The organism is Janthinobacterium sp. GW822-FHT07H11, assembly GCF_058798615.1.
The window spans coordinates 402919-514650 of record NZ_CM179507.1; the positions used below are offsets into that span (position 1 = coordinate 402919).

110 protein-coding genes and 1 tRNA gene (1 of these 111 only partly in view) are annotated in these 111732 nt (G+C 63.0%); 61 read left to right on the forward strand and 50 right to left on the reverse strand.

What is annotated here, in order from left to right:
• Positions 1-338: 338 nt before the first annotated feature.
• The 7 genes from AC3RCJ_RS01730 (at position 339) to AC3RCJ_RS01760 (ending at position 9080) form a co-directional block, all read left to right on the forward strand.
• Positions 339-1964, forward strand: a complete 1626-nt coding sequence (locus AC3RCJ_RS01730) for a GMC family oxidoreductase (protein ID WP_492957567.1) — start codon at positions 339-341, stop codon at positions 1962-1964.
• A gap of 133 nt (positions 1965-2097) precedes the next feature.
• A complete protein-coding gene (locus AC3RCJ_RS01735) occupies positions 2098-2868 on the forward strand; it encodes an ABC transporter ATP-binding protein (protein WP_492957569.1) in 771 nt (256 codons plus the stop codon).
• Positions 2868-3596: an ABC transporter ATP-binding protein gene (locus AC3RCJ_RS01740; protein ID WP_492957571.1), complete on the forward strand. Its 729-nt coding sequence runs from the start codon at positions 2868-2870 to the stop codon at positions 3594-3596. The genes AC3RCJ_RS01735 and AC3RCJ_RS01740 overlap by 1 nt, the downstream gene beginning before the upstream one ends.
• A 70-nt stretch (positions 3597-3666) precedes the next feature.
• Positions 3667-4872 (forward strand): ABC transporter substrate-binding protein, encoded by a 1206-nt coding sequence (locus tag AC3RCJ_RS01745; protein WP_492957573.1) that lies wholly within the window; start codon positions 3667-3669, stop codon positions 4870-4872.
• Positions 4873-5036: 164 nt separating this feature from the next.
• Positions 5037-5921: a branched-chain amino acid ABC transporter permease gene (locus tag AC3RCJ_RS01750; RefSeq protein WP_492957575.1), complete on the forward strand. Its 885-nt coding sequence runs from the start codon at positions 5037-5039 to the stop codon at positions 5919-5921.
• 31 nt (positions 5922-5952) lie between these two features.
• A complete protein-coding gene (locus AC3RCJ_RS01755; RefSeq protein WP_492957577.1) occupies positions 5953-6933 on the forward strand; it encodes a branched-chain amino acid ABC transporter permease in 981 nt (326 codons plus the stop codon).
• A gap of 86 nt (positions 6934-7019) precedes the next feature.
• On the forward strand, positions 7020-9080 hold the full coding sequence (locus AC3RCJ_RS01760) for a 3-hydroxybutyrate oligomer hydrolase family protein (RefSeq protein WP_492957579.1): 2061 nt from the start codon (positions 7020-7022) through the stop codon (positions 9078-9080).
• Positions 9081-9083: 3 nt separating this feature from the next.
• Here AC3RCJ_RS01760 and AC3RCJ_RS01765 read toward each other — a convergent pair whose 3' ends face one another.
• The 3 genes from AC3RCJ_RS01765 to sugE all read right to left on the reverse strand — a co-directional run bounded on the left by AC3RCJ_RS01765 (position 9084) and on the right by sugE (position 11018).
• The gene (locus AC3RCJ_RS01765; RefSeq protein ID WP_492957581.1) at positions 9084-10241 is read right to left on the reverse strand and encodes an iron-containing alcohol dehydrogenase; all 1158 of its coding nucleotides are present in this window, start codon (positions 10239-10241) and stop codon (positions 9084-9086) included.
• An 85-nt stretch (positions 10242-10326) separates the two neighbouring features.
• Positions 10327-10686 (reverse strand): NADH-quinone oxidoreductase subunit A, encoded by a 360-nt coding sequence (locus AC3RCJ_RS01770; RefSeq protein ID WP_492957583.1) that lies wholly within the window; start codon positions 10684-10686, stop codon positions 10327-10329.
• 11 nt (positions 10687-10697) lie between these two features.
• Positions 10698-11018: a quaternary ammonium compound efflux SMR transporter SugE gene (gene sugE / locus AC3RCJ_RS01775; RefSeq protein WP_492957585.1), complete on the reverse strand. Its 321-nt coding sequence runs from the start codon at positions 11016-11018 to the stop codon at positions 10698-10700.
• Between the two features lie 316 nt (positions 11019-11334).
• On the opposite strand from sugE, the gene mnmG reads away from it, so the two are divergent.
• The 13 genes from mnmG (at position 11335) to AC3RCJ_RS01840 (ending at position 23169) form a co-directional block, all read left to right on the forward strand.
• On the forward strand, positions 11335-13272 hold the full coding sequence (mnmG, locus tag AC3RCJ_RS01780; RefSeq protein ID WP_492957587.1) for a tRNA uridine-5-carboxymethylaminomethyl(34) synthesis enzyme MnmG: 1938 nt from the start codon (positions 11335-11337) through the stop codon (positions 13270-13272).
• Positions 13269-13913: a 16S rRNA (guanine(527)-N(7))-methyltransferase RsmG gene (rsmG, locus tag AC3RCJ_RS01785; protein ID WP_492957589.1), complete on the forward strand. Its 645-nt coding sequence runs from the start codon at positions 13269-13271 to the stop codon at positions 13911-13913. The genes mnmG and rsmG overlap by 4 nt, the downstream gene beginning before the upstream one ends.
• Before the next feature lie 168 nt (positions 13914-14081).
• Entirely contained in the window at positions 14082-14852 is a 771-nt protein-coding gene (locus AC3RCJ_RS01790) for a ParA family protein (protein ID WP_034752687.1), read from the forward strand.
• Positions 14853-14916: 64 nt separating this feature from the next.
• A complete protein-coding gene (locus tag AC3RCJ_RS01795; RefSeq protein WP_492957591.1) occupies positions 14917-15804 on the forward strand; it encodes a ParB/RepB/Spo0J family partition protein in 888 nt (295 codons plus the stop codon).
• A gap of 262 nt (positions 15805-16066) precedes the next feature.
• Positions 16067-16435 carry an ATP synthase subunit I gene (locus tag AC3RCJ_RS01800; RefSeq protein WP_492957593.1) on the forward strand — a complete coding sequence of 123 codons (369 nt, stop codon included), beginning with the start codon at positions 16067-16069 and terminating at the stop codon, positions 16433-16435.
• 51 nt (positions 16436-16486) lie between these two features.
• Positions 16487-17296, forward strand: a complete 810-nt coding sequence (gene atpB, locus AC3RCJ_RS01805) for a F0F1 ATP synthase subunit A (protein WP_046681851.1) — start codon at positions 16487-16489, stop codon at positions 17294-17296.
• A 59-nt stretch (positions 17297-17355) separates the two neighbouring features.
• The gene (gene atpE / locus AC3RCJ_RS01810) at positions 17356-17634 is read left to right on the forward strand and encodes a F0F1 ATP synthase subunit C (RefSeq protein WP_034752695.1); all 279 of its coding nucleotides are present in this window, start codon (positions 17356-17358) and stop codon (positions 17632-17634) included.
• A gap of 43 nt (positions 17635-17677) precedes the next feature.
• A complete protein-coding gene (locus AC3RCJ_RS01815; RefSeq protein ID WP_071325906.1) occupies positions 17678-18148 on the forward strand; it encodes a F0F1 ATP synthase subunit B in 471 nt (156 codons plus the stop codon).
• Between the two features lie 2 nt (positions 18149-18150).
• Positions 18151-18696 (forward strand): F0F1 ATP synthase subunit delta, encoded by a 546-nt coding sequence (locus tag AC3RCJ_RS01820; RefSeq protein ID WP_492957596.1) that lies wholly within the window; start codon positions 18151-18153, stop codon positions 18694-18696.
• 78 nt (positions 18697-18774) lie between these two features.
• Positions 18775-20316, forward strand: a complete 1542-nt coding sequence (gene atpA / locus AC3RCJ_RS01825) for a F0F1 ATP synthase subunit alpha (protein WP_034752701.1) — start codon at positions 18775-18777, stop codon at positions 20314-20316.
• Positions 20317-20378: 62 nt separating this feature from the next.
• Entirely contained in the window at positions 20379-21254 is an 876-nt protein-coding gene (gene atpG, locus AC3RCJ_RS01830; RefSeq protein WP_230540116.1) for a F0F1 ATP synthase subunit gamma, read from the forward strand.
• 29 nt (positions 21255-21283) lie between these two features.
• Positions 21284-22684 carry a F0F1 ATP synthase subunit beta gene (atpD, locus tag AC3RCJ_RS01835; RefSeq protein ID WP_034752705.1) on the forward strand — a complete coding sequence of 467 codons (1401 nt, stop codon included), beginning with the start codon at positions 21284-21286 and terminating at the stop codon, positions 22682-22684.
• Between the two features lie 62 nt (positions 22685-22746).
• Positions 22747-23169, forward strand: a complete 423-nt coding sequence (locus AC3RCJ_RS01840; RefSeq protein ID WP_492957599.1) for a F0F1 ATP synthase subunit epsilon — start codon at positions 22747-22749, stop codon at positions 23167-23169.
• A 61-nt stretch (positions 23170-23230) separates the two neighbouring features.
• Here AC3RCJ_RS01840 and rsgA read toward each other — a convergent pair whose 3' ends face one another.
• The 7 genes from rsgA to AC3RCJ_RS01875 form a co-directional block, all read right to left on the reverse strand.
• Positions 23231-24295: a ribosome small subunit-dependent GTPase A gene (rsgA, locus tag AC3RCJ_RS01845; protein ID WP_492957601.1), complete on the reverse strand. Its 1065-nt coding sequence runs from the start codon at positions 24293-24295 to the stop codon at positions 23231-23233.
• A 264-nt stretch (positions 24296-24559) separates the two neighbouring features.
• A complete protein-coding gene (locus tag AC3RCJ_RS01850) occupies positions 24560-25114 on the reverse strand; it encodes a hypothetical protein (protein ID WP_492957603.1) in 555 nt (184 codons plus the stop codon).
• A gap of 69 nt (positions 25115-25183) precedes the next feature.
• Positions 25184-25549, reverse strand: coding sequence for an adenosylmethionine decarboxylase (gene speD / locus AC3RCJ_RS01855; protein WP_492957605.1), 366 nt, complete (start codon positions 25547-25549; stop codon positions 25184-25186).
• A 2-nt stretch (positions 25550-25551) separates the two neighbouring features.
• On the reverse strand, positions 25552-25764 hold the full coding sequence (locus tag AC3RCJ_RS01860; protein WP_492957607.1) for a hypothetical protein: 213 nt from the start codon (positions 25762-25764) through the stop codon (positions 25552-25554).
• Positions 25761-27224 carry a DUF4178 domain-containing protein gene (locus tag AC3RCJ_RS01865; RefSeq protein WP_492957609.1) on the reverse strand — a complete coding sequence of 488 codons (1464 nt, stop codon included), beginning with the start codon at positions 27222-27224 and terminating at the stop codon, positions 25761-25763. The genes AC3RCJ_RS01860 and AC3RCJ_RS01865 overlap by 4 nt, the downstream gene beginning before the upstream one ends.
• A 20-nt stretch (positions 27225-27244) precedes the next feature.
• The gene (locus tag AC3RCJ_RS01870) at positions 27245-28279 is read right to left on the reverse strand and encodes an SPFH domain-containing protein (protein ID WP_215407244.1); all 1035 of its coding nucleotides are present in this window, start codon (positions 28277-28279) and stop codon (positions 27245-27247) included.
• Between the two features lie 31 nt (positions 28280-28310).
• Positions 28311-28697, reverse strand: coding sequence for a DUF350 domain-containing protein (locus AC3RCJ_RS01875; protein WP_492957612.1), 387 nt, complete (start codon positions 28695-28697; stop codon positions 28311-28313).
• A 60-nt stretch (positions 28698-28757) separates the two neighbouring features.
• Between AC3RCJ_RS01875 and AC3RCJ_RS01880 the strand changes: the two genes are divergently transcribed.
• Entirely contained in the window at positions 28758-30269 is a 1512-nt protein-coding gene (locus tag AC3RCJ_RS01880) for a polyamine aminopropyltransferase (RefSeq protein ID WP_492957614.1), read from the forward strand.
• The gene (locus AC3RCJ_RS01885; RefSeq protein ID WP_492957616.1) at positions 30269-31900 is read left to right on the forward strand and encodes an NAD(P)-binding protein; all 1632 of its coding nucleotides are present in this window, start codon (positions 30269-30271) and stop codon (positions 31898-31900) included. The genes AC3RCJ_RS01880 and AC3RCJ_RS01885 overlap by 1 nt, the downstream gene beginning before the upstream one ends.
• Before the next feature lie 64 nt (positions 31901-31964).
• On the opposite strand, the gene mmsB is transcribed toward AC3RCJ_RS01885, so the two are convergent.
• From mmsB to AC3RCJ_RS01905, 4 genes are all read right to left on the reverse strand, one after another.
• Complete coding sequence (gene mmsB / locus AC3RCJ_RS01890; RefSeq protein ID WP_492957618.1) at positions 31965-33179, reverse strand: multiple monosaccharide ABC transporter permease; 1215 nt, start codon at positions 33177-33179, stop codon at positions 31965-31967.
• A complete protein-coding gene (gene mmsA / locus AC3RCJ_RS01895; protein ID WP_492957620.1) occupies positions 33169-34710 on the reverse strand; it encodes a multiple monosaccharide ABC transporter ATP-binding protein in 1542 nt (513 codons plus the stop codon). The genes mmsB and mmsA overlap by 11 nt, the downstream gene beginning before the upstream one ends.
• A 113-nt stretch (positions 34711-34823) precedes the next feature.
• Positions 34824-35846 carry a multiple monosaccharide ABC transporter substrate-binding protein gene (gene chvE / locus AC3RCJ_RS01900; RefSeq protein ID WP_492957927.1) on the reverse strand — a complete coding sequence of 341 codons (1023 nt, stop codon included), beginning with the start codon at positions 35844-35846 and terminating at the stop codon, positions 34824-34826.
• A gap of 50 nt (positions 35847-35896) precedes the next feature.
• The gene (locus AC3RCJ_RS01905; protein ID WP_492957622.1) at positions 35897-36175 is read right to left on the reverse strand and encodes a hypothetical protein; all 279 of its coding nucleotides are present in this window, start codon (positions 36173-36175) and stop codon (positions 35897-35899) included.
• 101 nt (positions 36176-36276) lie between these two features.
• On the opposite strand from AC3RCJ_RS01905, the gene AC3RCJ_RS01910 reads away from it, so the two are divergent.
• From AC3RCJ_RS01910 to gabD, 15 genes are all read left to right on the forward strand, one after another.
• A complete protein-coding gene (locus AC3RCJ_RS01910) occupies positions 36277-37437 on the forward strand; it encodes a fumarylacetoacetate hydrolase family protein (RefSeq protein WP_492957624.1) in 1161 nt (386 codons plus the stop codon).
• Positions 37438-37463: 26 nt separating this feature from the next.
• Positions 37464-38231, forward strand: a complete 768-nt coding sequence (xylB, locus tag AC3RCJ_RS01915; protein WP_492957626.1) for a D-xylose 1-dehydrogenase — start codon at positions 37464-37466, stop codon at positions 38229-38231.
• A complete protein-coding gene (locus AC3RCJ_RS01920) occupies positions 38228-40021 on the forward strand; it encodes an IlvD/Edd family dehydratase (RefSeq protein ID WP_492957628.1) in 1794 nt (597 codons plus the stop codon). The genes xylB and AC3RCJ_RS01920 overlap by 4 nt, the downstream gene beginning before the upstream one ends.
• A 152-nt stretch (positions 40022-40173) precedes the next feature.
• A complete protein-coding gene (xylF, locus tag AC3RCJ_RS01925) occupies positions 40174-41148 on the forward strand; it encodes a D-xylose ABC transporter substrate-binding protein (protein WP_099377905.1) in 975 nt (324 codons plus the stop codon).
• 227 nt (positions 41149-41375) lie between these two features.
• Complete coding sequence (gene xylG / locus AC3RCJ_RS01930) at positions 41376-42947, forward strand: D-xylose ABC transporter ATP-binding protein (RefSeq protein ID WP_492957630.1); 1572 nt, start codon at positions 41376-41378, stop codon at positions 42945-42947.
• The gene (locus tag AC3RCJ_RS01935) at positions 42944-44086 is read left to right on the forward strand and encodes a sugar ABC transporter permease (protein ID WP_230540131.1); all 1143 of its coding nucleotides are present in this window, start codon (positions 42944-42946) and stop codon (positions 44084-44086) included. The genes xylG and AC3RCJ_RS01935 overlap by 4 nt, the downstream gene beginning before the upstream one ends.
• A 32-nt stretch (positions 44087-44118) precedes the next feature.
• Entirely contained in the window at positions 44119-45318 is a 1200-nt protein-coding gene (locus tag AC3RCJ_RS01940) for a XylR family transcriptional regulator (protein ID WP_492957632.1), read from the forward strand.
• The gene (locus AC3RCJ_RS01945) at positions 45315-46082 is read left to right on the forward strand and encodes an aldose epimerase family protein (RefSeq protein WP_492957634.1); all 768 of its coding nucleotides are present in this window, start codon (positions 45315-45317) and stop codon (positions 46080-46082) included. Before AC3RCJ_RS01940 ends, AC3RCJ_RS01945 begins: the two co-directional genes overlap by 4 nt.
• Positions 46083-46167: 85 nt before the next feature.
• Positions 46168-47181 carry a 2-dehydro-3-deoxygalactonokinase gene (locus tag AC3RCJ_RS01950; protein WP_492957636.1) on the forward strand — a complete coding sequence of 338 codons (1014 nt, stop codon included), beginning with the start codon at positions 46168-46170 and terminating at the stop codon, positions 47179-47181.
• Positions 47178-48908: an L-arabinonate dehydratase gene (gene araD / locus AC3RCJ_RS01955; RefSeq protein ID WP_492957638.1), complete on the forward strand. Its 1731-nt coding sequence runs from the start codon at positions 47178-47180 to the stop codon at positions 48906-48908. Before AC3RCJ_RS01950 ends, araD begins: the two co-directional genes overlap by 4 nt.
• A 10-nt stretch (positions 48909-48918) precedes the next feature.
• The gene (locus tag AC3RCJ_RS01960; RefSeq protein ID WP_492957640.1) at positions 48919-49815 is read left to right on the forward strand and encodes an SMP-30/gluconolactonase/LRE family protein; all 897 of its coding nucleotides are present in this window, start codon (positions 48919-48921) and stop codon (positions 49813-49815) included.
• Positions 49816-49828: 13 nt separating this feature from the next.
• Complete coding sequence (locus AC3RCJ_RS01965; protein WP_492957642.1) at positions 49829-50482, forward strand: bifunctional 2-keto-4-hydroxyglutarate aldolase/2-keto-3-deoxy-6-phosphogluconate aldolase; 654 nt, start codon at positions 49829-49831, stop codon at positions 50480-50482.
• Between the two features lie 64 nt (positions 50483-50546).
• The gene (locus tag AC3RCJ_RS01970; RefSeq protein WP_492957644.1) at positions 50547-50969 is read left to right on the forward strand and encodes a CoA-binding protein; all 423 of its coding nucleotides are present in this window, start codon (positions 50547-50549) and stop codon (positions 50967-50969) included.
• Positions 50966-51808, forward strand: a complete 843-nt coding sequence (locus tag AC3RCJ_RS01975) for a PPK2 family polyphosphate kinase (RefSeq protein WP_492957646.1) — start codon at positions 50966-50968, stop codon at positions 51806-51808. The genes AC3RCJ_RS01970 and AC3RCJ_RS01975 overlap by 4 nt, the downstream gene beginning before the upstream one ends.
• Before the next feature lie 80 nt (positions 51809-51888).
• Entirely contained in the window at positions 51889-53352 is a 1464-nt protein-coding gene (gabD, locus tag AC3RCJ_RS01980; RefSeq protein ID WP_492957648.1) for an NADP-dependent succinate-semialdehyde dehydrogenase, read from the forward strand.
• 64 nt (positions 53353-53416) lie between these two features.
• Here the strand turns inward: gabD and AC3RCJ_RS01985 are convergent, their stop codons facing one another.
• Positions 53417-54535, reverse strand: a complete 1119-nt coding sequence (locus AC3RCJ_RS01985) for an extracellular catalytic domain type 2 short-chain-length polyhydroxyalkanoate depolymerase (RefSeq protein ID WP_492957650.1) — start codon at positions 54533-54535, stop codon at positions 53417-53419.
• Positions 54536-54712: 177 nt separating this feature from the next.
• On the opposite strand from AC3RCJ_RS01985, the gene AC3RCJ_RS01990 reads away from it, so the two are divergent.
• Together AC3RCJ_RS01990 and AC3RCJ_RS01995 are read left to right on the forward strand one after the other, a co-directional pair.
• Positions 54713-55306, forward strand: coding sequence for a glutathione peroxidase (locus tag AC3RCJ_RS01990; protein WP_492957652.1), 594 nt, complete (start codon positions 54713-54715; stop codon positions 55304-55306).
• Positions 55307-55427: 121 nt separating this feature from the next.
• The gene (locus AC3RCJ_RS01995) at positions 55428-55787 is read left to right on the forward strand and encodes a DUF1428 domain-containing protein (RefSeq protein WP_492957654.1); all 360 of its coding nucleotides are present in this window, start codon (positions 55428-55430) and stop codon (positions 55785-55787) included.
• On the opposite strand, the gene pabB is transcribed toward AC3RCJ_RS01995, so the two are convergent.
• From pabB to AC3RCJ_RS02010, 3 genes are all read right to left on the reverse strand, one after another.
• Positions 55754-57622 carry an aminodeoxychorismate synthase component I gene (gene pabB / locus AC3RCJ_RS02000; protein WP_492957656.1) on the reverse strand — a complete coding sequence of 623 codons (1869 nt, stop codon included), beginning with the start codon at positions 57620-57622 and terminating at the stop codon, positions 55754-55756. The two genes, AC3RCJ_RS01995 and pabB, sit on opposite strands and share 34 nt — an antisense overlap.
• Before the next feature lie 21 nt (positions 57623-57643).
• The gene (slmA, locus tag AC3RCJ_RS02005) at positions 57644-58219 is read right to left on the reverse strand and encodes a nucleoid occlusion factor SlmA (protein ID WP_070313104.1); all 576 of its coding nucleotides are present in this window, start codon (positions 58217-58219) and stop codon (positions 57644-57646) included.
• A 100-nt stretch (positions 58220-58319) separates the two neighbouring features.
• Positions 58320-59054, reverse strand: coding sequence for a pyrimidine 5'-nucleotidase (locus AC3RCJ_RS02010; RefSeq protein ID WP_492957658.1), 735 nt, complete (start codon positions 59052-59054; stop codon positions 58320-58322).
• Positions 59055-59150: 96 nt separating this feature from the next.
• On the opposite strand from AC3RCJ_RS02010, the gene AC3RCJ_RS02015 reads away from it, so the two are divergent.
• A complete protein-coding gene (locus AC3RCJ_RS02015) occupies positions 59151-60020 on the forward strand; it encodes a TraB/GumN family protein (protein ID WP_492957660.1) in 870 nt (289 codons plus the stop codon).
• Between the two features lie 99 nt (positions 60021-60119).
• Here AC3RCJ_RS02015 and AC3RCJ_RS02020 read toward each other — a convergent pair.
• Both AC3RCJ_RS02020 and argB read right to left on the reverse strand, forming a co-directional pair.
• A tRNA-Thr gene (locus AC3RCJ_RS02020) sits at positions 60120-60194 on the reverse strand.
• A 39-nt stretch (positions 60195-60233) separates the two neighbouring features.
• Positions 60234-61127: an acetylglutamate kinase gene (gene argB, locus AC3RCJ_RS02025; RefSeq protein ID WP_010393729.1), complete on the reverse strand. Its 894-nt coding sequence runs from the start codon at positions 61125-61127 to the stop codon at positions 60234-60236.
• 231 nt (positions 61128-61358) lie between these two features.
• Here argB and AC3RCJ_RS02030 point away from each other — a divergent pair, with 231 nt between their 5' ends.
• From AC3RCJ_RS02030 to AC3RCJ_RS02040, 3 genes are all read left to right on the forward strand, one after another.
• Positions 61359-61562: a cysteine-rich CWC family protein gene (locus tag AC3RCJ_RS02030; protein WP_492957662.1), complete on the forward strand. Its 204-nt coding sequence runs from the start codon at positions 61359-61361 to the stop codon at positions 61560-61562.
• A gap of 95 nt (positions 61563-61657) precedes the next feature.
• Positions 61658-64699: a response regulator gene (locus tag AC3RCJ_RS02035; protein WP_492957664.1), complete on the forward strand. Its 3042-nt coding sequence runs from the start codon at positions 61658-61660 to the stop codon at positions 64697-64699.
• Positions 64700-64730: 31 nt separating this feature from the next.
• Positions 64731-65882 carry a response regulator gene (locus tag AC3RCJ_RS02040; RefSeq protein WP_492957666.1) on the forward strand — a complete coding sequence of 384 codons (1152 nt, stop codon included), beginning with the start codon at positions 64731-64733 and terminating at the stop codon, positions 65880-65882.
• Here the strand turns inward: AC3RCJ_RS02040 and AC3RCJ_RS02045 are convergent.
• Both AC3RCJ_RS02045 and AC3RCJ_RS02050 read right to left on the reverse strand, forming a co-directional pair.
• The gene (locus AC3RCJ_RS02045; RefSeq protein WP_492957668.1) at positions 65875-67155 is read right to left on the reverse strand and encodes an extracellular catalytic domain type 1 short-chain-length polyhydroxyalkanoate depolymerase; all 1281 of its coding nucleotides are present in this window, start codon (positions 67153-67155) and stop codon (positions 65875-65877) included. The genes AC3RCJ_RS02040 and AC3RCJ_RS02045 overlap by 8 nt on opposite strands.
• A gap of 54 nt (positions 67156-67209) precedes the next feature.
• The gene (locus AC3RCJ_RS02050; RefSeq protein WP_034752801.1) at positions 67210-67623 is read right to left on the reverse strand and encodes a CopG family transcriptional regulator; all 414 of its coding nucleotides are present in this window, start codon (positions 67621-67623) and stop codon (positions 67210-67212) included.
• 246 nt (positions 67624-67869) lie between these two features.
• Here AC3RCJ_RS02050 and AC3RCJ_RS02055 point away from each other — a divergent pair, with 246 nt between their 5' ends.
• The 3 genes from AC3RCJ_RS02055 to AC3RCJ_RS02065 all read left to right on the forward strand — a co-directional run bounded on the left by AC3RCJ_RS02055 (position 67870) and on the right by AC3RCJ_RS02065 (position 70116).
• Positions 67870-68118: a DUF1289 domain-containing protein gene (locus AC3RCJ_RS02055; RefSeq protein ID WP_492957670.1), complete on the forward strand. Its 249-nt coding sequence runs from the start codon at positions 67870-67872 to the stop codon at positions 68116-68118.
• Between the two features lie 8 nt (positions 68119-68126).
• Positions 68127-69062: an MBL fold metallo-hydrolase gene (locus tag AC3RCJ_RS02060; RefSeq protein ID WP_492957672.1), complete on the forward strand. Its 936-nt coding sequence runs from the start codon at positions 68127-68129 to the stop codon at positions 69060-69062.
• Positions 69063-69162: 100 nt separating this feature from the next.
• A complete protein-coding gene (locus AC3RCJ_RS02065) occupies positions 69163-70116 on the forward strand; it encodes an NAD(P)H-dependent flavin oxidoreductase (RefSeq protein WP_492957674.1) in 954 nt (317 codons plus the stop codon).
• A 111-nt stretch (positions 70117-70227) separates the two neighbouring features.
• On the opposite strand, the gene AC3RCJ_RS02070 is transcribed toward AC3RCJ_RS02065, so the two are convergent.
• The 9 genes from AC3RCJ_RS02070 to AC3RCJ_RS02110 form a co-directional block, all read right to left on the reverse strand.
• A complete protein-coding gene (locus AC3RCJ_RS02070) occupies positions 70228-70809 on the reverse strand; it encodes a hypoxanthine-guanine phosphoribosyltransferase (protein WP_100875114.1) in 582 nt (193 codons plus the stop codon).
• A 78-nt stretch (positions 70810-70887) separates the two neighbouring features.
• On the reverse strand, positions 70888-72144 hold the full coding sequence (locus AC3RCJ_RS02075; protein ID WP_492957676.1) for a phenylacetate--CoA ligase family protein: 1257 nt from the start codon (positions 72142-72144) through the stop codon (positions 70888-70890).
• Positions 72141-72500, reverse strand: coding sequence for an MmcQ/YjbR family DNA-binding protein (locus AC3RCJ_RS02080; RefSeq protein ID WP_492957678.1), 360 nt, complete (start codon positions 72498-72500; stop codon positions 72141-72143). Before AC3RCJ_RS02080 ends, AC3RCJ_RS02075 begins: the two co-directional genes overlap by 4 nt.
• 13 nt (positions 72501-72513) lie before the next feature.
• Positions 72514-73350, reverse strand: a complete 837-nt coding sequence (locus tag AC3RCJ_RS02085) for an ABC transporter ATP-binding protein (protein ID WP_492957680.1) — start codon at positions 73348-73350, stop codon at positions 72514-72516.
• A gap of 124 nt (positions 73351-73474) precedes the next feature.
• Complete coding sequence (locus AC3RCJ_RS02090; protein ID WP_492957682.1) at positions 73475-74794, reverse strand: ABC transporter substrate-binding protein; 1320 nt, start codon at positions 74792-74794, stop codon at positions 73475-73477.
• 64 nt (positions 74795-74858) lie between these two features.
• On the reverse strand, positions 74859-75917 hold the full coding sequence (locus AC3RCJ_RS02095) for a branched-chain amino acid ABC transporter permease (RefSeq protein ID WP_492957684.1): 1059 nt from the start codon (positions 75915-75917) through the stop codon (positions 74859-74861).
• Positions 75918-76000: 83 nt separating this feature from the next.
• Positions 76001-76897 carry a branched-chain amino acid ABC transporter permease gene (locus AC3RCJ_RS02100; RefSeq protein WP_492957930.1) on the reverse strand — a complete coding sequence of 299 codons (897 nt, stop codon included), beginning with the start codon at positions 76895-76897 and terminating at the stop codon, positions 76001-76003.
• A 25-nt stretch (positions 76898-76922) separates the two neighbouring features.
• Positions 76923-77738, reverse strand: coding sequence for an ABC transporter ATP-binding protein (locus tag AC3RCJ_RS02105; RefSeq protein ID WP_492957686.1), 816 nt, complete (start codon positions 77736-77738; stop codon positions 76923-76925).
• Positions 77739-77752: 14 nt separating this feature from the next.
• Positions 77753-79684, reverse strand: coding sequence for an AMP-binding protein (locus AC3RCJ_RS02110; RefSeq protein WP_492957688.1), 1932 nt, complete (start codon positions 79682-79684; stop codon positions 77753-77755).
• Between the two features lie 180 nt (positions 79685-79864).
• Between AC3RCJ_RS02110 and AC3RCJ_RS02115 the strand changes: the two genes are divergently transcribed.
• The 7 genes from AC3RCJ_RS02115 (at position 79865) to AC3RCJ_RS02145 (ending at position 85606) form a co-directional block, all read left to right on the forward strand.
• Positions 79865-80563, forward strand: a complete 699-nt coding sequence (locus tag AC3RCJ_RS02115) for a Crp/Fnr family transcriptional regulator (protein ID WP_492957690.1) — start codon at positions 79865-79867, stop codon at positions 80561-80563.
• Positions 80550-81251, forward strand: coding sequence for a hypothetical protein (locus AC3RCJ_RS02120; RefSeq protein WP_492957692.1), 702 nt, complete (start codon positions 80550-80552; stop codon positions 81249-81251). Before AC3RCJ_RS02115 ends, AC3RCJ_RS02120 begins: the two co-directional genes overlap by 14 nt.
• A 79-nt stretch (positions 81252-81330) precedes the next feature.
• Positions 81331-83178, forward strand: coding sequence for an aminopeptidase P family protein (locus AC3RCJ_RS02125; RefSeq protein ID WP_492957694.1), 1848 nt, complete (start codon positions 81331-81333; stop codon positions 83176-83178).
• Positions 83178-83429 carry a hypothetical protein gene (locus AC3RCJ_RS02130; protein WP_492957696.1) on the forward strand — a complete coding sequence of 84 codons (252 nt, stop codon included), beginning with the start codon at positions 83178-83180 and terminating at the stop codon, positions 83427-83429. The genes AC3RCJ_RS02125 and AC3RCJ_RS02130 overlap by 1 nt, the downstream gene beginning before the upstream one ends.
• Positions 83430-83434: 5 nt before the next feature.
• Entirely contained in the window at positions 83435-84175 is a 741-nt protein-coding gene (locus AC3RCJ_RS02135; protein WP_492957698.1) for an MgtC/SapB family protein, read from the forward strand.
• Positions 84176-84180: 5 nt separating this feature from the next.
• Positions 84181-84768, forward strand: coding sequence for a DUF924 family protein (locus AC3RCJ_RS02140; protein WP_492957700.1), 588 nt, complete (start codon positions 84181-84183; stop codon positions 84766-84768).
• Between the two features lie 10 nt (positions 84769-84778).
• Entirely contained in the window at positions 84779-85606 is an 828-nt protein-coding gene (locus tag AC3RCJ_RS02145; protein ID WP_492957702.1) for a Rossmann-like and DUF2520 domain-containing protein, read from the forward strand.
• A 52-nt stretch (positions 85607-85658) separates the two neighbouring features.
• Here AC3RCJ_RS02145 and AC3RCJ_RS02150 read toward each other — a convergent pair whose 3' ends face one another.
• Positions 85659-87113 carry a sensor domain-containing diguanylate cyclase gene (locus AC3RCJ_RS02150; protein WP_492957704.1) on the reverse strand — a complete coding sequence of 485 codons (1455 nt, stop codon included), beginning with the start codon at positions 87111-87113 and terminating at the stop codon, positions 85659-85661.
• Between the two features lie 299 nt (positions 87114-87412).
• Between AC3RCJ_RS02150 and AC3RCJ_RS02155 the strand changes: the two genes are divergently transcribed.
• Positions 87413-87775 carry a hypothetical protein gene (locus AC3RCJ_RS02155; RefSeq protein ID WP_492957706.1) on the forward strand — a complete coding sequence of 121 codons (363 nt, stop codon included), beginning with the start codon at positions 87413-87415 and terminating at the stop codon, positions 87773-87775.
• Positions 87776-87784: 9 nt separating this feature from the next.
• Here the strand turns inward: AC3RCJ_RS02155 and AC3RCJ_RS02160 are convergent, their stop codons facing one another.
• Positions 87785-88366, reverse strand: a complete 582-nt coding sequence (locus AC3RCJ_RS02160) for a putative pterin-binding protein (protein WP_492957708.1) — start codon at positions 88364-88366, stop codon at positions 87785-87787.
• A 229-nt stretch (positions 88367-88595) separates the two neighbouring features.
• On the opposite strand from AC3RCJ_RS02160, the gene AC3RCJ_RS02165 reads away from it, so the two are divergent.
• On the forward strand, positions 88596-89177 hold the full coding sequence (locus AC3RCJ_RS02165) for a porin family protein (RefSeq protein ID WP_492957710.1): 582 nt from the start codon (positions 88596-88598) through the stop codon (positions 89175-89177).
• Positions 89178-89251: 74 nt separating this feature from the next.
• Here the strand turns inward: AC3RCJ_RS02165 and ettA are convergent, their stop codons facing one another.
• Positions 89252-90919: an energy-dependent translational throttle protein EttA gene (gene ettA, locus AC3RCJ_RS02170; protein ID WP_086144373.1), complete on the reverse strand. Its 1668-nt coding sequence runs from the start codon at positions 90917-90919 to the stop codon at positions 89252-89254.
• A gap of 97 nt (positions 90920-91016) precedes the next feature.
• Positions 91017-91901 carry an EamA family transporter RarD gene (gene rarD, locus AC3RCJ_RS02175; protein ID WP_492957713.1) on the reverse strand — a complete coding sequence of 295 codons (885 nt, stop codon included), beginning with the start codon at positions 91899-91901 and terminating at the stop codon, positions 91017-91019.
• 238 nt (positions 91902-92139) lie between these two features.
• Here rarD and AC3RCJ_RS02180 point away from each other — a divergent pair, with 238 nt between their 5' ends.
• Positions 92140-94017: a potassium transporter Kup gene (locus AC3RCJ_RS02180; RefSeq protein ID WP_492957715.1), complete on the forward strand. Its 1878-nt coding sequence runs from the start codon at positions 92140-92142 to the stop codon at positions 94015-94017.
• Positions 94018-94173: 156 nt separating this feature from the next.
• Complete coding sequence (locus AC3RCJ_RS02185) at positions 94174-94635, forward strand: FKBP-type peptidyl-prolyl cis-trans isomerase (RefSeq protein ID WP_492957717.1); 462 nt, start codon at positions 94174-94176, stop codon at positions 94633-94635.
• Between the two features lie 81 nt (positions 94636-94716).
• Here the strand turns inward: AC3RCJ_RS02185 and AC3RCJ_RS02190 are convergent, their stop codons facing one another.
• From AC3RCJ_RS02190 to AC3RCJ_RS02200, 3 genes are read right to left on the reverse strand one after another with little or no spacing between them, the layout of a single operon-like run.
• Positions 94717-95388: a Dph6-related ATP pyrophosphatase gene (locus tag AC3RCJ_RS02190; protein ID WP_492957719.1), complete on the reverse strand. Its 672-nt coding sequence runs from the start codon at positions 95386-95388 to the stop codon at positions 94717-94719.
• Positions 95385-95852: a GNAT family N-acetyltransferase gene (locus AC3RCJ_RS02195; RefSeq protein ID WP_492957721.1), complete on the reverse strand. Its 468-nt coding sequence runs from the start codon at positions 95850-95852 to the stop codon at positions 95385-95387. Before AC3RCJ_RS02195 ends, AC3RCJ_RS02190 begins: the two co-directional genes overlap by 4 nt.
• A gap of 39 nt (positions 95853-95891) precedes the next feature.
• The gene (locus tag AC3RCJ_RS02200) at positions 95892-96800 is read right to left on the reverse strand and encodes a LysR family transcriptional regulator (RefSeq protein ID WP_492957723.1); all 909 of its coding nucleotides are present in this window, start codon (positions 96798-96800) and stop codon (positions 95892-95894) included.
• A 119-nt stretch (positions 96801-96919) separates the two neighbouring features.
• Here AC3RCJ_RS02200 and AC3RCJ_RS02205 point away from each other — a divergent pair, with 119 nt between their 5' ends.
• Positions 96920-97753 (forward strand): type 1 glutamine amidotransferase domain-containing protein, encoded by an 834-nt coding sequence (locus AC3RCJ_RS02205; protein ID WP_492957725.1) that lies wholly within the window; start codon positions 96920-96922, stop codon positions 97751-97753.
• Between the two features lie 58 nt (positions 97754-97811).
• Here the strand turns inward: AC3RCJ_RS02205 and AC3RCJ_RS02210 are convergent, their stop codons facing one another.
• Positions 97812-98237 (reverse strand): organic hydroperoxide resistance protein, encoded by a 426-nt coding sequence (locus AC3RCJ_RS02210; protein WP_492957727.1) that lies wholly within the window; start codon positions 98235-98237, stop codon positions 97812-97814.
• A gap of 283 nt (positions 98238-98520) precedes the next feature.
• Between AC3RCJ_RS02210 and AC3RCJ_RS02215 the strand changes: the two genes are divergently transcribed.
• Positions 98521-99780: a histidine kinase gene (locus AC3RCJ_RS02215; protein WP_492957729.1), complete on the forward strand. Its 1260-nt coding sequence runs from the start codon at positions 98521-98523 to the stop codon at positions 99778-99780.
• Positions 99773-100555, forward strand: coding sequence for a LytR/AlgR family response regulator transcription factor (locus AC3RCJ_RS02220; RefSeq protein ID WP_492957731.1), 783 nt, complete (start codon positions 99773-99775; stop codon positions 100553-100555). The genes AC3RCJ_RS02215 and AC3RCJ_RS02220 overlap by 8 nt, the downstream gene beginning before the upstream one ends.
• A gap of 43 nt (positions 100556-100598) precedes the next feature.
• Here the strand turns inward: AC3RCJ_RS02220 and AC3RCJ_RS02225 are convergent, their stop codons facing one another.
• From AC3RCJ_RS02225 to AC3RCJ_RS02255, 7 genes are all read right to left on the reverse strand, one after another.
• Entirely contained in the window at positions 100599-101642 is a 1044-nt protein-coding gene (locus AC3RCJ_RS02225; RefSeq protein WP_492957733.1) for a histone deacetylase family protein, read from the reverse strand.
• 25 nt (positions 101643-101667) lie between these two features.
• Positions 101668-103281 (reverse strand): glutamate--cysteine ligase, encoded by a 1614-nt coding sequence (gene gshA / locus AC3RCJ_RS02230; protein ID WP_492957735.1) that lies wholly within the window; start codon positions 103279-103281, stop codon positions 101668-101670.
• A 214-nt stretch (positions 103282-103495) separates the two neighbouring features.
• Positions 103496-104326: a peptide chain release factor N(5)-glutamine methyltransferase gene (gene prmC, locus AC3RCJ_RS02235; RefSeq protein WP_492957737.1), complete on the reverse strand. Its 831-nt coding sequence runs from the start codon at positions 104324-104326 to the stop codon at positions 103496-103498.
• Between the two features lie 7 nt (positions 104327-104333).
• On the reverse strand, positions 104334-104807 hold the full coding sequence (locus AC3RCJ_RS02240; protein WP_492957932.1) for a disulfide bond formation protein B: 474 nt from the start codon (positions 104805-104807) through the stop codon (positions 104334-104336).
• A 194-nt stretch (positions 104808-105001) separates the two neighbouring features.
• Positions 105002-106078 carry a peptide chain release factor 1 gene (gene prfA / locus AC3RCJ_RS02245; protein ID WP_492957739.1) on the reverse strand — a complete coding sequence of 359 codons (1077 nt, stop codon included), beginning with the start codon at positions 106076-106078 and terminating at the stop codon, positions 105002-105004.
• A 97-nt stretch (positions 106079-106175) separates the two neighbouring features.
• Positions 106176-107450, reverse strand: coding sequence for a glutamyl-tRNA reductase (gene hemA / locus AC3RCJ_RS02250; RefSeq protein ID WP_492957741.1), 1275 nt, complete (start codon positions 107448-107450; stop codon positions 106176-106178).
• A gap of 92 nt (positions 107451-107542) precedes the next feature.
• Entirely contained in the window at positions 107543-108232 is a 690-nt protein-coding gene (locus AC3RCJ_RS02255; protein WP_492957743.1) for a response regulator transcription factor, read from the reverse strand.
• Positions 108233-108401: 169 nt separating this feature from the next.
• On the opposite strand from AC3RCJ_RS02255, the gene AC3RCJ_RS02260 reads away from it, so the two are divergent.
• Positions 108402-108905: a hypothetical protein gene (locus AC3RCJ_RS02260; protein ID WP_492957745.1), complete on the forward strand. Its 504-nt coding sequence runs from the start codon at positions 108402-108404 to the stop codon at positions 108903-108905.
• A gap of 11 nt (positions 108906-108916) precedes the next feature.
• Here AC3RCJ_RS02260 and ptuB read toward each other — a convergent pair whose 3' ends face one another.
• From ptuB to minD, 4 genes are all read right to left on the reverse strand, one after another.
• Positions 108917-109549, reverse strand: coding sequence for a retron Ec78 anti-phage system effector HNH endonuclease PtuB (ptuB, locus tag AC3RCJ_RS02265; protein WP_492957747.1), 633 nt, complete (start codon positions 109547-109549; stop codon positions 108917-108919).
• Complete coding sequence (locus AC3RCJ_RS02270) at positions 109542-110990, reverse strand: AAA family ATPase (RefSeq protein ID WP_492957749.1); 1449 nt, start codon at positions 110988-110990, stop codon at positions 109542-109544. Before AC3RCJ_RS02270 ends, ptuB begins: the two co-directional genes overlap by 8 nt.
• Before the next feature lie 111 nt (positions 110991-111101).
• A complete protein-coding gene (minE, locus tag AC3RCJ_RS02275; RefSeq protein ID WP_034752886.1) occupies positions 111102-111353 on the reverse strand; it encodes a cell division topological specificity factor MinE in 252 nt (83 codons plus the stop codon).
• Position 111354: 1 nt separating this feature from the next.
• Positions 111355-111732, reverse strand: the final stretch of a protein-coding gene (minD, locus tag AC3RCJ_RS02280) for a septum site-determining protein MinD (protein WP_010393629.1). 438 nt of this gene lie beyond the right edge of the window; only the last 378 of its 816 coding nucleotides appear in the window; its start codon lies beyond the right edge, outside the window; its stop codon occupies positions 111355-111357.

Here is a 111732-nt window from a genome sequence, read left to right on the forward strand (position 1 = left end):
AACGCTGAGTAAGCGATGTATCCGCATGGGATGGTTTTGGGATAAAAAAATGTCGCGCAAAAAAAATTTCGTTTACTCACATATCGTACCTGTGGATATCCATACGGTTATCCACAGCTGGCAGCCCCTGTTGGGGACGCTTTCGCGCCGTGTATCAATGCGTTGACACGTGCTGTGCATGCTGGCCATGCGATTAATGTCGCCCTGGGGCGGCACTGGTGGTAATCTCGATGCGGCTCAACAGCCATGCATGCATGAACGAATACAGACTCTGGTAACGGGACGCGACGGGGAGACACGCCGCGCGACAGCTTGATGGCATACCGAAAGGAGCTTCATTGGAATCGGCAGGCGAATACGACTACATCATCGTGGGTGGCGGCACGGCAGGTTGCGTGCTGGCCAACCGGCTCACGCGGGACAAGGACGCCAGCGTCTTGCTGGTCGAGGCAGGCGGCAAGGACGATTACGTGTGGATCCACATCCCCGTCGGCTACCTGCATTGCATCGGCAATCCGCGCACGGATTGGCTGTACCAGACGGAAGCGGACGCGGGCCTGGGCGGACGCAGCCTGATTTATCCCCGTGGCAAAGTGCTCGGCGGCAGTTCATCCATCAACGGCATGATCTATATGCGCGGCCAGGCCGGCGATTACGACCACTGGGCAGACCTGACGGACGACGCTTCCTGGCGCTGGGACAAGGTCTTGCCGCTGTTTAAGCAAAGCGAGGATTATTACGGCGGCGCCTCGGAAAACCATGGCGTGGGCGGTGAATGGCGCGTGGAAAAACAGCGGCTGTCGTGGGATATCCTCAATGCCTTCCGCGACGCGGCGCAGCAGGTCGGCATTCCGAAAACCAGCGATTTCAACGGCGGCGACAACAGCGGCAGCGCGTATTTCGACGTCAACCAGCGCCGCGGCATCCGCTGGAATACCTCGAAAGCGTTTTTGAAACCGGCGTCGCGGCGGCCGAACCTGACCATCATGACCGGTTGCCACGTGGAACGCTTATTACTGGAAACGACGGAAACGGGGCCGCGCTGCACGGGCATCGTGTTCACGGGCGGTGGCACGCAGTGGCAGGCGAGGGCCAGGCGGGAAACCCTGCTGACGGCGGGTGCCATCGGTTCGCCGCAATTGCTGCAATTGTCCGGCATCGGCCCGGCCGCCTTGCTGCAGCAGCATGGCATCGTTCCCGTTGTCGACGCCGCCGGGGTGGGTGGCAATCTGCAGGACCATCTGCAGCTACGCATGGTCTTTAAAGTGCAGGGCGTCAAGACCTTGAACGTGATGGCCAGCAATATCGTTGGAAAAATGCAGATCGGCCTGCAGTACGCGCTGTTCCAGAGCGGGCCCATGTCCATGGCGCCGTCGCAGCTGGGCGCGTTCGCCAAGTCCGACCCGCAGCAAGCCACGCCCAACCTGCAATATCACGTGCAGCCGCTGTCGCTCGACAAATTCGGCGAACCGCTGCACGCGTTTCCCGCGTTTACGGCCAGCGTCTGCAATCTGCGTCCCACCTCGCGCGGCCATGTGCGGATCGCGTCGGCCGACAGTTATGCGGCGCCGAAGATCGTGCCCAATTACCTGAGTACCGGGCAGGACCGCACCGTGGCGGCCGACGCCTTGCGCCTGACGCGGGCCATCGCCGCCGCGCCGGCCCTGAAAAAATTTGCGCCGCAGGAATACAAGCCCGGCGTGCAATTCCAGAGCGAGGAAGAGCTGGCGCAGGCGGCCAGCCAGATCGGCACCACCATCTTCCACCCGGTGGGCACCTGCCGCATGGGCCTGGCCAGCGATGCAGCGAGCGTTGTCGACAGCACCTTGCGCGTGATCGGCGTGGCCGGCCTGCGCGTCGTCGACGCCTCCATCATGCCCTACATTACTTCTGGTAATACGAACTCGCCCACCGTGATGATTGCGGAAAAAGCGGCGCAAATGATACACGCGGCCTGGAAATGACGGCGTAAAAGCGCCGCTTTGCGCCATTCGGCCTGGCGCAAAATCCCCGTAGTTATACTGTATTGTGCGTTAAATTTAAGTTGTGTATTATAAAAATGACTAAGTAGTACAAAAAGTACAACTAGGAGACACGATGTCAAACGTAATCTTGGAAACAAGAAATTTGACCAAGGAATTCAAGGGCTTCACGGCAGTCAGCGATGTCAACTTGAAGGTAGAGCGGGGCCATATCCACGCCTTGATCGGTCCTAACGGCGCCGGCAAGACCACGTGTTTTAACTTGCTCACCAAATTCCTGGTCCCCACATCCGGACAGATCCTGTTCAATGGGAAAGACATCACGGCCGCCAAACCGGCCCAGATCGCGCGCATGGGCGTGATCCGTTCCTTCCAGATTTCCGCCGTCTTCCCCCATCTGTCCGTGCTGCAGAATGTGCGCATCGGTTTGCAGCGCCAGCTCGGCACCTCGTTTCACTTCTGGCAGAGCGAACGTGCCTTGAACCGGCTCAACGACCGCGCCATGGCCTTGCTGGCCGAGGTCGACCTGACGGAGTTTGCCGATACCATCACGGTCGACATGCCCTACGGGCGCAAGCGGGCGCTGGAAATCGCCACCACCCTGGCGATGGAGCCGGAAATGATGCTGCTCGACGAACCGACGCAAGGCATGGGCCACGAAGACGTGCACCGCGTCACCGAGCTGATCAAGAAGGTATCGGCCGGCCGCACGATTTTGATGGTGGAACACAATATGAGCGTGGTTTCCGGCATCTGCGACAAGATTTCCGTGCTGCAGCGCGGTGCCATGCTGGCCGAGGGCAGCTACGCGGAAGTATCGCGCAATGCGCAAGTGATGGAAGCGTACATGGGCACCACCCACGCCGAACTGGAAGGGGCGCATTGATGGCGACACAAGTGAATGGCGGCGCACCGGCGCTGGAAATTGCACAGCTGCATACCTGGTATGGCGAATCGCATATCCTGCACGACGTGAACCTGAAAGTGGAGCAGGGCGAAGTGGTGACTTTGCTGGGCCGCAATGGCGCCGGCCGCACGACGACCTTGCGCGCCATCATGGGCCTGACGGGCGCCCGCACCGGTTCCATCAAGGTCCATGGCGTGGAAGCGATCGGTTTGGCCACGCACAAGATCGCCCACCTGGGCATCGGGTATTGTCCCGAGGAGCGCGGCATTTTTTCGTCGCTGTCGACGGAGGAAAACCTGATGCTGCCGCCGACGCTGGCCAGTGGCGAGAAGGGCATGTCGGTGGACGAAATCTACGCCATGTTCCCCAACCTGCAGGAGCGCCGCCACAGCCAGGGCACGCGCTTGTCCGGCGGCGAGCAGCAGATGCTGGCCGTGGCGCGCATCCTGCGCACGGGCGCGCGATTGCTGCTGCTCGATGAAATTTCCGAAGGGCTGGCGCCCGTCATCGTGCAGGGCCTGGCGCGCATGATCACCACCCTGAAGGCGAAGGGATACACCATCGTCATGGTGGAACAGAATTTCCGGTTTGCCGCGCCGCTGGCGGACCGGTTTTATGTGATGGAGCACGGTCAGATCGTCGAGACTTTTGCTGCATCCGAACTGGAGGCCAAGATGCCCGTATTGACCGAGCTGCTTGGCGTGTAGTCCTCGTATTCGTCCTGCAATCGTTTAGCAATCGTTTGTATAGCAAACAATAATCCCCAACGGAGACACCATGAAACGTAACGCTATCGCCATTGCCACCGCAACCCTTGCACTGGGTTTTGCCGCCACCGCCCACGCCCAGGTATCGGGCGACACCATCAAGATCGGTTTTATTTCCGACATGTCCGGCGTGTATTCCGATGTCGACGGCCTCGGTGGCGCGGAAGCCATCAAGATGGCGATCGCCGATGCCGGCGTGGTTATCGCCGGCAAGAAGGTGGAATTCATTTCCGCCGACCACCAGAACAAGGCCGATATCGCCGCCTCGAAGGCGCGCGAATGGTTCGACCAGCAGGGTGTCGACATGCTGATCGGCGGCACCAATTCCGGCGCCAGCCTGGCCATGGCCAAGGTCGCGGCGGAAAAGAAGAAAATCTTCATTGCCATCGGCGCCGGTTCCTCGCGCCTGACGAACGAGGAGTGCACGCCGTACACCGTGCATTACGCGTATGACACGGTGGCGCTGGCGCGCGGCACGGGCGGCACCATCGTCAAGCAGGGCGGCAAGAACTGGTATTTCATGACGGCCGATTACGCGTTTGGCCATTCGCTGGAAAAAGACACGGCCGAAGTCGTCAAGGCGGCCGGCGGCAAGGTGCTGGGCAGCGTCAAGCATCCGCTGGGCGCCTCGGATTTCTCCTCGTTCCTGCTGCAGGCGCAGGCGGCCAAGCCGCAGATCCTGGGCCTGGCCAATGCGGGTGGCGATGCCATCAACAGCATCAAGGCGGCCAACGAGTTCGGCCTGACAAAATCGATGAAGCTGGCCGGCTTGCTGATCTTCATCAATGATATCCATTCGCTGGGCCTGAACCTGACCCAGGGCATGTACCTGACCGATGGCTGGTACTGGGACTTGAATGCGGACACGCGCGCCTGGTCGAAACGCTATTTTGCCAAGATGAAGAAGGAGCCGTCGATGCTGCAGGCGGCTGACTATTCGGCCGCCGCCAACTACCTGAAAGCCGTCAAGGCGATTGGCACGGATGATACCGATAAAGTCATGGCGTATCTGAAAAAGACCAAGATCAACGACATGTTTACCCAGAATGGCGAAGTGCGTCCCGATGGCCGCATGGTGCACGATATGTACCTGATGGAAGTCAAAAAACCGTCGGAGTCGAAGTATCCATGGGATTACTACAAGGTCGTCGCCACGGTGCCGGGCGCGCAAGCGTACGTGACCAAGGCCGAATCGAAGTGTTCGCTGTGGAAGTAAGTCTGTAGCAATCGTTGCGTCGGACCGCCGCGCCGCGCGCGCTCGGTCCGTCCTGTACGCGCTATGCGTGCGGGAGTCGCCTTGCGCCCCCGCGTCCGTCCGCGGCGGCGTGTTTCCCTTGATACCACACCGTCGTCCGGCGGTGCTTTTTATACTGTGATGCCATGGAAATTTTCGGCGTTCCATTACAAGCGATGATGAGCCAGCTGCTGCTGGGTCTCGTCAACGGCTCGTTCTATGCCATGTTGTCCCTCGGTCTGGCCGTCATCTTCGGCCTGCTCAACGTCATTAATTTCTCGCACGGCGCCATGTACATGATGGGCGCCTTCCTGGCCTGGATGGGTCTCAGTTATTTCGATATCAATTACTGGGCCATGCTGGTCATCGCCCCCGTGCTGGTGGGCCTGTTCGGCATCCTGATCGAAAAGACCATGCTGCGCTGGCTGTACAAGCTCGACCATCTGTATGGCTTGCTGCTGACCTTCGGCATCACGCTGATCGTCGAAGGCGTGTTCCGCTCGTTCTATGGCGTCTCGGGCCAGCCGTATGCGGTGCCCGAAGCGCTGGCCGGCGCCACGGACCTCGGCTTCATGATCTTGCCGAACTACCGCGCCTGGGTGGTGATCGCCTCGCTGTCGATCTGCCTGGCCACCTGGTTCGTCATCGAAAAAACCAAATTAGGGGCCTACCTGCGTGCCGGCACGGAAAATCCGAAACTGGTGGAAGCGTTCGGCATCAACGTGCCGCTGATGGTGACCCTGACCTTCGGCTTCGGCGTGGCGCTGGCCGGCTTTGCCGGCGTGCTGGCCGCACCCATCATCCAGGTTTCGCCGCTGATGGGTTCGAACCTGATCATCGTCGTCTTCGCCGTGGTGGTGATCGGCGGCATGGGGTCCATCATGGGTTCCATCCTCACGGGCCTGGCCCTGGGCGTGATCGAGGGCCTGACCCGCGTGTTCTACCCGGAAGGCTCGGCCACCGTGGTGTTCGTGGTGATGGTCATCGTGCTGCTGCTGCGTCCCGCCGGGCTGTTCGGCAAAGAAAAGTAATCCTCATCAGTCATGTATTGGAGCTACCACGATGAATAAGAATGTAGGCTACGCCATTGCCCTGTTGCTGGCGTTGGCGGCCCCGTTTTACGGCTATCCCGTCTTCCTGATGAAGTTGCTGTGCTTTGCCCTGTTTGCCTGTGCGTTTAACTTGCTGATCGGCTACACGGGCTTGCTGTCGTTCGGCCATGCGGCTTTCTTCGGCGGCGCCGGCTATGTCACCGGCTATGCGCTGCGCACCTGGGGTTGGCCGACCGAGCTCGGTTTGCTGGCGGGCGTCGCCACCGGCGCCGGCCTGGGCCTGGTCATGGGTGGCCTGGCGATCCGCCGCCAGGGCATCTATTTCACGATGATCACGCTGGCGCTGGCACAGATGGTGTACTTCCTGGCCCTGCGCCTGCCGTTCACGGGCGGCGAGGATGGCTTGCAGGGTGTTCCACGTGGAACCTTGCTGGGCATGCTAGACCTGGGCAACGACACCACCTTGTACTACTTCGTGCTGGCCATCTTCGTCGCCGGCTTCGCCCTGATCGTGCGCACCATCCACTCGCCGTTCGGACAAGTGCTCAAGGCCATCAAGGAAAACGAACCGCGCGCCATCTCGCTCGGCTATGACGTCAACAAGTACAAGCTGATGGCCATCGTGCTGTCCGCTTCGCTGGCGGCGCTGGCCGGCGCCACCAAGACCCTGGTGCTGGGCTTTGAAACCCTGACGGACGTGTATTGGGGCATGTCGGGCCTGGTCGTGCTGATGACCTTGGTGGGCGGCATGGGTACCTTGTCTGGCCCCATCCTCGGTGCCGTGCTGATCATCGCGCTGGAAAACAAGCTGGGCGACTTCGGCACCTACCTGGCCACGCACACGGGCATCGAGTGGTTCGGCACCCTGGGCGAATCGGTGGGCATCGTCACCGGCATCATCTTCGTGATCTGCGTGCTGATGTTCCGGCGCGGCATCGTCGGCGAAGCCATCGCGCGCTTCGGCGGCAGGCCAGCCAAGGCCGCTGTCTGATTTTCAAGCAACGCCGGACCGCAAGTCCGGCGTTTTTCATTTGGCGTCAAGTTTCAGTCAGTGTTACCTCAACGGAGAGAGCAACCATGCAAACGACGATCACGCGCGCGGGCGGTGGCCTGTGCACCTTGCTGGCGCTGGCAGCCTGCGGCAGCAACCATGCACCGGAAGAGCTGAACCATGTGCCCAGCTACCTGGGCAGCATCACGCGGGCCGATTATGACGGCAAGAGCAATGACCTGCTGACGGCCGGCCTGGGCAAGACGGGGCTGGCGGGCGCCACCCCCCTGTATGCGGATGCGGCCAACCCCACGCCGGCCGAACTGCGCCGCAATGCCATCCACGCCAACTACCGTGCCGTGCTCGACATCGCCGCCAACAGCGGCTACGGCACCCTGTACGGACCGAACGTGGATGCGGCCGGCAATGTGGGCAGCGGCGAGGGCCTGGTCGCGGGCAGTGAATACCTCGCCTACGCGGACGACGGCACGGGCAGGAAGAACGTCACCCTGATGGTGCAGGTGCCGGCCAGCTTCGATCCCGACCGCGCCTGCATCGTCACGGGCACGTCGAGCGGCTCGCGCGGCATCTACGGCGCCATCGGCAGCTCCGGCGAATGGGGCCTGAAAAACGGCTGCGCCGTGGCGTATGCGGACAAGGGTTCCGGCACGGGCCTGTATGTATTCGAGGATGACAGCGTCAACCTGCAAAACGGCATGCGCGCGGGCAGGGTGGCCGCCGGCAAGAACGCGCTCTTCGCGCCGGGCCTGGGCGATGCGGACCGGCTGGCCTGGGCTGCCGCCTATCCGAACCGCATCGCCTTCAAGCATGCGCATTCGCAACAGAACCCGGAAAAGGACTGGGGCAAGGTGACCTTGCAGGCGATCGAGATGGCCTATTACGTCTTGAACGAGCGCTATGGCGTGCTGGCCCGCGACGGCAGTTCGCGCATCGTGCGCCTGACGCCGAAGAACACGATCACGATCGCCTCGAGCATTTCCAACGGCGCCGGCTCGGCCCTGCTGGCGGCGGAACAGGATACGCAAGGCTTGATCAGCGGCGTGGCGGCCAGCGAGCCGCAGGTCCAGCCCCAGCCTTCGACGGCCTACCGCGTGCGCCAGGGCGGGGTGGCGGTCGCGGCGCCGGGGCGCGCGCTGTTCGACTACGCCACTTATGCGGCGCTGTACCAGCCCTGCATCGCTTCCGTGCCCGGCAATGCTGGACGCTGCACGGCCCTGGTGGCCAAGGGCCTGCTCAATGGCGCCGACCTGGCGGCGCAGCAGGCGGATGCGAAGCAGCGCCTGCAGGCCTATGGCTGGCAGGCCGATTCCGACCCGCTGCAGGCGGCGCATGCGGGCACGAATATCCTCGTGGCCGTCACCTATGCTTCGGCGTATGGCAAATTCTCCGTGACCGATAAAGTCTGCGGCTTCACGTTTGCGCAGACCGATGGCAGCGGCAATCCGATCCCGTTCACGTCGGCGCAAAAGGCGGCCAGCTTTGCCAGCCAGAGCGGCATCGTCGGCAATGTCGTGTATGAAAACAGCGTGGGCGGCGCCAAGGGCTACACTGCGGGCATCTCGCCGTCGAGCAGCCTGGTGGACCAGTCGCTCGATGGCTTCCTGTGCCTGCGCAGCCTGGCGACGGGAATGGACGCCGTCAGCGGCGCTCCCCTGCAAGGCACGCTGGCCGCACAAAGCGCGCGCGTGCGTGCCGGGATCGCCGAGGTGCAGGCAACAGGCAAACTCAACGGTAAGCCGGCCATCATCGTGCATGGCCGCAGCGATACCCTGATTCCCGTCAACCATGCCGCGCGCGCCTACGTGGGCTTGAACGCCGTGGCCGAAGCTGGCAATGGCAAGTTGCGCTATATCGAAGTGACGAATGCCAACCACTTCGATTCCTTCAGCAATGCCTTGCCCACCTTGATCGTGCCGCTGCACGTGTATCTGAACCGCGCGCTTGACGCCATGTATGCGCACTTGAAAGCGGGGCAGGCACTGCCGCCCTCGCAGGTGGTGCGCACGGTGACGCGGGCCGATGCCTCGACCTTGATCACGAATGCCAACGTGCCGGCGATTGCGGCAACGCCGGCGGCCGGCAATGTGATCAGCGTGACGGGCAGCGTGGTCGATGTGCCCAACTGAGTGTCAGAGCGCGGCCGCGTAGATCGCCCGCGCATCCCCGCGCGTGACAGGCCGGGGATTGTTGCCCAGCAAGCGAGTCTGCAGCATGGCGTCGTCGGCCAGGCGGTCCAGGTCGGAGGCGGCGATGCCCACTTCGCGCAGGGTGCGCGCGATGCCCGTGGCCTGGGCAAGCTCCTGCATCGCGTCGATCAGGGCCACGGCCCGCGCTTCCTCGCTGCCGGTGATGCCGGGTTGCAAGACGGCAGCCAGTTGCGCATACAGTGGCGCCGCATGGGATAAATTAAAACGCAGCACGTGCGGCAGCACCAGCGCATTCGACAGGCCATGTGGCACGTGGAACAGGCCGCCGATGGGATAGGCGAGCGCGTGCACGGCGGCCACGGGCGCATTGGCAAACGCCTGGCCGGCCAGCATGGCGCCGAGCAGCATGGCTTGCCGCGCCGGCAAGTTGCTGCCGTCGCGGCAGGCGGTGACGAGATTGGCATGCAGCAGCGACAGTGCCTGCGTGGCCAGCATGTCGGACAGGGGATTTTTCAGCAGGCGGCTGGTGTAGGCTTCGATGGCATGGACCATGGCATCGATGCCGGTGGCGGCCGTGATCGCGGGCGGCAAGCCCAGGGTCAGGCTGGCGTCGAGGATGGCCAGGTCCGCATACAGTGGCGGCGCGACCACGCCCATCTTGCTGGTGGCACCCGTCGTGACGATGGCGATGTGCGTCACTTCCGAGCCCGTGCCGGCCGTGGTCGGCAATTGCACCAGGGGCAGGCGCTGGCCGTGGACATTGCCGATGCCATACAGTTGGGCCAGTTCCTGGTGCCCGGGCGCCAGCACGGCGATCAGCTTGGCCACGTCCAGCGAGCTGCCGCCGCCGAGGCCGATAATCAGTTCCACGTGAAACATCTGGGCCTGGGCCACGCCGGCCAGCACGACGGTTTCGGGTGGATCGGCTTGCACGTCGGAAAAGACGTGGACCTCGATGCCCGTCGCTTGCAAGCTGTGCAGCGAGGCATCGGCCAGGCCCGTGCGCAAGAAACCCGCGTCGGTGACGAGCAGGGCCCGGCGCACCGTGGGGAAGTGATGGGCGATATGCGCGCCCAGCTGGGCGGCGGCGCCCGGTTCAACGATCAGATGCGGCACGGTGCGGAACTGGAAGGCGGACATGCGGACTCCTGACGGGAACGGATGACAGCAAGCTTACTCCGCTTTCCCGCCGCGCGCCTGTTTCACGTGGAACCAGAAGCGGGGCTTACTCCCACTCCAGCGCGCCGCGTTTCCACTCATACGCCAGGCCGATGGCCAGCACGCCCAGAAAACCCATGACGGCCCAGAAGCCGGGCAAGCCCAGTTCCTTGACATTGGCCGCCCACGGCATCAGGAAGATCACCTCGATATCGAACAGGATGAACAGGATGGCGACCAGGTAGAAACGGATGTCGAACTTCATGCGCGCATCGCCGAACGCTTCGAAGCCGCATTCGTACTGGGACAGTTTTTGTGGATCGGGTTTGTGCGGACCCAGCACGCGCCCCAGCAGCATGGGCACGATGCCGACCAGGATGCCGATCAGAATGAACAGCAGGACGGGGAAATAGTGTTCGAGGAGCATGGGGATTCCTCTCAGTGGCTGGACGACAGTTTCATCAGCACGATGCCGCACACGATGAGGACGGCGGCGCACACGCGCATGGTGTTGACTTGCTCGCCCAGAAAAACGATGCCAACGATAAAGGCGCCGACGGCACCGATGCCGGTCCAGATCGTATAGGCCGTGCCCAGGGGCAGGGTACGCATGGCCAGCGACAGCAAGCCGAAGCTGGCGATCATCATGACGACGGTGACAACGGAGGGAGTGAGTTTGCTGAAACCCGCGGAGAGTTTCATCGAATATGCCCACACGACTTCAAGCATGCCGGCAACAATTAAAAGTATCCAGGCCATGGCGGCTCCTTATACAGAGCGGGCCGTCCCGGTGTGTGCCCATGATGGGGGAGGCCGTCCTCCTGGATGATCGTCGCCATGGCCACGGGCGTGATCACGGATGCGGACGATGCGGCAATTGTAGCAAAGATCAGCAGGCGTTGCAGCGCCATCCCGGTCCCGCTGCGTGTTCCACGTGAAACAGAAACAGCCATGGCGGCACTCTTGCTGAGTAAAAATTAAGCAAAAATTGGCCCGTGGAAGGTTGCGCTCGCAAAAAGACTCTATAATCGGAGCTCTCTTCCCGCATTTTTACTTGCACTGTTACCTATTTATCATGTTATTTCCTACAGAATTCGACGTTATCGTTGTCGGTGGTGGTCACGCCGGTACCGAGGCGGCCCTCGCTTCCGCCCGCATGGGGCAGAAGACGCTATTGCTCACGCATAATATTGAGACGCTGGGCCAGATGTCGTGCAATCCCTCCATCGGTGGCATCGGCAAGGGCCACCTGGTCAAGGAGGTCGATGCCATGGGCGGCGCGATGGCGATTGCCACCGACGAGTCCGGCATCCAGTTCCGCATCCTGAACTCCTCGAAAGGCCCGGCGGTACGCGCCACGCGCGCCCAGGCCGACCGCATTTTATACAAGGCCGCCATCCGTACGCGGCTGGAAAACCAGCCGAATCTGTGGCTGTTCCAGCAAGCGGTCGACGATTTGATCGTCGAAGGCGACCGGGTCGTCGGCGCCGTGACGCAGATCGGCCTGAAGTTCCTGGCGCGCGCCGTGGTGCTGACGGCTGGCACTTTCCTCGACGGCAAGATCCACGTGGGCCTGAATAATTACTCGGCCGGCCGCGCCGGCGACCCGCCCGCCATCTCGCTATCGGCCCGGTTAAAAGAGCTGAAACTGCCGCAGGGCCGTTTGAAAACGGGCACGCCGCCGCGCATCGATGGCCGCACGATCGACTTTTCCGTGATGCAAGAACAGCCGGGCGACCTCGATCCCGTGCCCGTGTTTTCCGTCATGGGCAACACGGCCATGCACCCGCGCCAGGTGCCGTGCTGGGTCACGCACACGAATAGCCAGACGCACGACATCATCCGCGCCGGCCTGGACCGCAGCCCCATGTACACGGGCGTCATCGAGGGCGTCGGCCCCCGCTATTGCCCGTCGATCGAAGACAAGATCCACCGCTTCTCGGGCAAGGAATCGCACCAGATCTTCCTCGAACCGGAAGGCTTGACGACGCATGAGTTCTATCCGAACGGCATCTCCACGAGCCTGCCGTTCGACGTGCAGATCGCCCTGGTGCAGTCGATGAAGGGCATGGAAAACGCCCACATCCTGCGCCCCGGCTACGCCATCGAATACGATTATTTCGACCCGCGCGGCTTGAAGGCCTCGCTGGAAACGAAGGCCGTCGCCGGCCTGTTCTTCGCCGGCCAGATCAACGGCACCACCGGCTACGAGGAAGCGGCCGCGCAAGGCATGCTGGCGGGCCTGAATGCGGCCTTGCTGACGCAGGACAAGGAAGCCTGGGTACCGGCCCGCTCCGAGGCGTATCTGGGCGTGCTGGTCGACGATCTGATCACCCAGGGCGTGCAGGAACCGTACCGCATGTTCACCAGCCGCGCCGAGTATCGCTTGAGCCTGCGCGAAGACAATGCCGACATGCGCCTGACGGAAATCGGCCGCGCCCTGGGCTGCGTGGGCGACGCCCAGTGGCAGGCGTTCGAGACCAAGCGCGAAGCGGTGGCGCGCGAGCTCGAACGCCTGCGTTCCACGTGGGTCAACCCGCGCATCCTGGCGGCGGCCGAATCGGAACGCATCGTCGGCCAGGCCCTCGAGCGCGAGTACTCGCTGGCGGACTTGCTGCGCCGCCCGAACGTGGCCTACGACACCCTGATGAGCATGACGGGCATGGAAGGCCAGGCCCTGGCCGGTCCCGGGGTGGAAGACCCCGCCGTGCGCGAACAGGTGGAAATCCAGCTCAAATATGCGGGCTATATCGAGCGCCAGAGCAAGGAAATCGAGCGCCACGAACACTATGAAAACCTGGCCTTGCCCGAGGGTTTCAACTACCTCGATATCGGCGCGCTGTCGGTCGAAGTGCGGCAAAAACTCGACAAGCAGCGCCCTGAAACCCTGGGCCAGGCATCGCGCATTTCGGGCGTGACGCCGGCGGCGATTTCGCTGCTGCTGGTGCACCTGAAAAAGCGCGGCTTCGGTGCCGCGCAGACCACCACTTTAAAGGACGAGGTTGTTGAATGAAGCAGTTTGACCGGGCCGCACTGGCCCCCATTTTGAATGAAGGCATCGCCGCGCTGGAGCTGGACCTGAGCGCGGATCAGACGGAAAAACTGCTCGATTACCTGGCCTTGCTGGCCAAATGGAACAGCGTGTACAACCTGACGTCGGTGCGCGATCCGCTGCAGATGCTGACCCTGCACGTGCTCGACTCGCTGGCCGCCGTGCCCGCGTTCGCGCATGCCAAAAACGTGCTCGACGTGGGCGCCGGCGGCGGCTTGCCGGGCATGGTCCTGGCCATCGCGCGGCCCGACGTAAAAGTGTCGATGATCGACACCGTGCACAAGAAGACGGCATTTTTGACGCAAGTGAAGGCGGAACTGGGCTTGAGCAACGTCACCGTGTACACGAAGCGGGTGGAACAGCTGGAAGTGGCGCAGAAATTCGACGTGATCACCTCGCGCGCCTTTGCCGACCTGTCCGACTTCGTCAACTGGTCGCATCACGTGCTGGCCGAGGGCGGGCAATTCATCGCCTTGAAAGGGGTGGCACCGCCAGACGAGCGCGAGAGACTGCCGGCAGACTGGCAAGTGACGCAATTACGGCCTATCCAGGTGCCAGGGCTCAATGCAGAGCGTCATCTGGTCTTTATAGCAAGAATTTAAAGGCTGAAAAATTAAACGGTATAAATAATATAAACAGTTTATACGGTATAAATAATATAAACCGTATAAACGATTTATATCGTATAAATGAAATAAACAGTATAAATCGTTTCGGAGAAATGCCGGGGCGCACGATGAAGTTTGCATCTCTTTACAACTAGAAGATACATGGCCAAAATTTTTTGTGTAGCAAATCAAAAGGGTGGTGTTGGTAAAACCACAACAAGCGTCAACCTCTCCGCCGGTCTGGCCAAGTTGAACCAGCGCGTGCTGCTGGTCGACCTCGACCCGCAGGGCAATGCGACCATGGGCGCCGGCATCAACAAGGCCGGCCTGAAGGCGTCCACCTATGAAGTCATGCTGGGCGAGTCCGATGTCAAGACGGCACGCCAGCGTTCGGAAGCGGGGCGCTTTGATGTGCTGCCGTCGAACCGCGAGCTGGCCGGCGCCGAAGTGGAGATGGTCGAACTCGACAACCGCGAGCGCCGCCTGAAGGATGCGCTGGCGGAAGTGGACGGCGAATATGATTTCATCCTGGTTGATTGCCCACCCGCATTATCGATGCTGACCCTGAACGGCCTGTGCGCCGCACATGGCGTGATCATCCCGATGCAGTGCGAGTACTACGCGCTGGAAGGCTTGTCCGACCTGGTCAACACCATCAAGAAGGTGCATGCGAACCTGAACCCGGATTTGAAGATCATCGGCCTGCTGCGCGTGATGTTCGATCCGCGCATGACATTATCGCAACAGGTGTCGGCGCAGCTGGAGCAGCACTTCGGCGACAAGGTCTTCAATACCATCATCCCGCGCAACGTGCGCCTGGCCGAAGCGCCGTCGTACGGTTTGCCCGGCGTGACCTTCGACCCCAGCTCGAAAGGTGCCCAGGCGTATATCGCCTTCGGCGCCGAGATGGTCGAGCGCATCAAACATATGTAAACAAGGGGCGAGCGCCTGCACAGTTTGATGTAAGCGCTTACTTTGAAAACAAGATTAGGACAGCATGGCTACGAAAAAATTAAAAGGGCTGGGTCGCGGACTCGACGCCCTCCTGGGTGGCGGCGGCGACTTCGCCAGTCCGGACACGACTCAACCGTCGAACTTGCCCGTGTCACAAATGCAAGCCGGCAAATACCAGCCGCGCACGCGCATGGACGAGGGGGCGCTCAATGAACTGGCCGCCTCGATCAAGGCGCAGGGCTTGATGCAGCCGATCCTGGTGCGCCCGATCGGGCAGGACACCCTGAGCGGACTTGTCAAATATGAAATCATCGCCGGCGAACGCCGCTTCCGCGCCTCGCAGCTGGCCGGCCTGACGGAGGTGCCGGTGCTGGTGCGCGACGTGGACGACCTGGCCGCCGCCGCCATGGCGCTGATCGAGAATATCCAGCGCGAAGACCTCAATCCTCTGGAAGAGGCGCAGGGCATCCACCGCCTGATCGCCGACTTCAGCTTTACTCATGAGCAAGCGGCCACTGCGCTGGGACGCTCGCGCAGCGCTGTGTCGAACCTGCTGCGCCTGATGAATCTGGCCAGTCCCGTGCAGACCATGCTGATGGCCGGCGATATCGACATGGGGCACGCGCGCGCGCTGCTGGCCGTCGATGCGGCCAGCCAGATCACGCTGGCGAACCAGGTCGTGGCCAAGCGCCTGTCGGTGCGCGAGACGGAAAAGCTGGTCACCCGCACGGTCGAGGAAGCGGCCAACCCGGTCGAGCCGCGGCAGAAGGAAAAGTCGGGCGACATCGCGCGCCTGGAAGAAGAGCTGTCCGACGCGCTGGCCACGCCGGTGGTTTTCAAGATGGGCAACAAGGGCCGGGGGCAGCTGGTGATCGATTTTGCGGACCTGGACGTCCTGGACGGTTTATTGACCCGCCTGCGCGGTCAATAAACTGTCAAGCAAGAGCTGCCGCGGTCTGGATAGTGCGTCAATCCTTTCCAGGCGCACTACGTAATTCCTTGATAACACGGTTGGAAGCCGCCAGACAAGCGGCTTTGCCACATAGTGGCGCAAATGGCGGCGAATAGTCGGTAAAGCGTCAGTTTCGCGCAGCAATTGCCCTGCTGCGGTGCAGCAACGTTTGACTCTATAGAACAAAGCCAACTATAATCCCGTGTCTTTGCGTGTGTAGATTTTTCTGGGAACTTGGTAATTGAGTGCTTCACAACAAAATATTGCCAAACCAGTCTACAAAGTAGTTGCCTTGCAGCTAGCAATCGCTATCAGCTTTGCCACGGTCACGCTGTTTTTCGGTGGCAGTGTCAAAGGCTGGTCCGCCGCATACGGCGGCGCTATCGCAGTCATCGGTAGCCTGGTGTATGCCATGTTGGTCGCCAGCGGTTCCAGCGACGCCAACAAGGCATTCCGGGCACATTTGCGCGCAGAAGTGGTGAAAATATTTATCACAGCGGTGCTGTTTATCTTGGCACTGGTGTTGTTTCAGTCGGCCGCCTGGTTATGGCTGATCTTGGGTTTCGCGGTGGCAACCTTAGCATACTGGTTTTCATTGCTCGCTGTTTAATCATTGGTTTTGGGGCCTGTTGTGCTCTGGAACGACAAATCTAAATTCATTATGACCACAGAACACGCTATTGAAGCGGGCCATGCTGCCCCGGCCAACGCCACAGAATACATCAGCCACCATCTGGCCCACCTGAGAAGTGCCGACGGCATGATCAATCTGGATACGTTCTGGATTTCGGCCATCCTGGGCTTTGTTTTCCTTGCTGTTTTCTACATGGCGTCGCGTCGTGCCACTGCCGGCGTGCCTGGCAAGTTGCAAAACTTCGTAGAAATGGTCATGGAAATCGTCAATGACACTATTAATGGGGCCTTCCACGCGAAAAGCAAGGTCATCGCGCCGCTGGCCATCACTATTTTTGTGTGGGTCTGGCTGCTCAACGCGATGGACTTCCTGCCGGTCGACCTGTTGCCGAAGATCCTGAGCTGGTTTGGCGTGCATAAACTGCGTGCCGTGCCGACCGCCGACGTCAACCACACCTTCGCCATGTCGCTGTCGGTGGTGCTGTGCGTGATCGCCTTCTCGATCAAGGCCAAGGGCCTGGGCGGCTGGATCAAGGAACTGTTCACGGCACCGTTCCATGCGAGCGGCCTGATCGGCACGATCGCCCTGGCACCTGTCAATTTCTTGCTGCAAATGGTTGAGCTGGTTGCAAAACTGATCTCCCTGTCGCTGCGACTGTTCGGCAATATGTATGCCGGCGAACTGATTTTCATCTTGATCGCGTTGTTGCCTTGGTGGGCACAGTGGGCGTTGGGTGGTCCATGGGCAATTTTCCATATCTTGATTGTAACTTTGCAAGCTTTTGTGTTTATGGCGTTGACGGTTGTGTATCTGAGCCTCGCGGTTGAGAAACATTAATCATCGACTTTATATTTTGTTTTTTTAGTATCTTTCGTTTTTAAATTTAGGAGAATTTTATGCAAGCTCTGATCGCACAAGTACAAAGCATGACCGTTCTGGCAGCAGCAATCATCATCGGCCTGGCCGCAATCGGCACCGCTCTGGGCTTCGCTATTCTGGGTGGCAAATTCCTGGAAGCTTCGGCACGTCAACCAGAACTGATGCCACAACTGCAAACCAAACTGTTCGTTATCGCTGGTCTGCTGGATGCTATCTCGATGATCGGCGTTGGTGTTGCTCTGCTGTACACGTTCGCTAACCCGTTCCTGTCCGCTCTGACGGCTGTTGCTCAGTAATTCGCTCCAACCCTAGGAGAAACTTTTAGTTAGGAGCAAAGGTATGGACATCAATATGTCGCTCATCGGCCAGATGATCACCTTCGCGGTGTTGGTCTGGTTCTCGATGAAGTTCGTATTTCCAGCGCTGAACAATGCGCTGGATGAGCGTGCCAAACGAATCGCGGATGGATTGGCTGCTGCCGATCAAGGTCAAGCTTCGATGGCTGTCGCTGAAAAGCGTGCGCAAGAGGCATTGAACAGTGCACGTGAAGAAGCTTCGCAACGCGTTGCGGACGCTGAAAAGCGCGCGCAGCTGGTTGCTGAAGAGATCAAGCAAAATGCACAAGCTGAAGCTGCGCGTATCATTGCGCAAGCCCAGTCGGACGCCGAACAGCAACTGTCGAAAGCACGCGAACAATTGCGCGCTCAGGTGGCTGACCTGGCTGTCAAGGGTGCCGAGCAGATCTTGAAGCGTGAAGTAAACCCAACGGCTCACGCCGAAATGTTGCAGCGTCTTGCTGTCGAGCTGTAATCATGGCAGAACTCGCAACCGTCGCCCGTCCCTACGCGGAAGCTTTGTTCCGCGTAGCCCAAGCTGGTAAGGAGTCAAGCAACCTCGCGGCGTGGTCCGAACTGGTGTCCGAACTGGCACAGATCGGTAGCCACCCCGAGGTACAGGCGTACGCGCGCAATCCGAAAGTTTCGGAAAGCGACGTCGCCGCCACCATCCTGTCGTTGTTGAAATCGCCGCTCAATGAAGAAGTGAAAAACTTCGTCACCTTGTTGATCGAAAATGGCCGCATCAGCCTGCTGCCGGAAATCGGCGCGCAATTCCATACGTTGAAAAACAGTATGGAAGGTGCGGCTGACGCCGAGATCACGAGCGCTTTCGATCTGAGCGAAGGCCAAACGGCCGAGCTGGTCGCAACGCTGGAAAAGAAATTCAGTCGTAAGCTCAACCCTGCCGTCACAGTGGATCCATCGCTGCTCGGCGGCGTGCGCGTGGTTGTTGGCGACCAAGTGCTCGATACCTCGGTGCGCGCCAAGCTGCAGCAACTGCACGCTGCACTGGTGTCGTAAGACACGCGCTTCGGCAGGCCAGCTTAGACAGACCCTTACCCCTCGCGCAAGCTGAGAGAAACACTTTTAGGAGTTAGTATGCAACTCAACCCATCTGAAATCAGCGAGTTGATCAAGAGCCGGATCCAAGGTCTTGACGGCGGCGCTGAAGTGCGTAATCAAGGCACGGTTATTTCCGTCGCCGACGGTATCTGCCGCATCCACGGTTTGTCGGACGTGATGCAAGGTGAGATGCTGGAATTCCCAGGCAACACGTTTGGCCTGGCAATGAATCTGGAACGCGACTCCGTCGGTTCCGTGATTCTGGGTGCCTACGAGCACATCTCCGAAGGCGACACGGTGAAATGCACCGGCCGCATTCTGGAAGTGCCAGTCGGTCCTGAGCTGCTCGGCCGCGTTGTCAACGCGCTGGGCCAGCCGATCGACGGCAAAGGCGCCATCGAGACCAAACTGACGGCCGCGATTGAAAAAATCGCCCCGGGCGTGATCGCCCGTGAATCCGTTTCGCAACCGATGCAAACCGGCCTGAAGTCGATCGATGCGATGGTTCCCGTTGGCCGCGGCCAGCGCGAACTGATCATCGGCGACCGTCAAACCGGCAAGTCGGCCGTGGCGATTGATGCGATCATCAATCAAAAAGGCCAGGGCATGAAGTGTATCTACGTCGCGATCGGCCAAAAAGCCTCGTCGATCAAGAACATCGTGCGCTCGCTGGAACAGCACGGCGCGATGGAATACACCATCGTTGTCGCCGCTTCCGCTTCGGAATCGGCCGCCATGCAATACATCTCGCCGTACTCCGGTTGCGCCATGGGCGAATACTTCCGTGACCGCGGTGAAGATGCACTGATCGTCTACGATGATCTGTCCAAACAAGCTGTTGCATACCGTCAAATCTCGCTGCTGCTGCGCCGTCCACCAGGTCGCGAAGCGTACCCAGGCGACGTGTTCTACCTGCACAGCCGCCTGCTGGAACGCGCAGCACGCGTGAACGCCGACTACGTCGAGAAGTTCACCGACGGCGCCGTCAAAGGCAAGACCGGTTCCCTGACGGCCCTGCCGATCATTGAAACGCAAGCTGGCGACGTGTCCGCCTTCGTGCCAACCAACGTGATTTCGATTACCGACGGTCAGATCTTCCTGGAAACCTCGCTGTTCAACGCCGGTATCCGTCCTGCGATTAACGCCGGTATTTCCGTATCGCGCGTCGGTGGCGCCGCCCAGACCAAGGTCATCAAAAACCTGTCCGGCGGTATCCGTACCGACTTGGCGCAGTACCGTGAACTGGCCGCGTTTGCGCAGTTCGCTTCGGACCTGGATGAATCGACCCGCAAGCAGCTGGACCGTGGTGCCCGCGTGACGGAATTGCTCAAGCAAGCCCAGTACTCGCCACTGTCGATCTCGCTGATGGCCGTATCGCTGTTCTCGGTGAACAAAGGCTTCATGGACGACGTGCCAGTCAAGCAAGTGCTGTCGTTCGAAGCTGGTGTCCACGCTTACATGAAGACCAAGCAAGCTGCTCTGCTGGCCAAGATCGAAGAAACCAAGCAACTCGACAAAGACAGCGAAGCAACTCTGTCGGCGGCCATTGCTGATTTCAAGAAATCCGGCGCATATTAAGCGGCCAGGCGGCGCCCGCCTCGAGTGAGGCGCCGCCCTACGCGCAGAAGGAGTAAGGACTCATGGCATCAAGCAAAGAGATACGAGGCAAGATCAAGAGCGTAGAGAATACGAAGAAGATCACCAAGGCGATGGAAATGGTCGCCGCGTCCAAAATGCGCAAGGCGCAAGACCGGATGCGGGCCGCCCGTCCCTACAGTGACAAGATTCGGAATATCGCCGCCAATCTGGCGACCGCCAATCCGGAATACACGCACCCGTTCCTGGCAGCTGCCCAGGGTACGCAAGCGAAGGCAGTGGGTTTCATCGTTGTCACGACCGACAAGGGTCTGTGCGGCGGCATGAACACCAACATCCTGCGCCAGGTGACGTCGAAGTCGCGCGAGCTGGAAGCAGCTGGCAACCGGATTGAAGCAGTTGCCATCGGTAACAAGGGTTTGGGTTTCTTGAATCGCATCGGCGTCAAGATCATCGCGCACGCTATTCAGACCGGTGATACGCCCCATCTGGACAAACTGATCGGACCTGTCAAGGTCATGCTCGAAGAGTTCCAGGCAGGCAAGATCGATGCAGTGTACCTGTGCTACACCAAATTCATCAACACGATGAAACAGGAACCAGTCGTGGAGCAATTGCTGCCCCTGACGGCCGACAAGATGGTCGCCGACAAGGGTGCCCACTCGTGGGATTACATCTACGAGCCGGATGCGCAAAGCGTGATCGACGAATTGCTGGAGCGCTATGTAGAAGCGCTGGTGTACCAGGCAGTCGCGGAGAATCTGGCGTCCGAGCAATCGGCACGGATGGTCGCGATGAAAGCTGCAAGCGACAACGCGGGTAGTGTGATCGGCGAATTGAAGCTGATCTACAACAAGACCCGCCAAGCTGCGATTACCAAAGAACTCTCCGAAATCGTCGCCGGTGCGGCTGCGGTTTAAACGAATTTAACTATATTGAAGGAACGAACATGGCTGATGGCAAAATCGTTCAGTGTATCGGCGCTGTGGTGGACGTTGAGTTTCCCCGCAACGCGATGCCTAAGGTATTTGATGCCTTGAAGATGGCAGGCTCGGAACTGACCCTGGAAGTACAACAGCAGTTGGGCGACGGCATTGTCCGTACCATTGCACTCGGCTCGTCCGATGGCCTGCGTCGCGGCATGATGATTCAAAATACCGGCAAACCTATCATGGTGCCAGTCGGTAAAGCAACCCTGGGTCGCATCATGGACGTGCTGGGCAACCCGATCGACGAATGCGGCCCCGTGTCGCACGAGCAGATCGCGTCGATCCACCGCACCGCTCCTGCATACGACGAACTGTCGCCATCGCAAGAACTGCTGGAAACCGGCATCAAGGTGATCGATCTGGTTTGCCCGTTTGCAAAAGGCGGTAAAGTTGGTCTGTTCGGCGGCGCTGGCGTAGGCAAGACCGTCAACATGATGGAACTGATTAACAACATCGCCAAGGCGCACAGCGGCGTGTCCGTATTCGCCGGCGTCGGTGAGCGTACCCGTGAAGGTAACGACTTCTACCACGAGATGGCTGACGCGAAAGTGGTCGATCTGGAAAACCCGGAGAACTCCAAAGTAGCGATGGTCTACGGTCAGATGAATGAACCGCCAGGTAACCGTCTGCGCGTCGCGCTGACCGGCCTGACGATCGCTGAATCGTTCCGTGATGAAGGCAAAGACGTTCTGTTCTTCGTCGACAACATCTACCGCTTTACGCTGGCCGGTACCGAAGTTTCGGCACTGCTGGGCCGTATGCCGTCGGCTGTGGGTTACCAACCGACCCTGGCCGAAGAAATGGGCCGTCTGCAAGAGCGTATCACGTCGACCAAGACCGGTTCGATCACCTCGATCCAGGCCGTCTACGTTCCTGCCGATGATTACACCGATCCGTCGCCTGCTACCACGTTTGCTCACTTGGATTCGACCGTTGCGCTGTCGCGTGACATCGCTTCCCTGGGTATCTACCCAGCCGTGGACCCGCTCGATTCGACCTCGCGTCAGCTCGATCCCTTGATCGTTGGTCAAGAGCACTATGACACCGCGCGTGCCGTGCAAACGACCCTGCAACGCTACAAGGAATTGCGCGACATTATCGCGATTCTGGGTATGGACGAACTGGCACCGGAAGACAAACTGCTGGTGGCCCGTGCACGTAAGATGCAGCGTTTCCTGTCGCAGCCTTTCCACGTCGCTGAAGTCTTTACCGGCGCGCCTGGTAAATACGTTTCGCTCAAAGACACGATCAAGGGCTTCAAAATGATCGCTTCGGGCGAACTCGATCACCTGCCGGAACAAGCGTTCTACATGGTCGGCACGATCGAAGAAGCAATCGAAAAAGCCAAGAAACTTAACTAAGTTAAGTCTGGGCCTAACCCCGCCCGTTAGACGGCGGGGTTCTTCAACCCGATAGGACACACATGGCACACACAATTCACGTTGACGTGGTTTCCGCTGAAGAACTGATTTTTTCAGGCGAAGCAGAATTCGTCGCGTTGCCGGGTGAACAGGGCGAGCTGGGTATCTACCCACGCCACACGCCTTTGATTACCCGCATCCGTCCGGGCGCGGTCCGCATCAAGGTAGTCGGCCAGGCTGAAGAAGAGTTCGTCTTCGTTGCCGGCGGCCTGCTGGAAGTGCAACCGGATACCGTGACCGTCCTGGCCGATACCGCGATCCGCGGTCACGACCTTGACGAAGCGAAAGCGCTGGAAGCGAAGAAGTTGGCGGAAGAAAATATCCACAACAAGGATTCGGGCATCGACTACGCGCAAGCGCAAGCCGAGCTGGCCAGCGCGATTGCGCAGCTGGCAGCGATCCAGAAGCTGCGTCTCAAGCACTAAGCTCGAACCGCAAGCAGCAAGACAAGAGGCAGCCTTCGGGCTGCTTTTTTTTCAGCAGAAATTAACGGCGCTTGTCCTTTCCCTTTGCCAGCCCCGCCTTCAAGATCGTCTTCCATTTGGCGCGCGCGGCGATGCGCTCGAGCGGCGTTTCCTCGCTGCGGTGGGCATCGCGCAGCAGCTTGTGATAATTGCGCAGGCGGTCCCCATCGACGGCGCCGCGCACGGCGCAACCGGGCTCGCTCGTGTGCCGGCAATCGCGGAACTGGCACGTCGCTGCCAGCGCCGCGATGTCGTCGAACGTGGCCGCCAGGGCCTGCGCATCGGCATCGGCGCGCCAGCTGCGCAAGCCCGGCGTGTCGATGATGCAGGCGCCGCTGGCGCACAGGTGCAGCGAGCGGGCCGTCGTCGTATGGCGGCCGCGCCCGTCGCCATGGCGCACGCCGTTCGTCGCTTGATCCGCCGCAGACAAGGTATTGGTCAGGCTGGACTTGCCCGCGCCCGATGAACCGAGCAGCACCAGGGTCTGGCCAGCATTCAGCCAGGGCTCCAGGATGGCCACGTCATACGCATGGCGCGTGTCGACGGCAAACAGGGGCACGTGGGGTGGCAGACGCTGTCTGAGCTGCGCCAGCTTGCCCGGCACGTCGTCGGCCACGTCGGCCTTGCTCAGCACCACCACGGGCGTCACTTGCGCCGCCAGTACGATGGTCAGATAGCGCTCCAGGCGGCGCGGATTAAAATCTCCATCGAGTCCCATCACCAGCAGGGCCGTATCGACATTGCTGGCCAGTACCTGGCGCCGGCCGTCATTGCCGCGCCGGGCGATCTGCGTGACCGGGGATAAGTGCGCTGTTATCCACAGGGTGCCGTGAAGATCGGGTTCGGCGGCGATCCAGTCGCCGACCGTGAGGATGGTGTCCTGCGCCTGCAGCGCGTGCAGCCGGTGCGGCAGGACATGCGCCGGCTGTTCCAGGATGCCATCGTGCACGATGATGCTGTCGCGGTGGACGGCGCTCACGCGCAGCAGCTGCGCGGCAGGGGAAGAGATGTCGAGTTGGGTGGCTGCGCTGGCGATGGCCTGCTGCAGCCCGATAAGGCGTAGTTGCGCAAAATCGAATGCGATCATGGTAGCGTGATTCCAGATTCTGTCGTCCGCGTGCGGACGTGTAGCCTGCGCGTGCAGGCACCGCCAGTCGCGATGACTGGCACGAAAGAAGGGGAAGTCGGCTACGCGATCACGCGTATGGGCAATTGCGGGCTAAGGGACTTAGCAGGGAAAAACAGTGATCAGGCAGCCGACAACACGGCAGTATCCGAATGGCGCATGTTGTCTGCTCCTGTTGTCTGGTGAAAAACGCCAGTGTGCCAGCGGCGTGCGCCGGCGTCAACCTTAGCTGCACATGCCGTATGCCTTGCGTTCGGGGAAATAGCGGTACGTAAACGTGCGCACCGGGTAGCGCTTGCCGCCGACAAGCATGTCGGGCATCGACAGATCGAAGCGCTGCGGCAGCTGGCGCGGCAGTTGCAGGCGCAAGCGCCACTGCGTCTCGGCGCTCGAACCCACGGCGGAAAACATGATGGGCAGCGTTTCGATGACGTCGACGATCTCCGCCTTGCGGTTCATGCCGCGCTGGTAGATGGTCAGCACCTTCGCTTCGGCGAACGGCTGCTTGTGCGGTTCTTCCAGCAGGAAGGACAGGCGCGTAAAACTGGCTTGCGTGCCGATAGGCAAGGTAAAGATCAGCGCCAGCTCGGTGCCGCCTTCCTGCAGGGTGACAGGCGGCGTGGCGTAGATACTGATACCGCGTGGAAGTTCGAAACGCGAGCCATCCGTCCACGTCTTGCACTCGGGCGTGGTGGCCTGGTACAGGCTGGGCGCCGTGTAGTCATCGCAGGCGGAAACCAGCAGCAGCAGGGGCAGGGCAAGGAGGGCGGAACGGCGCATGGAAGTCACGGTTGGGGAACGAGCCGACAGTGTAAGCGATCCCCGCGCGATCCACCAGCGACGCCAGGCCTACCCTGGCGGGGCGCGCCGCACGGACTGCAGCTGGCAATGCGCCGCCTGCAGCGCGTCCTGGATGATGTCCAGCGCCAGCTGCGGCCGCGCCGCACCGCACATGAAGATGTCGACGGCGGCAAAGCCGCATTCCGGCCAGGTGTGGATGGAAATGTGCGATTCGGCCAGCAGTACCACGCCCGTGACGCCCTGGCCTGCGCCAAAGCTGTGGAAATGGCTGTGCAGCACCTGCGCGCCGGCCGCGACGGCAGCGTCGCGCAGCAGGCGCTCGAGCGCGGCGCCATCGCGCAGGCATTCCGGCGCGATGCCCGACAGGTCGGCCAGCAGATGGATGCCCAGGGGCAGATGCGGTGTGGCTGTCATGCTTATTTGTGGCTGCCGCCACCGCCGCCGGAGCCGCCGCCATAACCGCCACCGTAGCTGCCGCCCCCGGTGCCCGTGCGCGAGCTCCAGCTGCTGCCGCCCGTGTTCGTATTGGTGTTGCGCATGCCGTTGCTGGTCAGCGTGAACATGCGTACCCAGTTGGTGGTCGTGACGGTGAAGGTCACCATCAGCGCGTAGATCACATATTTACTCATGGGGGATTCTTTGCATTCTTGTCGAGGAAAACGGCCGGCAGGAACAGCGCCAGGCAGCCCAGCACGCTCCATAGCAGCGTGCTGGAAAACGAGACAAACATCGGGATCGCATTCAGGACCAGCACGATGGCGATAAAGATCCTGGCGGTCTGCTTGTGACTGAGCTTGATGTTGCGGCCGGTGGCCACGCCATGGAAAGCGGTGCCGAACCAGGCGCTCATCTGGTCGAAGGCGACGGGCACGGAACGCGACCAGGTCATTTCCTCGGCGGTGATTTCCGCCGCCAGCTTGGTCTGGCCCTGTTCGAATTCATAGACATGCGTGCTGTCGCCGACTGCCACCTTCCAGTTGAAGGCGCCCGCCGCATACACGACCTGCGAGCCATAGTCGTACAGCTTGGTGTAGACGGCGCCATCGAGCGCGCATCGCTCGGCATCCAGGGACGGCCAGGTGGGCCAGTTCGGCAACACGTTGGAACGCGACCAGCCGTCGTCCGTCTCCACCAGCCAGAAAAAACCGGCGCGCGTGCTGAACAGCAGGTATTCGTTCCACTGACTACCCTCGTCGTCGGCGCGGCGCATCATGCCGATCACCGTGAAGTCGGCATTGTTGATCTTCGCGCTGGCGCCCAGTTCCAGCGTGATGTCGACGTTGTCGTGCACCTGCTTGCCGATGGCCAGCACCTGCGCTTCCTGGCCGCTGGCGTCGAGCTGGGCATGGCAGGCCGGGCATACCAGCTGTGCCGCCGCGCCTGGGACGTACTTGATGCCGCTGCCGCAGGAGGGGCAGTCGAGCGCATCGAGCTTGCCACGGTACTTGCCGGCGCTCTTGGCAATGGCATCGTCGTCGCGCAGCAGCTGGCACTGCAGGCTTTCCAACGTGACGGCGAAACCCAGATAGAGCACCGGTTGCGGGCCATCCGTGTAGTCCAGCGTGATGAAGCTGGAGTAGCTGCGCAAGTCCGCCACCTGGATGCGCCAGCCCGCGCCCACCTTGAAGGGCAGTTCGCCCTGGCCGGCGATGCACTCGGCGTTGCGGATCTCGGCGGCCGTATAGGGCTCGCCGCAGATCGTATAGCGCTTGCCCGGCGCCAGCTCGCCAAAGGCGGGCAGTGCGTCCTGCGTGCCGCGCTCGCGCGTCAGCGTGTACAGGCCGGACGAGTCGCCCAGCCACGCCGTGCTGGCGTCGTCGAACAGCAGATACCACTCGTTCCACGTGCCGGCGCTGTAGCGCTGCTGGATGCGCCCGACGACGGTGAAGTGCAGGCCATCATAGACGCCGGCCGTGCCGATCTGGATGCGTGAATAGTCTTCCAGGACGGCCGACATCTTGCCCACGTCCTTGACGGAATCGGCGTCCTTGAGGATGGTGCTGTGGCAGTACTCGCACACGGCGAGCACGGAAGCGTGCGAGCGGAAATGGACTTCCGCGCCGCAGCTGGGACAGGAAACAGTTTGCATGCAGTCGTATTTCGCCCTAATCAGCCGATCAGTTTTTTCAGCAGTTCAGCCTTGGCGCCGTCATAGTCGGCCGGCGAGATCAGACCTTTGTCGAGCAAGCCCTTGAGTTTTTCCAGGCGCGCCTCGATCGGTTCTTCCACGGGGGCCGGTGGCGCCGCAGGTGCCGGGGCGGGCTGCTGCAGCGCACCGCCCATGCTTTGCGCCATCACCTGGCCGATCGACAGCCCGGCGCCGAGGCCTGCGCCGATGCCGGCCATGCCGCCTTCGTTCTGCGCCGCCAGCGGGATCGCGTTGGCCACCTGGAATTTCGTGTAGCCGCTCATCTTGTCGGCGCCCAGGCCGCCCTTCATGCCGGCCGAGATGCGCTCATCGAGCGCCGCCTGCAATTCCTCTGGCAGGCTGATGCTGGCCACGTTGAATTCATCGAGGCCCACGCCGTAGCGGGCAAACGCCTGCGCCAGGCCATCCTTGACTTCCTGCGCCATCAGCGCCTGGTTGGCCGCCATGTCGAGGAAGGGGACATTCGCGCCGCCCAGCGAGCTGGCCATGCTCGACATCAGAATGCCGCGCAATTGATCTTCCACCTCGTCGCGCGTATAGACTTCGCGCGTGCCGCTGATCTCGGTGAAGAAGGTGCGGGCGTCGGCGATGCGGTATGAGTACATGCCGAAGGCGCGCACGCGGATCATGTCGAAATCCTTGTCGCGAATGGTGATCGGTTGCGGCGTGCCCCACTTGCGGCCAGTCTGCACGCGGGTGCTGAAGTAATACACGTCCGACTTGAAGGGCGAATCGAACAGCTTGTCCCAGTTTTTCAGGTTGGTCAGCAGCGGCAAGGTCTGCGTCGTCAGCTTGTGCGTGCCGGGGCCGAAGACGTCGGCGATCTTGCCTTCGTTGACGAAGACGGCGACCTGCGATTCGCGCACATTCAGGATGGCGCCGTTCTGGATCTCGAAATCCTGCATCGGAAAACGCCAGGCCAGCACGCCTTCTGTCTCTTCGTTCCACTGCAGTACGTCGATAAACTGCTTCTTGATAAAGCTGCCGAGGCTCATGATGGATGTCCTTGAATAAGATAAAGCGGTGTCAGGAAATGCAGGCGGCGTTGATGGCGCCGAGCGACAGGGAAATGGCGCCCAGCAAGCCGCCGAAGGCGCTGTTGTTCGATTCGATCTGGTCCTTCGACATGCGCAGCAACCGCGTCGTCACCAGGTAGACGAGCAGTTGCACCACCATGGCGCCGAAGGCCCAGGCGAAGAATTGCTGGTAGTCGGCCGTGTGCATCAGGGACGAGGCGATGGTGGCGGAAAAGCCCAACAAAGCGCCGCCCAGCGACAGGGCCGCCGCCTGGTTGCCCTGTCGGATCAGCAGCACTTCGTTATACGGCGTGACGCGCGTGTAGATGATAAAAAAGGCAATCAGCAGCGCGGCGGCCAGTATAAGATGGATCAGATAGTTTAGGATGGCGGGCACGGCTTTCCTCGCAATGAGTATTTGATAACGTCAACGCATATTAGAACAAAAAAAAGTCCCATGAACAAAAAGATTCTGATCTTGTCCGTCTTCGTGGTCGCTTCCTGCGGCCTCGCGTATGAGCTGATTGTCGGCGCCATGTCCAGCTACCTGCTCGGCGATTCCATCCTGCAGTTTTCCACCATCATCGGCTGCTACCTGTTCGCCATGGGGGTGGGCGCTCACTTTTCCAAGTATGTGCGGGACGACGACGTGCTCTCGCGCTTCGTCGACATCGAGCTGGCCGTCGGCCTGATCGGCGGCCTGTCGGCGGCCATCCTGTTCATGACGTTTTCGTGGATGGCCGCGCCATTTCGCACCTTATTGTATGTGATGGTGTTCCTGATCGGCGCACTGGTCGGCATGGAAGTGCCGCTGGTGATGCGCGCCCTGAACTCGCGCCAGACGGAGTTTTCCGAACTGGTCAGCCGCGTGCTCACCTTCGATTACCTGGGTGCGCTGGCCGTCTCCCTGCTGTTTCCGCTGGTGCTGTCGCCCTACCTGGGACTGGTACGCACGGGATTTTTGTTCGGCATGCTCAACGTGGGCGTGGGCCTGTGGACGATTTACGTGTTCCGCGCCGAGCTGAAGAATCTCACGGGGCGCTTCCTGCGCGCCTGCGCCGTGCTGCTGCTGCTGGTGACCGGCTTCGCCATGTCGGACCGCATGGTGGCGTGGGGCGAGCATGGCCTGTTCGGCGATGAAATAGTGTATTCCACCACCACGCCCTACCAGCGCCTGGTGATCACGCGCTGGAAGGACGATACGCGGCTCTACATCAACGGCAACCTGCAGTTTTCCTCGCGCGACGAGTACCGCTACCACGAGGCGCTCGTGCACCCCGTGCTCGAAGCCTTGCCGTGGGCGCGCCGCGTGCTGGTGCTGGGCGGCGGCGATGGCCTGGCCCTGCGCGAAATCCTCCGTTATCCACAGGTTGAACACGTCACCGTGGTCGACCTCGACCCCGCCATGACGGCCGCGTTTACCACGCGCCCGGAACTGGCAAAGTTAAATAACAACGCGTTCTCGGACAAGCGCGTCACCGTCGTCAATGCCGATGCCGCCGTCTGGTTGCGCAACAACGGCGACATGTTTGACGCGGCCATCGTCGATTTTCCCGATCCATCGAGCTTCGCGCTCGGCAAACTGTATTCGGTGCCGTTCTACGACCTGGTGAAAAAGCATCTGGCGGCCAAGGGCCTGATGGTGGTGCAATCGACGTCGCCGTTCTTTGCCCCGCACGCCTACTGGACCATCAACTCGACCCTGCGCGAAGTGGGCATGCGCACCTGGCCCTACCACGCCTACGTGCCCTCGTTCGGCGAATGGGGTTTTATCCTCGCCTCGCCCCAGCTCGACTACACACCGCCGACGCAATACCGCCTGCCGATGCGCTACCTGAATGCGGACACCACGCGCGAGATGTTCATCTTCCCGCCCGACATGCAGCCGCTGCCCATGGCGCCGAATCGCCTGAATACCCAGTCGCTCGTGCATGAATTCGAGCAGGACTGGAACCGGGTGATCCGCTGATGCGGCGCCGTTCCTTCATGCTGTGGGCCGCCGGCGGCACGGCGGCGGCGGCCGCCGGTATCGGCAGCATCGCCGCATATCTGCGCTGGCACGAAATCACGCCCAAGGTGCTGTATCCGGGCCGCAGCGAGGGGCATTATTTGCGCAAGCTGCTGCGCGAGCGCACGGCGCTGCCGGCGCCTACACGCACCTTGCGTACCGACGTGGCCATCCTCGGCTCCGGCATCGCGGGCCTGACGGCCGCCTGGCGCCTGAACAAGCTGGGGCACAGGGACTTTCTCATGATCGACGGGCCGCAGCCGTATGGCAACGCGGCCGGCGGCCACTTCGGCGACCTGGCCTATCCGACCGGTGGCCATTACCTGCCGCTGCCGTCGCCCGAATCGACCCATGTGCGCGAGATCCTGTTCGACCTGGGCATCATCGAGCGCGATCCGCAGGCGGAAAAGCCATATTATGATGAGCGCTATATCCTGCACGCGCCGGAAGAGCGATTGCTGTTCAACGGCCAGTGGCAGGACGGTTTCATTCCCACCGAAGGCGTGCCGCCTGCGGAACTGGCGCAGCATGAACGCTTCTTTGCCGACGTGCGGCGTTTGCGCCAGGCGCATGGCAACGATGGCAGGCGCGTGTTTGTTTTCCCTACCGTCGAGTCCTCGCAAGACCCTGCCTGGCAGGCGCTCGACACCATCACCTTGAAGCAGTGGATGGAGCGCGAAGGCTATACCTCGCCCACCCTGCACTGGTATCTGAACTACTGCTGCCGCGACGATTACGGCACGCGCTACGACCAGGTCTCGGCCTGGGCCGGCCTGCATTACTACTGCAGCCGCTGGGGCCAGGCGGCCAACGCGGGCAATGGCGCCTGGCTGACCTGGCCGGGCGGCATGCAGCCGGTCGCCACGGCCATGGAGCAGGCGTCGGGCGTCAAACGTCATGCGGGCACGGTGGTTTCCGTGACCACCACAAAACAGGGCGTGGAGGTGTTGTGCCTGGAACTGGTCGACGGCCAGCCGCGCACCTACCTGGTCAAGGCGCGCAAGGCCATCTGCGCCATGCCGTTGTACGTGGCATCGCGCGTGGTGAAGAACATCGCCGATTATGGCTTTGACGCGCAGCGCGATACGCCTGCGTATGCGCCGTGGCTGGTGGCGAATTTTTTACTGAAACGCTTTCCCGAGGAACTGCCGCATGCGCCCCTGTGCTGGGACAACGTGGTGTACCAGGAGCCGGGCCTCGGCTATGTCGTCTCCACGCACCAGGACATCCGCGTGCGCCCGCCCGAGAAAACCGTCTTCAGCGCCTACGTGGCCCTGTCCGACCGCACGCCGCAGCAAGCGCGCAAGTGGATCGACACGGCCAGCCCCGAAGAACTGCTGGCGCTGGCCAGCGTCGATTTAAAGACGGCGTATGGACGCGATTTTGCCAGCTGCGTCGAGCGCGTCGACATCACCGTGCGCGGCCATGCCATGGCGGCGCCCTTGCCGGGATTTCGCAGCAACGCGGGCTTGAAAGCCTTGCGCGAACACGACGGCGCCATCCTGTTCGCGCATGCGGATTTGTCGGGCTTTTCCGTGTTCGAAGAGGCCGCGTGGTGGGGGGATCGCGCAGCGCGATTGGCTGCTGCATAAAAAAGGCCGGCGCGAACGCCGGCCAGAGCCCCCTAAGGCTCGAACCTGTACTTCCTTGTTCTTCTCATTTATTTTTATTAATCACGTCGATGAACACGGCCGCCAGCAGCACCAGGCCCTTGATCACCTGCTGGTAATCGATGCCGATGCCCATGATGGACATGCCGTTGTTCATCACGCCCATGATGAAGGCGCCGATGACGGCTCCCATCACCTTGCCCACGCCGCCCGAGGCCGAGGCGCCGCCGATGAAGCAGGCGGCGATCACGTCCAGCTCGAAACCCGTGCCCGCCTTCGGCGTGGCCGTGTTCAGGCGCGCCGCGAAGATCAGGCCGGCCAGCGCGGCCAGCATGCCCATGTTGACGAAGGTGTAGAAGCTGACCCGTTCCGTCTTGATGCCGGACAGGCGCGCCGCCTTCTCGTTGCCGCCCACGGCATACACGCGGCGGCCCAGCACGGTGCGGTTGGTGATGAAGGTGTAGGCGACGATGAGCAGCGACATCACGGCCAGCACATTGGGGAAACCACGGTACGACGCCAGCAGGTAACTGAAATACACCATCACGGCCGCGAAGATGGCGTTTTTCAGCAGGAAGAAGGCGCGCGGCTCGTTTTCCATGCCGTGTTTCAGTTGCTTGGCGCGGCTGCGCAGCGAGGTGACGATCAGGGCGCAAGCGGCGATCACGCCCAGCAGCAGCGACAGGCCGCGCAGGTTGTCGCCGCCGAACGGGTCGGGCAGGAAGCCCGAACTGAGCATCTGGAAGCCTTCCGGGAAAGGGCCGACCGACTGGCCAGCCAGCAGCGCCAGGGTCAGGCCCTTGAAGACCAGCATGCCGGCCAGCGTGACGATAAACGACGGGATCTTGAAGAAGGCGACAAAATAGCCTTGCGCGCCACCGATGACGGCGCCGGCCAGCAGGCAGAGGATGCTGGCGGCGACAAAGTTCATCTCGTAGTTGACGATCAATACCGCCGCCAGCGCGCCGACGAAGCCGACCACCGAGCCGACGGACAAATCGATATGGCCGGCCACGATGACCATCAGCATGCCCAGCGCCATGATGACGATGTAGCTGTTTTGCAGCACCAGGTTCGTCAGGTTCAGCGGCTGCATCAGGGTGCCGTCGGTCATGTACTGGAAAAAGCCCATGATGACGATCAGCGAGAGCAGCATGCCGTAGTCGCGCATATTGTTCTTCAGGAAGCCGGCATAGCTTTTCGCTTGCGGTGCGGCCGCTGGCGCGCCGGCCGCCGTTCCCGCTGTCAGTTTATTGTCCATTGTTTTCTCCGTGTGTAACGATCGCGCGCATGATGCGTTCCTGCGAGGCTTCTGCCGCGCTCAGTTCTGCCGCGAAGCGGCCTTCGTTCATGACATAGATCCGGTCGCACATGCCCAGCAATTCCGGCATTTCCGAGGAAATCATGATGATGCATTTGCCTTCGGCGGCCAGCTCGCTGATGATGCTGTAGATCTCGTACTTGGCGCCCACGTCGATGCCGCGGCTCGGTTCATCGAGGATCAACACGTCGGGGCGCGAAAACAGCCATTTCGCCAGCACCACTTTCTGCTGGTTGCCGCCGGACAGGTTGACCACCTTTTGCGCCACGCTCGAGCAACGGGTCTTGAGCTTGCGGCGGAACTCCTCGGCCACGCTGAATTCACGCTGCTCGTCGATCACCATGTGCCGCGAAATCGCATCCAGATTGGCCAGGCTGGTGTTCTTCTGGATGTCTTCCTCGAGGATCAGGCCCAGGCCCTTGCGGTCTTCCGTGACATACGCGAGGCCATGCGCGATCGCCTTGCCGATGGTGCTGACGTCGATTTCCTGGCCATGCTTGAGCACCGTGCCGCTGATGCGCTGGCCATAGGCGCGCCCGAAAATGCTCATCGCCAGTTCCGTGCGCCCGGAGCCCATCAGGCCGGCGATGCCGATGATCTCGCCCTTTTTCGCGTGCATATTGATGCCCTTGATGACGGGGCGGTCCGCATGCTCGGGGTGGAAGACGCGCCAGTCGCGCACTTCGAAAATGGTCTCGCCGATGCTGGGCGTGCGCGGCGGATAGCGGTCGGCCATTTCGCGCCCGACCATTTTTTCGATGATGCGGTCTTCGCTGACGGGCTCCGTGCGGCAGTCGAAACTGTCGACCGTGTTCCCGTCGCGCAGCACCGTGATGGCATCGGCGACTCTTGAGATTTCATTGAGCTTGTGTGAAATCAGGATCGAGGCGATGCCCTGGGCTTTCAGGCCCAGCAGCAGGTCGAGCAGGGCCGCGCTGTCGCTTTCGTTCAGGCTGGCCGTCGGCTCGTCGAGGATCAAGAGCTTGACGTCCTTGCACAGCGCCTTGGCGATCTCGATCAGCTGCTGCTTGCCCACGCCCAGGTTGGTGATCAGGGTGTCGGGCGACTCTTTCAGCCCGACTTTCTGCAGCAGTTCGCGCGTCTTCGCTTGCGCGTATTCCCAGTCGATGACGCCCATGCGGGATGGCTCGTTGCCGAGGAAGATATTCTCGGCGATCGACAGCTGGGGCACCAGCGCCAGTTCCTGGTGGATGATGATGATGCCGATTTCCTCGCTGTCCTTGATGCCGCGGAAGTGCCGCGTCTGGCCCAGGTAATCGATGTAGCCCGTATAGCTGCCATGGCCGTAGACGCCGCTCAGCACTTTCATCAGGGTCGATTTGCCGGCGCCGTTTTCGCCGACGATGGCGTGGATCTCGCCGCTGCGTACCCGCAGGTTGACATTGTCGAGCGCAACGACGCCCGGGAATGTTTTGCGTATCCCGCGCATTTCCAGGATAGTGTTCGTCATATAACCTCTCTGGCACGGCCGCGCTGGTGGGCATCGGTCGTGCGACAGTCTTGTTCTTGATCGTGCGTGAAGCGAAAGGCCCGGCAGTGCCGGGCCTTCAGTACCTTGGATGCTTATTTCACTTGCGCTTCCGTGTAGTAGCCGCTGCCGGTGACGAGCACCTGCTTCCAGTTCGCCTTGTCGACGGTGACCGGTTTGAGCAGGTAGGACGGCACGACTTTCACGCCGTTGTTATAGGTCTTGGTATCGTTGACGGCCGGCGTCTTGCCGCTCATCATCGCGTCGACCATGTTCGCCGTGACCTTGGCCAGTTCGCGCGTGTCCTTGAACACGGTCGATGCCTGTTCGCCGCGGATGATCGATTTCACCGACGGGATTTCCGCATCCTGGCCCGTGACGACGGGGAACGGCTGTTTCGGTGTGCCGTAGCCGACGCCCTTGAGCGAAGACAGGATGCCGATGCTCAAGCCGTCATACGGCGACAGCACCGCGTCGACCCTGGCATTGCCGTAGTAGGCGCTGAGCAGGTTGTCCATGCGCGCCTGCGCCACGGCGCCGTCCCAGCGCAGGGTGGCGACCTTTTCCATGCCCATCTGCTTCGAACGCACCACCAGCTTGCCGCTGTCGATGTACGGTTTTAGCACCGACAGCGCGCCGTTGTAGAAGAAGTGCGCATTGTTGTCGTCGGCCGAGCCGCCGAACAGTTCGATATTGAACGGACCCTTGCCTTCCTTGAGTTTCAGCGCCGATTCGATATAGCCCGCTTGCAGCACACCGACCTGGAAGTTGTCGAAGGTGGCGTAGTAATCGATGTTCTTCGTGCCGCGGATCAGGCGGTCATACGAAATGACCTTGATGCCCTTGTCGGCCGCCTTTTGCAGCACGTTCGACAAGGTGGTGCCGTCGATGGCGGCAATCACCAGCACCTTGGCGCCCTTGGTGATCATGTTTTCCACCTGCGCCAGCTGGTTCGGGATATCGTCGTCGGCGAACTGCAGGTCCGTCTTGTAGCCGCGCTCCTTGAATACCTTGACCATGTTGTCGCCGTCGGCGATCCAGCGCATGGACGACTTGGTCGGCATCGAGATGCCGATCGCGCCCTTGTCGGCGGCGCTTGCCAAGGGCATTACCGCCATGCCGGAGATGGCCAGCGCCAGACTCGCGGTCAGCATTTTCATTGTTGTTTTCATTTCAGGTCTCCACCGTCTTCGATAGTTGAATGTGCCAGGGCCGTGGTCTCTGCGGGCCGGCTCCGTGCGGATGGCCGGTTGCAGGCCACGGCTGATACTAGTTTGTCCATCCATCCCTCACCAATCACTTTTTTCGCATTGGTGATATCCAAAACGATATCGCGATCACGATTGATGCGATGCGTCATCGTGCCTTTCCAGGCCGTGAAAAACCGCCCGTAAAAGGGCGCGCGCCGGCAGTTTTTTTGATGCACTGCAATACCAATAATCATCATCCGATTTGGTGATTTTCGTAATTGCGGTGGCCCATGGCGGCGCGCAGAATCGGTCCGACCTTGAAGCCTCACCATCCGATCACCGTCTTTTGAAAGCCGCCATGCTGCCGATTTCCCCCGCCTCCCTGTTGCCCGCCGACCTGGCGCAGGCCCTTCTCATCGGCCGCATCTGGCGCGACGGGCCCTGCGTCGTCGCCGTGCGCGGCGGCGAGGTGGTCGACATCACGCAGACGGTGGCGACGGTGGCCGAGCTGTTCGAGCGCAGCGATGCGCTCGATATCGCCCGCCATGCGCCCGGCATCGCGCTCGGCCCCGTGCAGGCGCTGCTGGAACAGGCGCTGGCTGCGCCGCTGGATAGGCCGATGCTGCTGGCGCCGTGCGACCTGCAGGCTGTCAAGGCCTGCGGCGTCACCTTCGCCGTCAGCCTGCTCGAACGGGTGATCGAGGAACAGGCGGGCGGCGACGCGGCACGCGCCGCGAGCTTGCGCGCCGCCCTGCAAACGACACTGGGGGGCGACCTGTCCGCATTAAAACCCGGCTCGGAGGCGGCGCAGCGGCTGAAACAGCAGCTGCAGCAACGTGGCGCCTGGTCGCAATACATGGAAGTGGGCATCGGCCCCGATGCGGAAGTGTTTACCAAGGCGCAGCCGATGTCGTCGGTGGGTTGCGGCGCGCAGGTGGGCTTGCTGCCATCGTCCGCCTGGAACAACCCGGAACCGGAGATCGTCCTGGCCGTCAACAGCCGCGGCGAGGTGCTGGGAGCGAGCCTGGGCAATGACGTCAACCTGCGCGACATCGAAGGGCGCAGCGCCCTCTTGCTGGGCAAGGCCAAGGATAACAACGGTTCCTGCGCCATCGGCCCCTTCATCCGCCTGTTCGACGACCACTTCACGCTCGATACCGTGCGCCAGGCGGAAGTGTCGCTGCTGATCGAGGGCGCGGACGACGGCTTTGTGCTGGAAGGTGCCAGCTTCATGCGCGAGATCAGCCGCGACCCGCTCGACCTGGTGCGCCAGACGGCAGGCCAGTACCACCAGTATCCGGACGGCTTCATGCTGTTCCTCGGGACCATGTTCTCGCCCGTAAAGGACCGCGGCGCGCAGGGCGGCGGCTTCACGCACCACCTGGGCGACCGCGTGACGATTGCCAGCGCCGCGCTGGGCGCGCTGGTCAACGAAGTGCAGCGCTGCGATGCGATTGCCCCCTGGACGTTCGGCGTGCGCGCGCTGTACCAGAACCTGTCCAAACGCGGTTTGCTTTGATCCGATTTTTTTAAAAGAGAGATAACATGCAGCATGCAACTTACCCCAGCCTGGCAGGCCAGCGCGTCGTCATCACGGGCGGCGGCACCGGCATCGGCGTGGCCATCGTCGAGGCGTTCGCGCGCCAGGGCGCCCACGTCACCTTTCTCGATATCGCCCGTGTAGCATCGCTGGCGCTGCAGGAAAAGCTGGCGCACCTGCCGCAGCCGCCGGTTTTCCGCTATTGCGACCTGACGGATCTGGACGCGCTGGCCGCCGCCTTTGCCGACATCGAACACCGCGCGGGTGCCACGGATATCCTCGTCAACAACGCGGCCAATGACGACCGCCACCAGCTGCAGGACGTCACGCCCGCCTACTGGGATGAACGCATCGCCGTCAACCTGCGCCACCAGTATTTCTGCGCCCAGGCAGTGGCGCCGGCCATGCGCGCCAAGGGCAGCGGCGTGATCCTCAACCTGGGGTCGATTTCCTGGCATCTGGCGCAGGCGAACCTGTCGATCTACATGACGGCGAAAGCCGGCATCGAAGGCCTGACGCGCGGCCTGGCGCGCGACCTGGGTGCCGATGGCATCCGCGTCAACTGCATCATTCCCGGCGCCGTACGCACGCCGCGTCAGGAGCGGCTGTGGCATACGCCGGAAGCGGAAGCCGTGATCCTGCAGGGACAATGCCTGCAACTGCGCGTGGAGCCGGAAGACGTGGCGGCGCTGGCGCTGTTCCTGGCGTCCGACAACGCCGCCAAGTGCGCGGGACGCGAATACTATGTCGATGCAGGCTGGTACGGCGCATGAGCATTCCAGCCCAACCCCCACGCCAGGCGCGGCGCTTCCGCTCGCAGGACTGGTTCGACAATCCCGATCATATCGACATGACGGCGCTATACCTCGAGCGCTTCATGAACTACGGCATCACGGCCGAGGAGCTGCGTTCGGGCCGGCCCATCATCGGCATTGCGCAAAGCGGCAGCGACATCAGTCCCTGCAACCGCATCCACCTGGAGCTGGCCCAGCGCGTGCGCGACGGCATCCGCGACGCGGGCGGCATCCCGATGGAATTTCCGCTGCATCCGATCTTCGAGAACTGCCGCCGTCCCACGGCCGCGCTGGACCGCAACCTCGCGTATCTGGGCCTGGTGGAGATCCTGCATGGCTATCCGATCGACGCCGTGGTGCTGACGACGGGCTGCGACAAGACCACGCCGGCGCAATTGATGGCCGCGGCCACGGTGGACATTCCCGCCATCGTGCTGTCGGGCGGCCCCATGCTTGACGGCTGGATGGACGGCGAACTGGTCGGTTCCGGCGCCGCCATCTGGAAGGGCCGCCGCCAGCTGTCCGCCGGCCTGATCGACAACGATAAATTCCTGCAGATCGCCGCCGCCTCGGCGCCGTCGGCCGGCCACTGCAACACCATGGGCACGGCATCGACCATGAATGCGCTGGCCGAGGCGCTGGGCATGTCTCTGACGGGCTGCTCGGCCATCCCCGCGCCATACCGCGAACGGGGCCAGATCGCCTATGCAACGGGGCGCCGCATCGTCGGCATGGCGCATGACGACGTGCGCCCGTCGAGCATCCTCACGCGCGAGGCCTTCCTGGACGCCATCATCGTCAACGCGGCCATCGGCGGCTCCACCAACGCCCAGCCGCACCTGATGGCCATGGCGCGCCATGCGGGCGTGGCATTGCACTCGAGCGACTGGATGGAACATGGCTACGACGTGCCGCTGCTGTTGAACATGCAGCCGGCCGGCAAATACCTGGGCGAACGCTTCCACCGCGCCGGCGGCGTGCCGGCCGTGATGTGGGAGTTGCAGCAGGCGGGCCTGCTGCACGCGGACCGGTTGACGGTCACGGGCCTGAGCATGGCGGCGAACTTGCAAGACCGCGAGAGCGCGGACCGCGAGATGATCCGCCCGTTTGCCGCGCCGCTGAAGGAAAAGGCCGGTTTCATGGCCTTGCAGGGAAACCTGTTCGATTTTGCCATCATGAAGACCAGCGTGATCTCGCCCGCTTTCCGCGAGCGCTACCTGTCGCGCCCCGGCAGCGAGGGCGTGTTCGAGGCGCGCGCCATCGTCTTTGACGGGTCAAGCGACTACCACGCGCGCATCAACGACCCGGCGCTCAACATCGACGACAGCTGCATGCTGGTCATGCGCGGTGCCGGTCCCGTGGGCTGGCCCGGTTCGGCCGAAGTGGTCAACATGCAGCCGCCCGATGCCTTGCTGAAGGCGGGGATCCTGAATTTGCCGACCCTGGGCGACGGGCGCCAGTCGGGTACCTCGGACAGTCCCTCGATCCTGAACGCGTCGCCGGAAAGCGCCGTCGGCGGCGGCCTGGCGCTGCTGCGCACGGGCGACATCATCCGCGTGGACCTGAACGGGGGCCAGTGCGACATGCTGGTCGATGTGGCTGAACTGACGCGCCGCGCCCAGGAATTGCCGCCGCCCGTCAACGACAGCGCCACGCCGTGGCAGGAGCTCTACCGCGCCAGCGTGGGCCAGCTGGAAACGGGCGCCTGCATGGAGCTGGCGCTGAAATACCGCGCCGTGGGCCAGACCCTGCCCCGCCACAACCATTAGCAGGCAGGTCGCGGTAGGTCGGGTTAGCGCTCCGCGCGTAACCCGACACCACCACAGACATAAAATTTTCAGCAGTACCCCGCAGTTAAAAAATGTAGTTAAAAAATCCAACAAGGAGACACACAATGAACAAGATCATCAGTGCAGCCATCATGACCGCCATGCTGGCTTTGAGCAGCAGCGCCGCCCTGGCCGATGCGAAAAACCCGAAAATCGGCTTTTCCATCGACGATTTGCGCGTCGAGCGCTGGACGCGCGACCGCGACTTCTTCATCGCCGCCGCCGAGAAGCAGGGCGCCAAGGTCTTCGTGCAGTCGGCCGATGCCAGCGAACAGCGCCAGATTTCGCAGATCGAAAACCTGATTTCGCGCGGCGTGGACGTGCTGGTGATCGTGCCGTTCAACGCGACGGTGCTCAATAACACCGTCAAGGAAGCGAAAAAGGCCGGCATCAAGGTGCTGTCGTATGACCGCCTGATCCTGAACGCCGATATCGATGCGTATATCTCGTTCGACAACGAGAAAGTGGGCGAGATGCAGGCCGAAGGCGTGACCAAGCTGCAGCCGAAAGGCAATTACTATTTGCTGGGCGGTTCGCCGACCGACAACAACGCCAAGATGCTGCGCGAAGGCCAGATGAAGGTGCTCAAACCGTTCATCGACAAGGGCGACATCAAGATCGTCGGCCAGCAGTGGGTGAAGGACTGGAGCGCCACCGAAGCGCTATCCATCGTGGAAAACGCGCTGACGGCCAACGGCAACAAGATCGACGCCATCGTCGCCTCGAACGACGGCACGGCCGGCGGCGCCATCCAGGCCCTGGCCGCGCAAAAACTGGCCGGCAAGGTGCCGGTCTCGGGCCAGGACGCCGACCTGGCGGCGGTCAAACGCGTCATCGCCGGCACGCAGTCGATGACCGTCTACAAACCCCTGAAAACCATTGCCGCAGAAGCGGCCAAGCTGGCCGTGCAACTGGCGCGCAATGAAAAGCCCGCCTACAACTCCAGCTATGACAACGGCCTGAAAAAAGTCAGCACGGTGCTGCTCAAACCCACGCCCTTGACCAAGGCGAATGTGAACATTCTCGTCGATGACGGTTTCTATACCAAGGCGCAGCTGGGTAATTAAGTCCCTCGAGAATATTGGACGTAGGTCGGATTAGCGTAGCGTAATCCGACATCCGCCGGCTCCGGAAAACGCTGGTGGTGGTGTCGGCTTACGCGCTGCGCGCTAAGCCGACCTACGCCGGTCTTCCAGCCTGTGGTTTTCTACCCGTTTTTACCGGTAGGTCGGATTAGCGGCGCCATGGGCGCCGCGTAATCCGACATTGTCCCGTATCCGCAACGAGAGTGAGCATGTCCGACTATCTGCTTGAAATGAAAGGCATCGTCAAACAGTTTGGCGGTGTCCGTGCGCTCGACGGCATCGACCTGCAGGTGCGGGCCGGCGAGTGCATCGGCCTGTGCGGCGAGAATGGCGCCGGCAAGTCGACCCTGATGAAGGTGCTGTCCGGCGTGTACCCGCACGGCACCTGGGATGGCGAGATCCTGTGGGATGGCCAGCCCCTGCGCGCGCAATCGATCCGCGACACGGAAGACGCGGGCATCATCATCATCCACCAGGAACTGATGCTGGTGCCGCAGCTGTCCGTGGCCGAGAATATCTTCATGGGCCGCGAGCTTACCCTGCCCGGCGGGCGCATGCATTACGCGGCCATGTACAAGCGCGCCGACGAGCTGCTGCGCGAACTGAAAATTCCTGAACTGAACGTGGCGATGCCGGTCATGAACTATGGCGGCGGACACCAGCAGCTGGTGGAAATCGCCAAGGCGCTCAACAAGAATGCGCGCCTGCTGATACTCGACGAGCCGTCGTCGTCGCTGACGGCCTCGGAAATCGCCGTGCTGCTCGATATCCTGCGCGCGCTGAAGGCCAAGGGCGTCACCTGCATCTACATTTCGCACAAGCTCGATGAAGTGGCGGCCATCTGCGACACCATCGTCGTCATCCGCGACGGCAAGCATATCGCCACCACGCCGATGGCGCAGATGAACGTCGAGCGCATCATCGCGCAGATGGTGGGTCGTGAAATGAGCCAGCTGTATCCGCAGCGTGCGCAGCCGGCACCTATCGGCGAAGTGCTGTTCGAGGCGCGCCACGTGAGCTGCATCGACGCCGACAACCCGCAGCGCAAGCGGGTCGACGATGTGTCGTTCACCCTGCGCCGTGGCGAGATCCTCGGCATCGCCGGCCTGGTGGGGGCGGGACGCACGGAGCTCGTCTCGGCCCTGTTTGGCGCCTACCAGGGGCCATGCCAGGCCGAAGTGTGGCTCGATGGCCGCCGCATCGACACTTCGTCGCCGCAAAAGGCGATTGCCATGGGCCTGGCCATGGTGCCGGAAGACCGCAAGCATCACGGCATCGTGCCGGATCTGGACGTGGGGCAGAACATCACCCTGGCCGTGCTGGAGGAATTTGCGCGTGCCACGCGCATCGATGGCGAGGCGGAATTGACGGCCGTGCGCGGCGAGATCGCGCAGCTGGAACTGAAGGCGGCCAGCCCGTCGCTGCCCATTACGAGCCTGTCGGGCGGCAACCAGCAAAAGGCCGTGCTGGCCAAGATGCTGCTGACGCGCCCGCGCGTGCTGATCCTCGACGAACCCACGCGCGGCGTGGACGTGGGCGCCAAATATGAAATCTACAAACTGATGCTGGCGCTGGCTGACCGGGGCGTGGCCATCATCATGGTCTCGTCGGAACTGGCCGAAGTGCTGGGCGTGTCCGACCGCGTGCTGGTGATGGGCGAAGGCCGCCTGCGCGGCGACTTTATCAACGATGGCCTGAGCCAGGAAACCGTGCTGGCGGCGGCGCTGGACCAGCGCCCGGCGCCTGCCGCCAACACCGCAAACAAGGAACCCGCAGCATGAAACCGCACAGTATCAAACAGCTGTTCACCCAATACAAGATGCTGGCCCTGCTGATCGCCGTGGCGCTGATCTGGGCCTTTTTTTCGTGGAAAACGCAGGGCAGCTTCCTCACGCCGCGCAACCTGTCGAACCTGCTGCGCCAGATGTCCGTCACCGGCATCCTCGCCTGCGGCATGGTGCTGGTGATTATCGCCGGCGAGATCGACCTGTCGATCGGCTCCCTGCTGGGACTACTCGGCGGCATCGCCGCCGTGCTGGACGTCACGCAGCACTGGCCGCTGGCGCTGAACCTGATGGCCGTACTCGGCTGTGGCCTGGTGATCGGCCTGCTCAACGGCTACCTGACGGCGTACCGGGGCATCCCGTCCTTCATTGTCGGCCTGGGCGGCATGCTCGCGTACCGCGGCATCCTGCTGGGCATCACGGGCGGCATCACGATCGCGCCCGTCTCCGAGCCGATGGTCTACCTGGGACAGGGCTACCTGCCCGCGGTGCCCGGCATCGTGCTGGGCATCGGCCTGTTCCTGCTGGCCGCCTTTTTGACGTGGCGCGCGCGCGCCAGCCGCGCCCAGCATGGCTTGCCGCAGACTGCGCCCTGGGCCGACGGCCTGCGCCTGGCCGTCATCGGCGCCGTGCTGTATGCCTTCGTGCGGACCCTGAACGGCTATGAAGGCATCCCGCTGCCCGTGCTGCTGTTGCTGGCGCTGCTGGGACTGTTCAGCTACATCACCAGCCAGACCGTGTTCGGCCGCCGCATCTACGCCGTCGGCAGCAATATGGAAGCGACGCGTTTGTCCGGCATCAACGTCAAAGCCGTCAAGCTGTGGATCTTCGGCATCATGGGCCTGATGTGCGCGCTCGCTGGCCTGATCAACACGGGCCGCCTGGCGGCAGGTTCGCCCTCGGCCGGCACCTTCAGCGAACTCGATGCCATCGCCGCCTGCTTCATCGGCGGCACCTCGATGCGCGGCGGCTCTGGCACCGTGTACGGCGCCCTGATCGGCGCGCTGGTGATGGCCAGCCTCGATAACGGCATGTCCATGCTGGACGTGGACACCTACTGGCAGATGATCGTGAAAGGCAGTATCCTCACTTTGGCCGTGTGGGTCGATGTCAGCACGCGAGCCGGACGCAGATAGCCGTGAAACGATCTGGCACGCGAGGAGACACCATGAAGATGCCGACCGCGCACCGGATCGCGCTGCTGTTTAACGGGAATAAAATCTACGACCGCGACATCATCGCGGGCATCGCCGCCTACCTGAACACCACGCGCGTGTCGTGGGACTTGTTCCTGGAAGAGGATTTTCGCTGCCGCCTGCCCGGCATCGAGCGCTGGCAGGGCGACGGCATCATCGCCGATTTCGACGATCCGGCCGTCTGCGCGGCGCTGGCGCACAGCCGCCTGCCCGTGGTGGCCGTGGGCGGCTCGTATGCGCGCACGGACGATTACCCGGCCGGCATCCCGTACGTGGCGACCGATAATTTCAAGATCGTCAAGCTGGCCTATGAACACCTGGTGGTAGCGGGCTTGACGCGCTTCGCCTGTTTCAGCCTGCCCGAGGCGGATGTCAACCGCTGGGCGCAGGAACGGGAAACGGCGTTTTGCGCCTTGATGGAGCGCGACCACATGCGCGCCGACGTGTACCGTGGCCTGGCTACCAGCGCGCCCGCGTGGGACGAGGCGGTGGAGCAGCAGATCGCCTGGCTCAACAGCCTGGAAAAACCCGTTGGCATCATCGCGGTGAGCGACGCGCGCGCGCGCCAGTTGCTGCAAGCGTGCATGCACGCGGGCATCGCCGTGCCGGAGCAAGTGGCCCTGATCGGCATTGACAACGATCCGCTGGCGCGCATGCTCACGCGCATTCCCTTGAGTTCCGTGATCCAGGGCACCGAGGAAATGGGCCGCACGGCCGCGCATTTGCTGCACCAGATGCTCAACGGCGCGCGCCTGTCCGGCACGCGCATCCTGGTGCCGCCGGCCGGCCTGAACGTGCTCGCTTCCACGCGCCACCAGCCCTTCCAGCATCCGCAGGTGATGCAGGCGCGCCACTTCATCCGCCAGTACGCCTGCCAGGGCATCAAGACGGAGCAGGTGGCCGATTACGTGGGCGTGTCGCGTTCCTCGCTTGAAGCGCACTTCCGCCATGAGCTGGGGCGCAGCGTGCACGACGAGATCCTGCATTTCAAGCTCGATGCGGCCAAGACCCTGCTGGCGCGCGGGCCGGGGCAGGTGGCCGAGGTGGCCGTGCGTTGCGGCTTTACCACGGTGCAGTACATGCATGCCGTCTTCAAGCGCGAACTCGGTTGCACGCCGCGCGAATTCCAGCAGCGCAGCCGGCCACCGCCAGCCCCCGGGCAGGCACCATGATGCATCTGCTGCGCAATGCGCGCGGCATGCGCGTGGCCATCGACGCGCACGATGCCAGCGTACGGGCCTGGTGGGCGCCCGACCGCTATGGCCGCCTGGCCGACGTGCTGGGCGCCGGGCTCCCTGCGGCACGGTCGTCCACGGGCTGGCGGTGCGACCCGCCGGACGACGGCAAGCTGTTGCTGCACCTGGCGCAGGACGGCCTGTCGGTGCGCCTGGCCTACCGGCTTGACGACGATGGCAGCCTGCACCTCGACTGCGCCGCCACGGCCGATACGGTTTCCTGTTTTGCGCTTGCCGCGCCCCGCTTCAATCTGCAGGGCGGCCGCGTCGCCGTGGGCGACCATGTGCTGCGTCTGGCCGCGGACCGCTACTGGCCTGGCGGCCACTCTTGCAGCGCTCCGTTCGACGTGGCGGGCAGCGCGTTTGACTTCCGCCAGCCGGCGCCGCTCGCGTCGCGCCTGGCCTGGCCCGCGCTGGCGCAATCGGCAGGATTCCGGCATGACTTTTACTGGACGGGCAGCGGCCAGCTGCGCGAGGCGGCGCGGGTGGCCGATCCCGCCTCCGGCCGGGTCCTGCGTTTTTCCAGCACCCAGGACAGCTGTCATCTGTATTCCGATGCGCGCTGTTTTTCCCTGCTGGCGCAGGGCGTGCAATTGCAGCCGGGACAGGTGAGGCGGTTCCAGCTCGCCTACCGTTTGGGCGTGCAGGATCTTGACGCCTTTGACATATCCGAAGCGGTATCAATGATGTCAAATAAGTGATTGGTCAGATATGCGGGGCAGTTCTACCATGAGGTAGTTTTTCCCTCATTTATTTTTGCTCCTTACCGACGCTGCGAACCTGCCCATGAACATACTCACCATCGATGCCGGCACCACCAATACGCGTACCTTGCTGTGGCGCGCCGGCGCCGTCGTCGCCCAGGCGCAGCTGGAAACGGGCGTGCGCAATACCGCCATCGACGGCCATAACGGCGCGTTGAAACAGGCGCTGCGCGACACCATCGCCAGCGTGCTGGCCAGCGCCGGTATCGCGCCGTCCGCCGTGGACCTGGCGCTCGCTTCGGGCATGATCAGTTCGCCCATGGGGGTGCGGGAAGTGCCGCATGTGCCGGCGCCCGCCGGCCTGGCCCAGCTGGCGCAGGGCATGCAGGCGGTGGATTTGCCCGACGTGCTGGCGCAGCCCCTGTGGCTGATTCCCGGCGTGCGCAACCAGCATGGTGCCATCGGCCTGCATAACGTCGAGGCGATGGACATGATGCGCGGCGAGGAGACGGAAGTCGTCGGGCTGCTCGAGCGCCTGCAGTTGCGCGGTGCGGCCACGCTGATCATGCCCGGCTCGCACACCAAGCTGGTCAGCGTGGACGAACAGGGCCGCATCCTCGGCTGCGCCACCACCATCGCCGGCGAACTGCTGCAAGCGATCTCGCAGCACACCTTGATCCGCCAGTCGGTCGACGGCGCATTCGCCGAGGTGCTGATACCGAAGATGCTGCTGGCCGGTGCCGTCGCGGCGCAAAAGACGGGCCTGGCACGCGCCTGTTTCAGCGTGCGCACGCTGGGCCAGTTCAGCGCCGTCGAGCGTAACGAACGCGCCAATTTCCTGATGGGCGCCGTGCTCAGTGGTGACCTGCTGGCGCTGCGCAACAGCACGGCCATACAGATGCGGCCCGACTCCACGCTTGTCATCACCGGCAAACCGATGCTGCGCGAGGCCTTGACCTTGCTGATCGAGGAACACGGATTTTTCTATGGCAAGCGCATCGTCGTCGACGATGTGCAGCAAGCGAATATGGCGGGCCATGGCGCCTTGCTGATCGCCGCCGCGCGCGGCTTGATTTCCCTGCAGGAGGCCGCATGAGCGGGCTGAAAACAAAGCGCCCCTTGCGTTCGCAAGCGTGGTTTGGCGGCGACGACAAGGACAGTTTCATTCACCGCAGCTGGATGAAGAACCAGGGTTATCCGAGCGATGCCTTCGATGGCCGGCCCGTCATCGGCATCTGCAATACCTGGTCCGAGCTGACGCCCTGCAATGGCCATTTTCGCGACCTGGCCGAGATGGTCAAGCGTGGCGTGCTCGAGGCGGGCGGCTTTCCCGTCGAATTTCCCGTGATGTCGCTGGGCGAGACGAATCTGCGCCCGACGGCCATGTTGTTCCGTAACCTGGCCAGCATGGACGTCGAGGAATCGATCCGCGCCAATCCCATCGACGGCGTGGTGCTGCTGACGGGCTGCGACAAGACCACCCCGGCCCTGCTGATGGGCGCGGCCAGCGTGGATTTGCCCACCATCGTGCTGTCGGGCGGCCCCATGCTGAACGGGAATTACCGGGGCAAGCCGATCGGCTCGGGCACGGATGTGTGGAAGTTTTCCGAAGACGTGCGCGCCGGGCGCATGACCTCAAACGAATTCAAGCAGGCCGAATCGTGCATGTCGCGTTCCGCCGGCCACTGCATGACCATGGGCACCGCTTCCACCATGGCCAGCATGGTCGAGGCGCTGGGCGTGACCCTGCCCGGCAACGCGGCCATTCCCGCCGTCGATGCGCGCCGCAAGCTGCAGGCGCAGCTGACGGGCCGGCGCATCGTCGACATGGTGCATGAAGACCTGAAACTGTCGCAGATCCTCACGCGCGCAGCGTTTGAAAACGCCATCATGGTCAACGGCGCCATCGGCGGCTCGACCAATGCCGTGATCCACCTGCTGGCCATTGCCGGGCGCATCGGCGTGGACATGCGCCTGGCCGACTGGGACCGCCTGGGCCGCGACATTCCCTGTTTGCTCAACCTGATGCCGTCGGGCCAGTACCTGATGGAGGATTTTTACTATGCGGGCGGCCTGCCCGTGATCATCCGCGACCTGCTGGGCAAGCTGCATGGCGAGGCGCTCACCGTCACGGGCGCCAGCATGGCCGTCAACGTGGCCGAAGCGGAAAATTTCAATCCCGAGGTGATCACGCCGCTGGCGCAGCCCTTCAAGGACGAAGGCGGCATCGCCGTCCTGCAGGGCAACCTGGCCCCGCGCGGCGCCGTCATCAAGCCCTCGGCCGCGTCGCCCGAGCTGATGCAGCACCGTGGCCGCGCCGTCGTCTTCAACAGCATCGAGCATTATAAAAAGCGCGTCGACGATCCCGCGCTCGATATCGACGCCAGCTGCGTGATGGTGCTGCAAAATTGCGGCCCGCAGGGCTATCCTGGCATGGCCGAAGTGGGCAATATGGGACTGCCGAAAAAACTGCTGGAGCAGGGCGTGCGCGACATGGTGCGCATTTCGGACGCGCGCATGAGCGGCACGGCCTACGGCACGGTGGTGCTGCACGTGGCGCCGGAAGCGGCCGTGGGCGGGCCGCTGGCGCTGGTGCGCGACGGCGACATGATAGAACTGGACGTGGCGGGACGGCGCTTGCACCTGGACGTCGACGAGGCCGAACTGGCGCGCCGACGCGCAGAGTGGCGCGCTCCCGAGCCGGCCATGCGCGGCGGTTACCAGTCCATGTACATCAAGCACGTGACGCAGGCCGACGAAGGCGCGGACCTCGATTTCCTCGTCGGTTGCCGGGGTTCGGCCGTGCCGCGCGAATCACACTAAAAGGAAAAAAATGATGGGGACACAGGCCCAATTACTGGTCGATGCGCAGGATTTCCTGGGCGAGGGCGTGCGCTGGTGCGAACGCAGCGGCCGCGTTTTCTGGACGAATATCGAAGGCTGCCAGCTGCATGCGCTGGTGCTGGCCACTGGCGAACGCTTGCGCTGGGACATGCCCGAGCGCCTGGCGTGCTTTGCGCTGACGGACCGCGACGACGTACTGCTGCTGGGCCTGGCCTCGCGCCTGGCCTGGTTCGACGTGCGCAGCGGGGCCGTCACGCCCTTGCACACGGTGGAGGGCGACTTGCCCATGACGCGCCTGAACGATGGCCGCTGCGACCGCCAGGGACGCTTTGTCTTCGGCACGCTCGATGAACGCCCGTGCCGCGATGCCATCGCCAGCTTCTATCGCCTCAACCTGGACTTGAGCCTGGAACGGCTGCCGCTGCCGCCCATCGCCATCTCGAACAGCATCTGCTTCAGCGTCGATGGCACGGCCATGTATTTCTGCGACTCGATGAAGAAGGCGATCTACCGCTGGGATGATTATCTGGGCGGCGACGCCAGCCGGGTGCGCGTGTTTGCCGTGCTCGACCCGGGACCGGGTGCCGCCGACGGCGCCACCATCGATGCGCATGACCACTTGTGGAGCGCGCAGTGGGGCGCGGGCAGGGTCTTGCGCTTCGCGCCGGACGGCAGCGTCGAGCGGGCGATCACCTTGCCCGTCTCGCAGCCCAGCTGCGTGAGCCTGGGCGGCCCGCACTACGATGAATTGTTCGTCACCACGGCGCAGGAAAGCTTGACCCCGGCGCAGTTGGCGGGCGAACCGCTGGCCGGCGGATTGTTTCATGCGCGCCAGCCTGGCTTGCGCGGTTTGCCGGAAGTGCGCTTTGGCGCCCTGCCGGCCTGACAGGAGAGAGCAGATGCAGAAGCACATGGTTTTCAATGGCATTATCGAGCGGGGCATCGTCGGTATCGTGCGCGCCTCTTCCGCGCAGGCGGCCGTGCAGATCGCCGAGGCGTGCATTGCCGGCGGCATCACGGCGCTGGAAGTGGCCTTCACCACGCCCGATACCCTGGGCGTGCTGCGCACCCTGCGCGAACGCCATGGCCAAGAGGTGTTGCTGGGCGCGGGCACGGTGCTCGATACGGAAACGGCGCGCGCCGCCATCCTGGCCGGCGCCCAGTTCATCATTTCGCCCAGCGTCAACGTGGAGACCATCGCGCTGTGCCAGCGCTACCAGGTGTTGTCCATGCCGGGCGCGATGACGCCGACGGAGATCGTCACGGCCCTGCAGGCGGGCGCCGATATCGTCAAGGTCTTCCCGGCCGAAATGTTCGGCCCCGCCTACATCAAGGCCCTGCGCGCACCCTTGCCGCAAGCGCCGCTGATGCCGACGGGCGGCGTGACGGTGGAGAACCTGCATGCATGGTTTGCCAGCGGCGCCGTGGCCGTGGGCATCGGCGGCAGCCTCAGTGGTCCGGGCGCCACGGGAGATTACGCGGCCGTGACGGCGCGCGCGCGCGCATTTGTGGCGCAGATGGCGGCCGTGCGTACGGCTAAGTCTTCTGGCTAGCTCCCGGCGGGACGGGAATCTGCTACGCTAGGCGGGCAATGTCGCACGCCTCATAGACCAGAATATGTCCAACATCGCCCGCATCCTGCAAGACAGCCGCATCATCGCCATCGTCGGCATGTCCGACAAGCCCGAACGCGCCAGCCACGAAGTGGCCGACTACCTGCTGCGGCATGGCTACCGCGTATTGCCCGTCAATCCGGCCCTCGCCGGGCGTGACGTGCTGGGACAGCGCGCCTACGCCAACTTGGCGGAAGCTGCGGCGGCCGTCGCGCCGGCGCGCATCGACATCGTCGACTGCTTCCGCAAGCCGACAGATATCCTGCCCATCGCCGAGGAAGCCGTCGCCGTCAAGGCCGGCTGTTTGTGGCTGCAGCTCGACGTCGTCAATGAAGAGGCGGCGCAGCTGGCGCGGGCGGCGGGCCTGGACGTGGTGATGGACCATTGCACAAAAATCGAGCACCGCAAGCTGGCGGTGGCGGCATGAAGGCGCGCACGCAATTCCGGGCCGGCAAGGGTTTTGATCTGAACGAGGAATTCGCCGGCAAGCGCCTGCTCGGCGCCGCCACCAAGGCGGCCAACAAGAAGCTGACGCCAGCCCAGTGCAAGGCCCTGGACCGCGAGGAAACCGTGGCGTTGACGGCGCAGATCGCCGAGTGCCAGAGCATGCTCTATGCGCAGCACAAAAAGAAGGTGCTGCTGGTCTTGCAGGGCATGGATACCTCGGGCAAGGATGGCACGGTGAAGGCCATCTTCAGCAATATCAACCCGATGGGCATCCGCGCCGTGGCGTTCAAGGGCCCCACCGATATCGAACTGGCGCACGATTACCTGTGGCGCGTGCACCAGCACGTGCCGGTCAAGGGCGAGATCGCCATCTTCAATCGCAGCCATTACGAGGATGTGCTGATCACGCGCGTGCAGGACATGATCGACAAGGCCGAATGCCAGCGCCGCTATGCGCAGATCCGCGATTTCGAGCGCATGCTGAGCGAAACGGGCACCGTCATCCTGAAAGTCTTCCTGCATATCTCGAAGGACGAGCAACGGGGACGGTTGCAGGAGCGGCTCGACGATCCCGACCGCCAGTGGAAGTTCGATCCCAACGATATCGCCCAGCGCAAGAAGTGGGACTTGTATCAGCGCGCCTATGAAACGGCGATCCGCGAGACCGATGCCGACCATGCGCCGTGGTACGTGGTGCCGTCCAATTCCAAGACGCAGCGCAACCTGGTGGTGGCGTCCCTACTGCTGGAAACGCTGCAGGCCATGAAGCTCGAATACCCGGCGCCGGACCCGAAACTGTCGTCTTTCAAGGTCGAGTAAATCCGCGCCGCGCCTGCGGAATCGGCCGCGCTGTGGCATAGTATCCCCCGTCGATAATTCAAACCAGACCGGAGATCCACATGCTGCAGTTGAAAGATCCTACCTTGTTGCGTCACCAGGCTTACCTGAACGGAGCCTGGGTCGATGCCGATGGTGGCCAGACGCTCGACGTGAGCAATCCCGCCACCGGCGAGCATCTGGGCACCGTGCCCCTGATGGGCGCAGCCGAGACGCGCCGCGCCATCGAGGCGGCCAATGCCGCCTGGCCCTCCTGGCGCAAGAAGACCGCCAAGGAACGCGCGGCCGTGCTGCGCCGCTGGCATGACCTGATCCTGGAAAATGCCGACGACCTGGCGCTGATCATGACCACCGAGCAGGGCAAGCCCTTGCCGGAAGCGAAGGGCGAAGTGCAGTTTGGCGCCTCGTTCATCGAGTGGTTTGCCGAAGAAGGCAAGCGCGTTTCCGGCGAGACCCTGCAATCGCCATGGCCGGACCGCCGCCTGGTGGTGACCAAGGAACCGATCGGCGTGTGCGCCGCCATCACGCCGTGGAATTTCCCTGCCGCGATGATCACGCGCAAAGTCGGCCCCGCCCTGGCCGCCGGCTGCCCGATGGTCCTGAAACCGGCCGAAGCGACGCCGTTTTCCGCGCTGGCGCTGGCCGTGCTGGCCGAGCGCGCGGGCGTGCCGGCGGGTGTGTTCAGCATCGTCACGGGCGCGCCGAAAGACATCGGCGGCGAAATGACCTCGAACCCCATCGTGCGCAAGCTGACGTTTACGGGCTCGACCCAGGTGGGCCGTTTGCTGTTTGAGCAGTGCGCGCCGACGGTCAAGAAATTGTCGCTGGAACTGGGCGGCAATGCGCCTTTCATCGTCTTCGACGACGCCGACCTGGATGCGGCCGTGGAAGGGGCCATCGCCTCGAAGTATCGCAATGCGGGCCAGACCTGCGTGTGCGCCAACCGCCTGTACGTGCAGGACAGCGTGTATGACGCGTTTGCCGACAAGCTGGTGGCCGCCGTGGCCAAGCTGAAAGTGGGCAATGGCATCGAGGCGGGCGTCACGCAAGGTCCGCTGATCGACGCCAAGGCCGTCGCCAAGGTGGAAGAGCACGTGGCCGACGCGCTGGCCAAGGGCGGCCGGCTGCTGGCCGGTGGCAAGCGCCATGCGCTGGGCAATGGCTTTTTCGAGCCGACCATCATCGCCGACGTGACGAACGACATGCGCGTGGCCACTGAAGAGACTTTCGGCCCGCTGGCGCCCCTGTTCCGCTTCAAGACCGACGATGAAGTCGTCGCCCTGGCCAACAACACGGAATTCGGCCTGGCCGCCTACTTTTATTCGCGCGACATCGGCCGCATCTGGCGCGTGGCCGAAGGCCTGGAAACGGGCATGGTCGGCGTCAACACGGGCCTGATCTCGAACGAGATCGCGCCCTTCGGCGGCGTCAAGCAATCTGGCCTGGGCCGCGAAGGATCGACCTATGGCATCGAGGACTACCTGGTCGTCAAGTACATCTGCATGGGCGGCATCCAGGCTGCCTGATTAAAGCAGCGGCGCCGCTCCTCGGCGCCGCTCGCCACGATTTTGCAAGCATCCCTTACGTGCGTTATCGACGGCTGTTGCGCGCCGCTCCTAAACGGTCCAGCATGCGCTTGACCGCGTCCATCTGCGTGCCGCTGCGCGTGTAGAAATCCGGATCGATCGGATTGAGGCTGGTGTAGCCCCAGAAATCCCAGCAGCCTTTCGGATTGTAGGGATAGACGGGGCTGGGTTCGGCCTGCGGATACAGCACGATGATCTTGTTGGCGTCGGCTACCTGGTTGTAGCCGGTGCTGGTGTAGAAGCGGTTGCCGATCGCTTGCGTCGTTTGCAGGCAACCGTGGAAGACCACGTGCACGCGGCAGCTCTCGCTGTCGCACGCCTTCGGTATGTAGGCGTATGCCGTATTGTTCATGCTGGAGAACGAGCTCTGGATGAAGCTGCGCTGGTTGAAGGCGATCAGTTTGCCCGTCAGGCTGCCGGAGGACGGCTGCAGGTCCGGGTACAGGTGCTGCAGGATGTCGCGCGCCTGCACGAAGTCGCAGTCGTTGATGAACGGTGACGCCGTCACGTCGCAGGCCTTGTCCTGGTTGTTGTCGGTGATGATGGCATGGCCGGCGCCGACCGTGTCGACGAAGCGGATCTGCGCCGCCGGCGTGCCTGCCAGCTCATAGAATTTCCCCACCTGCTCCACCACGGGCCGTGTCACGGTCTGGTCTTTCGTGCCGCTGAACAGATACACGCGCTGGCGTTTCAGGTTGGCCGTATCGTCGATGAGACGGGCGCGCGCAAAGTCGTTTGCCGCGCGCAGCAATTCGCTGGCCACAGGCGGCGGCACCTGCGCGGACGCCGGGTTCATGCAGGTGCTCAGGGCATTCGTCAGATAGGGAATGTAGGGGAAGCGGCCCGGCTGGCCCGAGCAGAAATACGGGCCGCCCGCGATGATGCCGGCACCTGTCACGGTGGCCGAATAGGCGACGGCAAACTGCGCCGCCATGAAGGCGCCCGAGGACAGACCGGACACCGTGGTCTGGCTCAGGTCGGCCTGGTAGGCGGGCAGGGCAGGCGCATCGCCCGTCGCGGCGGGCTTGATGGCCGTGGCGGCGTGCGAACCCCCGGGCGCCAGGGTGAGCAGGCTGGCGGCCAGCAGTGCGCTGGGTAGTGCTGTCAGGTACGGGAAAGGCATGGCGACTCCAGACGAAAAGAGGGCAGGAAGGCCGAGCATAGGTAAAAAAACTGTGCGCCGGGCAAGTACTGCAGCGTCGTTGATGTCGCTCAAACTATCGCTGTTGTTGTCCGTCTTGTACGCGTGCGCGGCGTTTGGCATAGAATGGTTTTTTTCTTTCCGACCATGGTGCCTTTCATGTCCAAGACCCTCGCCCAGCTGTTTGCGCTCACCACCCTCGCCGCCAGTGCCAGCCTGGCCATGCCGGTCCATGCCGCCGCAACCGCGCCAGCTGCCGCCGCGCCAGCCGCCTGTCCCGCCATCCTCAAGCAGACCTTCAACCGCCTGCAGGACGAAGCGCCGCAAAACCTGTGCCAGTATGCGGGCAAGGTCGTGCTGGTGGTCAACACGGCCAGTTATTGCGGCTTCACCAACCAGTATGAGGGTCTCGAGGCGCTGTATGCCAAGTACGGCAGCAAGGGCCTGGTGGTGCTGGGTTTCCCGTCGAACGATTTCGGCAAGCAGGAACCGGGCAATAGCAAGGAAATCGCCGATTTCTGCTACAACACCTATGGCGTAAAGTTTCCGATGTTTTCGAAGTCCGTCGTCTCCGGCCCGAATCCGAATCCGCTGTATGTGGACCTGATCAAGCAGACCGGCAAGACGCCAGCATGGAATTTCCACAAGTACCTGATTGACCGCAATGGCAAGGTCGTGGAAAGTTTCCCCAGCAAGGTGACACCGGATGACAAGAAACTCGTCGGTGCGGTGGAAAAAGCGCTGGCGCTGTAAGTTGCCGATATACAAGCAGGCCTGAGCGCCTGCTTTTTTTTAATGCCGTGCTTGTCGTCTTGCCATCATTGTCCTAAGCTGGTTGTTCATACTTGTAAAAACAACAGACAAGGAGATCATCATGGCGTATGTCGATGGATTTGTTGTTCCCGTACCGCAAGCCAAGCTCGATGCCTACCTGGCCATGTCGCGTACCTGCGGCGCCATCTGGCGCGAACTCGGCGCGCTGGAGTTTCGCGAATGCGTGGGCGACGATGTCAAGCCGGGCAAGCTGACTTCGTTCCCGCAGGCGGTGGACTTGCAGGAGGGCGAAGTGGTGGTGTTTTCCTGGATCGTGTATGAGTCGCGCGCCAAGCGCGACGAGATCAACGACAAGGTCATGAAAGACCCGCGCATGGCCGAGATGATGGACCCGGCCAAGCTGCCGTTCGATGGCAAGCGGATGATCTATGGCGGGTACGAGATGCGCATTGACGCTTGAGGAACGAGCTGCGCCACCATGGTGCCGCGCAGCGCGTTGCACAGCAATATGGTTTCGGCCCGCGCCAGCATGGCGCGCGTGATGATGGTTTCCTGCGCGTTCCAGGCGGGATCGGCCAGCATGGCGGCGCGCTGCACGCCGGGCAGCAGGCCGCAGGACAGCGGCGGCGTGTGCCAGTGGCCGTCCAGCCGGACGAAGACATTGCTGCGCCCGCCCTCCGTCAGCTCTCCCCGCTCGTTGAAGAACAGCATGTCGAAGCAGCCTTGCGCCTCGGCCGCGCGCCAGGCCGCATCGTAGCGCGTGCGCACGCTGCTCTTGTGACGCAGGAAGAGGTCGTCCGCTGTGGTGGCATCCGCCGCCAGCATGACGTTGACCGTGGCTGGCAAGGGCGCGAGTGCGCCGCTCTGCACGCTGAACTGGCCATCCTGGGTCAGCGCCAGGCGCAGGCGGAAGGGGACATTGTCCACCCGCTGCGCGCAGGCTGCCTGCAGCGCGGCGCGGGCAGCGTTTTCATTCCAGATAAAACCGAAGTAGGCGCTGGACGCGGCCAGGCGCGCCAGATGCCGCTCCTGCAGGCGGCAGCCACCGTCACGGCTGGCGTGCAGGGTCTCGAACAGTTCGAAGTCGTTGCTCAGCCCCGTCAGGAAGCGGGCCTTGAGCTGGCATTCCGCAAATTCCTCGCGTGGATCGCTGTCGAGGACGATGCCGGCGCCCACGCCCATTTCGCCGCGCCGGATGCCCGCAGGGCCAACCGGCTGCAGGGCCAGGGTGCGGATCGGCACGGACATGCAAAAGTCGCCAACGGCATGTGCGCCACCGGCTACCGGCGGGTCGAACCAGCCGATGGCGCCCGTGTAGATGCCGCGCGGCGCCCCTTCCAGTTCGGCGATGATTTCCATGGTGCGCCGCTTCGGCGCGCCCGTGATCGAACCGCACGGATACAAGGCCTGGAAGATGTCGGCCAGGCTGGCGTCCGCGCGCAGGCGTGCCTGCACGGTGGAGGTCATCTGCAGCACGCTGCTGTAGCGCGTCACTTCGAACAGGGCCGGCACCCTGACGGAGCCGGTGGCGGCAATGCGGCCGATATCGTTGCGCAGCAGGTCGACGATCATCAGGTTTTCCGCGCGGTTCTTCGGATCATTGGCCAGGGCGGCGGCGCGGCGCGCGTTTTCTGCCGTTTGATCCGCAGGGGCGGCCGGCGCCGTGCCTTTCATGGGACGCGCCGTCAATTCACCCTGCGCATGGCGCACGAACAGTTCGGGCGACAGCGACAGCAGGGTGCCGCCATCGGGCAGCAGCACCAGCGCGCCATATGGCACCGGCTGGCGCGCGCGCAGCCGCGCGTACAGGGCCAGGGGGGAGCCGAAGGCGTCGAAGCGCAGGCGGTAGGTATAGTTGACCTGGTAGGTGTCGCCGGCCAGGATGTAGTCGTGGATGCGTTCGAGCGCATGCGTGAATTCCGCCTGCTCGATGTTCGCCGTGATGCCGGCGATGCCGGCTGGCGCAGCGGCCGCCGGCACGCGGTCGTCCAGCCATTGCGTCACCGCTTCCTGCGACAGTTGCTGGCAATGTTCAAAAACGAGTACCTGCGCCAGCGGCGGCGCATCCGCGCCGGTCGCGCGCGGCGGCATGGCCAGCAAATGCGCGCCCAGTTCGTAGCTGCACACGCTGACGGCGTATTGGCCGCGTTTTAAGGCCTCTTGCAGCCCTTCGAGCAGGGTCGGCCACTCGCCGCCCCCGCTGCAGCGCAGGACCGCCGCCAGCCCCGTGTACAGGCGCGAGCCGGCGCCGGGGGCGCTGGCGTCGTCGAGCAGGGCGAAACAGTCGGTGTGCATGGGGACAGCCACGGCGATGACTTACCCCAGCAGCATGGCGATTTGCAGCGCCGCTTCCTGGGACGGATTGATCTTGAAGCCGCTCTTGGCATAGCGGTGCCAGCGTCCGATGACGAAGCTGACGATCAGGGTGGCGCGCGCGGCCACTTCGCTTTCCTTGCCATGGCCTTCGGCGGCGGCTACGCGCAAGGCCTGCTTGAGCGCCAGCTCCACGCGGTCGTAGAACTGGTTCATGCGCACTTGCAGGCGCTCGTCCTCATTGACCAGCGCATCGCCGATCAGCACGCGCGTCATGCCTGGATTGCTGATGGCGAAATTGAGCAGCATGCCGATGATGTCGCGCGTTTGCGTCATGCCGTCGCTGTGTTTTTCCGCGATCTGGTTGATCAGGCCGAAGACGCTCGATTCGATGAATTCGATCAGTCCTTCGAACATTTGCGCCTTGCTGGCGAAATGGCGATACAGGGCCGCTTCCGAGACGGCCAGCCTGGCCGCCAGTGCGGCAGTGGTGATCTTTTCGCCTTTCGGCTGCTCCAGCATTGCGGCGAGGGCCTGAAGAATTTGTAGCCTGCGTTGGCCCGGCGGTGTGCTTGCCATGTTTTCTCTTGTAGTTAAAAAAAATGCTGCCTTGATGGGAGATCCGAAACCGCCGCTAGCGGCCTGGCATCCGGCGTCAGCGGAGACCTTGGAGTCCCCTTCAACGCAGGCGATGAAGGCGGCGTGCCAAATGCCGGACAGATTTTACTTTGACATCGACGTAAGCGGGGCGATTTAACGCTTTTGGCAACCTCGCCATGCCGATCGGATCGGCCATTTTCAGGTATTGCGTGACCCAGGCCGTGCGCAGCCCCAGCTTTTTCGCGCCCTTCAGGTTGGTCAGGGTGTCTTCCACCAGGATGCAGCGGCCGGGACGGATCTGGTGCTTGCGCATCAGTTTGCGCAGCATCAGGGTCGATGGCTTGGGCCGCAGCTGGCGGTGCACGTGCATCGATTCGATGGCGACATGCTGCGAAAAATGCTGGCGCAGGCCCAGGTGGCGCATCACGTCGCTCGAATAGCGCAGCGGCGCGTTGGTGAGTAAAATTTTACGGCCCGGCAGGCGCTTGAGTAAAGCGCCCAGTCCCCGTTCGGCGCGTATCATGGCGCGCAAATCGTCGAAGGCATGCGTCTCTTGTAAAAAATGCGCAGCCTGCACCTGATGGTGCTTGACCATGCCCAGCAAGGTGGCCCCGTAACGGTGCCAGTAGGCCGCACGCGCCGCGTTGACGATGGCGTCGTCGGCCGGCGTGACGCCATCGCCCAGCACGCGCGCGATATACGTGTTCATATTGGCCGTGATGGTGGGGAAGATGGCGTGCGAGGCATTGTGCAGCGTGTTGTCGAGGTCGAACAGCCAGACCGGCGGCGAGCGGTTAAGATGGGACACAGGCACAAGAGTCTTTGCTAGCTAAGATAAAAAATTAACAATCAGGAAACAATCAGGAAAACCATGCGACGCCAGATTATAGTGATGTTTTGCGGATTATTCTTGCTGCCGCTTCAGACGGCCTTCGCCGAAGCGCCGCCGGCGGCGCCAAACCGGGGTGCCCTGTTCAAGGTGCAGGACGCTGGCCATACCCTGTATTTGTTCGGCACCATCCACGTCGGCGCGCCCGACTTTTATCCGCTGGAACCGACGGTGACGCAGGCGCTGCACCGGGCCGGGGTACTGGCGCTGGAGATCGATCCCGGCGCCGACCCGCGCGCCGCGCTGGGCGCCGTGCTGAAATACGGCATGGAGGCGCCGGGCAGCCACGTGCCGGCCGACTGCCGCCAGACCCTGGCGCCGCGTCTGGCGCCGTTGTTGCAAAAATACGGCATAGCGCCCGAAGCGGTGGCGCCGATGAAACCGTGGATGCTGGCCAGCATGCTGGCCATCGGCGAGTTTTCCACGCTCGGCTATCGCTCCGACCTGGCGGTCGACCATTATCTGTCGCAGCAGGCCAGGGCGCGCAAGATCCCCGTGCTGGAACTTGAGTCGATGGAAGGCCAGATGGCGTTGTTTGGCGCCATGTCGCCCGGCGACCAGTGCCGCTTCCTGGAAGACGGCGTGACCTCGATCGAGGACCAGGAACAAAGCCAGGAAGCGCGCGAGATCGCCAACGCCTGGCGCACGGCCGACGCGGCCGCCTTCGACAAGCTGGCGGCAAAGGCCGCGACAGACCCCTCGTTCGCCGCGCAGTTCGTGCAAAAGGTGTTGTTAGATGGCCGCAACCCGGCCCTGGCCGACGGCATCGCCAAGCTGCTGGCGCGCGAAAAGCACAGCCTGGCTGCCATCGGCGTGCTGCACCTGGTCGGAGCGAAAAGCGTGCCGGATTTATTGCGTCAGAAGGGCTTGAAGGTCGAGCGGGTGTATTGAAACGCGGAGGAGATACGGGCGACGGATAGCAGAGCAGATGGAAAAATGGTCAGGACAACGCCGCCATGGACAGTTTTTCAGCTGCGGGGAAATGGATACTGGTGCCCTTGACGTGGATCGAACACGTGGCCTCTCCCTTACCAAGGGAGTGCTCTACCACTGAGCTACAAGGGCATAAAAAATCGGCGCTGGGTGAATTGCGCCGAATTATTTTTAGTGCGAACGGATCATAGTACCAAAAGCCTGCTCGGTCAACACTTCCAGCAATAATGAGTGCTCGATGCGGCCATCGATGATGTGCACCGTGTTCACGCCGGACTTGGCGGCGTCGAGCGCGGACGAGATCTTCGGCAGCATGCCGCCCGAGATCGTGCCGTCCGCGAACATCTCGTCGATTTCACGCGCCGACAGGTCGGTCACCAGGTTGCCCTGCTTGTCCTGGACGCCGGCGATGTTGGTCATCATGATCAGCTTTTCCGCTTTCAGGATTTCCGCGATCTTGCCCGCCACGACATCGGCGTTGATGTTGTAGGCCTGGCCATCCTGGCCGAAGCCGATCGGCGAGATGATGGGAATGAAGGCGTCGTCCTGCAGCGCCTTGACGACGGCCGGGTTGATCGCGTCGATCTCGCCGACAAAGCCGATGTCGAGGAACTCGCCCGGATGTTCGCGGTCCGGCATCTGCATCTTGCGCGCGCGGATCAAGCCGCCATCCTTGCCCGTCAGGCCCACGGCCTGGCCGCCGTAATGGTTGATCAGCATGACGATATCCTGCTGTACTTCGCCGCCCAGCACCCACTCCACCACTTCCATGGTTTCTTCGTCGGTGATGCGCATGCCTTGCACGAAGGTGCCTTGCTTGCCGATTTTTTTCAGTGCATTGTCGATCTGCGGTCCGCCGCCGTGGACCACGACAGGGTTCATGCCGACCAGTTTGAGCAGGATGACGTCGCGCGCGAAGCCGTGCTTCAGGCGCTCGTCCGTCATGGCATTGCCACCGTATTTGATGACGATGGTTTTGCCATGGAAATTACGGATGTATGGCAGGGCCTCGGCCAGAATCTGCGCCTTGATTTGCGGCGACACCGCCGTCAAGTCGTCATTCATGTCCAGGTTCAAGTTAGCTAGTTGATTCATGGCGAGTCCGGAAAATAGATTTGTGGGATTTTACAGGGAAGAAGAAAATCTTGGAGGCATTATAGGGCTATCTTGTTGTATTTTCCCTGGCGATCCTATAGTCTGGTTCGATATGCTGGCCAGCCAGCCCTTTTACCGTCCGTTACATCTGCGTCGTGCGACCTCGCAGCGTGTCACACAATTGCAAATTCAAACACAGCCATGAGCCTCTGCACTCTCTGCGGTGCCACTTTCCAGTGCGGCCAGCTCGATCCGGCCGCCGGCCAGCCATGCTGGTGCGCGGCCTTGCCGCCGGCCGTGCCCGTTCCAGGCGGCACGGCCATCGGCTGTTGGTGCCCCGCCTGCCTGCAAGCGCACATCGCGCTGCTGGAGCGCCCGGCCAAAACGGCAAACACCGCTAAATAAGCGCTTCTTCGCTTAGTTTCTTTGCAAAAGAACTTGCTTTCTGTAACTGAATACCTGCAGACTTCGCTTTCAAGAGTTACTGATAGGAAATTATCATGCGTTTCAGGGATATCCGGATCGGCGTGCGCATCAATGCGGGCTACGCGATCCTGATCGTGCTGATGCTGGTGGTGATCGGGCTGTCGGGCAGCCGCATTTACGCGATCCGCGCCGAGACCGACGATATCCTGCGGCGCGACTGGGTAGCGGCCAAGGCCACCAGCAAGATTCACGGGCTGGCCCGCGAGGCGGCCACGCGCATCGCCAGCCTGCCGATCCAGCATACGCAGGCGCTGCGCCAGGAAAACCAGGCGCGCCTGCTGGCGATCAAGCAGGGCATCGACGAACAGGTGCGCATTCTCGACGGACTCGAGGCGCGGCCCGACGAGCGGCGTTTGCTGCAACAGATGCACCGCGCGCGCGCCGACTATTTCGCTTCGCTGACCCAGGTCTTTGCGCTCGTCGACCAGGGCGACGGCGCGGCCGCCGAGCAGGCCCTGCAGACGGTGACCCTGCCCGTGCTGGAACATGTGCTGCTGTATGTGGGCCAGCTGGACGACCTGCAGCAGCAGCAGATCCAGCGCAGCGCGGCCAGGATACGCAACGATATCGATACCTCGCTGCTGCTGATGGGCGGCATCGGCCTGGCGGCCCTGCTGGTGGGCCTGGCGTTCGCCTGGTCGGCGCGCTCGATCACGCGCCCGCTGGGAGAAGCGGTGGCGATCGCCACGCGCGTGGCCAATGGCGACCTCAGTTCCGTCATCGAGGTGACCTCGCGCGACGAGACTGGCGAATTGCTGCAGGCGCTGAAGAACATGAGCACCAGCCTGGCCGTCGAGCAGGACTTGCGCCATGCGGTCGAGGTAGCCGAGGATGCCACCAAGATGAAGTCCGACTTTCTCGCCAATATGTCGCACGAGATCCGCACGCCGATGAACGGCATCATCGGCATGACGCATCTGGCGCTGCAGACCGAACTGACGCCTACCCAGCGCAACTACCTGGAAAAGGTCGAGTCGGCATCGAAGAACCTGCTGGCCATCATCGACGACATCCTCGATTTTTCGAAGATCGAGGCGGGCAAGATGGCCTTTGAAAAGGTCGATTTCTTCCTCGAGGACGTGCTGGCGCAGATCGCCGACCTGTCCGTGATGCGCGCGCAGGACAAGGGGCTGGAATTGCTGTTCGATGTCGCCCCGGACGTGCCCAATGCACTGCAGGGCGATCCGCTGCGCCTGGGCCAGGTGCTGATCAACCTGACCAACAATGCCATCAAGTTTACGGAAAAGGGCGAGATCGTGGTCAGCATCCGCCTGCGGCAGCTCGAAGAACACGCTGCCGTGTTGCGCGTCGACGTGCGCGATACGGGCATCGGCCTGACGCCGCCGCAGCGCAGCAAGTTGTTCCAGGCCTTTACGCAGGCCGACACCTCCACCACGCGCCACCACGGCGGCACGGGGCTGGGACTGACCATCAGCAAGCGCCTGGTGGAAATGATGGAAGGCGAGATCGACCTGGAAAGCGAGGCGGGCGTGGGCAGCACTTTCTTCTTCACGGCCCGCTTCGGCCTGGCCGCCGTGCGCCGTGACAGCCTGCCCGTGCCGCAGCAGTTCAAGGGGCTGCGCGTGCTGGTGGTCGATGACAACCCCAGCGCGCGCGAAATCTTCGTCGGCATGCTGACGGCGCTGGGCTTCGAGGCGCGGGCCGTATATGGCGGCGTGCTGGCCATCGGCGCCGTGGCGCAGGCGCGCGCCGAAGGACGTCCGTACGGCCTGGTGCTGATGGACTGGAAAATGCCGGGCATGAGCGGCCTCGATACCCTGGCCGGCATCCGTGCCGATGCCGCCGGCATCGATGCGACGCCCGCCTGCATCATGGTCACCGCCTATCACCGCGAAGCGCTGCTGGAAGAGGCGCGCCAGCGCGAGCTGCCGCTCGACGGCGTGTTGAACAAGCCGGTCAGCGCCTCGACCCTGCTCGACCAGATTGCCTTCGTGTTTGGCGGCGTGACGGGCCAAAGCCGCAAGACGCAGCGCCAGAGCAGCTACCGCGATGACGAGCGCGCCCTGCGCGGCGCCTGGCTGCTGCTGGTGGAAGACAATGAGGTCAACCAGGAAGTGGCGCAGCAAATCCTCAGCGACGCCGGCATCCGCGTCGATATCGCCGGCAACGGCGCCATCGCGCTGGCGAAGATCGAGGAAAACGCCTATGACGGCGTGCTGATGGATTGCCAGATGCCGGTGATGGACGGTTACCAGGCCACGCGCAAGCTGCGCCAGGATGCGCGCTTTTCCAACCTGCCCGTGATCGCCATGACGGCCAATGCCATGGTCGGCGACAAGGAAAAATGCCTGGACGCGGGGATGAACGATTTCATCGCCAAGCCGATCGACGTGGCGCAGCTGTTCGGCACCCTGGCGCGCTGGATCGCGCCGGCCATGCCGCAGGAAATGACGGCGCTGGTGGCGCAGGAGGAAGCGGAGCTGCCTGTCATCGCCGGCCTGAAAATGACGGAAGCGATGCGCCGCGTGGGCGGAAATACCGCTTTGATGCGAAAATTGCTGGACCGTTTCGTGGAAACCCAGTTCGATGCGATGCTGCGTATCGGGGCCGCCATCGAGAACAACCAGCTCGAGACGGCCATCCGGGAAGCGCATACCCTGAAGGGACTGGCCGGCAATATCGGCGCCAGCGGCCTGGCCGACGGCGCCGCGCGGGTCGAGCACTTGCTCAGTCTGGGCTCGCACGACGGCTTGCCGCAGGCCCTGGCCGCGTGCGCGCTGGCGCTCGATGAACTGGTGCCGAAGATCGTGCTGGCCATGCAGGCGCGTGCCAGCGTGGCCGAGCCGGGCAACGCCGTGGCGGCGCCGCCGGTGGACCGGGCGGGCCTGGAGGCAGGCTTGCGCGAGCTGTCGCAGCTGCTGCAGCAGGATGATGCGCAGGCGGTCAAGCATCTCGATGGCATCGGACCGGTGCTGGTCGCGGCGGGGCAGGCGGAACATGCGCGCCAGTTGAAGCGCATGCTGGGACAATATGATTTCGAAGGCGCGCTGGCACAGCTGGGCGAGGTCGCCGAAGCACTGGAGCTGACACTGTGACAAGGATACATATGCAGAGCGAAGGACGGGCATGATAGCGCCAATAAGCAAGCCAACCATCCTGGTAGTGGATGACACCCCCGACAACATCGATTTGCTGCGCGCGGTGCTGGAAAACGAGTACCGCACCAAGATCGCCGTCAATGGTGAGCGGGCGCTGAAGATCGCCGCCGGCAGCGACCAGCCAGACCTGATCCTGCTCGATATCATGATGCCGGGCATGAGTGGCTACGATGTGTGCCGTGCGCTGAAGGCCAATCCCGTCACCGCCGGCATACCGGTGATTTTCGTCACCGCCATGAGCGAAGTGGCCGATGAGCAGCTGGGCCTGGCGCTGGGCGCCGTCGATTACATCACCAAGCCGATTTCCGCCCCCATCGTGCTGGCACGCATCAAGACGCAGCTGGCGATGAAGCACATGCAGGATTTCTTGCGCGACCAGAATCACTACCTGGAAAGCGAAGTGGAACGCCGCGTGCAGGAAGTGGCGGCGCTGCAGGACGTCACGATACACGCCATGGCATCGCTGGCCGAGACGCGCGACAGCGAGACGGGCAACCATATCCGCCGCACCTCGCATTACCTGAAGGCGCTGGCGGAAAAGGTGCGCCACTTGCCGCGCTTCCGCGATTTTTTGACGGACAAGAATATCGAGCTGTTGTTCAAGACGGCACCGCTGCACGATATCGGCAAGGTGGGCATTCCCGACCATATCCTGCTCAAGCCGGGCCGTTTCGAGCCGCACGAAATGGCCATCATGAAGACGCATACGACACTCGGGCGCGATGCCATCCTGGCGGCCGAGCACGAACTGGGCATCGAAGTCGATTTCCTCAAGTATGCGAAGGAGATCGCGTATAGCCACCATGAAAAATGGGATGGCAGCGGCTACCCGCAAGGGCTGGCCGGCGAGGCGATTCCCATTTCGGCGCGCCTGATGGCGCTGGCCGACGTGTACGATGCCCTGATCAGCCGGCGCATCTACAAGCAGGGCATGGGCCATGCACAGGCCGTGCACATCATCGTCGAGGGACGCGGCACGCATTTCGACGCCGAGATCGTCGACGCCTTCCTGGAGATCCAGGAGCAGTTCATCGCCATCTCCAACCGCTACGCCGACGGCGTGTGCGAGATCGCCGACAAGCAGCGGCAGGTTGCGTCGTTCGCCAGCGCCGTCAACTGACGGTTTTAAAGAAGCGCATCATCTCGCGGCTGGCGTCCGGACCCTTGCCGTCCGTATAGGTGCCGCTGTCGCTGCCGCCGGACCAGGCATGGCCGGCGCCGTGGATGACCCAGTATTCTCCCAGCGGAGAGCCGTCGGCCTGACTGTGCGTGGTACGCGTATAGCGGTGGCCGTTGGGCACGCTGCCGTCGATGGAGGCGGCCCTGGCTGCCTTGCCGCCGGCCTGGCTGCGCACACCCTGGGCGATCAGTTCATCGCCATTGCGCAGGTTGACTGTGGTGTCGCGGTCGCCGTGGAAGACGATGATGGGTACGCCGCCAGTGGGGGCCGCGCGCTTGCGCCCGGGCATGGCGCCGCCCTTCATGGCCGCCAGCGCCGACGGCAAGTCTTGCGCCGAGGCGAAAGGCAGGCCCGAATGCACGCCCACGGCGGCAAACAGTTCAGGATACAGGGTGCCGACGATGACGGCCATGGCGCCGCCCGCCGACAGGCCGGCGATGAACACTTCGCGCTCATTGACGGGATACTCGTCGATGATCTGCTGCGCGATGCCGGCGATCAGCGATGGCTCGCCCTGGTCGCGCTGCTGGTCGAGCGCGTTGAACCAGTTCCAGCAGCGCGAACTGTTGGCGCCCTGGGTCTGCGCCGGATAGACGACAAAGCACTGCTTTTCCTCGGCCACGGCGTTCATCTGCGTGCCGGCCGCGAAATCGTCGGGATTTTGCGTACAGCCGTGCAGCATGACGAGCAGCGGCATGGCCTGGCCATGGTAGCTGCTGGGGATATACAGCTTGTAGGAACGCGTGCCAGCATGGTTGCGGTACACGCCGTCGATGAATTGCGCGCCGGCCGGCAATTGCACCTCCGCGGTGGCGGGGGCGCCGAAGCCGGGTGGCTGGAAATGGGGCATCTCGAAGCTGGGCATGTCGAAGCTGTGCTGCCCCAGTCCTGCGGGCACGCCCAGGCGCGCCATGAAGTCTTGCGCAAATTCCTGCGCTGCCTGCGCGGGCGTTGGAGTATCGGCTGGGGTATCCGCAGTGGCGGCCGGTTGCGGCTGCGCGGCCCTGGCCTGCGCGCCAGCGGGAGGCGGATTAATGTCCTGCATCGGCTGGCGCGGCGGCGCGCCGGTCGCTTGCGTGCCTGCGCCGTTTGGCGCCAGGCCGGCCGCGGCCAGCGCCTGCTGGATTGCTTCGGTGGCGGCGGCAGGGCCGCTGCCCATCAGATTACGGGTTGCGGCGCGCATTTGCGCCAGCATGTTGAGAGGTAGTTTCATGACCATCCTTAACGGTGCCGCGCATCGGCCCGGCCATCGCCGCAAACCGATACGCTAGTGAATTCGCCCTGCGAGCGCCGTCTTGACGACGGTGCTGGCGTGCAGGGCACCTAATACGAAGATCGACTCGATGGTGGCCAGTGCCAGTTCCACGGAGACGTCGCTGGCAATGCTGGCCAGGCCCAGTACCTGGATCTGCAGGCGCTGGCCGGCTGCCTGGATCGCTTCCAGGTCGGCGCGCGAATAATGCTGCATGCCCAACACCAGGCTTTTGCGCGCGACGGTTTGTTTCACCACGTCGGCATGGGTGCCCAGCTGGTTGCGTATGGCCGTACGGATCAGGTCCGTGCGGTTGGAATAAAATCCTTCCTGGACCAGCAAATCGATTTGCCCCAGGTCGATCAAACCCAGATTGATCGTGATTTTTTCCGATTCCCCAATCTTGGGCTTACTGTCTTGCTTGGCCATAAGTCTCCATAAACTCCATGTGGCATCCAATTGCCATCTACATGGATGGTAGTATAGTTCTGAAATATCTCAAGTCAAGCAGGATTTGGCCTGATGTGGATGTAGGACAAGCGCCTGCAGAGTGAAACACGGTGCAAAATAAATGTGCGAGACATGTGATTGTCATCATGTTTTACCATGATAAATATAGGCATAAAAACAGGGTCCCGCATGTCTGCCGCCTCGGCGCGCCGCTTTCGCGGCATAATGAAAGCTTCATTTCACCAATTGCGCTTCATGATGGTCGATATCCCGCCAGTTGTTCCCGCCGTACTTGCCTCGCCAGTGCCGTCGCCCTGCGTCAGCCTGTGCAAGATGAACCGCGACAGCGGCCTGTGCGAAGGCTGCTTGCGCACGCTTGACGAGATCATCGCCTGGAGCAAGGCCGACGATGATTTCAAGCGCGCCGTGTGGGCGCAACTGCCGCAGCGCGACGCCATGATCGCTTTCGACTGAGGAAATCCATGCCGCCCTTGTCCGTGCCGCCGCCTGCGCAGCTACCCGATTCGATCCTGGTATTCGAGCGGGGCTGGCTGTCGTCGAATAACATCCTGTTCACGGGGAAGGATGACACGGCGCTGATCGACAGCGGCTATGTCACGCATGCGCCGCAGACGCTGGCCCTGCTGCGCCACAGCCTGGGCACGCGCCCGCTGGAGCGCCTGTTCAACACCCACCTGCATTCGGATCACTGCGGCGGCAACGCGCTGCTGCAGGCCGAATACGGCTGCCATACGGCCATTCCCGTGTCGGAAGCGGACAAGGTGCGCAACTGGGACGTGGACGCCCTCAGCTTCCAGGCCACGGGCCAGCAATGCCCGCGCTTCGGCTTTGATGCCACCGTCTCTCCCGGCGACAGGTTCACCCTGGCGGACATGGCCTGGCAGGCGCTGGGCGCGCCCGGCCACGATCCGCATTCCCTGATTTTTTACTGTGCGCAAGAGGGCATCCTGATTTCCGCCGACGCCCTGTGGGAAAACGGCTTCGGCGTGATCTTTCCCGAACTCGATGGCGGCTCCGGCTTTGCCGAGGCGCGCGCCACGCTGGACCTGATCGCCAGCCTGGACGTGCGCGTCGTCATTCCCGGCCACGGGCGGCCCTTCCAGGACGCCGCCGGCGCCCTGCAGCGCGCCTATTCGCGCCTCGACTACCTGTCGTCCGACCCCGTGCGCAATGCGCAGAATGCGGTGAAAGTGCTGCTGAAATTCCTGCTGCTCGAGCGCCAGCGCATCGCCCTGGCCGAGGTGCCGGCCCTGTTGCGCGGCATGCCCGTCTTCGAAGAGGCCAACCGGCGCTTCCTGCGCCAGGAGGCGGCCGCGCTGGCCGAATGGGCCGTATCCCAGCTGGTGAGGGCTGCGGCGGCACGGGTCGAGGGTGAGTACTTGCTCAACGAGGGCTGAGACGGGGCGGTGATAAATTCAGCACGATCGTACTTTTTCTGAACTATAATCAATGTTCAGTGTGTCTTTCCTGTCCGATCAACTTTCCAGCGAGTCCGCCATGGCATTGCCTGTTGCGTTGCAAAACCTCTCCTTACCCGTTATCGCGTCGCCGATGTTCATCGCCAGCGGGCCTGCGCTCGTCGCGGCGCAGTGCAAGGCCGGCATCGTCGGTTCCTTCCCCGCCCTGAATGCGCGTCCCGCCGAGTTGCTCGATACCTGGCTGACCGAGCTGCAGGCCGAACTGGCCGCCTTCCAGGCCGCCAACCCGGATAAAAAAGTGGGGCCGATCGCCGTCAACCAGATCGTGCACCAGTCGAACGACCGCCTGGCGCATGACGTGGAAGTGTGCGTCAAGCACAAGATCCCCATCATCATTTCCTCGCTGCGCGCGCCGCCGAAGGAAATGCTCGACGCCATCCACAGCTATGGCGGCATCGTGCTGCATGATGTGATTTCGATTCGCCATGCGAAAAAGGCGCTGGAAGCCGGTGTCGATGGCCTGATCCTGGTCGCCACGGGCGCCGGCGGCCATGCGGGCACGTTGTCGCCGTTCGCGCTGGTGGGCGAAGTGCGCAAATTCTTTGACGGTCCGCTGGCGCTGTCGGGCTCCATCGCCACGGGCGACGCCGTGCTGGCCGCGCAGGCCATGGGCGCCGACTTCGCCTACATCGGTTCGCGCTGGCTGGCGACCAGGGAATCGAACGTCAGCGACGGCTACCGCGACGCCATCGTGGATTCAAGCGCGGCGGACATCGTCTACACGAACCTGTTTACGGGCGTGCATGGCAATTACCTGAAAAAATCGATAGAAGCGGCCGGACTCGATCCGGATGCCTTGCCGGAAGCGGACAAGAGCGCGATGAACTTCGGTTCGGGCAGCGCCAAGGCCTGGCGCGATATCTGGGGCGCGGGCCAGGGCGTGGGCTTGATGGATGACGTGCCGACGGTGGCCGAGATGGTGACGCGCCTGAAGGCCGAATACGATGCGGCGCGCGCGCGCTTGAAGTTGTAAGCTGGTGGTAGTGTCGGATTACGCGCTGCGCGCTAATCCGACCTACCTCCGACCTGCCGCGTCAACCATGGGTAGGTCGGATTAGGCCAAAGGCCGTAATCCGACAAATCCTCACTCCTGCTTCAAATCCTCGGGCTTGATGGCCCACAGCCCCGGCAGGTTGCGCCAGTAGCCGTAGGCATCCATGCCGAAGCCGACGACGAAGCGGTTCGGGATCACCAGGCCGACGATGTCGGCTTGTACGGGCTTTTTCTTGCCGATGGCCTTGTCGGCAAATACGGCCAGGATCACTTCGGAAGCGCCCATGTCCAGCAGGCGCTGCTTGACGTGCGCCAGGGTCTCGCCTTCGTCCAGGATATCGTCGAGCACGATGACGGTGCGGCCCGCCACGTTCGAGCGGGGAATGACTTTCCATACCACTTCGCCACCCTTGTCGTCGTCGCCGTAGCGGCTCACGTGGATGTAGTCGAACTCGAGCGGAAAGCTCAGCTGCGGCAGCAGATTGCCCGTAAAGACGACGGCGCCGCCCATCACCCCCAGCACCAGCGGGAATTCCTTGGAATCGTCGGCATTGAAGCGCGTATTGAGGACATCGGCCATGCGCGTGATCGACGCCTGCACGGTATCTTGGTCGAACAGCAGTTCCGCGTTCTTGATCAGGTCACGGGCACGGTTGTGATGAAATTCTTGCATGGACTCTTGCATGGCGATGAATGGGGCTGATGGTCAATGCGGGTATTATCCCGCAAACGCCATCAGCGTGCCAGAGCGCTAGCTGTAATCGCGGATATCGTCGATCACCTTGCCATCCTGCGCCAGCGTGCCCGTTGCCACCAGCAGTACTTCGCCGCGCAGCTTGGTCAGTTCGCGGATCGAGCCGATGATGGCTTCCGTGGCGCTGCCGTCATGCGGGTCATCGACTTCGCAATGCAAAGTCATTTCGTCATTGGCCATGCGGCCCGACACCACCAGCCGCGCCTTCCTGATTTGCGGATGGCGGCGCGCGATCTCGTGCACCTGCGACGGATGCACGAACATGGCGCGCACCTTGGTGGTCTGGTCGGCGCGTCCCATCCAGCCCCGGATGCGCGTATTCGTGCGGCCGCATGGCGAATCCGGCGCATCGACCAGCACGGCCGATAAATCTCCCGTGGCGAAGCGGATCAGCGGGTAGTCGGCATTGAAGACGGTGACCACCACTTCGCCCACTTCGCCCGGCGCGACGGGAATGCCGCTGCCCGGGTGGACGATTTCCAGCAGTACGTTCTCGTCGATCACCATGCCCGGATTGAGCTTGCCATTGCTGGCCGTTTCATAGGCGATGCTGCCGATGTCCGCCGAGGCATAGGTCTGGAACACGTGCGGCACGCCGTTCTCGGCAAACCAGCTGCGCAGGGATTCGGGCAAGGCTTCGGCGCCCATCACGGCCTTGGTGACGCTGCTGATGTCGGCGCCCATTTCGCGCGCCTTCTCGATGATCAGTTTCAGGAACGACGGCGTGCCGATATACGTGTCCGGCTTCAGGTCGACCATCGCCTGCACCTGCATTTCCGTCTGGCCGATGCCGGCCGGGATGACGGTGCAGCCGATGCGCGCGGCACCGCCTTCGACCATGAAGGCGGCCGGCGTGAAGTGATACGAAAAGCAGTTCTGCAGCAGGCCGCCGGCGCGCACGCCGGCCGCATACATGGGCCGCGCAAAGCGCCACCAGTCGGGGCCGCGGCCTTCCGGGTCGAAGATGGGGCCGGGCGAGACGAACACGCGCGAGAGGGCATTCTTCGGCGTCGTGTTCAGCCCGCCGAACGGCAGCTGCGCGTGCTGCAATTGCTTGAGATCGGACTTGCGCGTGACGGGCAGCCGCGCCAGCGCGGCACGGCTGGTGATGTCGGCCGCGTGGACGCCATCGAGGATGCGGGCCCAGCCCGGCGCCGTCTGCGCGCGCGCGATCAGCTGCGGCAGGCCGGCCATCAATTCGCGTTCGCGCGCCTCGGGGGCGCGTGCTTCCAGACTGTCGAGCGTATCGGTCATGTTGCGGATTCTCCAATGTCACGTTGCAGTTTTTTCGTCAGCCTGGAAAAGATCAGGCTGTATGAACGGTGCAGCAGGGCGGCCATTTCCCCGTCGTCGAGGGCGTCGGGGCTGGCGACCAGTACCCATTTGGCCCTTGCCAGATACGGTGCGGGACGAAAGCCGGGACGGTCCGTCAGTTCCAGGAAGCGCTCCGCATCGACCTTGAAGCTCATGCCGCGCGGACTGTGCGCTTCCGCGCCGCACAGGGCGAACATCTTGCCGCCAACGCAAAACGCCAGCACGTTGCTCCACTTGATGTCTTCGCTCGCGCCGGGGAAGCCACGGCACACTTGCTTCGCCCGTTCCAGGTCCATGGTGCCTCTGCCTTCAGGCCAGCCAGCGCTTGCGGCGGCGGTAGAACTTCATGTCGCGGAAGCTCTTGCGCCCGGCGCTGGACACGCCCAGGTAAAACTCCTTGACGTCCTCGTTGCTGGCCAGTTCCTGTGCTTGCCCTTCCATCACGACGCGGCCGTTTTCCAGGATGTAGCCGAAGTCCGCATAGCGCAGCGCCACATTGGTGTTTTGCTCGGCCAGCAGGAAGGAGACGTTTTCCTTGTGGTTCAAATCCTTGACGATGCCGAAGATCTCTTCGACGATCTGCGGCGCGATGCCCATCGAGGGTTCGTCCAGTAAGATCATCGACGGCTTGGCCATCAGCGCGCGGCCGATCGCGCACATCTGCTGTTCGCCGCCCGAGGTATAGCCGGCCTGGCTGGCGCGCCGCGTTTTCAGGCGCGGGAAGTAGTGGTAGACCTTTTCCAGCGCGTCTTTCAGGTCGCCGCGCGACAGGCTGCGCGTGTAGGCGCCCGTCAGGAGGTTTTCCTCGATCGTCAGGTGGCCGAAACAGTGACGGCCTTCCATCACCTGCGACAGGCCGCGCTTGACCAGCTCATTCGGCGTCAATTGGTCCACGCGCTCGCCCTTGAACTGGACTTCGCCCTTGGTGACGTCGCCGCGTTCGCCGCGCAGCAGGGTCGAGATGGTTTTCAGGGTGGTCGACTTGCCGGCGCCATTCGCGCCCAGCAGTGCCACGATCTTGCCTTGCGGGACTTGCAGCGAGACGCCTTTCAAGACCAGGATCACGTGGTCGTAGATGACTTCGATATTGTTCACCGACAGGTAGGGCGGCGCGGTATCCGGTGTTTGCGTGGCAGTGGGTGTCATGGCTGCTTCGTTTTCATGTGATGTTGGTGCTTGTCGGATTACGCTGCGCTAATCCGACCTACGTGGATGCGGCGTAGGTCGGATTAGGCCGCAGGCCGTAATCCGACACCACCCCGAGCGCCGCTTACTTCATGCACGCCGGCGTGATCTTTTTCTCTTCCGCGTACTTGCTCGACGATTCCTCGACGAGTTTACGCACCAGCGCCTTGTCGCCGACGATCCATTTAGGCGTGATGGCGGTCCATTTCTTGCCATCCCACTGCTGCACCTTCACCGCGCCCGAACCTTCATGGTCGTCGCAGCTGGTTTTCACGGTAGGGAACATGCCCAGCGCGCCCACGGCTTTCTGGCGCGCATCGTCGACGTTCAGGTTTTCCAGGCCCCAGCGCATCTGCTCGCCCGTGACCGGCTTGCCCTTGCCGTATTTTTCCTGCGCCACGCGGATCGCTTCCACCCACAGGATGCCGGCCGTCACGCCGCGCATGTGGTAGACGGAGCCGATGCGCGACTGGTCGGCCAGGTTGCCCTTGCCGCTGGCGTAGAGTTTTTTGCGGATATCGTCGAGCACGGGGTAATTGCCAGGCGTATTAAAACTCATCGCCGTATAGCCCTTGGCTGCATCGCCCGACGGAATCGTGTCCTCCTCGGAACCGGCCCACCACACGCCCAGCATCTTGTCGCGCGGGAAGCCGTTGCGCTGCGCCGTCTTGATGGCGACCGAATTCATCACGCCCCAGCCCCACAGGATCACGTGGTCCGGCTTGGCCTGGCGGATCTGCAACCACTGCGACTGCTGTTCGCTGCCGGGCGGCGCGACGGGAATCTTGATCAGCTCAAAGCCGTACTGTTTCGACAGTGCTTCCAGCACGGGCAGTGGCTCCTTGCCGAAGGCCGAATCGTGGTACAGGTGGACGATTTTTTTGCCTTTCAGCTTGTCCATGCCGCCATCCTTGTCGCCCAAATATTTGATCATGGCGGCGGCCTGGCTCCAGTAGCTGGAGATCAGCGGGTACACATACGGGAAAACCTTGCCGTTGGCGGCGTCCGAGCGGCCGTAGCCGATCATTGTCATGGGGATCTTGTCCTGCGCCACGCGGTCCAGGATGCCGTAGGCGACGCCGGTGGAGAGGGTCTCCACCAGGGTGGCGCCGCCCTGCTTGGTTTTCAGGCGTTCATAGCATTCGACGCCGCGCGAGGGGTTGTATTCGGTTTCGCATTCTTCCCAGCTGATCTTGACGCCATTCACGCCGCCGGCCTGGTTGACCAGGTTGAAGTAGTCGATGATGCCGCCGTAGAAACCGGAGCCACCGGCCGCATACGGACCGACACGGTAGGACGGCAGGGCGATGTACTGTTCCTTGTCCTGCGCCTGCGCGCTGCCGGACATGGTGAGTGCGGCACTGGCGATGGCGGCGGCCAGCATGAGCGATTTGATGTGTTTCATTGTGTCTCCTCTTGTTTTATTTAGTTTTCAACAGAACCGACATCTGATTGCAAGGTACAAATTCCTAGTGCGGGAAGGGCCACAGGCGCAGTTTCTCTTTCGCGATCTGCCACAGCCTGGCCAGGCCGTGCGGTTCGACGATCAGGAAGAAGATGATCAGCGCGCCGAACACCATCAGTTCCAGGTTCGACGCCACGCTGGTGGGCAGCGACAGGCCGTGCGCGATGATGTTCAGGAACACGGGCAGCAGCACGATGAAGGCCGCGCCGAGGAAGGAACCGAGAATGGAGCCGACGCCGCCGATGATGATCATGAACAGGATGCGGAAGGACAGGTCGAGGTTGTATGCTTCCGGCTCCACCGTGCCCAGGTAGGCATACGCATACAGCGCACCGGCCACGCCGCAGTAAAACGAGCTGACGGCAAACGCCAGCAGCTTGGTGCGCATCAGGCGGAAGCCGATCACCTCGGCCGCCATGTCCATGTCGCGCACGGCCATCCACGAGCGGCCCACGTTCGAGCGGATCATGTTCTTGGCCAGCAGGGCCATGCCGGCGACGATGGCCAGCACCAGGATGTACTTGCTTTGCGGCGTATCGAACTGGTAGCCGAGGATGCTCATCTTCTGCACCGTGATCACGCCCGAGGAGCTGTAGTTGGTCAGATACGGGATCTTGGTCAGGCACCAGACGACGAAGAACTGCGTCGCCAGCGTGGAGGCGGCCAGGTAGAAGCCGCGGATGCGCAGCGAGGGCAGGCCGAAGGCGATGCCCACCATGGCCGCGCACAGGCCGCCCAGGATGAAGGACAGCAGCAGCGGCAATCCCGGCAGGCGCGCCATGAAGTTGTACGAGGCAAAGGCGCCGACGGCCATGAAGGCGGCCGTGCCCAGCGACAGCTGGCCGGCGTAACCGGTCAGGATGTTCAGGCCCAAGGCGGCCAGGGCGAAGATCAGGAAGGGAATCATGATCGCCGACAGGATGTAGGGCGAAGCGAAATACGGCAGGAGGAAGACGGCGGCGATCAGCGTTGCCGTCAGTGCCAGACGGTCTTGCCGGATCGGGAAGATCTGGTTGTCGGCCTGGTAGCTGGTCTTGAATTGTCCTGCTTCACGGTAAATCATGGCGTGTCCTTTGCGGGCTGTTTTGGCTGTTGTCGGGTTACGCGCCATGCGCTAACCCGACCTACGATGCTGTTTCGGTGGTGTTATATTCGCCGGATGATCTTCTCGCCGAACAGGCCTTCCGGACGCACCAGCAGGAACAGCAGCGCCAGCACATACGGGAACCAGCCTTCGATGCCGCCGCCCACCATGGGGCCGAGGTAGACTTCGGCCAGCTTCTCCGAGGCGCCGATGATCAGGCCGCCGACGATGGCGCCCGGTACGGAAGTGAAGCCGCCGAGTATCAGCACCGGCAAGGCTTTCAGGGCGATGAAGGTGAGGGCGAACTGCACGCCGTTGCGGGCGCCCCACAGCAAGCCGGCCACCAGCGCCACCAGGCCCGCCACGCCCCATACCACGGCCCAGATGCGCTGCAGCGGGATGCCCACGGCCAGCGCCGCCTGGTGGTCGTCGGCGACGGCGCGCAGGGCGCGGCCCACCTTGGTTTTCGAGAACAGCAACGCCAGGCAGATCACCAGCAGCGCGCAGATGCCGGCCGCCACCACGTCGAACTGCGAGACGATGATGTTGAAGTGGTCCATCAGGAACTGCATCGGTACGTCTTCGATGGGCAGATCCAGCTTGTGCACCTGCGAGCCCCACATCAGTTGCGCCAGGCCTTCGATGAAGAAGGCCAGGCCGATGGTGGCCATGAAGAGCGTGATCTCGGGCTGGTTGACGAGCGGGCGCAAGACGACTTTTTCAATCGCCATGCCCAGGGCTATCATCGTCAGCATTGTCAATGGAATGGCCAGCCACAGCGACAGGCCGAACTTGTCCATGATGCCGACGCAGGTGAGGGCGGCGAAGAACACCATGGCACCCTGCGCGAAGTTGAATACCCCCGAGGCCTTGTAGATCAGCACGAAGCCGATCGCCACCAGCGCGTACATGACGCCCGACAGCAGGCCGCCGATCAGCACTTCAAAGAAAAAATTGATATTCATTGCTATCCCTTGTCTGGTGCTAGTGCGCGACACCCAAATACGCGTTGATGACATCCTGGTTGCTGCGCACCTCGTCGGGTGTGCCGTCGCCGATCTTCTTGCCGTAGTCGAGCACCACCACGCGGTCGGAAATATCCATCACCACGCCCATGTCGTGCTCGATCAGCACGATGGTCGTGCCCAGCTGGTCGTTGACGTCGAGGATGAAGCGGCACATGTCCTGCTTCTCTTCCACGTTCATGCCGGCCATCGGTTCATCGAGCAGCAGGATTTCCGGCTCCGCCACCAGCGCGCGGCCCAGCTCCACGCGCTTTTGCAGGCCATAGGGCAGGCGCCCCACGGGCGTCTTGCGGATGGCCTGGATTTCCAGGAAGTCGATGATCTCCTCGGCCTTCTTGCGGTGCTCGATTTCCTCGCGCCGCGCCGGTCCCCAGTACAGGGCCTGCAGCAGGAAATTCGATTTCATTTTCAGGTTCCGCCCCGTCATGATGTTGTCCAGCACCGTCATGCCCTTGAACAGCGCGATGTTCTGGAAGGTGCGCGCGATGCCGGACTTGGCGGCCGCGTAGCAATCCATGCCGCGCCGGTGTTCGCCGCGGTAGATGATCTCGCCCTGCTGCGGGCGGTACACGCCGTTGATCACGTTCAGCATCGAGCTCTTGCCGGCGCCGTTCGGGCCGATGATGGCACGGATTTCATGTTGCTTGACGTCGAAGGAAATGTCGGTCAGCGCCTTCACGCCGCCGAACGACAGCGAGATATTCTTCAGGTCCAGGATCACGGGGCCGGTCTTGCGCGTCGTGCCGAAATGGATGTCAGGTTCGTTCATTTGCATCGTGCTGTGCTCCATCATGCGGCCGCGCCCAGGGCCGGATACGTTTTGCTGTCCCAGATCTGCAGGTGGGCGCTGGTCGAACCGGTGCGCCCATCTTCGAATTTCACCTGGGTCTCGATGTACTGCGTCGCCTTGCCCTCGTACAGGGCGGCGATCAGCACCGCGTATTTCTCGGCGATGAATTTGCGGCGCACCTTGCGCGTGCGCGTCAGTTCATCGTCGTCCGGGTCCAGTTCCTTGTGCAGCACCAGGAAGCGGTGCACCTGGGTGCGGTCCATCAGCGGATCGGCCGCCAGCTCCGCATTGACCTGCTCGATGCAGTCGCGGATCAAGCCATAGGTCTCTGCGCGTGCCGCCAGGTCGGTGTAGCCGGCGTAGGCGATGCCGCGCCGCTCGGACCAGTTGCCCACCGCTTCGATGTCGATATTGATGAAGGCGCAGACCTGGTCGCGCGCATGGCCGAAGGCCACCACCTCCTTGATGAAGGGGAAGAACTTGAGCTTGTTTTCGATGTAGTTGGGCGCGAAGATGGCGCCGCAATTCATCTTGCCGACATCGGCCGCGCGGTCGATGATTTTCAGGTGGCCCTCGCTGTCGAAGACGCCCGCGTCACCCGTGTGGAAATAGCCGTCGTTGTCGATCACTTCGGCGGTGGCATCGGGACGCTTGAAGTAGCCGCTCATGGTGGCCGGCGACTTGACCAGCACTTCGCCATTGGCCGCCAGCTTGACTTCCACGCCGGGCGCGGGCAGGCCGACGCTGTCGAACTTGATGTTGCCGTCCGGCTGCAGGCATACATAGGCGCACGTCTCGGTGGAGCCGTACAGCTGCTTGAGGTTCACGCCGATGGAGCGGTAGAAGCGGAACAGGTCCGGGCCGATGGCGGCGCCGGCTGTGTAGGCGACGCGCACGCGAGACAGTCCCAGCACGTTTTTCAGGGGACCATAGATAAGGATATCGCCGAGCCGGTAGTTGAGGCGGTCCAGCAGCGAGACGGGTTTGCCATCGAGGATATGCGCGCCGCAGCGCTTGGCCACGTCCATGAAATGGCTGAACAGGCGGCGCTTGATGGCGCTGGCGTCTTCCATGCGTATCATCACGCTGGTGAGCATGTTCTCGAACACGCGCGGCGGCGCAAAATAGCAGGTGGGACCGATTTCGCGCATGTCGATCATCACCGTGTCGCCCGACTCGGGGCAGTTGACGGTGAAGCCCGCCACCATGGCCTGCGCCAGCGAGAACAGGCAGTCGCCGACCCACGCCATCGGCAGGTAGGACAGGATGTCTTCATTGTCCGTCAGCTTGTCGAAGGCGACGCCGCCAACGCCTGCGGCCAGCAGTGCCGCATGGCTCTGGCACACGCCTTTCGGCTTGCCGGTGGTGCCCGAGGTGTACAGCATGACGGCCGAGTCGTGGCCTGCGCCCGCTTCCACGGCGGCGTCGAAAAAGCCCGGATGCTCGCGGTCGTAGACCCGGCCCAGCGCCTGCAGGCCGGCGAAGGAAATCAGTTCCGGCTGGCGGTAGTGGCGCATGCCGCGTTCATCGTCATAGGCGATATGGGTGATGTGCGGATACAGCGCTTTCAGTTCGAGCAGCTTGTCGACCTGCTCCTGGTCTTCGACGATGGCGTAGTGGACTTCCGCGTCCTGCAGCACGTACGCCATGTCGGCGGCCGGCGCATCCTGGTACAGTGGCACCGGCACGCCGCCCAGGCTCTGCGCGGCCAGCATGGCCCAATACAGGCGCGGACGGTTGTCGCCGATGATGGCCAGGTTCATGCCGCGCTGGAAACCGATGGCGGCCAGGCCGCAGGCCAGCGCGCGCACCTCGTCGTTGACCTGGGACCAGGTCCAGGTTTGCCAGATGCCCAGGTGTTTTTCGCGAAATGCGGGCTTGTCGGATCGTACTGCTCCGTGTTGCAATAAGCGCCGCGGAAAAGTTGGCATCGCTGCCGTAGTCGTTGTGTGCACCAGTGTCTCCCTGTTGCGTGTCTCAGGCGCCACCTCGTCGTGTGGCGCTCTGTGTTTTTTATGTGTACTGCGTTTGTGTAATGATAGTAGCTTGCGTTAGTTTGCAGAGTTGTCTTTTCGGGGACATTTACCCACTTTTCGATGGTGCATCGCACAATGACCACACCTGATATCAGTCTGAAGGATGCCTTGCGCGCGGCCAATTGGGCGCAGCTGCTCGACGCCGCGCAAATGGCCCGGGTCGAGGCCGACACGTTTGAAACCTGCGTGCCGAAAGGCGGTTTTGTTTGCCGCAAGGGCGAGCCGGTGGACAACTGGATCGGCGTCATCAGCGGCATGGTCAAGATGAATAATTTTTCCGCCTCGGGCAAGGCCATGACGTTTACGGGCATGCCGCCGGGCAGCTGGTTCGGCGAAGGCTCGCTGCTCAAGCGCGAGATCCGCAAGTACGACACCATCGCCGTGCGCGACACGCGCGTGGCGCGCATGCCGGCCGCCACCTTCCACTGGCTGCTGGAAACGAGCTTGCCGTTTACGCGTTTCCTGCTGATGCAGCTCAATGAGCGGCTGGGGCAGTTCATCGGCATGGTGGAAAACGAACGCCTGCTCGACCTGAACACGCGCGTGGCGCGCTGCCTGGCGTCGATGTTCCATTCGCACCTGTATCCGAGCGTGGACACGCTGGTACAGCTGTCGCAGGAAGAGATCGGCCTGCTGTCCGGCTCCTCGCGCCAGCGCGCCAACCAGGCCTTGCAGGTGCTGGAAAAGAAAGGCTTGCTGCGCCTCGATTACGGCGGCATCCGCGTGCTGGACCTGGAAGGCTTGCGCCGCTACGAGGCCGATGATGCCGAGTGACGTATCGATGGACGAGGTGCGGCGCCTGACCGAACAGCACTATCAGTCGTTCCTGCAGGCGCGCCTGGCCGGCGCGCGGGCGCTGGCACGGCTGGACGCGGCGATGCAGGCACGCCACGCGCTGCTGCCGATGCCGCTGACCCTGCGTGAACTGGCCTTGCTGCCGCAGCTGCGCGATGCCTCGCTGCTGGCGCTGGCCAGCTCGCCGCATAGCGGGCATTGGAGCCGCGACGATATCGGTGACGCCGATCCGGCGCAGGTACTGGCCGGCGATGCGGCATATGCCGATTTTTCACGCGCCATCCTGGAAGAAGCGGCGCGGCACATCGCGGAGATTCATGCCGGCCAGGTGCCGTATGCCGCCGACGCGGCCTTTGCCACGGCCGATACCGGCATCCTGGCGCGCGCCGCGCGGGTGGCGGCCTATCGCGACGATGGCTGGTTCGCGCCCGTCATCGCCACCTTGCTGCCGCAGGTGTGCGTGGCGCCCGGCTCCGCCAAGAGCGCGCCGTCGCAGTCGCTGGCCATGGCCCTGGGCCATGCGGTGGAAACCATCCCTACTGCGGCCAGCCTGCAAGCGCTGCGCACTGCGCTGGCCCAGGTGCGCCATGCGGGCGTCAAGAAAAAACTCGAACGCAATCTGCAACCGGCGGAGAAGGCGCTGGCCCGGCGTCAAGGCGGGGCATGAGGGGCAAGGCACGCCGTGTCGTATCCGCGTTAATCGCGGTATCATAGGCGCTTCCCAGCACCGCTCTTTTTTCGCCCCCATGCAGACATCTGACCACGCCGCCCTTCCCGTCAATTCCGCCGCCACCCCCGCCGAGCGCCTGGCGCAGCTGCGCAAGGCCATGCGCGTCCGGCACGTCGATGCCTGCATCGTGCCTTCGGCCGACCCGCACCTGTCCGAATATCTGCCGCGCCGCTGGCAGGGCCGCGAATGGATGTCCGGCTTTACGGGCTCCGTCGGCACCCTGGTCGTGACGCAGGATTTCGCCGGCGTGTGGACCGATGGCCGCTACTGGGAACAGGCGGAAGACGAACTGGCCGGCAGCGGCATCGTCCTGAAGAAAATCCCGTCCGGCGCCAGCGTGCTGTATATCGACTGGCTGGGCGAGACCATGCTGCCGGGCCAGACGGTGGCCGTCGATGGCGCCGTGCTGGGCCTGGCCAATGCGCGCCTGCTGCAGCAGGCGCTGGGCGCGCAGGTGCTGCTGCGTACCGACATCGATTTGCTGCAGCAGGTATGGACGGACCGTCCGGCCATGCCGGCGGCGCCCGTGCAGGAACATGCGGCCGCATATCCGGCCCTGTCGCGCACGGAAAAACTGGCGGCCCTGCGCGCCAGCATGGCGGCGCACGGCGCCAGCCACCATGTGATCTCCACCCTGGACGATATCGCCTGGCTGTTCAACCTGCGCGGCGCCGACGTGCACTACAACCCGGTCTTCCTCGCGCATGCGCTGGTGGGCCCGCAGCGCACCACCCTGTTCGTCGCCGACGGCAAGCTGCCTGCCGCGCTGCGCGCCACGCTGGAGAGCGAAGGCGTGGACGTGGCCCCGTACGAGCGTACCGGCGCCTCGCTTGCCGCGCTGCCGGCCGGCGCCACCTTGCTGCTGGACCCGCGCCGCATCACGTTCGGCACGCGCCAGGCCGTGCCCGATGCGGTGCGCGTGGTCGAAGCGATCAACCCGACGACCCTGGCCAAGTCGCGCAAGACGGACAGCGAGGCCGCGCACGTGCGCGCCACCATGGAGCAGGACGGCGCCGCCCTGTGCGAGTTTTTCAGCTGGTTGGACGCTGCCCTGGCCGACCCGCAGCGCGCTCCCTTGACGGAAATCGGCGTCGACGAGCGCCTGACGGCGGCCCGCGCGCGCCGCGCGCATTTCGTCAGCCCCAGCTTTGGCACCATCGCCGGCTTCAATGCGCATGGCGCCATCATGCATTACCACGCCCATGCGGATTCGGCTGCCACGATCGAAGGCGACGGCCTGCTGCTGATCGACTCGGGCGGCCAGTACCTGGGCGGCACCACCGATATCACGCGCGTGGTCCCCGTCGGCAGTATCACGGCGGAGCACAAGCGCGATTTCACGCTGGTCCTGCGCAGCATGATCGCGCTGTCGCGCGCGCAGTTCCCGCGCGGCGTGAAGTCGCCCATGCTGGACTCGATTGCCCGCGCGCCGCTGTGGGCCGAGGGCATCGATTTCGGCCACGGCACGGGCCATGGCGTGGGCTTTTTCCTGAACGTCCATGAAGGGCCGCAATCGATTTCCCAGTCCGCCATGCCGGAGCCGCAGACGGCCATGGAGATCGGCATGATCACCTCCATCGAACCGGGCATCTACCGTCCCGGCCAGTGGGGCATCCGCATCGAGAACCTGGTGCTCAACGTCCCCGCCGCGACCTCGCCGTTTGGCGACTTCCTGCGCTTCGAAACATTGACCCTGTGCCCGATCGACACGCGCTGCGTGGAACGGTCGCTGTTGCGCGACGACGAAGCGGCCTGGCTCAACGACTACCACGCCATTGTGCGCGCGCGCCTGGCGCCGCACCTGGCCGCGCCGGCCGATGCGCCTGCCCTGGCGTGGCTGGAACAGCGCACGGGAGCCATCTGATGCGCTCGACCCGCGCCACCTCCGCCATCGAGCGGCTCAAGGAACGCAGCGGCAACCGCCTGTACACGATGGCGCGCACGGGCGATGAGCTGTTCTTCCTCACCGAAGGCCCCGGCTTGCCGCCCCTGTGCCCGCCGCTGGAACTCGATGCCTTTGTCGCCTTCGTCAATGGCCTGGGGCCGCAAAAGGCGCGCCGCGTCAGCAAGCTCGATGTGGCGTTTGAAAAGCAGCTCACCAAGAAAGCGCCATAACCTCAATGCCGACCATCGATTTCCTGCGCGCGTACTGGTCGCCGGCCGAATTGGCGACGAATGGCGTGATCCTGCTGAACTTGCTTGGCGCGTTATTGCTGGGCCTGCTGGTAGGCTATGAGCGCTCGTACCACGGGCGCGCCGCCGGCATGCGTACGTACGGCCTGGTCTGCATGGCATCGGCCGCGTTGACGGTGCTGGGCGGTTATCCGGAATTCTGGTACGGCGGCCATGGCAGCATTGTCGGCAGCGACCCCACGCGCGTCATCCAGGGCATCGTCACGGGCGTGGGTTTCCTGGGCGCCGGCGTCATCATGCGCGAAGGCTTCAATATCAGTGGCTTGACCACGGCCGCCTCGATCTGGGCCTCGTCCGTGATCGGCATCATGGTGGGCATCGGCTTTTACCTGTCCGCCATGGGCCTGGCCTTCATGTGCGCGATGGCCATGATTTTTCTGTCAAAATTGGAAAACTGGCTGCCGTCGCGCCATGCGGTGGCCATCACCATGCGCTTCAAGCAAGGGTTTATTCCGCGCGAAGATGCGCTGCGGCGCATGGCGGCCAAGCGCGGTTACGACATCGCCGGCGGTTCGCTGACCATCGGCAGCACCGACGGCATGCAGGAATGGCGTTTTGTCGCCATCGCGCATGGCAAGAATACGGGCGCCAGCCTGTCCACCATGTCGGCCGAGCTGGCCGCTTTCGAGGGCATCGCCGGCTTCCAGCTGTCGCACGCCCGCAACTGACGAGGATGACCATGGATGCACAGGCGCAAGCGGTACTCGATTTCTGGTTCCTGCCGCCGGATCACCCCGGCCACGGCCAGGCGCGCGCGCAATGGTTCCGCAAGGATGAGGGCTTCGACGCGCAGATACGCACGCGTTTCGGCGCGCTGATCGACGCCGCCATAGCCGGCGGCTTGCGCGCCTGGGACGCCACGCCACACGGCGCGCTGGCGCGGCTCGTCGTGCTCGATCAATTCACGCGCAATGTGCATCGCGGCACGCCGCGCGCCTTTGCCGGCGACAGCCAGGCGCTGGCGCTGGCCGCATCCATGACGCAGCAGGGGCTAGACCGGCAATTGGCGCCGATGCTGCGCGCCTTTGCATACCTGCCGTTCGAGCACGCGGAAGACCTGGCGATGCAGGCGCGCGCCGTCGAGCTGTTCCAGCGGCTGGCGCAGGCGCAGCCCGGTTTTGAGAGCATGCTCGACTATGCCGAGCGCCACCAGGAAGTGATCGCCCGCTTCGGCCGCTTCCCCCACAGGAACGCCATCCTGGGCCGCACCTCCACGCCGCAAGAGCTGGAGTTCCTGCGCCAGCCGGGTTCCAGCTTTTAGAAAAACCACCATGAACGTTAGCTTGAATATCATCGGCGCCGGCCACGTGGGCCGCGTGCTGGGCCGTTTGTTTGCCGGCGTGGACGGGATCGCGGTGCAGGACGTGCTGACGCGCTCGATGGCGACCGCGCAGGCGGCCGTGGAGTTTATGGGCGCCGGCACTCCCGTCGCCAGCTATGCGGCCTTGCGGCGCGCCGACGTCACCATGCTGGCCGTGGCGGACGACCAGATCGGCCCGGCCTGCGCGGCGCTGGTGGCCGAGGGACGCCAGGCGGGCGCCATCGTGTTCCACTGCAGCGGCGCGCTGGCGTCCAACGTGCTGCTGGCGGCCACGCAGGCCGGCGCTTCTGTCGCCAGCGCGCACCCGATCCGCAGCTTCGCCGACCCGCAGCAGGTGGCTGCCACCTTCGACGGCACGTTTTGCGGCGTCGAGGGCGATCCGCTGGCGCTGGCCTTCCTCACGCCGGCCTTGAACGCCATCGGCGCACGTCCCGTGCCCATCGATCCGGCCGCCAAGACCCTGTATCACGCCGCTGCCGTATTTGCCAGCAATTACCTGGTGACGGTGCTCGATGCCGCCTTGCGCGCCTACCAGGCGGCCGGCATCCCGGAAGCGGTGGCGCGCGAGCTGGCGCAGCCGCTGGTGACGGAAGCGGTGGCGAATGTGTTCCGCCTGGGCGCGGCGCCGGCGCTTTCCGGTCCCATCGCACGCGGCGATGATGCTACCGTGCAACGCCAGTTGCAGGCAGTGCAGCAATGGGATGCGGCCACGGGCGAGTTGTACCGCGCCCTGGTGGCCCCCACGCAGGAGCTGGCCCGGCGCAAGCGCGGGCCATGAGCGCTGCGGGCCTGTCCCGCCAGCTGCAGCCGTGCGCTGGCCGGATGGGCGACTACTGGGGGTAGATGCAGTTGCGTCCGTGCTGCTTGGCCTGGTACAGGGCGCTGTCGGCGCGCGAGAAGAATGCCGATTCGCTCTCGTCCTGCCGGTATTCGGCCACGCCCAGGCTGATCGTCACGGGCACTTGCGGATCGGGCAGGCCGAAATCGTGGCGTTCGACGGCGGCGCGCAGGTTTTCCGCCACTTCCGCCGCCTGCGCCAGGCTGCAATTGTTCAGCAAGACCAGGTATTCCTCGCCGCCCCAGCGCGTGATGACGTCGCTCTCGCGCACGCTGGCGCGCGCCACGTCGGCCACGCCGCGGATGACCTTGTCCCCCCACAGGTGGCCATGCGTATCGTTGACGCGCTTGAAGAAATCGATGTCGAACAGGATGGCCGACAGCGGTTGCGTATTGCGTTTGGACAATAACATCGCGCGCTGGAACAGCAATTCCAGCGATTTGCGGTTCAGCAAGCCCGTTAATGCATCGGTCGAGGCGATGCGCTCGATGCGGCGCTGGTAGCGGTTCACCGTCAGCAAGGTCAGCAGCAATACCAGCAGGGTGACGCCAAAGCTGATCGCCAGGTTCAGGATGAACACGCCCTGCAGCGATTCGACTTCGTCGCTGACATTCTGCTCGACCACCAGGTACCAGCCCAGTTCGGGAATGTAGCGCGAGTTGACGAGGATTTGCGCGCGGGCCAGCTGGTAGGACAGGTGCGTCGGTTCGCTGCGATGGTTGAGGATCTGGCCGGCGATGGCCTGCACGCCGGGCAGCTGGTGGATATTGCCATGCCCATCGCGCATGGTCTTGCCGGCCAGGACCAGGGCGCCGGCTTCATCGACAAAGTAGATATTGCGGTGGAAGCGCGCCTGGTAGCGGTCGATGATGTTGCTCATGGTATCGAGCGTCAGGCCGATGCCGGTGGCGCCGATGAACTGGCCATTGTAGTCATACACGCGATGGTTGATGAAGATGGTCATGCTGTCGCGATTGGCCATGTCCACGTCGACATTGGTTTCATAGTCGCTCTTGTCCATTGCGCGTACCCGGTAATACCAGACGTCGCGCAAGGCCTGCGGGCTGACCGACTTCAGGGTGCCTTCGGCATAGTAGTACTTGCTGCTCCGGTCCGACACCAGGAAGCTGGTGATGGCGCCATATTTCTTCTTGACTTCGGCCAGGTAGCGCACGATCTGCGCCGGGTTCGCTTCGCCAGCCAGTATCCAGTCGCGCACGAAGGTGTCGTGCGCCATCAGCGACGAGATGAAGACGGGGCGCAGCATGTCCTTCTGGATTTCGGAATAGATGTTGTCGCCCGTCAAAGGCAGCGTCTGGTCGGCGATGCCATGTTCGATGGCATTGCGCGACGCCAGGTAGCTGGCCAGGCTGGTGGCCACGAAGCCTGCCACCAGGATCAGGGTCAGGAGGATGAGCAGGCGGTACTTGATCGACAAAAGGCGCATGGATTCTCGGAAGGGGCAAGCCAGGGCGTGCGGATGCTGGCCCTGGCGATGGGGCCGGGGATAATCTTTACGCAAGCCAAAAGTATGCAGCAGGCCCAGTATTGGTGCAATGATAACTAGCTTTCTTGCCATCGAGCGGTGGCCGACGCAACAAGATAACCACGATTCACCAAATAAAATTGCCGATTTGTCGACAAAGATGCAGATTAGCAATAAGATTTGATGATGGGAATCATCGCGCACCGCCCCTGTCATGCCGCCGCTTTCAGGCGCAGGACACCACGCGCAGGGAGTGTTTCATGTTATTTTTAAAGAGTACTTCAGTCAGCAAGGCCCCTGGCATTTATGAAGTCGATATCGCTGCCAAGCCGCCAGGCAAGACTTTTGGCGTATTCCTGGCCACCGATCCCGATCATCCGCCGCATACCTTGCTGGAACAGCTGAAGGTGCTCGGTTTCGAGAATACCTACAGCTCGCCCTACCTGCACAAGGACCAGGGCAAGGTGCTGGACCTGCATTTTCAAAAGGATGGCACCGACATCTTCAAGGGCTGGAAGACGGACGAGTGCACGCACAACCTCGCTGCCATCACGGCCCTGTTCCAGGAACACGGTATCGAGATCGCGCCGCGCGTGATGTCGATGGCCGAAGCCTATGCCTGAGTCAATATCTCACGCTGTTTCCACGCCGACGTGATACAGCGCCCACGGGCAGCTGGCGAAACGCTCGGCCAGCGGCAGCGCAGCGGCGGCCGCAATGCGGTCCGCGTCATAGATCGCCCATAGCGGCCCCAGGCCGCCCAGCGCCATCGGCTGTCCATCGAGGTGGGTGGCGATGATGAAGTGCTGCGCGCGCGCCTGCGCCATGCTCAGCGCCGCCGCATAGCCATCCACGGCGCGCAGCAGCAGGCGGACCTCGCCTTCCTCGGGCGCCCCGGCCGCCTTCAAGACATCGAGCAACAGCGGCCCGCGCAGCGCATGCGACTTGCCGTCGTATTCCAGAGTGGGGCGAATCGTGTGTACCGGCAAGTTCGTCAGCGCTGCAAAATCGAAGGCCCGCGCGCGCTCAAAACTGATCTTTTGCTTGTGCATCATCTGGTCGCGCACGGCATCGAACGGGCCACGGTTCGGCTTGTCGACGCTGCCCGTGACGGTCAGCAGGGCCGGGCCGCGCAGGCCGGCGGGCGCCACCCGGGCGCTGGCCGGCAGGGCAGTGGCGGCCATGGCGGCGGCGAGAAACTGGCGTTTATGCATGCACTTCTCCTCTTGACTGAAAATCGCTCGTGTCCTTAAGTCTATCTTAAGTTCGCGCAACGGTGCGCATTTTGCGGTTATTGTCAGTTTGTAATATCCGCTTACATCTTGTCACAGTTCTTACGGAATGGAGAAAGACGTCGCTTTTTTCGGCTGTTATTGTGTAGTCATCGCACTTCGCTGAACTGCGAATCCAGGCACCATTCACTAATTGAGAGAGAGAGAGAACATGATGAAGAAGAAAATCCTGTTTGCAATGATCGCCACTGCTACCGCATTCACCGGCATGAGCGCCGCACACGCCGAAGGCGCCTATGTGGGCGCCGGCGTCACGGGCAACCGCTACAACTTTGATGTCCCGGGCGCCACCAGCGCCGACAACCACAGCGGCTACAAGGCCGGCGGCAAGGTCTTCGCCGGTTATGACTTCGACAAGACCTGGGCGGTCGAGGGCGGCTACGCCGATTTCGGCAGCAAGGATTACAGCTATGTCACCAGCGCCGGCAATGGCGCCGTGAAAAGCGATTCGCACGGCTACTACCTGGCCGGCAAGGCCACCATGCCCGTGAGCGACAAGGTCGGCGTGTTCGGCAAGCTCGGCGTGGCCAAGGTCAAGAATAGCCTGAGCGGCACGGGCCTGTCGACCGGCGTGAGCGGCGAGAACAAGACGGGCGTGTATGCTTCCGTCGGTGCCCAGTACGCGATCAACGAGAAGGTCTCGCTGACGGCCGAGGTGGAACACTTCGGCAAGAGCGCCGACCAGGGCCACAAGGCCACCGGCCTGGCACTGGGCGCCCGCTACAACTTCTAATTTACTGGAAGTTTGCTGAAAAAAAAGGCAGTTACCGCGAGGTAACTGCCTTTTTGCATGGCCGGACCTAAAACTTAGGTCGTCAGTGGCTTGTAGCGGATGCGCTTCGGTTTCGCGCCTTCTTCGCCCAGGCGTTTCTTCTTGTCGGCTTCGTATTCCTGATAGTTGCCGTCAAAGAAGGTGACCTGCGAATTGCCTTCGAACGCCAGGATGTGCGTGGCGATACGGTCGAGGAACCAGCGATCATGCGAGATGACCATGACGCTGCCGGCAAATTCCAGCAAGGCGTCTTCCAGCGCGCGCAAGGTTTCCACGTCCAGATCGTTCGACGGTTCATCGAGCAGCAGGACGTTGCCGCCCATCAGCAAGGTTTTCGCCAGGTGCAGACGGCCGCGTTCGCCGCCGGACAGGTTGCCCACTTGCTTCTGCTGGTCCGAGCCCTTGAAGTTGAAGCGGCCCAGGTAGGCGCGCGACGGCATTTCGAAGCGGCCCACCGTCAGCATGTCGGCGCCGCCGGAGACGTCTTCAAAGACGGACTTGTTGTCGGCCAGACTATCGCGGTTCTGGTCGACGATGGACACGCGCGCCGTCTGGCCGATGGCCACTTCGCCGCTGTCCGGCGTTTCCTTGCCGGTGATCATCTTGAACAGGGTCGATTTACCGGCGCCGTTGGGGCCGATGATGCCGACGATGGCGCCTGGCGGCACCGTAAAGCTCAGGTTATCGATCAGCAAACGGTCGCCAAACGCCTTCGACACATTCTTGAATTCGATGACTTCATTGCCCAGGCGCTCGGCCACCGGAATGAAGATCTCCTGCGTCTCGTTGCGTTTCTGGTATTCGTGCTCGGACAGCTCGTTGAAGCGGGCCAGGCGGGCTTTCGACTTGGCCTGGCGCGCCTTCGGATTCTGGCGCGACCATTCCAGTTCCTTCTGCAGCGCCTTCTGGCGCGCCGATTCCGTCGCCTCTTCCTGCTTCAGGCGCGCTTGCTTCTGGTCCAGCCAGGTCGAGTAATTGCCCTTCCATGGGATGCCGTGGCCGCGGTCCAGCTCCAGGATCCACTCGGCCGCGTTGTCGAGGAAGTAGCGGTCATGGGTGATGGCCACCACGGTGCCGGGGAAGCGCAGCAGGAATTGTTCCAGCCAGTCGACCGATTCCGCATCCAAGTGGTTGGTCGGTTCGTCGAGCAGCAGCATGTCCGGTTTCGACAGCAGCAGCTTGCACAGCGCCACGCGGCGCTTCTCGCCGCCGGACAGCACGCCGATCTTGGCATCCCAGGGCGGCAGGCGCAGCGCGTCGGCGGCCATTTCCAGCTGCAAATTCAGATTGCCGCCGTCGGAGGTCGAGATGATCGCTTCCAGGCGTGCCTGTTCCGTGGCCAGGGCGTCGAAATCGGCGTCTTCCTCGGCATACGCGGCGTATACGGCTTCCAGCTTGGCTTGCGCTTCAAATACTTCGCCCAGGCCCGATTCGACTTCCTGGCGCACGGTCTTTTCCGGGTCCAGCTGCGGTTCCTGCGGCAGGTAGCCGATGTTCAGGCCCGGCATCGGCACGGCTTCGCCCTGGATGTCGGTGTCGATGCCGGCCATGATCTTCAGCAGGGTCGACTTGCCGGAGCCGTTCAGGCCCAGCACGCCGATCTTCGCGCCTGGGAAGAAGGAGAGGGATATATCTTTCAGAATCTGGCGCTTGGGCGGGACGATTTTGCCCACGCGATTCATGGTGTAGACGTAATTTGCCATTAGAAATCTCGGGTGATATACAAAGACGGACAGGATACGGTAAACGCCCGCTTCCGGCCAGCGCTGTGCGCTGCGGAAACGGACTTCGGGGACAGGCTCAGGCCATGGCGCGGCTCTTGCGTGCCGTCCACAGCCCTTCGGCCGCGTACAGGGCCAGCGCCGTCCAGATGACGAGGAAGCCCAGCATGCGTTCGTGGCTGAACGACTCGTGGAAGACCCACACGCCGATCAGCAGCTGGCCCGTGGGGGCGATGTATTGCAATAGCCCCAGCACGGCCAGCGGCAGGCGCCGCGCGCCCGCCGCGAACAGCAGCAGGGGAATCGCCGTGATGGGGCCGGACGCGAGCAGCAGCGCGCGCGTGGCACCCGACTCCGTGTTGACGAAGCCGCTCTGGCCATGCCAGGCCAGCCACAGCATGTAGGCCAGCGCCAGGGGAAATAAAATCAATGTTTCGAACGACAGGCCTTCCAGCGCGCCGAGCGCGGCCGTCTTGCGCAGCAAGCCATAGCCGCCGAAGGTGGCCGCCAGCAGCAGCGCGATCCAGGGCACTTGCCCCGCCTGCCAGGTGAGCCAGGCCACGCCGCAGGCGGCCAGGCCGATGGCCAGCCACTGTAGGCGGCGCAGGCGCTCGTGCAGCAGCAAAAAGCCCAGCATGACGTTGATCAAGGGCGTGATGAAGTAGCCGAGGCTGGCATCGACCACATGGCCGTTGTTGACGGCCCAGATATAGATGAACCAGTTGGCGGAGAGCAGGAACGCGCTGGCCACGAAGCTGGCCACGACCTTGGGCTGGCCGCGCAAGGTGCCCAGCCAGCCCCACTGGCGGCGCACGGTCAGCACGATGCCCAGGAACAAGAGCGACCAGACCATGCGGTTGGCCAGGATTTCCTGTGGGGCGATGTCGTCGATGGCATGGAAATACAGGGGAAACAGGCCCCAGCACAGGAAGGCGAGGGAGGCGTACAACATGCCTGGATTCATGATGGCGTTCGCTTCAGAGTAGACAGTCTGTCATTATCGCTGAAAACACACGGGGCTGCCCGGCGCCGCTGGCGAGGCGTAGAATGGCAGCAAATCAACGGCCGCAAGCCTGCCCGACCAGGCGGCGCGGCATAAAACAACGACCTTGGGGCAGCTGCGGAACCATGCAAAAATACTCTTGCTATTTGCTAATACCTATCATATTGTGCGATGCAACAAAACAAAAACGGGTGCAACCTTGACGTCGGAACATAAAAAAAGCGGCCTGGCGGGCTTGACGCTGGCCGCGGTCGGCATTGTCTACGGCGATATCGGCACCAGCCCGCTGTACACCCTGAAAACCGTGTTTGATCCTGCGCATGGCTTGGCATTGACGCACAACAACCTGCTGGGCATCATTTCGCTGATCTTCTGGGGCTTGACCCTGATCGTCTCGCTCAAGTACGTGACCCTGGTGCTGCGCGCCGACAACCGCGGCGAGGGCGGCATCATGGCGCTGATGGCGCTGGTGCTGTCGTCCGTCAGCAAGGTGTCGCGTTGGCACTTCCCGCTGATGGTGATCGGCGTCTTCGGCGCCACCCTGTTCTATGGCGACAGCGTGATCACGCCCGCCATTTCCGTGCTGTCGGCGATCGAGGGCCTGGAAGTGGCCACGCCGGCCCTGAGTTCCTATGTCGTGCCGCTAACCATCGTGGTGCTGGTGGCCCTGTATTCGGTGCAGTCGCACGGCACGGCGGGCATCGGCCGCTATTTCGCTCCCATCATGGTGCTGTGGTTTGCCGCGCTGGCCGGCATGGGCGTGGTCAATATCATCAAGTCGCCGGCCATCCTGGCCGCCCTGAACCCCATGTATGCCGCCAGTTTCCTGCTCGATAACGGTTTCGTCGCGTTTGTCGCGCTGGGCGCCGTGGTGCTGGCGCTGACGGGCGCCGAAGCGCTGTATGCGGACATGGGCCACTTCGGCAAGAAGCCTATCCGCATGGCCTGGTTCCTGATCGCCTTCCCGGCCCTGAGCCTGAATTACCTGGGCCAGGGCGGCCTGCTGCTGGCCCATCCCGAAGCCGTCACGAATCCGTTTTACCAGCAGCTGGGCGCCTGGAGCGTGTATCCGCTGGTGATTTTGTCGACGATGGCCACCGTGATCGCATCGCAGGCAACCATTTCCGGCACTTTCTCGATGACCAAGCAAGCCATCGCGCTGGGCTTTTTGCCGCGCATGCGCGTGCGCCACACGTCGGAAAGCGAAATTGGCCAGATCTACATTCCCGCCGTGAACTGGCTGCAGCTGGCCGTGGTGCTGCTGGCCGTCGTCGGTTTCGGCTCGTCGGAAAACCTGGCCGCCGCCTACGGCATCGCCGTCACGGCCACCATGCTGTCCACCACCATCCTGACCTTCTTCGTCATCCGCTACCGCTGGAAGATGAATCTGGCCCTGTGCTGGGCCGCCACGGGCTTTTTCCTGATCATCGACGTCAACCTGGTGTCGGCGACGGCGCTCAAGCTGTTCCACGGCGGCTGGTTCCCGCTGCTGCTGGGTTCGATTTTGTTCATCGTCATGCTGACCTGGAAACGGGGCCGCCAGCTGGTGTTCCAGAACCTGGAAAAGCATGCGATTCCGCTCAACGACTTCCTGTCGTCGCTGTTCATCGCGCCGCCGCTGCGCGTGCCCGGCACGGCCATCTTCCTGCGTGGCGAAACGGATGGCGTGCCGCATGCGCTGCTGCATAACTTGCTGCACAACAAGGTGCTGCATGAGCGCGTGATCTTCCTCACGGTGTTCATGCATGAGGAGCCATGGGTGGCGCCGTCCGAGCAGGTGCGCGTGGTCGACCTGGGCCACCAGTGCTACCAGGTGAACGTGCATTACGGCTTCAAGGATGAACCCGACATTCCGTCGGCCCTGGCCCGCTGCGCGGAGCAAGGCCTCGATTTCGAGATGATGGAAACGTCGTTCTTCATCGCCCGCCAGACCATCATCTCGACGCCCGGCGCCGGCATGATGCCGTGGCGCGAACACCTGTTCGTCACCATGTCGCGCAATGCGCGCACGGCGGCCGACTACTATCAGATCCCGAGCAACCGGGTGATCGAACTGGGCACGCAGGTGGAAATCTAGATAATGTGGTTTTTGTGTCAATGTTGTATTGTTGCACAATCCACCGCCGCGCTTACGTCTGCTTACAAATCGGGCTGGCGACACCTGTTAAACTCCAGCCCGTACCGGTCCGCACCGTACGGGCCTCAGTCACACTCCAATATTTAAAGGGAAACCATGAAATCGGTATTTCAAATGATCGCCACCCTCGCCTGTGCCGTGGCCCTGACCGCCTGCGGCGCCGCAGCAAACACCGAAAAGCCGGTCGTGATCGATCCTGCGACCCAGGTGAAGGAACTCACCATCACTGACCTGACCGTGGGCACCGGCGCGGAGGCCGCGGCCGGCGACACGCTGTTCGTCAACTACACGGGCTGGTTGTATGATTCGGGCAAGACCGACAACAAGGGCACCCAGTTCGACGCCTCCAAGCCAGGCGTGAACTTTGATGTCGTGCTCGGTGTCGGCGCGGTGATACCGGGCTGGGACCGTGGCCTGGTCGGCATGAAGGTGGGCGGCACGCGCCGCCTGGCGATTCCGTACGACCTCGCGTACGGCGCGGCTGGCCGCAAGCCCACCATCCCGGCCTATGCGGGCCTGGTATTCGATGTTACCTTGGTGAAAGTCAACAAGAAGTAAGCAGCGGGCCTTGTTTGACGCGCAGGACAATGCAAAACGGGCGATTCCACGGAATCGCCCGTTTTGCATTGCTGGACAGGATCAGGCGGGTGCTAGTTCCTGGAAGTAATACGTGGCGCCGCCCAGGTTGGCCGGTGCGTCATATTGCAGCACCTGCGTGCGGCGCAGGGCGACCGGGGCGCTGAAGGCGGGGCCGTCGTAGACGAAGGTGTGGAATTCACCGTTTTCGCCGCAGGCGTCGACGCCGGGCGGCAGGTCGGCCAGGAAGGCCGCGTCGAATTCGCGTCCGCAAAACGATGGCGGCAAGTGCTGGCCATTGATGCACACGACGATGGCCTTGAAGCCGGCGGCGAGGAATTCGTCGACCAGTGCGCGCCGCGCTTCGCCCCACAGCGGCAGGTGCGCCGCCAGGCCGGCGACCGCGCAGACTTTTTCTTCCCAGTCGCGGTGCGGCTGCAAATCGATGTCGCCGAAGATGGCGTGCTCCATGCCCTCGGCCTTGGCCGCGTGCAGCGTGGCGATGAACTGTGCTTCATAGCTGGCCCAGCTGGCGTGATAGCGCTGCAGGCGCGCGCCCAGGCTGGCTGCCTGGGCCTCGAGCAATTCCGGCGGCACGCCGTGCGAGCGCGACTTGCGGCCATCTTCATCCATGGCCGTGATCAACAGCGGCACGTCCATGCCGGCGTTGCGGGCGCGCCACAGGGCCAGGCAGGAATCCTTGCCGCCGCTCCAGGAAATGAGCGCCGTCGTCATGCCGCTTGCTCCGCGCGCAGCATGTCGACGTGCTGGATGCCGTCTTCGTCATACGGCGCGCTGACGGTGACAAAGCCGAAGGACTGGTAGAAGCGCTCCAGGTACTGCTGCGCGCCGATGCGGATGGCGTGGCCCGGGTGCTGGCGTTCGGCGCGCGCTATGCCCTCAAGCAATAACTGCTTGCCGGCGCCGCTGCTGCGCGCCTCGGGCGCCGTCAGCACGCGGCCCAGCGACATCTCCACGTACTTGGCGCCGGGTGCCAGCACGCGCAGGTAGGCGGCCAGCCGGCGCTGGCCATCGGCCGTTTGCCAGCCCAGCAGGTGCATCGCCTGCTGGTCATGGCCGTCGAGGTCCGGGTAAATGCACTGCTGTTCGATGACGAACACGCGCTGGCGCAAGGCCAGCACCTGGTACAAATCGTGGGGGCCGAGTTCGTCGAACGTCTTCCATTGCCAGCTGATCATGGGTCATCCTTGATTGAGAGTGGCGTGATTTTACCGGCTTCACGCCGCCGGCGTGGGATAGCGCTGCGCATACCAGTGCTTCAGGTGCTCGATGCAGCGCGTCACGCGCGGTGCCACCAGCTGGCGCGACGGGTAGATGGCGAACAGCGCCAGGCTGGGGCGCTCGATTTCCGGAAACAGCTCGACCAGGGCGCCGCTGGCCAGCTCCTCGCGGCAGACAAAGGTGGGCAGGATGCCGATGCCCAGGCCGCGCAGGATCAGGCTGCGCATGAACAGCGTGTTGTTGGTGCGCACCCAGTTCGGCACTTCGATGTCGCTGTGCGGCCCCGCATGGCGCAGCGGCCAGCGGCTGCCGAACAGGGCGTGGCTGTAGATGAAGCAGCGCTGGCGCGTCAGGTCCGTGGGGTCGGCCAACGGGCCATGGCGCTGCAGGTAGGCGGGCGCGCAGCAGATGTGCAGGCGGTAGTCGTGGATGTGGCGCGCCACATAGCTCGAATCGGTGAGCGCCGTGGTGACACGAAAGCCCAGGTCATAATTGGCCGCCGCCAGGTCGACATATTCATCCTTCAGGTCGACGTCCAGGCGCAGCGCGGGCCAGTCGGCCATGAAATCGGCCAGGCCCTCGGCCAGCTCGCCCACGCCCAGAGATAATGGTGCATTGATGCGCAGGCGGCCCGTCACGTGCGCCGTGGAGTGGGCCACCATGTCTTCCGCCTGCGCCAGCTCGTCGAGCAGCTTGCGGCAGTGCTCGAGGTAGGCGGCGCCCGTTTCCGTCAGGGCCAGCTGGCGCGTGGTGCGCGTCATCAGGCGCCCGCCCAGTTCCTGCTCCAGCTGGCCGATGCGCCGGCTCACGTACGAGGCGGACAAGTCCAGTTCGTCGGCCGCGCGGCGAAAGCTGCCCAGTTCGGCCACGCGGCGAAACAGCTGCATCGCCTGCAATTTATCCATGTCGCTCCATTCGGCGCTTCCATTCGGTCCATTTACGCATCAGTGATCTGCATTATTCATCATTTTTTCGTATTTTGATTCGGAATATGCTGCTGACCTCTCTCCAGAAAGGCTACGCCATGAAAAAATTACTGATCAGCAGTCTGTTGTTCTCCGCTTTTTCCACCGCCCAGGCAGCCGAGGTCCTCGTCGTGCTGTCGGATGCGAACCACCTCGACTTGCGTGACGGCAAGGTGTTTGCGACGGGGTTTTATCTGAATGAATTGATGCAGCCCGTCAAAAAGCTGCTCGACGCGGGCCACACGGTGACGTTCGCCACGCCGCAGGGCCAGGCGCCGACCCTGGATGCCAGCTCCGATACGGACGCCTATTTTGGCGGCGACGCGGGCGCCCATGCGGCGCACAAGGCCTTGCTCGAGCAGCTGGCGCTGACGGTGCCGGGCCGCTCGCCCGTGATCAGCCTGAAACGGGTGGCGCAGATCGGTTATGGCCATTACGCGGCCGTGCTGGTGCCGGGCGGCCACGCGCCCATGCAGGATCTGTTGAAGGACGCCAGCCTGGGCGCGCTGCTGCGCCAGTTCCACGCGGACGGCAAGCCGACGGCGCTGCTGTGCCACGGCCCCATCGCCCTGCTGTCGGCCCTGCCGCAGGCGGCCCAGTTTACGGCCACGCTGGAAGCGGGCCGGACACCCGCCAAGCCAGCGGACTGGATTTACAGCGGCTACCGCATGACGGTGATCAGCAACGAGGAAGAGCGGGCGGCGCAGGGCGCGCTGAAGGGCGGATTGATGAAGTTCTATCCGCAGTCGGGCTTGCAGGCGGCCGGCGCGCAGTATGTGTCGAACCGGGCGCCGTGGAGCAGCCACGTGGTGGTCGACCGCGAATTGATCACGGGACAGAATCCCGCCTCGGCGCCGGCCCTGGCGGACCAGCTGCTGCAGGCGCTGCGCTAAAGCAAAAATCCCCGGCGACGCGAGGGCGCGGCCGGGGATGCGCAAGGTGTTGCGTCTATTACACGATCGTCAGGGTGACGTCGATGTTGCCGCGCGTGGCGTTCGAGTACGGGCAGACGATGTGGGCGGCGGCGACCAGCGCTTCGGCGGCGGCGCGTTCCATGCCCGGCAGCGAAATCTTCAGTTCCACTTCGATGCCGAAGCCCGTGTCGATGGCGCCGATGCCGACGTTGCCCTCGATCGACAGGTCCGCCGGCACGGCGATCTTGTCACGGCCGCCGACGAATTTCATGGCGCCGATGAAGCAGGCCGAATAGCCGGCGGCGAACAGTTGTTCCGGATTGGTGCCTTCGGCGCCATTGCCGCCCAGTTCTTTCGGCGTGGTCAGCTTGACGTCCAGTACCTTGTCGGACGAGACGGCACGGCCTTCGCGGCCTCCGGTGGCGGTGGCTTGTGCGCGGTACAGGACTTGTTTGATCGACATGATGATTTTCCTTGGGTTGATTAAATAGTTAACGACTAAATAGTGTGCTACTTGTTTCGCGGGCCGTGGCCCCAGGATGTCCGTCTGAACAAGCAATGCCGGCGTCCATGTGCTCAATATATATCGCGTGCTATTTAATTGCAAGCGATTTTATTTGGGAGTGGCCGCATTGACGCTTTATTTTCTTGCCTTTGTCGCTATTCCCGGGCTTCCATCGCATAATGGCCACCGCCGCTGGTGCCGATTGCTATTCTTGGCCCACTTCAACGCCCAGGGAAAAATCATGACTAGCCTCTTCTTTATCCTTCGCCTTACCCTGGCCACGATGGTCACGTACATCATCGCCACCGCCATCCTGGTCGAGAACTTCCTGCGCTATATCTTTGGCAATACCGAAGGCTTTTTCGTCATCGTCGGCGTGCTGCTGGCCTGCACCGTCATCACGAATGCGTTTTCGCATGTGCGCCGCGTGCGCCTGATCGCCGGCGAGGTCAATGCCAGTACGCTGTCGAGCCGGCAGCGGCGCCAGATCGAGATTCCGTTCGAGGCGGGCGAAGCGTTCGACATGGTCGACGCGGCCATCCGCGAACTGCCGGGCAGCGAAATCATCGAAAGCGCGCGCGACAGCCTGCAGGTGCAGGCCCGCGTGCGCCGCGCCGCGCCATACACGCACACGGGCTTGCCCCGCTTGCGCGTGCTGGGCTTCCTGGAACCGCGCCCGAACCAGATCCTGGCCACCGTCACGCCGAATGGCGAGGCGGGCAGCGTGACCCTGATCTGCGAGCCGGCGCGCAACGCCTGGACCGACTGGTTCCTCGTCGACCATGGCAGCAACCTGGAAAACGCGGAAGCGGTGACGCGGGCGATGACGCGCCGCGTGGCGCAGCGCCGCCGCGGCGAGCAGGCCGAGGCGCGCCAGACGGTGACGGAAAAGGAACTCACGGTCGCCAAGCTGAGCTTGCTGCATGCGCAGGTCGAACCGCACTTCCTGTACAACACCCTGGCCAGCGCCCAGCTGCTCACGCGCAGCGACCCGGTACGGGCCGACGAGATGCTGGGCAACCTGATTTTGTACCTGCGCCACTCGCTGCCGCGCACGGAGCAGGCCATGTCGACCCTGGGCACGGAGCTGGAACGGGCGCGTGCCTACCTCGATATCCTGAAAATCCGCATGGGCGGGCGCCTGAACCTGCAAATTGAGGTACCGCAATACCTGCGCCAGGTGGAATTGCCGCCGATGATGTTGCAAACCCTGGTGGAAAACGCCATCAAGCATGGCCTGGAGCCGAAGAGCGGCGGCGGCACCATCTGGATCATGGCGCGCAGCGGCAACGGCACGGTGATCGTCACGGTGGCCGACGACGGCAAGGGCTTCAGCGACGATGGCGCCGGCACGGGCATCGGCCTGCGCAATGTGCGCGAACGCCTGCGCCTGATCTACGGCAATGCCGCCGCGTTTGCCATCGTCGCCAATTTCCCCGATGGCGTGACGGCCACCATCACGGTGCCCGACAGCACGGCGCAAGGAGTCGCATATGGATAAGCCGGACATGACGTGCATCATCGCCGAAGACGAAGCCCTGCTGCGCGACGCGCTGCTGGCGCTGCTGGGAGAAGTGTGGCCGGACCTGCGCATCGTCGCCGTCTGCGACGACGGCGGCACGGCGCTCGACGCCATTGCCACGCTCAAGCCCGACGTGGCCTTCCTCGACATCCGCATGCCGGGCCTGACGGGGCTGGAAGTGGCGGCCGGCGCGCTGGAGGCCAGTCCCGCCACGCAGGTGGTGTTCGTCACGGCGTATGACCAGTACGCGATCGATGCCTTCGACCAGGGCGCCGTCGACTACCTGTTGAAACCGATCGCGCGCGAGCGCCTGCAGGCGACCATGCAGCGCGTGCAGGCGCGCTCCGCCAAGGGGCTGGGCAACGACAGCGCGCTGGCCGGCCTGCTGCAGCAATTGAGCGGTGCCCTGCCGGCGGCCGCCAAGGCGCCGCCGCTGGTGTGGCTGACGGCCAGCAGCGGCAGGGATACGCGCCTGATCATGGTGGACGATATCGCCTATTTTCAGTCCGATACCAAGTACACGGCCGTCATGACGGCCGACGGCGAGGCACTGCTGCGCAAGCCGATACGCGAACTGCTCGACGTGCTCGACCCGGCCATTTTCAAGCAGATCCACCGCTCCACCATCGTCAACATGAAGGCGGTGGCCTCCGTCACGCGCGACGAGGTGGGGCGCGGCGCCCTGCGCCTGAAAACGCGGCCGGAAACCCTGGCCGTGAGCCAGCCGTTCATGAGTTTGTTTCGGAATATGTAGGTCGGCTTAGCCCGCGAGGGCGTAAGCCGACATCACCACCGGCCTACTCCGCCGTCTCAAAACCTTCGAGCACGTTCACCACATTGATGCCCAGTTCCTTGACCGCGTAGCCTCCTTCGAGGATGAAGGCGGTGGGCAGGTTCAGGTAGGCCAGGCGCTCGCCCACGCGCAGGTAGTCGCCGCTTTGCAGGGCGAAGTGCGACAGCGGGTCGCCGACAAAGGTGTCCACCCCCAGCGACACCACCAGCGCGTCGGGCGCGTACATCTTGATGCGCAGGCAGGCCGTTTCCAGCGCGGCGAACCAGCTGGGCGTGGAACTGCCGGCCGGCAGCGGCAGGTTGATGTTGTAGCCGGTGCCCGCGCCGCCGCCCGTTTCATCGGCGTGGCCCAGGTAGAACGGGTATTCGCTGCGCGGATCGGCGTGGATGGAGGCAAACAGCACGTCGTTGCGCTGGTAGAAAATGCTCTGCGTGCCGTTGCCGTGGTGGTAATCGAGATCGAGGATGGCGACCTTGCGCGCGCCGTCGTCGAGCAAATGCTGCGCGGCCAGCGCCGCGTTGTTGAGAAAACAGTAGCCGCCAAAGAAATCGCTGCCCGCGTGGTGGCCGGGCGGGCGCGTGAGCGCAAACGTGGCGCGTTCGCCCAGGCGCAGCGCGTGCGCCGCGTTGACGGCGCAGTCGGCCCCCGTCTTGGCCGCCGTCCAGGTGCCGGCCGTCAGCGGCGTGCCATTGTCCATCGAGTACAGGCCTAGCTTGGCCGTGAAGTTGTCCGGTTCTATGTCGTGGCGCAAGGTGCGCACGGGCCACACGGATGGCAGCGCGTCCTTGTTGGCATTGTCCGGGTCGAGCGCCAGCCACTCGTGCCAGGCGTGGCGCAAAAAATGCAGGTAACGGGGCGTGTGGATGCGCTCGAGCGAGGTCAGCGGCACGCCGTGCGGCGTGACGATGCGGCCCAGGTTGCGCCGTCCCAGTTCGGCCACCACCATGTCGGCCCGTTCCGGTGTCTCGAAGCAGGGCACCATGGCGCCGCGAAACATCTCGAAGCGGCCCCGGTGCTGGCTGTGCAATTCATTGTAGAAGGTCAGCATCGGGGCGCTTTGCGCAGGGTCAGGCTCAGGTGTGCGAACACAGGGTGCTGGCGCGGTAGGCGGCGACGAAATCGTCGAAGCTGCCGGCGGGTGCCGCTTCCATGGCGCGCTGCTCGGCCAGCGAGCTGGCGGCCAGCTGGTCGAAATACGCGCTTTGCTCGGGGGTGGGCGGATGCGCGCGGAAGAAGGCGGCGTGGCGTTCGCTCTGGCGCAGGCCGAAGGCGGCAAACGAGCCGCCGTTGGCGCGCAGCTCGGCCAAGACCTTCGCCGACGGTGTCGCGTCGGGGTCGGCCAGTTTACGGGCTTGCGCCGCCAGGCTGTCCGCATGCTGCGTGCCGCCCTGGCGCGCCGCGTTGCGAGAGTCGAGCAAGGCCGCCACGGGCGCGATACGCGCCAGCAATTCCTCGCCCCACGCCCGCAGGGTGATGTCTGCGCCATCGCGGCGCAGGGTCAAGCCCGGCTTGCGGCCTTCCTTGACGGTGCGGGCGAAATTGTTCGTGTAGCAGGCGCTCTGTTCGGCCGAGATGGGACCGCTGTCGTCGAGCGCGCAGAACAGCAAGAACGCGTCGAGGAAGCGGCCCGTTTCCAGGCTGATGCCGACCGGTTCGAACGGGTCGACATCCATGCAGCGCACTTCGATGTATTGCACGCCGCGCAGGCACAGGGCCTGGATCGGGCGCTCGCCCGTGCGGATCACGCGCTTCGGGCGGATGGTCGAATAGTATTCATTTTCGATCTGCAGCACGTTGGTGGACAATTGAATCCACTCGCCATCCTTCTTCGTGCCCAGTTCCCCGTACGGCGGATACGGCTGGTTGACGGCATGGCTCAAGGCGTCGACGTAGTCATCGAGGCTGTTTTCGTGCGGGCGCAGGCCGGACTGGGCGTCGTTCTGGTAGCCGAGGTCGCTCATGCGCAAGCTGGTGGCGTAGGGCAGGAACAGGGTATCGTCGGACAAGGTATCGAGCTTGTGCGCGCGGCCGCGCAGGAAGCCGGCGGACAGGGCCGGCGAAGCGCCGAACAGGTACATCAGCAGCCAGCTGTAGCGGCGGAAATTGCGGATCGTCGCCAGGTAGCTTTCCGACTGCACATCCTTGGCCGAGGCCGTCGCATGCGCGGCGCTGGCGCTGGTGCCAGGCTGGCTGGCCAGCACTTGCCACAGCTGCTCGTCGAGCGAATAGTTGTAATGGATGCCGGCGATGCATTGCATGGCCTTGCCGTAGCGCAATGCCAGGCCGCGCCGGTAGACGTGCTTGAGCATGCCCATGTTCGAGCTGCCGTAGTTGGCGATCTCGATCTCCTCCTCGGGCGGCAGCTGGCAGGGCATCGACTGGCTCCACAGCAACTCGTCGCCGAGGCGGCTGTAGGCGTGGCGGTGCACGGTATCGAGCTTGTTGAGCGTGACGGCGATGTCGCTTTCGGCCGGGGTGATGAATTCGAGCAGCGCCTCGGCGTAGTCGGTGGTGATTTCAGGGTGCGTCAGGGCCGAGCCCAGGGCGGCGGGATGGGGCGTGGAAGCCAGATGGCCGGCATGGTCGACGCGCAGGGTTTCACGCTCGATGCCGCGCAAGCCGCCCAGCAGCGCGCGGTTGGCATCTTCGGTCAGCAATGCCAGGCGGCGAGTCAACAGGTTGGGCAATTTGAGCTTCCTTTCTTGTGCAGCAGATAAATAATTTGTGCTGAGATTAACCGAATTTTGGCAAATGCGTCGGCATCGGCCCAAAAAACGCCGCGTCGCCAGCGGCCGCCCCGCGGCACGGGAGCGGCGCTTCGGTCAGGAATGCGCTTGATATTTTAACAAACTGCGGGGGATCTGGCGCGTCGCCGGGTCAAGCTTTGCGCAGGCGGCAACGTCAGCCCAGGCGGGCGCCGCTGACTCTTTCGATGCCGGCCAGGTCGCGCCAGCTTTGCACTTTGTGGTAGCCGGCAGCGGCCAGCAGTTCGCGCACCTGGGCAGCCTGGTCATAGCCGTGCTCCATCAGCAGCCAGGCGCCGGCCGCCAGGTGGCGCGCGGCGCCGGCCACGATGCTGCGCAGCGCCGACAGGCCGTCCGCGTGGTCGGTCAGCGCGCCCGTCGGCTCGAAGCGCAGATCGCCTTCGGCCAGGTGGCGGTCGCCGCTGGCGATATACGGCGGGTTCGAGACGATCAGGTCGAATTTTTCCGTGCCCAGCGCTTCGAACCAGTCGCTGGCCATGAAGGTGATGTTGACGCCGTTGGCGCTGGCATTGCGGCGCGCCACGGCCAGCGCCGTGCTGCTCACATCGAGCGCCGTGACGACGGCGTCGGGCCGCGTGTGGGCCAGCGCGACGGCGATGGCGCCGCTGCCCGTGCCCATGTCGAGCACGCGTCCGCCCGGCGGCAGGCGCTCGAGCGCCAGTTCCACCAGCACTTCCGTGTCGGGGCGGGGGATCAGCACGGCGTCGTTCACTTCAAAGGGCAGGCCGAAGAATTCGCGCTGGCCGACGATGTAGGCAACCGGCTCGCCGCGCAGTCGGCGTTCCAGCAAGCCCGATAAACGTTCGGCTTCAGCGGCAGTGAGCACACGCTCCGATTGCGTGATCAGCGCGACGCGCGACAGGCCCAGGGCGTGGCCCAGCAAGATGCGGTTGTCGAGCGGGTCGAGCAGCGGGCGGATTTGCAGGGCGCCGACAGTGCTGCCGGCGGGGATCAGGGTTTCTGGCATGAATAGTCTATGATTTCTTGCGGCGCAGCAGTGTCCACAGCAGGCCGACGGTAAAAATGGCGAACCAGATGAACGCCCATTGCGGGATCGACAGGCCGAAGAACGGCTCGCCGGCGCTTTCGCAGGCGCCATACGATTCAAACATGAAGGGCATGAGTTCGGCTGTGAAGACCTTGTTCAGCGCCGTTTCCACCGGATCGATGCCGCACGAGAAGCCGGGGTGGGCCAGCACGTACAGGTGCTTGGCACCCACGCCCAGGCCGCCCAGGGCCGCGAGCACACCGATGCCGGCGCCGATTTTGGGGCGGTTGGCGGCCGCGCCGGCCAGGCAGGCGATGCCGATGGCGAGGAACAGGTAGCGCTGGATCACGCACAGCGGGCAGGGCGCCATGTTCATGGCATGCTGCAGATACATGGCCACGCCCAGCATCAGGAAACACAGGGCGGCGGTCAACAGGAGGACGGTGCGTGAATTTTTCATGGGCGACACGGTGAGGTGGATGGAATCGAGCTGGTCATTTTCGCACAAGGGCCGATTTTTATTGCTTAGCCGCTACTTAAAGCGGTCGGCTTACGCGCTGCGCGCTAAGCCGACCTACAAATTGCGGCGTAGGTCGGCGTAGGACGGCGTAGGTCGGCTTAGCGCAGCGTAAGCCGACACAACGGCGTCAGCATTTAGTCGCCCAGCGCTGCTAAAAGCTCCGCCTGATGCTCCGCCGCCAGCGCATTCGTCAACTCCGTCAAATCGCCATCCATGATGAAGTCGAGCTTGTACAAGGTCAGATTGATGCGGTGGTCCGTCAGGCGGCCTTGCGGGAAATTATAGGTGCGGATGCGCTCGCTGCGGTCGCCCGAGCCGATCAGGCTCTTGCGCGTGGCCGCTTCCTTCGACTGCTGTTCGCGCAGCTGCACGTCCTTGATGCGCGCGGCCAGCACTTTCATCGCCTGCGCCTTGTTCTTGTGCTGGCTGCGGTCGTCCTGGCACTCGACCACGATGCCGGTGGGCAAGTGGGTGATGCGCACGGCAGAATCCGTCTTGTTGATGTGCTGGCCGCCCGCGCCCGAGGCGCGGTAGGTGTCGATGCGCAGGTCGGCCGGGTTGATGTTGACGTCTTCCACTTCGTCCGCTTCCGGCATCACGGCCACCGTGCAGGCGGACGTGTGGATGCGGCCCTGGGTTTCCGTGGCAGGCACGCGCTGCACGCGGTGGCCGCCCGACTCGAATTTCAGCTTCGAATACGCGCCATTGCCGACCACGCGCACGATCACCTCGCGGTAGCCGCCCAGGTCGGAATCGGACGACGACACCAGTTCCACTTGCCAGCGGTTGCGCTCGGCAAAGCGCGAGTACATGCGCAGCAGGTCGCCGGCGAACAGGGCCGACTCATCGCCGCCCGTGCCGGCGCGGATTTCCAGGAAGATATTGCGTTCGTCATTGACGTCCTTCGGCAGCAGCATGGTCTGCAATTCGCGCTCGAGCCGCGCCATGGTGGCTTTCGCCGTTTCGATCTCTTCCTGGGCGAATTCCTTCATGTCCGGGTCCGCCAGCATCTCTTGCGCTGTCGCAATATCGTTGCCCGCTTCCTGGTAGCAGCGGTACAGAGCCACCAGCGGACCGAGCTCGGCGTGTTCGCGCGTCATCTTGCGGTAGCTGTCCATGTTCGACGTGGCGTCGGGGTGCATCAGCAGTTCGTCGAGTTCGACCAGGCGGTTCGCCAGTTGATCGAGTTTGGCCAGCATGGATGGTTTCATAGCGATTCGCGGTAAAAGTGTCGGTGAGGGTGCTGCGGGTGCTGCGGGCCCGGCAGGCGGGCAGGAGGCGGCCGCGCGGGCGGCCAGCGGGGCTGCGCTAACGGCGGGGGCGGAACAGTTTCGGCAGCAGGGTGACCAGCTGCTTGCGCTCGTCGCCCTGCGCGTGGTGCAGCGCCTGCTGCGGGCCGTGCAGGAACTTCGCCGTCAAGCCTTTCGACAGCGCTTCGAGCACGGCGTCGATGTCGGCGCCCTTGGCCAGCATCTTGCGCGCGCGCTCGACTTCCATCAGGCGCAAGGATTCGCTGTTTTCATGCAAATGCTGGATGACGGGCACCATGGCGCGGTCGTCGACCCAGCTCATGAACGATTGCACGCGCGTCTCGATGATGGCCTCGGCTTGCGCCACGGCCGCTTGCCGGCTTTCCAGGCCCGTCTGCACGACCTTGCCCAGGTCGTCGACCGTGTACAGGAAGACGTCGTTCAGGCGGCCCACTTCCGTTTCGATATCGCGCGGCACGGCCAGGTCGACCATGAACATGGGCTTGTGGCGGCGCGCCTTGATGGCGCGCTCGACCAGGCCCAGGCCCAGCAGCGGCAGGGACGATGCCGTGCACGAGATGACGATGTCGAACTGGTGCAGCTTTTCCGGCAGGTCGGCCAGGCGGATCGCCGTGCCGTTGAAACGGTGGGCCAGTGCCTCGCCCCGTTCCATGGTGCGGTTGGCAATCGTGATGCTGTTCGGATTTTGCGCCGCGAAGTGCGTGGCGCACAGCTCGATCATTTCGCCGGCGCCGATGAACAGCACGTTCTGCTCGGCAATCTTGTCGAAGATGCGCTGCGACAGGCGCACGGCGGCCGCTGCCATGGAAACGCTGTGGGCGCCGATTTCCGTGGTGCTGCGCACTTCCTTGGCGACGGAAAAACTGCGCTGGAACAGCTGGTGCAGATACGTGCCCAGGCCGCCCGCCTCGTCGGCCGTGCGGATGGCATCCTTGATCTGGCCCAGGATCTGGGTTTCGCCCAGCACCATCGAATCGAGCCCGGAGGCGACGCGGAAGGTGTGGCGCACGGCATCGTGCTGCGGCAGCATATACAAGTGCGGACGCAGTTCGCTGTAGTTGAGCTTGTGATAGTCGGCCAGGAAATGCGCGCCCGCGTCGAGCGGATTGGGCACGTGGCTGGCCGCGTACAGTTCCGTGCGGTTGCAAGTCGACAGGATGGCCGCTTCGTCGTTGTCGCGCAAGTCGATGCGCTGGAACCAGGTGCGCGCCGCCATCACCGCCGAACCCAGATGCTCAGGCGCGAACGCCAGTTGTTCGCGCAGCGACACTGGGGCGGTGGTGTGATTGAGGCCGACGGCGAGCAGTTGCATTTCAGGGCTGTTGGGGTGACTTATGCCGACATTATAACGCTTTGTGCCCGCGCTTTGAGCAGGTCAGCCGTTTGCCGCCGTCGGACCGCCGTTTAGCTGCCCAGTTTTTCCAGCCGATAACCGTAGCTGTAGACAGGCACCAGCCGGTAGCCGTGTTCGGGCTTGAGCTGCAGCTTGTTGCGCACGCGCGAAACGTGCGTATCCATGGTGCGCGAGGGCAGGGCCGTGTCGCGCTGCCACACGGCTTCGTGGATGTAGGCGCGCGACAGGGGGCGGCCCAGGTTGCGGAAAAACAGCAGGGCCAGGGCGAATTCCTTGTGCGTCACGTCGAGCACTTCGCCATGCATCAGCAGGCGGCCGGGCCGGGTTTCAAAGATATATGGCCCGAATTGCAATTGCTCGGCGCCATTTTGCGCCGGATAGGCCACGCGCAGCAGGGCCTGGGTACGCAGCGCCAGTTCGCTGCGCCGCAAGGGCTTGACCATGTAGTCGTCGGCCCCGGCGGCCATGCCGGCGACGATATCGTCCTCGCCTGAACTGTTGGTCATAAACAACACCGGCGCCTTCGGCGCCAGCTTTTCCCGGGCACGGCGCAACACCTCGGTGCCGTCAAGGTCGCTGACATGCCAATCGAGGATCAGCATGTCACAACTATCCTTGCGCAATTGCCCCAGCATTTCCTTGCCACTCTGAAATTCGTGGCATGCGTGCCCAGCGGCGGTGAGCACCTGACAGATCAGTTCTGCCTGACTATGGTCGCTATCGAGTACGGCAATTCGCATAATTGGCTGGAGTGTGTAGCAACAAACAGACGGTCCGCTCTGCTTATCGTAATGTTAAGGAATGCTCAAGTGAAATATAACAGAGATTGCAATTGTGTCCAGTGAAATCGGCGGTCGCTTTCTTTACGTTACACTTGTTCATCTACCCCCTACCAGCGGAGAAATGGCAATGGCAGACAAGAGCAGCACCGATTGGACACTGATACCGGCCAGTCGTGCCGAAATCGAGCAGGTGCGCGAGCGCTGCCGGCGCCTGGTGCAGCGGCGCGCGATGATGTCGGCCGGCGCCTCGGCCATTCCCATTCCCGGCATCGACCTGATGTCCGACGTGGGCCTGTTTTCCATGCTGATCAACGATATCAACCACGAATTCGGCCTGACGCCCGAGCAGATCGAGCGCCTGAACCCGCAGTTCAAGCTGATGGCCTACCGCGCGGCGGTGGGCATGGGGGGCATGTTGGTAGGAAAATTGGTGTCGCGCGAACTGATCCTCCACCTGCTCAAGCGCAGTGGCGTCAAGATTGCCACCAAGCAGGTGGCGCGCTTCGTGCCGTTCGCCGGCCAGGCGGTGGCGGCAGCCATCGGCTACGCCGTGTTCCGCCAGATCGGCAACCAGCACGTGAACGCCTGCGCCGCGGTGGCGCAGGAGTTGCTGGCGGTCAGGCCGAGTTAAAGCGGATTTTTCTATGTAGGGATCAACATGTGTTTGATAGCCGTCGCAAACGGTTGATTCGCTGTTGCGACGAGTTCGTCTTTTAAAAATGCTTTTCCTTCCGCTATTGTGAAATCGCCTGAGGCCACCATTTCCCGGACTTCCCTTGCCTGGTCGATATAACCGGCGATGGCGGTGCGTCGTCTTTCGCGCAAGGCGCCGTTGAGATTAAAGATGCGTATGGTTTCCATTGCACGCCTTTTATCCAAGGCATTCAATCCTTCCCGCACCGCTACACTGCCGTCGCTGACGAACAGGAAAAAGTGCTCGGGGTCTTCCTCGTCCGGTTTGATCAGGTCGGCAACATCGTAAGGAGGCAGCTCATCCTTGAATTTGCCACAGTTGTCCGGTCGATTGCAGGAACCAAAAAGGTTTGTCCAGAGAAAGGTTACCTTCGAATCCTGCCGCTTTTGACGAAAGTGTTCGATATGCCTCTTGTCTGTGCGTAAAGAACCTTCGCAATAGGCGCAGTGCTGGTGCTGCATCTCATTCAGTTTTTCCCATATCTCTTGCTTGTCTTCGAACGTGACGGCGTTCCAATTGTCTCGGCCATGCTGGTAGGTGGACAGGCACGCTGGGGCAGCACCGCGTTGCAGCTTATGCATCACCAGTCTCGCGCAACGGTAGTTTGCGTTTGAAGGCTTGCAGGCGCATCAGGCGATCGCACTCCAGCATTTTTGGATGGTCGGCACCAAAATGCACGTTCAGCTCTGCACGGAGCGCCTTGCCACCAGGCTCGTCATGCAAATTCTGCTGAATTAACGCCATGTAGTGACTGAGTTGGCGAGCCGGCTCGACATCGGGAACGGGATGGATACCCATCACATTGGCCAGTACGTCCGAGCTGGCGACGCCCATGGTTTGTTGCTCGATCGTATTGACCGCCATGCGCTTGCGCCCGCTTTCTTCGTCCCGTTCCCAATCCAGCCGGCGTATGCAGTGCGCGTCGACGCTGCTCAGCACTTGCGGACTGTGGGTGGTCACGATGAACTGGAGATTCGGGAATGCCGTTAGTAAATCGGGCAATACGGTCTGCTGCCACTCCGGGTGCAAATGCATGTCGATTTCATCGATCATGACGATGCCATGCGTCAGCAGGGCCGCCTTGTCGCCATGATGGGTATTGAGTTTGTAGCAGCGGTAGGCAATGTCACCGACGAGCGCCAGCATGTTGCGTATGCCGTCGCTGAGTTGGCTGACCTTGAGCTTGCCCTGATCAGGGTGTTCCAGTACCAGATCGTCGTGTTCGGCGCTATATTCGAGCCAATGCCAGCCCGTATGCGGTTCCAGAATCACATCGATGGCCTGCTGGACGGCGCGTACCGGTGCAAGCAGATCGTCGGCGACCTCCGCGTCGGCACCGAGTTTCTTTTCGAGATTGCGGATCTGTGCATCCCTGAGTGCCTTGAAGACACGCGTGTACCACTGGGCAAAGTCCTTATAGCTTGACGAAGGGGCGAGGCAATCGCGATAGGCCCAGGTGCGGGAAAACGATGCCTGATCCACTTTCTCCGATTTGCCAGCCAGTTTCTTCTGGCTCCACAGCCGGCCCGTGCCGTAATAACCGAGCATCGGCAATTCGTCTGCTTCAACTTGACCATTGGCAAAGACGCGCCTTTCCAGCACCTGCGCATGGCCGTATAGCGCTATTGCATCGGAGAAAGCATTATTTTTTGTTTTGCTGGATCTTTTGACGCTGTCGCGCAAGCGTTTCCCATGCCATTCCAGATCAGTACGATCTGCGTCATGGAGCAACGGCTCAACAGTGCCAAATGACTCAATCACGCAAGGCAGACGCCATTCCATCTGATGCGCTGCCAGTTTTTCGTGCAACACATCGTCGATCTGTATGCCGGTAGTATCGAGCGTCATGCTGCCCAGGTCAAAGCCGGCAAGATACGGCCACAAGGCAATCTTGATGGCATCGAGCAGGGACGATTTGCCCTGACCGTTGAGGGCGACGATGACGGTCAACCGGGGATCGAAAGCGAGCTGCACATTTTCAAAGCAACGGAAATTCTGCAGAGTGATCCGTTCGATTTTCAATGTTGGCTCCAGTGCAGCATAAGTGAATGTCGTCGCGGACAACGCGAAAAGGGCTGACTGAATGTCAACCCTTTGATGATACTACTGTTTTTGCCCGCTGCTTGGCCAGCTCTACGCGTCCGGCAGCACCACGTTGACGTCGAGCACTTCCAGGTTGCCCTGGCGGTCCAGCGAGATCTTGATGTCGTCGGCGTTGACCTTGGTGTACTTGGAAATGACGGCGATCAATTCCTTGTGCAGGGCCGGCAGGAAGTCGGGACCATCGCGTCCGCTGCGTTCACGGGCGATGATGATCTGCAGGCGTTCCTTGGCCGCGGTCGCCGTCTTCGGCTTGGGGGGAAACAGGAAAGAAAGCAAGGCCATATCACTTCGCCCCAAAAATGCGCTGGAGCAACCCAGGCTTTTCATAGTTGGTAAAGCGCAGCTCGACCTCTTCGCCGAGGAAGCGCGAGACCACGTCTTCATACGCTTGCGCCACGTCCGTGCCCTTGAAATGGATGGCCGGATTGCCCTGGTTCGAGGCCGCCAGCACCTGTTCCGATTCGGGGATGATGCCCACCAGCGGGATGCGCAGGATTTCCTGCACGTCCTGGTAGGACAGCATTTCATCCGATTCCACGCGTTTCGGCGAGTAGCGGGTGATCAGCAGGTGTTCCTTGACCGGTTCGCCGCCCGTCTGCGCGCGGCGCGACTTGGCTTGCAGGATGCCCAGGATGCGGTCCGAATCGCGCACCGACGACAC

What these genes read in the sequence shown, in the direction of transcription:
- AC3RCJ_RS02155 (WP_492957706.1), top strand. Translation starts at nt 87,413, where the DNA reads ATGTTATTTTTAAAGAGTACTTCAGTCAGCAAGGCCCCTGGCATTTAT.
- xylB (WP_492957626.1), top strand. Translation starts at nt 37,464, where the DNA reads ATGCAGCATGCAACTTACCCCAGCCTGGCAGGCCAGCGCGTCGTCATC.
- AC3RCJ_RS01935 (WP_230540131.1), top strand. Translation starts at nt 42,944, where the DNA reads ATGAAACCGCACAGTATCAAACAGCTGTTCACCCAATACAAGATGCTG.
- AC3RCJ_RS01820 (WP_492957596.1), top strand. Translation starts at nt 18,151, where the DNA reads ATGGCAGAACTCGCAACCGTCGCCCGTCCCTACGCGGAAGCTTTGTTC.
- AC3RCJ_RS01885 (WP_492957616.1), top strand. Translation starts at nt 30,269, where the DNA reads ATGCGGCGCCGTTCCTTCATGCTGTGGGCCGCCGGCGGCACGGCGGCG.
- AC3RCJ_RS01770 (WP_492957583.1), bottom strand. Translation starts at nt 10,686, where the DNA reads ATGCTCCTCGAACACTATTTCCCCGTCCTGCTGTTCATTCTGATCGGC.
- AC3RCJ_RS02200 (WP_492957723.1), bottom strand. Translation starts at nt 96,800, where the DNA reads ATGGATAAATTGCAGGCGATGCAGCTGTTTCGCCGCGTGGCCGAACTG.
- AC3RCJ_RS01910 (WP_492957624.1), top strand. Translation starts at nt 36,277, where the DNA reads ATGCTGCCGATTTCCCCCGCCTCCCTGTTGCCCGCCGACCTGGCGCAG.
- AC3RCJ_RS02035 (WP_492957664.1), top strand. Translation starts at nt 61,658, where the DNA reads ATGCGTTTCAGGGATATCCGGATCGGCGTGCGCATCAATGCGGGCTAC.
- AC3RCJ_RS01850 (WP_492957603.1), bottom strand. Translation starts at nt 25,114, where the DNA reads ATGCGCCGTTCCGCCCTCCTTGCCCTGCCCCTGCTGCTGCTGGTTTCC.
- prfA (WP_492957739.1), bottom strand. Translation starts at nt 106,078, where the DNA reads ATGAAACCATCCATGCTGGCCAAACTCGATCAACTGGCGAACCGCCTG.
- AC3RCJ_RS01735 (WP_492957569.1), top strand. Translation starts at nt 2,098, where the DNA reads ATGTCAAACGTAATCTTGGAAACAAGAAATTTGACCAAGGAATTCAAG.
- AC3RCJ_RS02240 (WP_492957932.1), bottom strand. Translation starts at nt 104,807, where the DNA reads ATGAAAAATTCACGCACCGTCCTCCTGTTGACCGCCGCCCTGTGTTTC.
- AC3RCJ_RS02050 (WP_034752801.1), bottom strand. Translation starts at nt 67,623, where the DNA reads ATGGCCAAGCAAGACAGTAAGCCCAAGATTGGGGAATCGGAAAAAATC.
- AC3RCJ_RS02255 (WP_492957743.1), bottom strand. Translation starts at nt 108,232, where the DNA reads ATGCGAATTGCCGTACTCGATAGCGACCATAGTCAGGCAGAACTGATC.
- rsgA (WP_492957601.1), bottom strand. Translation starts at nt 24,295, where the DNA reads ATGATCGCATTCGATTTTGCGCAACTACGCCTTATCGGGCTGCAGCAG.
- AC3RCJ_RS01860 (WP_492957607.1), bottom strand. Translation starts at nt 25,764, where the DNA reads ATGAGTAAATATGTGATCTACGCGCTGATGGTGACCTTCACCGTCACG.
- AC3RCJ_RS02120 (WP_492957692.1), top strand. Translation starts at nt 80,550, where the DNA reads ATGATGCCGAGTGACGTATCGATGGACGAGGTGCGGCGCCTGACCGAA.
- AC3RCJ_RS01840 (WP_492957599.1), top strand. Translation starts at nt 22,747, where the DNA reads ATGGCACACACAATTCACGTTGACGTGGTTTCCGCTGAAGAACTGATT.
- atpB (WP_046681851.1), top strand. Translation starts at nt 16,487, where the DNA reads ATGACCACAGAACACGCTATTGAAGCGGGCCATGCTGCCCCGGCCAAC.
- AC3RCJ_RS02125 (WP_492957694.1), top strand. Translation starts at nt 81,331, where the DNA reads ATGCAGACATCTGACCACGCCGCCCTTCCCGTCAATTCCGCCGCCACC.
- AC3RCJ_RS01750 (WP_492957575.1), top strand. Translation starts at nt 5,037, where the DNA reads ATGGAAATTTTCGGCGTTCCATTACAAGCGATGATGAGCCAGCTGCTG.
- pabB (WP_492957656.1), bottom strand. Translation starts at nt 57,622, where the DNA reads ATGCACACCGACTGTTTCGCCCTGCTCGACGACGCCAGCGCCCCCGGC.
- AC3RCJ_RS02110 (WP_492957688.1), bottom strand. Translation starts at nt 79,684, where the DNA reads ATGCCAACTTTTCCGCGGCGCTTATTGCAACACGGAGCAGTACGATCC.
- rsmG (WP_492957589.1), top strand. Translation starts at nt 13,269, where the DNA reads ATGAAGCAGTTTGACCGGGCCGCACTGGCCCCCATTTTGAATGAAGGC.
- AC3RCJ_RS01765 (WP_492957581.1), bottom strand. Translation starts at nt 10,241, where the DNA reads ATGTCCGCCTTCCAGTTCCGCACCGTGCCGCATCTGATCGTTGAACCG.
- atpD (WP_034752705.1), top strand. Translation starts at nt 21,284, where the DNA reads ATGGCTGATGGCAAAATCGTTCAGTGTATCGGCGCTGTGGTGGACGTT.
- AC3RCJ_RS01995 (WP_492957654.1), top strand. Translation starts at nt 55,428, where the DNA reads ATGGCGTATGTCGATGGATTTGTTGTTCCCGTACCGCAAGCCAAGCTC.
- mnmG (WP_492957587.1), top strand. Translation starts at nt 11,335, where the DNA reads ATGTTATTTCCTACAGAATTCGACGTTATCGTTGTCGGTGGTGGTCAC.
- AC3RCJ_RS01965 (WP_492957642.1), top strand. Translation starts at nt 49,829, where the DNA reads ATGCAGAAGCACATGGTTTTCAATGGCATTATCGAGCGGGGCATCGTC.
- AC3RCJ_RS01790 (WP_034752687.1), top strand. Translation starts at nt 14,082, where the DNA reads ATGGCCAAAATTTTTTGTGTAGCAAATCAAAAGGGTGGTGTTGGTAAA.
- slmA (WP_070313104.1), bottom strand. Translation starts at nt 58,219, where the DNA reads ATGGCAAGCACACCGCCGGGCCAACGCAGGCTACAAATTCTTCAGGCC.
- AC3RCJ_RS02070 (WP_100875114.1), bottom strand. Translation starts at nt 70,809, where the DNA reads ATGCAAGAATTTCATCACAACCGTGCCCGTGACCTGATCAAGAACGCG.
- AC3RCJ_RS01795 (WP_492957591.1), top strand. Translation starts at nt 14,917, where the DNA reads ATGGCTACGAAAAAATTAAAAGGGCTGGGTCGCGGACTCGACGCCCTC.
- AC3RCJ_RS02090 (WP_492957682.1), bottom strand. Translation starts at nt 74,794, where the DNA reads ATGAAACACATCAAATCGCTCATGCTGGCCGCCGCCATCGCCAGTGCC.
- AC3RCJ_RS02210 (WP_492957727.1), bottom strand. Translation starts at nt 98,237, where the DNA reads ATGTCGATCAAACAAGTCCTGTACCGCGCACAAGCCACCGCCACCGGA.
- AC3RCJ_RS02075 (WP_492957676.1), bottom strand. Translation starts at nt 72,144, where the DNA reads ATGACCGATACGCTCGACAGTCTGGAAGCACGCGCCCCCGAGGCGCGC.
- AC3RCJ_RS01985 (WP_492957650.1), bottom strand. Translation starts at nt 54,535, where the DNA reads ATGCCTTTCCCGTACCTGACAGCACTACCCAGCGCACTGCTGGCCGCC.
- AC3RCJ_RS02055 (WP_492957670.1), top strand. Translation starts at nt 67,870, where the DNA reads ATGAAAGCTTCATTTCACCAATTGCGCTTCATGATGGTCGATATCCCG.
- AC3RCJ_RS01880 (WP_492957614.1), top strand. Translation starts at nt 28,758, where the DNA reads ATGAACAAAAAGATTCTGATCTTGTCCGTCTTCGTGGTCGCTTCCTGC.
- AC3RCJ_RS01975 (WP_492957646.1), top strand. Translation starts at nt 50,966, where the DNA reads ATGAAGGCGCGCACGCAATTCCGGGCCGGCAAGGGTTTTGATCTGAAC.
- AC3RCJ_RS02185 (WP_492957717.1), top strand. Translation starts at nt 94,174, where the DNA reads ATGAAATCGGTATTTCAAATGATCGCCACCCTCGCCTGTGCCGTGGCC.
- prmC (WP_492957737.1), bottom strand. Translation starts at nt 104,326, where the DNA reads ATGCCAGAAACCCTGATCCCCGCCGGCAGCACTGTCGGCGCCCTGCAA.
- AC3RCJ_RS01745 (WP_492957573.1), top strand. Translation starts at nt 3,667, where the DNA reads ATGAAACGTAACGCTATCGCCATTGCCACCGCAACCCTTGCACTGGGT.
- AC3RCJ_RS01945 (WP_492957634.1), top strand. Translation starts at nt 45,315, where the DNA reads ATGATGCATCTGCTGCGCAATGCGCGCGGCATGCGCGTGGCCATCGAC.
- AC3RCJ_RS02220 (WP_492957731.1), top strand. Translation starts at nt 99,773, where the DNA reads ATGGATAAGCCGGACATGACGTGCATCATCGCCGAAGACGAAGCCCTG.
- speD (WP_492957605.1), bottom strand. Translation starts at nt 25,549, where the DNA reads ATGACAGCCACACCGCATCTGCCCCTGGGCATCCATCTGCTGGCCGAC.
- AC3RCJ_RS01865 (WP_492957609.1), bottom strand. Translation starts at nt 27,224, where the DNA reads ATGCAAACTGTTTCCTGTCCCAGCTGCGGCGCGGAAGTCCATTTCCGC.
- atpE (WP_034752695.1), top strand. Translation starts at nt 17,356, where the DNA reads ATGCAAGCTCTGATCGCACAAGTACAAAGCATGACCGTTCTGGCAGCA.
- hemA (WP_492957741.1), bottom strand. Translation starts at nt 107,450, where the DNA reads ATGCAACTGCTCGCCGTCGGCCTCAATCACACCACCGCCCCAGTGTCG.
- AC3RCJ_RS02065 (WP_492957674.1), top strand. Translation starts at nt 69,163, where the DNA reads ATGGCATTGCCTGTTGCGTTGCAAAACCTCTCCTTACCCGTTATCGCG.
- ettA (WP_086144373.1), bottom strand. Translation starts at nt 90,919, where the DNA reads ATGGCAAATTACGTCTACACCATGAATCGCGTGGGCAAAATCGTCCCG.
- AC3RCJ_RS01920 (WP_492957628.1), top strand. Translation starts at nt 38,228, where the DNA reads ATGAGCATTCCAGCCCAACCCCCACGCCAGGCGCGGCGCTTCCGCTCG.
- AC3RCJ_RS02040 (WP_492957666.1), top strand. Translation starts at nt 64,731, where the DNA reads ATGATAGCGCCAATAAGCAAGCCAACCATCCTGGTAGTGGATGACACC.
- AC3RCJ_RS01990 (WP_492957652.1), top strand. Translation starts at nt 54,713, where the DNA reads ATGTCCAAGACCCTCGCCCAGCTGTTTGCGCTCACCACCCTCGCCGCC.
- xylF (WP_099377905.1), top strand. Translation starts at nt 40,174, where the DNA reads ATGACCGCCATGCTGGCTTTGAGCAGCAGCGCCGCCCTGGCCGATGCG.
- AC3RCJ_RS01960 (WP_492957640.1), top strand. Translation starts at nt 48,919, where the DNA reads ATGATGGGGACACAGGCCCAATTACTGGTCGATGCGCAGGATTTCCTG.
- AC3RCJ_RS02145 (WP_492957702.1), top strand. Translation starts at nt 84,779, where the DNA reads ATGAACGTTAGCTTGAATATCATCGGCGCCGGCCACGTGGGCCGCGTG.
- AC3RCJ_RS02060 (WP_492957672.1), top strand. Translation starts at nt 68,127, where the DNA reads ATGCCGCCCTTGTCCGTGCCGCCGCCTGCGCAGCTACCCGATTCGATC.
- mmsA (WP_492957620.1), bottom strand. Translation starts at nt 34,710, where the DNA reads ATGACGAACACTATCCTGGAAATGCGCGGGATACGCAAAACATTCCCG.
- atpA (WP_034752701.1), top strand. Translation starts at nt 18,775, where the DNA reads ATGCAACTCAACCCATCTGAAATCAGCGAGTTGATCAAGAGCCGGATC.
- sugE (WP_492957585.1), bottom strand. Translation starts at nt 11,018, where the DNA reads ATGGCCTGGATACTTTTAATTGTTGCCGGCATGCTTGAAGTCGTGTGG.
- AC3RCJ_RS02140 (WP_492957700.1), top strand. Translation starts at nt 84,181, where the DNA reads ATGACCATGGATGCACAGGCGCAAGCGGTACTCGATTTCTGGTTCCTG.
- AC3RCJ_RS01755 (WP_492957577.1), top strand. Translation starts at nt 5,953, where the DNA reads ATGAATAAGAATGTAGGCTACGCCATTGCCCTGTTGCTGGCGTTGGCG.
- AC3RCJ_RS01815 (WP_071325906.1), top strand. Translation starts at nt 17,678, where the DNA reads ATGGACATCAATATGTCGCTCATCGGCCAGATGATCACCTTCGCGGTG.
- AC3RCJ_RS02195 (WP_492957721.1), bottom strand. Translation starts at nt 95,852, where the DNA reads ATGATCAGCTGGCAATGGAAGACGTTCGACGAACTCGGCCCCCACGAT.
- AC3RCJ_RS01905 (WP_492957622.1), bottom strand. Translation starts at nt 36,175, where the DNA reads ATGATGATTATTGGTATTGCAGTGCATCAAAAAAACTGCCGGCGCGCG.
- gabD (WP_492957648.1), top strand. Translation starts at nt 51,889, where the DNA reads ATGCTGCAGTTGAAAGATCCTACCTTGTTGCGTCACCAGGCTTACCTG.
- AC3RCJ_RS02115 (WP_492957690.1), top strand. Translation starts at nt 79,865, where the DNA reads ATGACCACACCTGATATCAGTCTGAAGGATGCCTTGCGCGCGGCCAAT.
- AC3RCJ_RS01870 (WP_215407244.1), bottom strand. Translation starts at nt 28,279, where the DNA reads ATGAGCCTCGGCAGCTTTATCAAGAAGCAGTTTATCGACGTACTGCAG.
- AC3RCJ_RS02150 (WP_492957704.1), bottom strand. Translation starts at nt 87,113, where the DNA reads ATGCGCCTTTTGTCGATCAAGTACCGCCTGCTCATCCTCCTGACCCTG.
- ptuB (WP_492957747.1), bottom strand. Translation starts at nt 109,549, where the DNA reads ATGCATAAGCTGCAACGCGGTGCTGCCCCAGCGTGCCTGTCCACCTAC.
- AC3RCJ_RS02215 (WP_492957729.1), top strand. Translation starts at nt 98,521, where the DNA reads ATGACTAGCCTCTTCTTTATCCTTCGCCTTACCCTGGCCACGATGGTC.
- AC3RCJ_RS01760 (WP_492957579.1), top strand. Translation starts at nt 7,020, where the DNA reads ATGCAAACGACGATCACGCGCGCGGGCGGTGGCCTGTGCACCTTGCTG.
- AC3RCJ_RS02160 (WP_492957708.1), bottom strand. Translation starts at nt 88,366, where the DNA reads ATGCATAAACGCCAGTTTCTCGCCGCCGCCATGGCCGCCACTGCCCTG.
- AC3RCJ_RS02105 (WP_492957686.1), bottom strand. Translation starts at nt 77,738, where the DNA reads ATGCAAATGAACGAACCTGACATCCATTTCGGCACGACGCGCAAGACC.
- AC3RCJ_RS02135 (WP_492957698.1), top strand. Translation starts at nt 83,435, where the DNA reads ATGCCGACCATCGATTTCCTGCGCGCGTACTGGTCGCCGGCCGAATTG.
- xylG (WP_492957630.1), top strand. Translation starts at nt 41,376, where the DNA reads ATGTCCGACTATCTGCTTGAAATGAAAGGCATCGTCAAACAGTTTGGC.
- AC3RCJ_RS02190 (WP_492957719.1), bottom strand. Translation starts at nt 95,388, where the DNA reads ATGACGACGGCGCTCATTTCCTGGAGCGGCGGCAAGGATTCCTGCCTG.
- argB (WP_010393729.1), bottom strand. Translation starts at nt 61,127, where the DNA reads ATGAATGACGACTTGACGGCGGTGTCGCCGCAAATCAAGGCGCAGATT.
- AC3RCJ_RS02030 (WP_492957662.1), top strand. Translation starts at nt 61,359, where the DNA reads ATGAGCCTCTGCACTCTCTGCGGTGCCACTTTCCAGTGCGGCCAGCTC.
- chvE (WP_492957927.1), bottom strand. Translation starts at nt 35,846, where the DNA reads ATGGCGGTAATGCCCTTGGCAAGCGCCGCCGACAAGGGCGCGATCGGC.
- AC3RCJ_RS02085 (WP_492957680.1), bottom strand. Translation starts at nt 73,350, where the DNA reads ATGACACCCACTGCCACGCAAACACCGGATACCGCGCCGCCCTACCTG.
- AC3RCJ_RS02165 (WP_492957710.1), top strand. Translation starts at nt 88,596, where the DNA reads ATGATGAAGAAGAAAATCCTGTTTGCAATGATCGCCACTGCTACCGCA.
- AC3RCJ_RS01970 (WP_492957644.1), top strand. Translation starts at nt 50,547, where the DNA reads ATGTCCAACATCGCCCGCATCCTGCAAGACAGCCGCATCATCGCCATC.
- minE (WP_034752886.1), bottom strand. Translation starts at nt 111,353, where the DNA reads ATGGCCTTGCTTTCTTTCCTGTTTCCCCCCAAGCCGAAGACGGCGACC.
- atpG (WP_230540116.1), top strand. Translation starts at nt 20,379, where the DNA reads ATGGCATCAAGCAAAGAGATACGAGGCAAGATCAAGAGCGTAGAGAAT.
- AC3RCJ_RS02045 (WP_492957668.1), bottom strand. Translation starts at nt 67,155, where the DNA reads ATGAAACTACCTCTCAACATGCTGGCGCAAATGCGCGCCGCAACCCGT.
- mmsB (WP_492957618.1), bottom strand. Translation starts at nt 33,179, where the DNA reads ATGGACAATAAACTGACAGCGGGAACGGCGGCCGGCGCGCCAGCGGCC.
- AC3RCJ_RS02080 (WP_492957678.1), bottom strand. Translation starts at nt 72,500, where the DNA reads ATGGACCTGGAACGGGCGAAGCAAGTGTGCCGTGGCTTCCCCGGCGCG.
- AC3RCJ_RS01950 (WP_492957636.1), top strand. Translation starts at nt 46,168, where the DNA reads ATGAACATACTCACCATCGATGCCGGCACCACCAATACGCGTACCTTG.
- rarD (WP_492957713.1), bottom strand. Translation starts at nt 91,901, where the DNA reads ATGAATCCAGGCATGTTGTACGCCTCCCTCGCCTTCCTGTGCTGGGGC.
- araD (WP_492957638.1), top strand. Translation starts at nt 47,178, where the DNA reads ATGAGCGGGCTGAAAACAAAGCGCCCCTTGCGTTCGCAAGCGTGGTTT.
- AC3RCJ_RS02205 (WP_492957725.1), top strand. Translation starts at nt 96,920, where the DNA reads ATGAAAAAATTACTGATCAGCAGTCTGTTGTTCTCCGCTTTTTCCACC.
- AC3RCJ_RS02130 (WP_492957696.1), top strand. Translation starts at nt 83,178, where the DNA reads ATGCGCTCGACCCGCGCCACCTCCGCCATCGAGCGGCTCAAGGAACGC.
- AC3RCJ_RS02225 (WP_492957733.1), bottom strand. Translation starts at nt 101,642, where the DNA reads ATGCTGACCTTCTACAATGAATTGCACAGCCAGCACCGGGGCCGCTTC.
- AC3RCJ_RS02260 (WP_492957745.1), top strand. Translation starts at nt 108,402, where the DNA reads ATGGCAGACAAGAGCAGCACCGATTGGACACTGATACCGGCCAGTCGT.
- AC3RCJ_RS02095 (WP_492957684.1), bottom strand. Translation starts at nt 75,917, where the DNA reads ATGATTTACCGTGAAGCAGGACAATTCAAGACCAGCTACCAGGCCGAC.
- AC3RCJ_RS01740 (WP_492957571.1), top strand. Translation starts at nt 2,868, where the DNA reads ATGGCGACACAAGTGAATGGCGGCGCACCGGCGCTGGAAATTGCACAG.
- AC3RCJ_RS01940 (WP_492957632.1), top strand. Translation starts at nt 44,119, where the DNA reads ATGAAGATGCCGACCGCGCACCGGATCGCGCTGCTGTTTAACGGGAAT.